Source organism: Pseudophaeobacter sp. C1-32P7 (genome assembly GCF_041008775.1).
Taxonomy (GTDB): Bacteria; Pseudomonadota; Alphaproteobacteria; order Rhodobacterales; family Rhodobacteraceae; genus Phycobacter; species Phycobacter gallaeciensis_A.
On the sequence record NZ_JAXGFR010000011.1, the window covers coordinates 55,994 to 166,690 of the forward strand.

At 61.5% G+C, this 110,697-nt stretch carries 96 protein-coding genes (1 of these 96 running past the window's edge); 59 read left to right on the forward strand and 37 right to left on the reverse strand.

The window, feature by feature from the left end:
- From SM763_RS15950 to SM763_RS15980, 7 genes are all read left to right on the forward strand, one after another.
- Positions 1-380, forward strand: partial view of a cell division protein FtsQ/DivIB gene (locus tag SM763_RS15950; protein ID WP_368999143.1) — the end only. It extends 514 nt beyond the left edge of the window; the window shows 380 of its 894 coding nt (coding positions 515-894); its start codon lies beyond the left edge, outside the window; the stop codon is at positions 378-380.
- Position 381: 1 nt separating this feature from the next.
- Positions 382-1,716, forward strand: coding sequence for a cell division protein FtsA (ftsA, locus tag SM763_RS15955; RefSeq protein WP_065273055.1), 1,335 nt, complete (start codon positions 382-384; stop codon positions 1,714-1,716).
- 428 nt (positions 1,717-2,144) lie between these two features.
- A complete protein-coding gene (ftsZ, locus tag SM763_RS15960) occupies positions 2,145-3,815 on the forward strand; it encodes a cell division protein FtsZ (protein ID WP_274836697.1) in 1,671 nt (556 codons plus the stop codon).
- 183 nt (positions 3,816-3,998) lie between these two features.
- A complete protein-coding gene (gene lpxC, locus SM763_RS15965; RefSeq protein ID WP_274831779.1) occupies positions 3,999-4,964 on the forward strand; it encodes a UDP-3-O-acyl-N-acetylglucosamine deacetylase in 966 nt (321 codons plus the stop codon).
- Between the two features lie 250 nt (positions 4,965-5,214).
- Positions 5,215-6,063 carry an outer membrane protein assembly factor BamD gene (locus SM763_RS15970; RefSeq protein WP_065273058.1) on the forward strand — a complete coding sequence of 283 codons (849 nt, stop codon included), beginning with the start codon at positions 5,215-5,217 and terminating at the stop codon, positions 6,061-6,063.
- Between the two features lie 24 nt (positions 6,064-6,087).
- The gene (recN, locus tag SM763_RS15975) at positions 6,088-7,734 is read left to right on the forward strand and encodes a DNA repair protein RecN (protein WP_368999144.1); all 1,647 of its coding nucleotides are present in this window, start codon (positions 6,088-6,090) and stop codon (positions 7,732-7,734) included.
- Positions 7,735-7,821: 87 nt separating this feature from the next.
- Complete coding sequence (locus SM763_RS15980) at positions 7,822-9,528, forward strand: chloride channel protein (protein ID WP_368999145.1); 1,707 nt, start codon at positions 7,822-7,824, stop codon at positions 9,526-9,528.
- A gap of 24 nt (positions 9,529-9,552) precedes the next feature.
- Here SM763_RS15980 and SM763_RS15985 read toward each other — a convergent pair whose 3' ends face one another.
- Positions 9,553-10,464 carry a LysR family transcriptional regulator gene (locus tag SM763_RS15985; protein WP_274836699.1) on the reverse strand — a complete coding sequence of 304 codons (912 nt, stop codon included), beginning with the start codon at positions 10,462-10,464 and terminating at the stop codon, positions 9,553-9,555.
- A gap of 91 nt (positions 10,465-10,555) precedes the next feature.
- On the opposite strand from SM763_RS15985, the gene SM763_RS15990 reads away from it, so the two are divergent.
- Positions 10,556-10,747 carry a hypothetical protein gene (locus SM763_RS15990; protein WP_065273789.1) on the forward strand — a complete coding sequence of 64 codons (192 nt, stop codon included), beginning with the start codon at positions 10,556-10,558 and terminating at the stop codon, positions 10,745-10,747.
- A gap of 332 nt (positions 10,748-11,079) precedes the next feature.
- Here the strand turns inward: SM763_RS15990 and SM763_RS15995 are convergent, their stop codons facing one another.
- From SM763_RS15995 to SM763_RS16025, 7 genes are all read right to left on the reverse strand, one after another.
- Positions 11,080-11,421: a DUF427 domain-containing protein gene (locus tag SM763_RS15995; protein WP_368999146.1), complete on the reverse strand. Its 342-nt coding sequence runs from the start codon at positions 11,419-11,421 to the stop codon at positions 11,080-11,082.
- Positions 11,422-11,483: 62 nt separating this feature from the next.
- Positions 11,484-13,274, reverse strand: coding sequence for an aminopeptidase P family protein (locus SM763_RS16000; protein WP_368999147.1), 1,791 nt, complete (start codon positions 13,272-13,274; stop codon positions 11,484-11,486).
- A 75-nt stretch (positions 13,275-13,349) separates the two neighbouring features.
- A complete protein-coding gene (locus SM763_RS16005; protein ID WP_368999148.1) occupies positions 13,350-14,000 on the reverse strand; it encodes a 2-hydroxychromene-2-carboxylate isomerase in 651 nt (216 codons plus the stop codon).
- Positions 14,001-14,012: 12 nt separating this feature from the next.
- Complete coding sequence (cobT, locus tag SM763_RS16010; RefSeq protein WP_065273065.1) at positions 14,013-15,890, reverse strand: cobaltochelatase subunit CobT; 1,878 nt, start codon at positions 15,888-15,890, stop codon at positions 14,013-14,015.
- Positions 15,887-16,588, reverse strand: coding sequence for an aspartate/glutamate racemase family protein (locus SM763_RS16015; RefSeq protein WP_368999149.1), 702 nt, complete (start codon positions 16,586-16,588; stop codon positions 15,887-15,889). Before SM763_RS16015 ends, cobT begins: the two co-directional genes overlap by 4 nt.
- A 19-nt stretch (positions 16,589-16,607) precedes the next feature.
- Positions 16,608-17,588, reverse strand: a complete 981-nt coding sequence (cobS, locus tag SM763_RS16020) for a cobaltochelatase subunit CobS (RefSeq protein WP_065273067.1) — start codon at positions 17,586-17,588, stop codon at positions 16,608-16,610.
- 274 nt (positions 17,589-17,862) lie between these two features.
- Positions 17,863-18,486: a J domain-containing protein gene (locus SM763_RS16025; RefSeq protein WP_065273068.1), complete on the reverse strand. Its 624-nt coding sequence runs from the start codon at positions 18,484-18,486 to the stop codon at positions 17,863-17,865.
- Between the two features lie 106 nt (positions 18,487-18,592).
- Between SM763_RS16025 and SM763_RS16030 the strand changes: the two genes are divergently transcribed.
- Positions 18,593-18,847: a BolA family protein gene (locus SM763_RS16030; RefSeq protein WP_368999150.1), complete on the forward strand. Its 255-nt coding sequence runs from the start codon at positions 18,593-18,595 to the stop codon at positions 18,845-18,847.
- 36 nt (positions 18,848-18,883) lie between these two features.
- On the opposite strand, the gene SM763_RS16035 is transcribed toward SM763_RS16030, so the two are convergent.
- The 3 genes from SM763_RS16035 to gatB form a co-directional block, all read right to left on the reverse strand.
- Entirely contained in the window at positions 18,884-19,396 is a 513-nt protein-coding gene (locus SM763_RS16035) for a DUF4177 domain-containing protein (protein WP_368999151.1), read from the reverse strand.
- 136 nt (positions 19,397-19,532) lie between these two features.
- The gene (gene pepT / locus SM763_RS16040) at positions 19,533-20,771 is read right to left on the reverse strand and encodes a peptidase T (RefSeq protein ID WP_368999152.1); all 1,239 of its coding nucleotides are present in this window, start codon (positions 20,769-20,771) and stop codon (positions 19,533-19,535) included.
- Between the two features lie 394 nt (positions 20,772-21,165).
- Complete coding sequence (gene gatB / locus SM763_RS16045) at positions 21,166-22,674, reverse strand: Asp-tRNA(Asn)/Glu-tRNA(Gln) amidotransferase subunit GatB (protein ID WP_368999153.1); 1,509 nt, start codon at positions 22,672-22,674, stop codon at positions 21,166-21,168.
- Between the two features lie 365 nt (positions 22,675-23,039).
- Here gatB and SM763_RS16050 point away from each other — a divergent pair, with 365 nt between their 5' ends.
- Positions 23,040-24,794 carry a calcium-binding protein gene (locus SM763_RS16050; RefSeq protein ID WP_368999154.1) on the forward strand — a complete coding sequence of 585 codons (1,755 nt, stop codon included), beginning with the start codon at positions 23,040-23,042 and terminating at the stop codon, positions 24,792-24,794.
- 127 nt (positions 24,795-24,921) lie between these two features.
- Positions 24,922-27,288: a Tex family protein gene (locus SM763_RS16055; protein WP_368999155.1), complete on the forward strand. Its 2,367-nt coding sequence runs from the start codon at positions 24,922-24,924 to the stop codon at positions 27,286-27,288.
- A 90-nt stretch (positions 27,289-27,378) separates the two neighbouring features.
- On the opposite strand, the gene SM763_RS16060 is transcribed toward SM763_RS16055, so the two are convergent.
- From SM763_RS16060 to pepN, 3 genes are all read right to left on the reverse strand, one after another.
- Positions 27,379-28,677 carry a hypothetical protein gene (locus SM763_RS16060; RefSeq protein WP_368999156.1) on the reverse strand — a complete coding sequence of 433 codons (1,299 nt, stop codon included), beginning with the start codon at positions 28,675-28,677 and terminating at the stop codon, positions 27,379-27,381.
- Positions 28,678-28,837: 160 nt separating this feature from the next.
- Positions 28,838-29,284: a hypothetical protein gene (locus SM763_RS16065; RefSeq protein ID WP_368999157.1), complete on the reverse strand. Its 447-nt coding sequence runs from the start codon at positions 29,282-29,284 to the stop codon at positions 28,838-28,840.
- Between the two features lie 16 nt (positions 29,285-29,300).
- Entirely contained in the window at positions 29,301-31,865 is a 2,565-nt protein-coding gene (pepN, locus tag SM763_RS16070; protein WP_368999158.1) for an aminopeptidase N, read from the reverse strand.
- Positions 31,866-32,049: 184 nt separating this feature from the next.
- On the opposite strand from pepN, the gene SM763_RS16075 reads away from it, so the two are divergent.
- The 5 genes from SM763_RS16075 to SM763_RS16095 all read left to right on the forward strand — a co-directional run bounded on the left by SM763_RS16075 (position 32,050) and on the right by SM763_RS16095 (position 37,463).
- A complete protein-coding gene (locus tag SM763_RS16075; RefSeq protein WP_368999159.1) occupies positions 32,050-33,558 on the forward strand; it encodes an FAD-binding domain-containing protein in 1,509 nt (502 codons plus the stop codon).
- 8 nt (positions 33,559-33,566) lie between these two features.
- Positions 33,567-33,722, forward strand: a complete 156-nt coding sequence (locus SM763_RS16080) for a DUF2256 domain-containing protein (protein ID WP_342456086.1) — start codon at positions 33,567-33,569, stop codon at positions 33,720-33,722.
- Positions 33,723-33,839: 117 nt separating this feature from the next.
- Complete coding sequence (locus SM763_RS16085) at positions 33,840-35,963, forward strand: malate synthase G (protein ID WP_490363290.1); 2,124 nt, start codon at positions 33,840-33,842, stop codon at positions 35,961-35,963.
- 76 nt (positions 35,964-36,039) lie between these two features.
- The gene (locus SM763_RS16090) at positions 36,040-36,465 is read left to right on the forward strand and encodes a GlcG/HbpS family heme-binding protein (RefSeq protein ID WP_065273079.1); all 426 of its coding nucleotides are present in this window, start codon (positions 36,040-36,042) and stop codon (positions 36,463-36,465) included.
- 218 nt (positions 36,466-36,683) lie between these two features.
- Entirely contained in the window at positions 36,684-37,463 is a 780-nt protein-coding gene (locus tag SM763_RS16095; RefSeq protein ID WP_274836713.1) for a gamma-glutamyl-gamma-aminobutyrate hydrolase family protein, read from the forward strand.
- Between the two features lie 569 nt (positions 37,464-38,032).
- Here SM763_RS16095 and SM763_RS16100 read toward each other — a convergent pair.
- Positions 38,033-40,273, reverse strand: coding sequence for a xanthine dehydrogenase family protein molybdopterin-binding subunit (locus tag SM763_RS16100; RefSeq protein ID WP_368999161.1), 2,241 nt, complete (start codon positions 40,271-40,273; stop codon positions 38,033-38,035).
- 3 nt (positions 40,274-40,276) lie between these two features.
- Positions 40,277-40,741, reverse strand: a complete 465-nt coding sequence (locus SM763_RS16105) for a (2Fe-2S)-binding protein (protein ID WP_274828855.1) — start codon at positions 40,739-40,741, stop codon at positions 40,277-40,279.
- Positions 40,742-40,862: 121 nt separating this feature from the next.
- Here SM763_RS16105 and SM763_RS16110 point away from each other — a divergent pair, with 121 nt between their 5' ends.
- On the forward strand, positions 40,863-41,426 hold the full coding sequence (locus tag SM763_RS16110; protein ID WP_368999199.1) for a TetR/AcrR family transcriptional regulator: 564 nt from the start codon (positions 40,863-40,865) through the stop codon (positions 41,424-41,426).
- A 61-nt stretch (positions 41,427-41,487) separates the two neighbouring features.
- Here the strand turns inward: SM763_RS16110 and kynA are convergent, their stop codons facing one another.
- From kynA to SM763_RS16125, 3 genes are all read right to left on the reverse strand, one after another.
- Positions 41,488-42,336 carry a tryptophan 2,3-dioxygenase gene (kynA, locus tag SM763_RS16115; protein WP_274831800.1) on the reverse strand — a complete coding sequence of 283 codons (849 nt, stop codon included), beginning with the start codon at positions 42,334-42,336 and terminating at the stop codon, positions 41,488-41,490.
- A 148-nt stretch (positions 42,337-42,484) separates the two neighbouring features.
- Entirely contained in the window at positions 42,485-43,678 is a 1,194-nt protein-coding gene (gene kynU / locus SM763_RS16120) for a kynureninase (RefSeq protein WP_368999162.1), read from the reverse strand.
- 175 nt (positions 43,679-43,853) lie between these two features.
- On the reverse strand, positions 43,854-44,624 hold the full coding sequence (locus SM763_RS16125; RefSeq protein ID WP_368999163.1) for an SDR family NAD(P)-dependent oxidoreductase: 771 nt from the start codon (positions 44,622-44,624) through the stop codon (positions 43,854-43,856).
- A 173-nt stretch (positions 44,625-44,797) separates the two neighbouring features.
- Between SM763_RS16125 and SM763_RS16130 the strand changes: the two genes are divergently transcribed.
- The 5 genes from SM763_RS16130 to SM763_RS16150 all read left to right on the forward strand — a co-directional run bounded on the left by SM763_RS16130 (position 44,798) and on the right by SM763_RS16150 (position 51,069).
- The gene (locus SM763_RS16130) at positions 44,798-45,751 is read left to right on the forward strand and encodes an MBL fold metallo-hydrolase (RefSeq protein ID WP_368999164.1); all 954 of its coding nucleotides are present in this window, start codon (positions 44,798-44,800) and stop codon (positions 45,749-45,751) included.
- 225 nt (positions 45,752-45,976) lie between these two features.
- Positions 45,977-46,426, forward strand: a complete 450-nt coding sequence (locus tag SM763_RS16135) for a methyltransferase family protein (RefSeq protein ID WP_368999165.1) — start codon at positions 45,977-45,979, stop codon at positions 46,424-46,426.
- Positions 46,427-46,565: 139 nt separating this feature from the next.
- The gene (locus SM763_RS16140) at positions 46,566-48,140 is read left to right on the forward strand and encodes a Re/Si-specific NAD(P)(+) transhydrogenase subunit alpha (RefSeq protein ID WP_347508852.1); all 1,575 of its coding nucleotides are present in this window, start codon (positions 46,566-46,568) and stop codon (positions 48,138-48,140) included.
- A 16-nt stretch (positions 48,141-48,156) separates the two neighbouring features.
- Entirely contained in the window at positions 48,157-49,590 is a 1,434-nt protein-coding gene (locus SM763_RS16145; RefSeq protein WP_368999166.1) for an NAD(P)(+) transhydrogenase (Re/Si-specific) subunit beta, read from the forward strand.
- A 198-nt stretch (positions 49,591-49,788) separates the two neighbouring features.
- Positions 49,789-51,069 (forward strand): DUF3422 family protein, encoded by a 1,281-nt coding sequence (locus SM763_RS16150; protein WP_368999167.1) that lies wholly within the window; start codon positions 49,789-49,791, stop codon positions 51,067-51,069.
- Here SM763_RS16150 and SM763_RS16155 read toward each other — a convergent pair.
- From SM763_RS16155 to SM763_RS16170, 4 genes are all read right to left on the reverse strand, one after another.
- The gene (locus SM763_RS16155; RefSeq protein WP_368999168.1) at positions 51,005-52,078 is read right to left on the reverse strand and encodes a YeeE/YedE family protein; all 1,074 of its coding nucleotides are present in this window, start codon (positions 52,076-52,078) and stop codon (positions 51,005-51,007) included. The two genes, SM763_RS16150 and SM763_RS16155, sit on opposite strands and share 65 nt — an antisense overlap.
- Before the next feature lie 244 nt (positions 52,079-52,322).
- Entirely contained in the window at positions 52,323-53,234 is a 912-nt protein-coding gene (locus tag SM763_RS16160) for an ABC transporter permease (protein ID WP_274828842.1), read from the reverse strand.
- On the reverse strand, positions 53,227-54,234 hold the full coding sequence (locus tag SM763_RS16165) for an ABC transporter permease (RefSeq protein WP_274828840.1): 1,008 nt from the start codon (positions 54,232-54,234) through the stop codon (positions 53,227-53,229). Before SM763_RS16165 ends, SM763_RS16160 begins: the two co-directional genes overlap by 8 nt.
- A gap of 149 nt (positions 54,235-54,383) precedes the next feature.
- Entirely contained in the window at positions 54,384-56,084 is a 1,701-nt protein-coding gene (locus SM763_RS16170) for a peptide ABC transporter substrate-binding protein (RefSeq protein ID WP_065273094.1), read from the reverse strand.
- A gap of 361 nt (positions 56,085-56,445) precedes the next feature.
- Here SM763_RS16170 and SM763_RS16175 point away from each other — a divergent pair, with 361 nt between their 5' ends.
- The 5 genes from SM763_RS16175 to SM763_RS16195 all read left to right on the forward strand — a co-directional run bounded on the left by SM763_RS16175 (position 56,446) and on the right by SM763_RS16195 (position 63,391).
- The gene (locus tag SM763_RS16175) at positions 56,446-58,266 is read left to right on the forward strand and encodes an ABC transporter ATP-binding protein (protein ID WP_065273095.1); all 1,821 of its coding nucleotides are present in this window, start codon (positions 56,446-56,448) and stop codon (positions 58,264-58,266) included.
- A 4-nt stretch (positions 58,267-58,270) separates the two neighbouring features.
- Positions 58,271-59,437: an acetylornithine deacetylase gene (gene argE / locus SM763_RS16180; RefSeq protein WP_368999169.1), complete on the forward strand. Its 1,167-nt coding sequence runs from the start codon at positions 58,271-58,273 to the stop codon at positions 59,435-59,437.
- 355 nt (positions 59,438-59,792) lie between these two features.
- Positions 59,793-60,959 (forward strand): M20 aminoacylase family protein, encoded by a 1,167-nt coding sequence (locus SM763_RS16185; RefSeq protein WP_274831808.1) that lies wholly within the window; start codon positions 59,793-59,795, stop codon positions 60,957-60,959.
- A gap of 11 nt (positions 60,960-60,970) precedes the next feature.
- Entirely contained in the window at positions 60,971-62,131 is a 1,161-nt protein-coding gene (locus SM763_RS16190; RefSeq protein WP_368999170.1) for a M20 aminoacylase family protein, read from the forward strand.
- Between the two features lie 96 nt (positions 62,132-62,227).
- Complete coding sequence (locus tag SM763_RS16195; RefSeq protein WP_065273099.1) at positions 62,228-63,391, forward strand: M20 aminoacylase family protein; 1,164 nt, start codon at positions 62,228-62,230, stop codon at positions 63,389-63,391.
- Between the two features lie 58 nt (positions 63,392-63,449).
- Here SM763_RS16195 and SM763_RS16200 read toward each other — a convergent pair whose 3' ends face one another.
- Genes SM763_RS16200 through moaA form a run of 3 tightly spaced genes read right to left on the reverse strand, consistent with a single transcriptional unit; the run spans position 63,450 to position 66,835 of the window.
- Positions 63,450-64,493: a glycosyltransferase family 4 protein gene (locus SM763_RS16200; RefSeq protein WP_368999171.1), complete on the reverse strand. Its 1,044-nt coding sequence runs from the start codon at positions 64,491-64,493 to the stop codon at positions 63,450-63,452.
- The gene (locus SM763_RS16205; RefSeq protein ID WP_368999172.1) at positions 64,486-65,826 is read right to left on the reverse strand and encodes a 3-deoxy-D-manno-octulosonic acid transferase; all 1,341 of its coding nucleotides are present in this window, start codon (positions 65,824-65,826) and stop codon (positions 64,486-64,488) included. The genes SM763_RS16200 and SM763_RS16205 overlap by 8 nt, the downstream gene beginning before the upstream one ends.
- Position 65,827: 1 nt before the next feature.
- Complete coding sequence (gene moaA, locus SM763_RS16210; RefSeq protein ID WP_368999173.1) at positions 65,828-66,835, reverse strand: GTP 3',8-cyclase MoaA; 1,008 nt, start codon at positions 66,833-66,835, stop codon at positions 65,828-65,830.
- A 93-nt stretch (positions 66,836-66,928) separates the two neighbouring features.
- Here moaA and SM763_RS16215 point away from each other — a divergent pair, with 93 nt between their 5' ends.
- Positions 66,929-67,417, forward strand: a complete 489-nt coding sequence (locus SM763_RS16215; protein ID WP_274836723.1) for a hypothetical protein — start codon at positions 66,929-66,931, stop codon at positions 67,415-67,417.
- Positions 67,418-67,450: 33 nt separating this feature from the next.
- Here the strand turns inward: SM763_RS16215 and SM763_RS16220 are convergent, their stop codons facing one another.
- From SM763_RS16220 to glmU, 3 genes are read right to left on the reverse strand one after another with little or no spacing between them, the layout of a single operon-like run.
- On the reverse strand, positions 67,451-68,149 hold the full coding sequence (locus tag SM763_RS16220) for a DNA alkylation repair protein (protein ID WP_368999174.1): 699 nt from the start codon (positions 68,147-68,149) through the stop codon (positions 67,451-67,453).
- A gap of 4 nt (positions 68,150-68,153) precedes the next feature.
- Complete coding sequence (glmS, locus tag SM763_RS16225) at positions 68,154-69,977, reverse strand: glutamine--fructose-6-phosphate transaminase (isomerizing) (RefSeq protein ID WP_368999175.1); 1,824 nt, start codon at positions 69,975-69,977, stop codon at positions 68,154-68,156.
- Positions 69,977-71,332, reverse strand: a complete 1,356-nt coding sequence (glmU, locus tag SM763_RS16230) for a bifunctional UDP-N-acetylglucosamine diphosphorylase/glucosamine-1-phosphate N-acetyltransferase GlmU (protein WP_368999176.1) — start codon at positions 71,330-71,332, stop codon at positions 69,977-69,979. The genes glmS and glmU overlap by 1 nt, the downstream gene beginning before the upstream one ends.
- A gap of 130 nt (positions 71,333-71,462) precedes the next feature.
- On the opposite strand from glmU, the gene SM763_RS16235 reads away from it, so the two are divergent.
- The 3 genes from SM763_RS16235 (at position 71,463) to SM763_RS16245 (ending at position 74,735) form a co-directional block, all read left to right on the forward strand.
- Positions 71,463-72,125, forward strand: a complete 663-nt coding sequence (locus SM763_RS16235) for an HAD-IA family hydrolase (protein WP_368999177.1) — start codon at positions 71,463-71,465, stop codon at positions 72,123-72,125.
- A 90-nt stretch (positions 72,126-72,215) separates the two neighbouring features.
- Positions 72,216-73,409 (forward strand): DegT/DnrJ/EryC1/StrS family aminotransferase, encoded by a 1,194-nt coding sequence (locus SM763_RS16240; RefSeq protein WP_368999178.1) that lies wholly within the window; start codon positions 72,216-72,218, stop codon positions 73,407-73,409.
- 165 nt (positions 73,410-73,574) lie between these two features.
- Positions 73,575-74,735: an isovaleryl-CoA dehydrogenase gene (locus SM763_RS16245; RefSeq protein ID WP_274828819.1), complete on the forward strand. Its 1,161-nt coding sequence runs from the start codon at positions 73,575-73,577 to the stop codon at positions 74,733-74,735.
- Positions 74,736-74,828: 93 nt separating this feature from the next.
- On the opposite strand, the gene SM763_RS16250 is transcribed toward SM763_RS16245, so the two are convergent.
- Entirely contained in the window at positions 74,829-75,434 is a 606-nt protein-coding gene (locus tag SM763_RS16250) for an OmpW/AlkL family protein (RefSeq protein WP_065273793.1), read from the reverse strand.
- Positions 75,435-75,583: 149 nt separating this feature from the next.
- Between SM763_RS16250 and SM763_RS16255 the strand changes: the two genes are divergently transcribed.
- From SM763_RS16255 to SM763_RS16390, 28 genes are all read left to right on the forward strand, one after another.
- A complete protein-coding gene (locus SM763_RS16255; protein ID WP_368999179.1) occupies positions 75,584-77,119 on the forward strand; it encodes an AMP-binding protein in 1,536 nt (511 codons plus the stop codon).
- Positions 77,116-78,720, forward strand: coding sequence for a carboxyl transferase domain-containing protein (locus SM763_RS16260; RefSeq protein ID WP_274831818.1), 1,605 nt, complete (start codon positions 77,116-77,118; stop codon positions 78,718-78,720). Before SM763_RS16255 ends, SM763_RS16260 begins: the two co-directional genes overlap by 4 nt.
- A 12-nt stretch (positions 78,721-78,732) precedes the next feature.
- Complete coding sequence (locus SM763_RS16265) at positions 78,733-79,161, forward strand: ASCH domain-containing protein (RefSeq protein ID WP_368999180.1); 429 nt, start codon at positions 78,733-78,735, stop codon at positions 79,159-79,161.
- Positions 79,154-81,094 carry an acetyl/propionyl/methylcrotonyl-CoA carboxylase subunit alpha gene (locus SM763_RS16270; protein WP_368999181.1) on the forward strand — a complete coding sequence of 647 codons (1,941 nt, stop codon included), beginning with the start codon at positions 79,154-79,156 and terminating at the stop codon, positions 81,092-81,094. Before SM763_RS16265 ends, SM763_RS16270 begins: the two co-directional genes overlap by 8 nt.
- 88 nt (positions 81,095-81,182) lie before the next feature.
- Positions 81,183-82,040, forward strand: a complete 858-nt coding sequence (locus SM763_RS16275) for a hydroxymethylglutaryl-CoA lyase (protein ID WP_368999182.1) — start codon at positions 81,183-81,185, stop codon at positions 82,038-82,040.
- Positions 82,041-82,070: 30 nt separating this feature from the next.
- The gene (locus tag SM763_RS16280; RefSeq protein WP_274868073.1) at positions 82,071-82,853 is read left to right on the forward strand and encodes a crotonase/enoyl-CoA hydratase family protein; all 783 of its coding nucleotides are present in this window, start codon (positions 82,071-82,073) and stop codon (positions 82,851-82,853) included.
- A 306-nt stretch (positions 82,854-83,159) separates the two neighbouring features.
- The gene (locus SM763_RS16285; RefSeq protein ID WP_065273116.1) at positions 83,160-83,525 is read left to right on the forward strand and encodes an NADH-quinone oxidoreductase subunit A; all 366 of its coding nucleotides are present in this window, start codon (positions 83,160-83,162) and stop codon (positions 83,523-83,525) included.
- Positions 83,516-84,049 (forward strand): NuoB/complex I 20 kDa subunit family protein, encoded by a 534-nt coding sequence (locus SM763_RS16290; protein ID WP_082996117.1) that lies wholly within the window; start codon positions 83,516-83,518, stop codon positions 84,047-84,049. Before SM763_RS16285 ends, SM763_RS16290 begins: the two co-directional genes overlap by 10 nt.
- Positions 84,050-84,073: 24 nt before the next feature.
- Positions 84,074-84,679: an NADH-quinone oxidoreductase subunit C gene (locus SM763_RS16295; protein ID WP_065273118.1), complete on the forward strand. Its 606-nt coding sequence runs from the start codon at positions 84,074-84,076 to the stop codon at positions 84,677-84,679.
- On the forward strand, positions 84,679-85,893 hold the full coding sequence (locus SM763_RS16300; RefSeq protein ID WP_274834452.1) for an NADH-quinone oxidoreductase subunit D: 1,215 nt from the start codon (positions 84,679-84,681) through the stop codon (positions 85,891-85,893). Before SM763_RS16295 ends, SM763_RS16300 begins: the two co-directional genes overlap by 1 nt.
- On the forward strand, positions 85,893-87,062 hold the full coding sequence (locus SM763_RS16305) for an NADH-quinone oxidoreductase subunit E (RefSeq protein ID WP_274836734.1): 1,170 nt from the start codon (positions 85,893-85,895) through the stop codon (positions 87,060-87,062). The genes SM763_RS16300 and SM763_RS16305 overlap by 1 nt, the downstream gene beginning before the upstream one ends.
- Before the next feature lie 50 nt (positions 87,063-87,112).
- Positions 87,113-87,340, forward strand: a complete 228-nt coding sequence (locus tag SM763_RS16310; RefSeq protein ID WP_065273121.1) for a DUF5337 domain-containing protein — start codon at positions 87,113-87,115, stop codon at positions 87,338-87,340.
- Positions 87,341-87,346: 6 nt separating this feature from the next.
- A complete protein-coding gene (nuoF, locus tag SM763_RS16315; protein WP_065273122.1) occupies positions 87,347-88,645 on the forward strand; it encodes an NADH-quinone oxidoreductase subunit NuoF in 1,299 nt (432 codons plus the stop codon).
- A gap of 145 nt (positions 88,646-88,790) precedes the next feature.
- Positions 88,791-89,144: a hypothetical protein gene (locus SM763_RS16320; protein WP_368999183.1), complete on the forward strand. Its 354-nt coding sequence runs from the start codon at positions 88,791-88,793 to the stop codon at positions 89,142-89,144.
- A gap of 89 nt (positions 89,145-89,233) precedes the next feature.
- Positions 89,234-89,644 carry a DUF5333 domain-containing protein gene (locus SM763_RS16325; protein ID WP_368999184.1) on the forward strand — a complete coding sequence of 137 codons (411 nt, stop codon included), beginning with the start codon at positions 89,234-89,236 and terminating at the stop codon, positions 89,642-89,644.
- Positions 89,645-89,647: 3 nt separating this feature from the next.
- Positions 89,648-91,663, forward strand: a complete 2,016-nt coding sequence (gene nuoG / locus SM763_RS16330) for an NADH-quinone oxidoreductase subunit NuoG (RefSeq protein WP_368999185.1) — start codon at positions 89,648-89,650, stop codon at positions 91,661-91,663.
- Positions 91,660-92,049, forward strand: a complete 390-nt coding sequence (locus SM763_RS16335; RefSeq protein ID WP_065273126.1) for a YNQ4 family lipoprotein — start codon at positions 91,660-91,662, stop codon at positions 92,047-92,049. The genes nuoG and SM763_RS16335 overlap by 4 nt, the downstream gene beginning before the upstream one ends.
- 6 nt (positions 92,050-92,055) lie before the next feature.
- Entirely contained in the window at positions 92,056-93,093 is a 1,038-nt protein-coding gene (gene nuoH / locus SM763_RS16340; RefSeq protein WP_065273127.1) for an NADH-quinone oxidoreductase subunit NuoH, read from the forward strand.
- Positions 93,094-93,095: 2 nt separating this feature from the next.
- The gene (nuoI, locus tag SM763_RS16345; RefSeq protein ID WP_065273128.1) at positions 93,096-93,590 is read left to right on the forward strand and encodes an NADH-quinone oxidoreductase subunit NuoI; all 495 of its coding nucleotides are present in this window, start codon (positions 93,096-93,098) and stop codon (positions 93,588-93,590) included.
- 7 nt (positions 93,591-93,597) lie between these two features.
- Positions 93,598-94,005: a carboxymuconolactone decarboxylase family protein gene (locus SM763_RS16350; RefSeq protein WP_065273129.1), complete on the forward strand. Its 408-nt coding sequence runs from the start codon at positions 93,598-93,600 to the stop codon at positions 94,003-94,005.
- Entirely contained in the window at positions 94,002-94,604 is a 603-nt protein-coding gene (locus tag SM763_RS16355) for an NADH-quinone oxidoreductase subunit J (RefSeq protein WP_065273130.1), read from the forward strand. The genes SM763_RS16350 and SM763_RS16355 overlap by 4 nt, the downstream gene beginning before the upstream one ends.
- Positions 94,605-94,608: 4 nt before the next feature.
- Positions 94,609-94,914 carry an NADH-quinone oxidoreductase subunit NuoK gene (gene nuoK, locus SM763_RS16360; protein ID WP_005624625.1) on the forward strand — a complete coding sequence of 102 codons (306 nt, stop codon included), beginning with the start codon at positions 94,609-94,611 and terminating at the stop codon, positions 94,912-94,914.
- A 6-nt stretch (positions 94,915-94,920) separates the two neighbouring features.
- The gene (nuoL, locus tag SM763_RS16365; protein WP_368999186.1) at positions 94,921-96,993 is read left to right on the forward strand and encodes an NADH-quinone oxidoreductase subunit L; all 2,073 of its coding nucleotides are present in this window, start codon (positions 94,921-94,923) and stop codon (positions 96,991-96,993) included.
- Positions 96,993-98,540 (forward strand): NADH-quinone oxidoreductase subunit M, encoded by a 1,548-nt coding sequence (locus tag SM763_RS16370; RefSeq protein WP_065273132.1) that lies wholly within the window; start codon positions 96,993-96,995, stop codon positions 98,538-98,540. Before nuoL ends, SM763_RS16370 begins: the two co-directional genes overlap by 1 nt.
- Positions 98,541-98,554: 14 nt before the next feature.
- Complete coding sequence (nuoN, locus tag SM763_RS16375) at positions 98,555-99,994, forward strand: NADH-quinone oxidoreductase subunit NuoN (protein WP_368999187.1); 1,440 nt, start codon at positions 98,555-98,557, stop codon at positions 99,992-99,994.
- 70 nt (positions 99,995-100,064) lie between these two features.
- Positions 100,065-100,814, forward strand: coding sequence for a biotin--[acetyl-CoA-carboxylase] ligase (locus SM763_RS16380; RefSeq protein ID WP_368999188.1), 750 nt, complete (start codon positions 100,065-100,067; stop codon positions 100,812-100,814).
- Positions 100,815-100,827: 13 nt separating this feature from the next.
- Positions 100,828-101,616 carry a type III pantothenate kinase gene (locus tag SM763_RS16385; RefSeq protein WP_368999189.1) on the forward strand — a complete coding sequence of 263 codons (789 nt, stop codon included), beginning with the start codon at positions 100,828-100,830 and terminating at the stop codon, positions 101,614-101,616.
- The gene (locus tag SM763_RS16390) at positions 101,606-103,276 is read left to right on the forward strand and encodes a ribonuclease J (RefSeq protein WP_368999190.1); all 1,671 of its coding nucleotides are present in this window, start codon (positions 101,606-101,608) and stop codon (positions 103,274-103,276) included. The genes SM763_RS16385 and SM763_RS16390 overlap by 11 nt, the downstream gene beginning before the upstream one ends.
- A gap of 88 nt (positions 103,277-103,364) precedes the next feature.
- Here the strand turns inward: SM763_RS16390 and SM763_RS16395 are convergent, their stop codons facing one another.
- The 7 genes from SM763_RS16395 to SM763_RS16425 form a co-directional block, all read right to left on the reverse strand.
- Complete coding sequence (locus tag SM763_RS16395) at positions 103,365-103,538, reverse strand: RSP_7527 family protein (RefSeq protein ID WP_274831831.1); 174 nt, start codon at positions 103,536-103,538, stop codon at positions 103,365-103,367.
- 221 nt (positions 103,539-103,759) lie between these two features.
- On the reverse strand, positions 103,760-105,265 hold the full coding sequence (locus SM763_RS16400) for a DEAD/DEAH box helicase (RefSeq protein WP_368999191.1): 1,506 nt from the start codon (positions 105,263-105,265) through the stop codon (positions 103,760-103,762).
- 200 nt (positions 105,266-105,465) lie between these two features.
- Positions 105,466-106,359, reverse strand: a complete 894-nt coding sequence (locus SM763_RS16405) for a glycosyltransferase family 2 protein (protein WP_368999192.1) — start codon at positions 106,357-106,359, stop codon at positions 105,466-105,468.
- A 178-nt stretch (positions 106,360-106,537) separates the two neighbouring features.
- Positions 106,538-108,145 (reverse strand): peptide chain release factor 3, encoded by a 1,608-nt coding sequence (locus SM763_RS16410; protein WP_368999193.1) that lies wholly within the window; start codon positions 108,143-108,145, stop codon positions 106,538-106,540.
- Positions 108,146-108,311: 166 nt separating this feature from the next.
- The gene (locus SM763_RS16415) at positions 108,312-109,253 is read right to left on the reverse strand and encodes a hypothetical protein (protein ID WP_368999194.1); all 942 of its coding nucleotides are present in this window, start codon (positions 109,251-109,253) and stop codon (positions 108,312-108,314) included.
- A 147-nt stretch (positions 109,254-109,400) separates the two neighbouring features.
- Positions 109,401-109,655, reverse strand: a complete 255-nt coding sequence (locus SM763_RS16420) for a hypothetical protein (RefSeq protein WP_368999195.1) — start codon at positions 109,653-109,655, stop codon at positions 109,401-109,403.
- A 47-nt stretch (positions 109,656-109,702) separates the two neighbouring features.
- A complete protein-coding gene (locus SM763_RS16425) occupies positions 109,703-110,446 on the reverse strand; it encodes a hypothetical protein (protein ID WP_368999196.1) in 744 nt (247 codons plus the stop codon).
- Between the last annotated feature and the right edge of the window lie 251 nt (positions 110,447-110,697).

A 110,697-nucleotide genomic window follows, 5' to 3' on the forward strand; every position in this document is an offset into this window, starting at 1 on the left:
ATGTGGCCGAGCTGGGACAGCGGAGGCTGCATCCTGATCTGCCGCTCATTGCCGGGCGTGGGGCCAATCGCGAGGCCGAGGAGGCGATGCGGCTTCTGGCGGCAGCCAGCCCGCTTGGCGACCGGTTGCGGGGGGTGGTACGGGTTGGCGAGCGCCGCTGGGACGTGGTTCTGGATCGCGGTCAGCGGATCTTGCTGCCCGAGGACAACCCGGTGCAGGCGCTGGAGCGGGTGATCGTGGTCAGCGAGGTCAAGGATCTGCTGGAACGTGATGTCGCCGCCGTGGATATGCGGATCGCGGCGCGGCCGACGGTCCGGATGACAGAAAATGCAGTGGAAAACTGGTGGCGGATCAGGGAAATGAACGGGGGTGGGCTGTAAGATGACGGATCTTTATCAATCGCAGCGTGCCATGCGGCAGATGCGGCGGCAGGCATTGCAGCGCGGTGTCGTGGCCATTCTGGATGTGGGCAGTTCCAAGATTGCCTGTCTTGTCCTGCGATTTGATGGCTCTGCCCAACCTAATGAAGACAGTGCTATCGGGTCGCTTGCCGGGCAATCCGGCTTTCGGGTTATCGGCGCCGCGACCACCCGCTCGCGCGGGGTGCAGTTCGGCGAAATCTCCGCCATGCAGGAAACTGAGCGAGCCATCCGCACCGCCGTTCAGGCCGCGCAGAAGATGGCTGGTGTACGTGTTGACCACGTGATCGCCTGCTTCGCCGGGGCCAACCCGCGCTCTTACGGGCTGGATGCAAAGGTCGAACTTCAGGCGCAGGAAGTGTCGGAGAACGAGATCGCCCGCGTCCTGGCTGCCTGCGAGGTGCCGGATTATGGCGCCGGGCGTGAAGTGGTCCATGCTCAGCCGGTGAATTTTGCGCTGGATAACCGCTCGGGTCTGTCGGATCCGCGCGGTCAGATGGGGCAGACCCTGTCGGTGGACATGCATATGCTGACGGTGGATTCTGCCACCGTGCAGAACCTGATGCGCTGCATTCAGCGCTGCGACCTTGAACTGGCGGGTATTGCCTCGTCGGCCTATGCCTCGGGCTATGCGGCGCTGGTCGAGGATGAGCAGGAACTCGGCGCGGCCTGTATCGACATGGGCGGCGGGTCGACCTCGATCTCGGTCTTCATGAAGAAACATATGATCTATGCCGATGCTGTGCGCATGGGCGGCGATCATATCACCAGCGACATTTCTATGGGGCTGGGTGTTCCGATGGCCAATGCCGAGCGGATCAAGACCTTTTGCGGCGGCGTTCATGCTACCGGCGCCGACGACCGCGATATGATCGATATTGGCGGGGATACCGGCGACTGGGAGCACGACCGGCGCACCGTCAGCCGGGCCGAGCTGATCGGCATCATGCGCCCGCGGGTCGAGGAAATTCTGGAAGAGGTGCGGGTCCGTCTGGACGCGGCGGGGTTTGAATATTTGCCCAGCCAGCAGATCGTGCTGACTGGTGGCTCTAGCCAGATCATGGGGCTTGATGCCCTGGCCAGTCGTATCCTTGGTCAGCAGGTGCGCCTCGGACGTCCACTTCGCGTCCACGGCCTGCCGCAATCGGCGACCGGGCCGGGTTTTGCCTCGGCCGTGGGGCTCAGTCTCTTTGCGGCGCATCCGCAGGACGAATGGTGGGATTTCGAAATGCCGGTCGACCGCTATCCGGCTCGCTCTCTGCGCCGCGCGGTGAAGTGGTTCAAAGACAATTGGTAAGGCCTGCGCCCACCCCGGTTGAATTTTGGTGACCTGCACCGCACGCGAGGCGATATTGAGCCTGAAAAAAGTCGCCTTTGTGGGCCTTGCCCCCCGTGACAGCGCCGCCCGAAACCGTTAGTTTCGGGTTAACGGACGCATTAAGCGACGAGTCTGAAGGCCGGGCAGTGGCCAGACCGCGATAACTCAGAATAGGAATTCGATGCCTATGGGCGTCGAGGTTTTCTGGTGTTTGTGGGTGAGCTGCTAATTAACCGCTAGATCTGTCGTCTTAGGCGAAATACCGCAGATTTCCATGGATCAGGGGCCATATTTTGTAGCCGCCGACGCTTTTTGGGATGACGCGACTCCGAGGCTGCGGTACAATTTCCGCAGAAAAGTCAGGAAAAGGCCCTTGCGGGAGGGCTATCAACACAGGCGGAAAGAGCATGACATTGAACCTTTCGTTGCCCGGACAGGAAGAGCTGAAGCCAAAGATCACCGTATTCGGTGTCGGTGGCGCGGGTGGAAACGCGGTCAACAATATGATCGAGAAGGCGCTGGAAGGGGTCGATTTCGTCGTCGCCAATACGGATGCGCAGGCCTTGCAACAAAGCGCCTCGAAAAGCCGGATCCAGCTGGGTATCAAAGTCACCGAAGGTCTGGGCGCAGGTGCCCGTCCGCAGGTCGGCTCGGCCGCGGCTGAAGAAAGCATCGAACAGATCGTCGATCATCTGGCCGGGGCGCATATGTGCTTCATCACTGCCGGGATGGGGGGTGGCACCGGTACCGGCGCCGCGCCGATCATTGCGCAGGCCGCCCGTGAGCTGGGTGTTCTGACCGTTGGTGTCGTGACCAAACCGTTCCAGTTCGAAGGCGCCAAGCGTATGCGCCAGGCCGAGGACGGCGTTGAGGCGCTGCAGAAGGTCGTCGACACGCTGATCATCATCCCGAACCAGAACCTGTTCCGCCTGGCCAATGAGAAAACCACCTTCACCGAGGCATTCTCGATGGCGGACGATGTCCTGTACCAGGGCGTCAAAGGCGTGACCGACCTGATGGTCCGTCCGGGCCTTATCAACCTCGACTTTGCTGACGTTCGTGCCGTGATGGACGAAATGGGCAAGGCGATGATGGGCACAGGCGAGGGCGAAGGCGAAGATCGCGCCATTCAGGCCGCAGAAAAGGCCATCGCCAACCCTCTGCTGGACGAAATCAGCCTGCGCGGTGCGCGCGGCGTTCTGATCAACATCACCGGCGCTCACGACCTGACCCTGTTCGAACTGGACGAGGCTGCCAATCGGATCCGCGAAGAGGTGGACCCGGATGCGAATATCATCGTCGGTTCGACCCTGGACACCGAAATGGAAGGCAAGATGCGCGTGTCCGTCGTGGCCACCGGTATCGATGCTTCCGACGTGAACACCGACATGCCGGTTGCACGCCGTCCGATGTCGGCGCCGTTGAAGAAAACCGTCAGCGTTGAAGAAACCCGTGCCGCGCCGCTGGAACTGGACGAGCCGGTTGAACAGCCTGCCGTCGCAGCCACGGAAGCCTCGCACGAGGAGCCGACCCTGTTCGAAGGTCTGGACGCCACCGCATCGCAGCCCGAAGCAGCCCCGGCTGAGACCGAAGCCTATGATGACGACGGCCTGCCGCCGCCTGCCTATCAGCCGCAGGTTCCGGAATTCCAGCCGCAGGCCGATGCCGCCGAAGGCGGGGCCGACAGTTTTGTCGCGCCCAAGGCTCCGGCGCCGGGCACGCCGTCGCCCGAGGCCATCGTGCGTCTGCAGGCCGCCGCGCAACGGGCTCAGCCGCAGCAAGCGGCACCACAGCCCGCGCCGCAACCGCAACAGCGCCCGGCCGCCGCAGCTCCGCAACAGCAGCAGGCGCCCGCACCGCAGCAGGAACAGCGTCGCTTTGGCCTGAATTCGCTTATCCACCGGATGACCGGCAGCGCTGCCGAAGGCGGTGAGGCGAAGCCTCAGCCGGTGCGTCAGCAGCCGCAGGCCCCGCAGCACGCGCCGCAGCAATCCGCCGCGCCGCAACCGCAGCAGCAGGCTGATCCGGATCAGGAACGGATCGAAATTCCGGCCTTCCTGCGCCGTCAGGCCAACTGATTTTTCAGAATATCTCGTGAAGAGGGTCGCCATCTGGCGGCCCTTTTTCCTTTTGTTCCAGAAGGTTGCGCGCATCTAGGCAGTGTTTTGCCTATTCGTTACAGGGATGTTTCAATCCGTTACAAAGATTGAGTTGAGCCCGCGTGCCCGTTTCCTTACCTATCATCGGCAACACGGCCCCTGATGGCCGGACCCAGAAGAAAGAGGCACAAGGTGCAGAATACCCTGAAAGCATCGGTGACATTTGAAGGCGCTGGCCTGCATTCCGGCCAGCCTGCGCGGATGGTTCTGAAACCGGCTGCGGCGGATCATGGCATCCGTTTCAAACGGACCGATATCGCTTTGGGCAATTCTGTCATCCCGGCCCGCTGGGACTATGTGGAGCGCACTGCCCTGTGCACCCGTCTGGTCAACGCCGCCGGTGTGTCGGTATCTACCGTTGAGCACGTGATGGCCGCACTGGCTGGTTGTGGTGTGCACAACGCCCTGATTGAAATCGATGGACCCGAAGTGCCGATCCTTGATGGCTCCTCGGCGCTGTTTGTGCGCGGGATCATGCAGAAAGGCGTGCGTCGCCTGTCTGCTCCGGTGCAGGTTCTGCAGGTTCTGAAAGAGGTCAGCGTCGAAAAAGATGGCGCAAAGGCGACCATTCTGCCCTGCGACCGGCTGATGATCGAATTCCACATTGATTTCGCTGAGCAGGCGATTGGACGCCAGAGCAAAACGCTGGACCTGCGCAATGGGGCCTTTGCCCGCGAGCTGTGCGACAGCCGTACATTCTGCCGCCGCGCTGATGTCGAGGCGATGCAGGCCAATGGCCTGGCTCTTGGCGGTGTGCCGGGCGAGAACGCTGTTGTTTTCGATGGTGAAGAGGTCGAAAGCGGCGAAGGTCTGCGCCATTCGGATGAGCCGGTCCGTCACAAGATGCTGGACGCGCTGGGTGACCTGGCGCTGGCCGGTGCGCCGCTGATGGGGCGCTATATCGGTGAGCGTGCTGGTCATGCCCTGACCAACACCCTGCTGCGGGCGCTGTTCGCAACCCCTGGCGCGGTGCGTCTGGTAGAGTGTGATGCGGCCATGGTGGCCCGCCTGCCGGGGCAGGGGCTGGTTTGGGGGGAAATCCCCGCAGCCATCCGCAAGGTCGCCTGATCCCTGCAGGGATCAGCGCAATCATCAGGACACCGATGGAAGACGGACAGGGGCACTTAGGTGCCCTTTTTCATTTGTCCCTGTGGTCCGGCACCCACCGCTGGGGCGCCTCAGGCTTGACCCGGGCCGACAATCTCTGCCAAGTGAGGGCGAAGTGGGTTAAAGGCGTTTTGCACGCCAATTGAATGTGCTAGACCGGGCATAACCGGGGTGGACACCCGCGAGTCAAATGCGGTGAGGTAAGGCAAAGATGATCGGCATCAGGGCAGGAGCCAAATGGATCGGTGCGGTTGTTCTGATGGCTGCATTGTCGGGCTGCGGCGGCGACGGTGGCGCGGCAGAAAAGGCAGGCGCGCTGGACGGCTATACCCCCAAACAGATCTTTGAACGCGGCGAGTTCGAACTGGAACGCCGCCGGTCCAAGGACGCGGCCTTTTACTTCTCCGAGATCGAGCGCCTCTATCCCTATTCAGAATGGGCGAAACAAGCGCTGATCATGCAGGCCTTTTCCTATCACCGTGCCAAGGATTACGAAAACAGCCGCGCCGCCGCGCAGCGGTTCATCGACTTCTACCCGACCGACGAAGACGCCGCCTATGCGCAATATCTGCTGGCGCTCAGTTTCTATGACCAGATCGACGAAGTTGGTCGCGATCAGGGGCTGACCTTTCAGGCGCTGCAGGCGCTGCGCACCGTGATCGAGGTTTACCCCGACAGCGAATATGCCAACTCGGCAATCCTGAAGTTCGATCTTGCTTTCGACCATCTGGCGGGGAAGGAAATGGAAATCGGGCGCTACTACCTGCGCCACAAACACTACACGTCGGCGATCAACCGCTTCCGTGTGGTGGTGGAGGATTTCCAGACCACCAGCCACACCCCCGAGGCGCTGCACCGTCTGGTCGAGGCCTATCTGTCGCTGGGTCTGGTCGATGAGGCGCAGACCGCCGGCGCGATCCTGGGGCACAACTATCAATCGACAGAGTGGTACCAGGACAGCTATAAACTGCTGACGTCGCAGGGTCTGAAGATGCGTGACCGGGGGAACAACTGGCTGAGCCAGATCTATCGCCAGTCGATCAAGGGCCAGTGGCTGTAACAGCGTTTGCAACGGAGCAAAGTAATGCTGCGCGCGCTTGATATCCGCGATATTCTGATCATCGACCATCTGGAGCTGAACTTTCAGACCGGTCTCAACGTGCTGACCGGCGAAACCGGCGCCGGTAAATCGATCCTTCTCGACTCTCTTGGCTTTGTACTGGGCTGGCGGGGGCGCGCCGAACTGGTGCGTCAGGGCGCCTCGCAGGGCGAGGTGGTCGCGGAATTCGAACTGCCCGAGGGCCATCCGGCCCACGCCGTTCTGGAAGAGGCAGGTCTGCCAGCCGGGCGCGAACTGATCCTGCGCCGCGTTAATACCGCTGAGGGCCGCAAGACGGCCTGGGTGAATGATCGGCGCTGCTCGGGTGAGGTGCTGCGCGCCCTGTCGGAAACTCTGGTGGAACTGCATGGCCAACACGATGATCGGGGCCTTTTGAACCCAAAGGGGCACCGCAGCCTGCTGGATGCCTTTGCCGGGGTGCCGGATCTGCTGTCACAGACCCGTGCGGCCTGGGCGACGGCCGCCAAGGCCCGCAAGACGGTTGAGGCCACCCGCGCAGCACTGGATGCGGTGCGCGCCGAAGAGGAATTCCTGCGCCACGCGGTTGAGGAGTTGGACAAGCTGAACCCGGAGCCAGGCGAGGACGAGACGCTGGATGCGCGCCGCCGCCAGATGCAGGGGGCAGAGCGGGTCCGGGGCGATATCGCCCGTGCTCATGCGCTGCTGAGCGAAGGCGCTGATCCGTCGCTGGGCGAGGCGCAGCGCTGGCTGGAAGGTGTTGAGGGCGCCGAGGAGATCGGGCTGACAGAGCCGCTGGCGGCGCTCAGCCGGGCGATGATCGAATTGGGCGATGCGCAGGATGGCGTCGAACGGGTTCTCTCGGCGCTCGATTTCAATCCCGGCGATCTGGAAGATTGCGAAGAGCGACTGTTTGCGATCCGTGCCCTGGCGCGCAAGCATGACGTTCTGCCTGATGATCTGGCCGCCTATGCCGATACCCTGCGCGAAAAACTGGCGGCACTGGATGCAGGCGACAAGGATCTGGCCGATCAGGAGGCCGCACTGCGCGACGCCGAGGCGGCTTATGCAGCGGCTGCAGAGACGCTGAGTGCCGCGCGCCGCGACAGCGCGCTGGCGCTGGACACAGCGGTGATGGCTGAACTGGCGCCCCTCAAGATGGAGCGCGCGGTTTTTGAAACCCGGATCACCGCAGGCGCCCCGGGCCCGGAGGGCCACGACGATGTTGCCTTTACCGTGGCGACCAATCCCGGTGCCCCGGCGGGTCCGCTCAATAAGATCGCCTCGGGCGGGGAACTGAGCCGCTTCCTGCTGGCCCTGAAGGTCTGCTTGCGCGGTGAGGATCGCGACAAGACGCTGATCTTTGACGAAATCGACCGCGGGGTCGGTGGTGCCACTGCTGATGCGGTGGGGCGGCGCCTTAAATCCCTTGCCTCGGGCGGGCAGGTGCTGGTCGTCACCCATTCGCCGCAGGTCGCCGCCCAGGGCGCGCATCACTGGCGGGTGCAGAAACGCGTCACCGATGGCATGACCCTGTCGGAGGTGGTGCCGCTGAGCGAGACGGAACGGGTGGATGAAATCGCCCGGATGGTGTCGGGCGATACCATCACCAAAGAAGCGCGCGCCGCCGCCGGAGCCTTGCTGACCGGCTGACGCACGGGTCACGGTCCTGTGTGCTCAGTGTTGGTGGTTTGGCAATTTTTCTCTGCTTTGAGGGGGGCAGGAAACTGAAGGCGAACAATGAAGCATAATTCCCGGACCGGGGCAAAGGTGCTGGCGATGCAGGGTCTTGCATGGCTGCGCGATGTCTGGCGTATTCTTTTGCATCGCGGGCCAAGCCAGTTTCAATTCTGGATGATAGCCCTGCTGATCGGTATCTCTGCCGGTTTTGCGGCCTTGCTGTTCCGAAAGGGGATTACCGCATTTCAGGCTTGGATCTATGGCGCCGAGGATATTCATTTTCTGCACAGTTTCGCGCAGGATCTGCCGTGGTACATGCTGCTGGTGATCCCCACCGTGGGTGGGCTGGTCGTCGGAATCATCCTGCACAATTTCACCCCCGATGGGCGGGTGCGTTCGGTTGCCGATGTGATCGAAGGGGCGGCAATGCGCAATGGCCGCGTCGAAATCCGCGCCGGGCTTGGGTCGGCCATGGCGTCCTTCCTGACGCTGTCGACCGGCGGATCGGCGGGGCGCGAAGGGCCAGTGGTGCACCTTGCAGGCGTCATTTCCAGCTGGGTCAGCGACCGGATCAAGGCCGATGGCATCACCGGGCGCGATCTTTTGGGCTGTGCGGTGGCAGCGGCAGTTTCTGCGAGCTTCAACGCGCCTATCGCCGGTGCGCTGTTCGCGCTTGAGGTGGTGTTGCGGCATTTTGCTGTGCATGCCTTTGCGCCCATCGCCATCGCCTCGGTCGCGGGCACGGTGATCAACCGGTTGGAATATGGCGATGTCACGGAATTCACGCTGACCACGCCGGGCGCCTTGCAGTTCTATGTGGAGCTACCTGCCTTTTTGATGCTGGGGCTGATTTGTGGACTGGTGGCCGTGGTGCTCATGCGCTCGATTTTTTGGGCAGATCGAGTGGGAACCGATATCCAGACAGCTCTATCGATCCCGCGCTGGCTGCGCCCGGCGGTCTCTGGCTTTCTTCTTGGGGCGATTGCGATCTGGTTTCCGCATATCATCGGGGTTGGCTATGAGACGACGGTACTGGCGCTTACTGGTGGGTTGGTGCTGTCGCAGGCCATCCTGTTCACCGTGGTAAAAACCGCTGCCGTGGCCATCACCATGGGCGGGCGCATGGGGGGCGGGGTGTTTTCACCGTCGCTGATGATCGGGGCGATGACCGGCCTGTCCTTTGGGCTGATCGCGACATCGGTCCTGCCGGAAGTGTCAGGGACGCATACGCTTTATGCCTTTGCGGGCATGGGGGCGGTCGCGGCTGCCGTTCTAGGGGCGCCGATCTCGACCACGCTGATCGTGTTCGAGCTGACCGGAGACTGGCAGATCGGCCTTGCGGTCATGGTTTCGGTCTCCCTGTCGACGGCGCTGGCCTCGCGGCTGGTGGACCGGTCGTTCTTCCTGACACAGCTGGAGCGGCGCAATCTGCATTGCGCGGCCGGGCCGCAGGCCTATCTGCTGGCGCTGTTGCAGGTGGGTGGGTTGATGCGGCCGCTGGGGGATCCGCGCTGCGCCACGCCAGAGGACTGCGCTCCGCTGATTGATCAAGGACTGATGCTGCGCCCCGATCAGTCGCTGGAGGCGGTGCTGCCGGTGTTCGACCGGGCGGATGTGCCGTTCTTGCCGGTGGTTGCTCCGGATGACGTGCCCGCGCCGAGCGATGCTGAGCAGCAGGGCCGCCTTCTTGGGGTGCTCTACCACGTGGATGCGCTGAAGGCCTATAACCGCGCCCTAGTGGCAACGGCTGCAGAGGAACACAGCTAAGACCCGGGGCGGTTCTGGTGTGCCTCAGCTGGCGGGCTGTTTCAGGGTTTCGGTGAGAATCTCACGCAGCCATGCCAATCGGGATGATCCATCGAACCGGCGATGCCAGACCAGATCAAATTCTGCATCCGGAACGCTCAGCGGTAGCGGAGAACTGCTGAACCCCCGGAACGCAGAATTTATTAGCATGGCCGGCAGGGTGGCAACCGTGTCGGTGCCACGGATCACCTCGGCCAGCAGCCAGACATTCGGCACGCTGACGGCAATGTCGCGTGACAGGTTGAGGGCCTCCAGCGCGCTCTGCACGGTGCTTTTGTAGGGGCCGCCGAAATCCAGAGTGGCATGGCTGGCGCCAGAGTAGTCGTAGACGTCCTTTATTGGTCCGCGCACCTCAGGATCGTAAAAGACCCGGAAGCCCTCGGAGAAAAGATGCGCATGGCACAGGGTCGCGGGATAGACTTCGGGGCGGGGGGCAATGGCAAAATCGGCAATCCCACGCTCCAGCAGGTTTTCGGCATTCGCGCTGGGGCCTAGCTCGCGGAACACCATGCGTTTTCTCGGAACTTCCTGCCAGATGCGCGTGCAGGTTCGGTTGACCTCGGGGACAAGAACGCCGCCGTTTGTGGCGATCACAAAAGGATCGGGGTCATTGGCGGGGACGTATTCCCCATGGTCCACCAGCGCATCCATCTGGGCCAACAGGCGTCGGACCTTGGGCACCAGGCGTTCCGCGCGTGGGCTGGGAACGATGCCGCGCCCGGCCTGCACGAACAACTTGTCGCCTATGATGCAGCGCAGTTTTTCCAGGTTATGACTGACGGTGGATTGGCTGATGTTCAGCTGCTCAGCGGCCTTGCTGACGGACATTTCATCGTAAACTGTTAAAAAGACCCGAAGCAGGCGACCACTCAGCTGAGATGTATCTACGTCACGCATTTATTAATTTTTTCTTTCGCTGGATTGGATGAACCGCTTTTTTAAGTAAAGTTAACGGCAACGGGCGTAAATGGGGTGCGGAAGGGAAAATATGCGTACTTATAAATTCGACCCGAAAGAGGTCGAAGTACAAAACAAAACGAGCGAGCAGGACAAAGAACAGGCGGCCCTCGAAGCGTTGGTCAACTACGCAATCGAATGTGCCAGAGACGCAAATGTCTTTGGGTCGGGGGAAGCTCTGGAACAGGCAAAACGGCATTTGGTCCGTTCTGTACTGTTGTAGGGCTGATCTGCTTTCAGGCTGTTGGGCCACTTTGAAATCCTGATATTGGGGCGGTCCTGATGGGCCGCTTTGACCGGCCGCGGGCGCCGGAATAGGTGCCGACCGTGATCTAGCTTCGAGCCCCTCATTGGCAAGGGCACGGAAGTATAGGCGGTCCAAAATTTTGTATAATTGTTAATGATACGCGCAGGTCGCGCGGTACCGCTGTCGGTCAGTTTAAATTTAATGATTGCAATCGGTTCTTCATCGCTTTGAAAACGGCACAGCGCCGGTAAAACGCTGTGCCGCCTAGAAGCTGTGGCATATAACGCGGCCGTGCTGGCCCGGCAGATTCAGATCTGTTCGATCTTCACCGAGTCACTGGGATAAAACGCCAAATAGCCTTTTATTTCGCCCACGTCACTGATTGGGTCCTCATAGCTCCAGACAGCGTCTTCGGTCACCGAGGATTTGTTCACGATGGAAAAATAGGACGCATCGCCCTTGTGCGGGCAATGCGTCGTCTTGCTGCTGGGATCGAGAAAGGCCATGGCGATGTCTTCGCGCGGGAAATAAATGACCGGCGCATGACCCTCTTCGCTCAGCTCCAATGCGCGGTTGGTTTCGCCCAGAATGGCCCCGCCCGAGCGCACCACCCAGGTGCCATCTGCCTTGCGAATTCGGATCTTGCTCATGTGATTTTCCCCATCTCGTCATTGGTATGCATGTCTTGCCCCGGCAATGTAACAGCCGGGTATCAGATCGCCGCAGTCGCCTGATCCAGCCAGGCCTGTGCGGCGGGGCTGATCTGCGGGCGGATTTTCTGGGCGACCTGCGCATGATAAGCATTCAGCCAGTCGCGTTCTTCCCTTGATAGCATATCTGCGTCAATCAGCCGCCGGTCGATCGGGACAAAGGTCAAGGTACGCCAATCCAGCATGTCCCGCTCTGCGTCTCCGCCGGGCAGGTCAGGGGCCTTTTGGGCGACGATCAGGTTCTCGATCCGGATGCCAAAGGCGCCTTCGCGATAATATCCCGGTTCATTGGACAAGATCATGCCGGGCTGCAGCGGTACCGCAGAGGCACGGTTGAGGCGCTGCGGGCCTTCGTGTACGCTGAGGTAGGCGCCGACGCCATGGCCCAGACCATGATTGAAATCCTGCCCGGCCAGCCACAGCGGCATCCGCCCGATGGCCTCGATGTCGCGCCCGGCCAGTCCCTGTGGCCAGCGCAGGCGCGAGATTGCGATCATGCCCTGCAGCACGCGGGTAAAGGCGGTGCGTTCCTCGGCTCCCGGGGCGCCAATGGCAATGGTGCGTGTGATGTCGGTGGTGCCATCCAGATACTGCCCGCCGCTGTCCAGAACCAGCAGATCGCCGTCCTGCAGTACCGTGTCGGTCTCAACCGTGACGCGGTAGTGGATCACGGCGCCATTGGCTCCGGTGCCCGAAATGGTGTCAAAACTGATATCGCGCAGCCTGTCGTCCCGGCGGCGCAGCGTTTCCAGCTGTTTGACCACGTCGATTTCGGTGATGGTGCCAGGGGCCTGGTCGTCGAGCCAAGCCAACAGCTCCACCACAGCGGCGCCATCGCGCAGGTGGGCCGCGGCGCTGCCTTCGATCTCTGCCGCGTTCTTGCAGGCCTTGGGCAGGGCGCAGGGGTCGCCTGTAGGTTGAAGGCGGTCGCCCAGAGTCTCGGCAACGATCTGCGGCAGGCTGTCCCGGTCCACCGCCACGGCGCCATTGAGCGCGCCCACGGCATTCAGGAAACCGGCAGGTGGATGTACGGTTACGCCTGCGCCCAGATGATCCGCCAGCCCCTCCAGTTTCGACGGGTCCATGAACAGGTCCACACGCGCATCACTGTGCAGGATGGCAAAGCCATGGGCGACCGGATTGCGTGGAATGTCTGATCCGCGGATGTTCAGCAGCCACATGATGCTGTCGGGTAGGGTGATCAGGGCGGCCTCTTGTCCGGCCTCACGCAGGCCCTTGGCCAGCCGTCCGCATTTGTCGGCGGCGCTTTCCCCGGCGTAGGCCTCGGGGTGGGCGATGACGGGCTCTGCGGGCGGTGCAGGCTGGTCCTCCCAGATGCGGTCCACCAGGTTTTCACAATCGACAAGCATGATGCCGCTGTCGTCCAGCTGTCTGCGCAGGTCGGCGATCTGGCCGGTGGCGTGCAGCCATGGATCAAACCCGACGCGACCGCCATCCGGCAGCTGTTCCTTCAGCCAATCGTGCAGCTGGACCTCGGGCCAGGGCACCGGGGTATAGACATCAGCGACCTGCTGTTTCACCTGCGTGCGGTAGCGTCCGTCGATGAAGATACCCGCGATATGTGCCATGGCCGCGCAAAACCCTGCGGAGCCTGTAAAGCCGGTCAGCCAGGCAAGCCGGTCGTCCCGCGGGGCGACGTATTCACCCTGATGCGCATCGGCGCGGGGGACAAGGAAGCCATCCAGCGCCTCCCGATCCAGCTCTGCGCGCAGCGCCTGCAGCCGGGGCGGCCCCTGATCCGGGCGGGCGGTGACGTCGAATGACTGAAACATGGGGAGCCTCCTGCGTTGGCGGGTGTCAACCGCGCCAGAGAACAGCGAAGCGGGGCCGGGTGCAACCCGGGAAATTCAGACCGTGTCGACTGATGGGTTCTGAAAGGTCGTTTTGGGGAAGGGCTGGCGCAGGCCGAATTCCAGCAGTTCCAGATGGTCCTGTCCGTAATAGGGATCCCCATCCAGCACATAGGTCGGTGATCCGAACAGATGCATCCCCAGGGCCGCATCGGTATTGGCCTGTAGAACCGCCTGCACATCGGGCGCCATCGCGCTTGCAAGCAGCGGTTCGGGATCAAGCCCGGCGTTTCGTGCAGTCTTTGACAGCTGCTCGGGGTTCATCAGGTCGATATCATCGCGCCAATGCGCCTCAAGCAGCGCATGGGCAAGGGCATCAACGTCCTGTCCCAGACGTTCCGCCATGATCACCATGCCACTGGAAAGAGTCAGGGCGTTGTCATGGTAGGTCGGGCGGTAGGTAATGATCGGAACGCCGCGATAGGCGGCCCAGCGTTCGATCTCGCGTCCGAAGAAGTAATCGACATGCGCCTGACTGCGCCCGGCAAAGGGACGCCCGCCTGCCTGCTCCACCACCGGCGACAACAAAAAGGGGCGGTGGATCAGTTGGCAGTCATGGGCCGCGCAGATTTCTGCCAGCCTCCTGGAGCCAAGATAGGCATAGGCGGAATGGGTGGAGTAGAAATATTCGATCTTGCGCTGCGCCATGCCGGGGCTCTCTTAACTGGCCTTCTTGATGCCCATGACACGGGCGCGGGCGCGCGGGTCGCTGTCAAACAGCGCCGCCAGCTGTTCGGTCATGGCTCCGGCGAGTTGTTCGACATCGGTAATGGTCACCGCGCGGTCGTAGTAGCGGGTGACGTCATGGCCGATGCCGATGGCCAGAAGCTCCACCTGCTTTTTCTTCTCCACCATGGCGATAACATCGCGCAGGTGTTTTTCCAGGAAGTTCGCCGGGTTCACTGACAGGGTAGAATCATCCACCGGCGCGCCGTCGGAAATTACCATCAGGATCTTGCGCGCCTCGGGACGGCCGACCATCCGGCGGTGCGCCCATTCCAGCGCCTCACCGTCGATGTTCTCTTTCAACAGGCCCTCTTTCATCATCAGGCCAAGGTTCGGGTGCGCGCGGCGCCATGGTACATCGGCGCCCTTGTAGATGATGTGGCGCAGATCGTTCAGACGGCCGGGCTGCTGCGGGCGGCCTTCGTTCAGCCAGGCCTCGCGCGCCATGCCGCCCTTCCAGGCGCGGGTGGTAAAGCCGAGGATCTCGACCTTCACGTTGCAGCGTTCAAGGGTGCGGGCGAGAACGTCGGCGCAAATCGCCGCGATCGAGATCGGACGCCCCCGCATCGAGCCGGAGTTGTCGAGAAGCAGCGTCACCACGGTGTCGCGGAACTCGGTATCCTTTTCGCGTTTGAACGACAGCGGGGTGGTCGGGTTGGCGACAACGCGCGCGAGACGGCCTGCGTCCAGAATGCCCTCTTCCAGGTCGAACTCCCAGGAGCGGTTCTGCTGCGCCTGAAGACGGCGCTGCAGCTTGTTGGCAAGGCGGGAAACGGCCCCCTTCAGCGGTTCCAGCTGCTGATCGAGATAGGCGCGCAGGCGCTCCAGCTCGGCTGGTTCGGCCAGATCTTCTGCGGCGATTTCCTCGTCGTGGGTGTCCAGGAACACCTTGTAGTCGGGATCCGCTTCTGAGGCAGGCGGCGGCGGGGGCGGGTCCAGCGGCGCCTCGCCATCGGGCATTTCGGTTTCTTCCGACAGCTCGTCCTCAGCCATCTCGTCCATCGAGACCTGGGCCTGGCTTTCGTCCTGCTGCTGCTCCTGCGCCTGTTCGGCATCCGCATCGGCCTGTTCGTCGTCGGAATCATCTTCGCCGGAGCTGTCGGGATCCTGCTGCTCTTCGGCGTCCTCTTCGGCCTGGTCTTCCTGATCCTCATCCGGCTGATCGGGGTCATCGCCCAGCTGGTCGCCATAGCCGAGATCGGTGATAATCTGGCGGGCAAAGCGGGCGAATTCCGCCTGATCGGCAATCTTCTCTTCGAGGTCGCCGAGCGTTTCACCGGCTTCGGCCTCGATATAGCCGCGCCACAGCTCGGCCACGTTGGCGGCACCTTCGGGCAGCGGGCGGCCCGTGGCCATCTGGCGGACCAGATAGCCGGCAGCAGCGGCCAGCGGCGCCTCGGTCGAGGATTTCATCTGATCATAGCCGCGCCGGATCGCCTCGTTGCGGATCTTGACGTCGATGTTGGAGGCGGTGCCGGGCATGTGGCGTGCGCCCATCGCCTCGCAGCGGGCGGTTTCCATCGCCTCGTACAGATCACGGGCCATCTCGCCTTGCGGTGCGTATTTCGCGTGGACGGCATCGTCGTGGAACTTGTGGCGCAAAGCGAGCGCATCCGCAGTGCCGCGGGCCAACAGCACTTCCTCGCGCGTCATCCGGCGGGAGACCTGCGGCAGGCGCATGGAATCGCCCGAAAGCCCGGCCGGGTCGACCGTGTAGCTGACCGACAGTTCGGAATCGTCGGCCATCACCTTGGTCGCTTCGGCCAGCGCCTTTTTGAACGGATCTGCCGGGTTGTCGGTCGGTTTGCTCATATTTTCGCTCTCACTTCATCGAGGTCGGCTTCATCGGCCGCCAGCCGCGCCAGCAGGTCCACATGCACATCCAGCGCATCTACCACCCTATAGCCCGGATCCTGCCCGTCAAACGCCAGGTTGAGATCGGTGCCCGCCAGCACGATGGCATCGGCGCCCAGACCATCGACCATCCGCTGTCCTGCATCCAGGAACAGCGCCCGCTTTTGCGGCGTGCAAACCCCGGCGACGGCCATGTCCTGATAGCTTTGGCCCAGATCCTCGATCTCATCCTCCAGCGCCACGGCGCGGGTTTTCTTCAATTGCCCATAAAGGCCCGTCTTCATCACCACGCGGGTGCCCAGCAGACCGACGCTGTTCAGCCCCTGTGCCGCAAAATAATAGTCCAGCGGCGTTACGGCCGAGACCAGCGGCAGGGAAGACAGCGCCACTGTTTCGTCGAAACAGAAATGCCCACCCAAAGAGGTGATGGCAACGCAATCGGCCCCGGCGCCGCGCAGACGGTCGATCAGCCCGGCATAGATTTCGGCCTGCGCCGCGCGGTTGTCCGACAGGTTGTTGCGGATCAGCTCCTGCACATCGGCATGGACGATGGTCAGCTCCAGCGGCAGGCCCCGTGCGGCCATCGCCGCCGTCAGCCGCTGGTAATAAACCACCGTGGCCGCAACGCCGATTCCACCGATCAGGCCGATATGCATGGGAGTGTCCTTACCGGGTTCAGGCGACGTTTGCCGCGCTTTCGGGCAGTTCCTCGTCAAAGCAACGCTGATAGAACTCGGCCACGGTTTGACGTTCCAGCTCGTCGCATTTGTTCAGGAACGACAGCCGGAAGGCATAGCCCACGTCGCGGAAAATCTCGGCGTTCTGCGACCAGTTGATCACGGTCCGCGGCGACATCACGGTGGACAGGTCGCCGTTCATGAAGGCGGTCCGGGTCAGATCCGCAACGGTGACCATCTGGCTGACGATCTTGCGGCCCTTCTCGGTGTTGTAATGCGGTGCCTTGGACAGGACGATGGCGGTTTCGGCATCGTGGCTGAGGTAGTTCAGCGTGGAGACCAGCGACCAGCGGTCCATCTGGGCTTGGTTAATCTGCTGGGTGCCGTGATAAAGCCCGGTGGTATCACCCAGACCGACGGTGTTCGCAGTGGCGAACAGGCGGAAGAAGGGGTTCGGGGTGATGATCTCGTTCTGGTCGAGCAGGGTCAGCTTGCCGTCATGCTCCAGAACCCGCTGGATCACGAACATCACGTCGGCACGGCCCGCATCGTATTCGTCGAATACGATGGCAACCGGATTGCGCAGCGCCCAGGGCAAGATGCCTTCGTGGAATTCGGTGACCTGCTTGCCGTCGCGCAGTTTGATGGCGTCCTTGCCGATCAGGTCGATCCGGGAGATGTGGCTGTCGAGGTTGACGCGTACCGAGGGCCAGTTGAGGCGGGAAGCGACCTGTTCGATGTGGGTCGATTTACCCGTGCCGTGATAGCCCTGGATCATCACGCGGCGGTTGTGGCTAAAGCCCGCAAGGATGGCCAGCGTGGTGTCGGGGTCGAACTTATAGGTCGGGTCCAGCGCCGGCACCCGGTCAGAGCCTTCGGCAAAGCCCTTGACGGTCATGTCGGTGTCAATCCCGAACACATCACGGACCGAAATGGTCTCGGTCGGTTTCGCATTCATATCCAGCATGCCGTCGCTCATAGCAGTCGATCCTTATCTCTGTGCCCCGGCGGTCTGGGGGCGTAATTCGGGGGATTGGTGCCCGATCTGACGGAGAAGGGCAAGCGAAAGGTATGTGAGCGGTACAATTGCGCGACGTCTCACCGCGGTGGATGCGTGTTTGGCGGGCTGTGGCAGAGGATATGAGCGTATACGGGGAGCGCTGCAACGGGCTTAGAGCGAAGAATGTACGACGGCCAGATCCTGCATGAAAAAGGGCCCCGGTGGGGCCCTGATCACAAAATGCGCAGATCGGTTATTTGAAGCTGCGGCTCTCTTTCAGCTGGTCCCAGGCCCAGACAACCTCTTGCAGCTGTTCTTCCTGACTGCGGTCGCCGCCGTTCATATCCGGGTGCAGAACCTTGATCAGTTTCTTGTAGGCCTTGCGGATCTCAGCCTTGGACCAGTCGTCACGGGCTTCCAGGATTTCCAGTGCGCGGCGCTCGGTGGCGGGCAGGCGGCGGCCGGATTTCGCGTTCTTGCCGGGGTTGCGGGTGGCATTGGCCCCCAGCACCTGATGCGGGTCCTCGATGCCCAGGCGCGCCCAAGCGCGGGCCTCGGGGTCGCCCATCGGGCGGGTCTGACGTTCCCAGACCTTGTCTTTGGAGGCCTGTGCGTTCAATTCAGCCTCGGTCGTGCCCTGGAAGAAGTTCCATTTCTGATTGTATTCCCGGATATGTTCCTGACAGAACCAGACGTATTCATCCAGCACATCGGGGGCTTTGGGGGCGCGGAACTTGCCGGCTTCCTCGCAGCCGTCTTTGGCGCAGGTTCGCACCGATGTTTCTGAGGCTCCGGATACGGCACGTCGCCCGCGTGGGTTTTTCTTTTTCGCGGAGCGGACGGACATATCGAAACCAAAGGGATCTGATTTGCTCATGGGGCGCACCTTCTAGACGGATCTGCTCGACTCGGAGCAAGCAGTTTAGTCTAAGGGGCAGAAGATAGAAGGGGGGAGGGGAAATTTTTATGAGAGTGAGCGGAAAATGAGCGTGAAGAGCGAAATGGAAATGCGCCTGCAAGAGGCGTTCCAGCCCAGCCATCTGGAGGTCGTCGACGACAGCGACAGCCATATCGGACATGCCGGTCATGACGGTGCGGGTGAAAGTCACTTTAATGTGAAAATCCGCGCTGCGGCCTTCACCGGGATGAACCGGGTTCAGCAGCACCGCGCGGTCCACAAGGCATTGGGCGATATCGTGCCGCGTATTCACGCGCTGGCGCTGGATATCGGCAGTTAAGCACGGCTTATTGCGCCCCAGGCGGGCGCGGTATCCTCAGCGGGTTCCGGAGTCGTCTTCGGGATCGCCTGTCGGTTTTTCAGGCAGATCGCGCGTCGCTGACAGGCTGGCCCGGGTTTTGAGCGCGGTCGTCACGCCGGACACCGGGCTGAGCTCCTCGACGCCATCGTCGCCCTGCATCTGCGCCGCGCCGGGACCGGGAACAGGCGTTGCGCCCACTGGGGCTTCGGGATCGCCAGCGGTAGCCGTCAGCGGCGGGGCGGCATGGGTTGCTTCGGCCGGATCTGCTTCGGAGGGCTGCTGCGCGGGGGCGGCAGCCAGCGCGCGGCGGAAAATCATCACGTTGCGCCAGTTGGTTGTCGATCCGGTCAGCCCGGAACGTTCGTCCGAGGGCAGCAGTTCTGCGCGCTGGTATTCCCAGCCTTCAGCGGCCATCTGGTTAAGGGTGATCTCGACCGAGTGGGCAAAGCGATCCTCGGGGGTTTTCACGCCCTTAGCCTTGGTGCCCTTATGCGGGGCGGGAACCACTTTGTATTCATAAGGCTGCATGCCGGACTCCTGACGACTAGCCCGAAGGTTTAGCGGATGCAGGCGAGGGGTCAAGCTGCGCTGCCGGAACGCGGCGCAGGCCGTGACATTCTCTCTACATCTGCGACAGCGGCAGGGCGCCGCGCGGTGGGGGCGGTTACTTCTTCGCAGCCAGCTGCGCCAGGGTCAGGCAGACGTTCGTCGCCGCGGCCATGTCCTGCACCGAAACCCATTCCAGCGGGCCGTGCACGCATTGCATGCCGCAGAAGATATTCGGCGTCGGCACGCCAAGCTCGGTCAGGCGCGAGCCATCGGTGCCGCCGCGGATCGGGATCGAGATCGGCTCGATCCCATTGGCCTTGCAGGCCTCCAGCGCCAGATCCACCGGGGTCATGTCATCCTCCAGCCAGTAACGCATGTTGCGATACTGCGGGTAGATCTCGCAGGTGATCTCCGCGCGCGGCTCGCTTGCCTGCACGGCGTCGCAGACCTTGCGCAAGAGATCACCCTTGGCGGCCAGCCCGTCACGTTCAAAATCGCGCAGGATCAGCTTGATCTCCATCTCGGAGGAACCACCGTTCATGTCGGTCACATGCAGGAAACCCTCGCGCTCATCGGTCGTTTCCGGCGTCATCGTGGCCTGGGGCAGGGTCTGGATGATCTTGGAGGCCAGATGCGCTGCGTTGACCATCTTCTCCTTGGCCCAGCCGGGGTGGATCGACACGCCCTTGATCGTCACCACGGCGCGGTCAGCCGAGAAGCTTTCATAGATGATCTCACCCACATCGCTGCCATCCAGCGTATAGGCGAAATCGACGCCAAGATCCTTGGGCAGTTGCGGATCGACGCCGCGGCCGATCTCTTCGTCCGGGGTAAAGGCGATGCGGATGGGGCCATGGGGGATGTCTGGATTGTCGATCAGGTGCTGCGCCAGCGTCATCACCACGGCAACGCCCGCCTTGTCATCGGCGCCGAGCAGGGTGGTGCCCGAGGCGGTGATCAGGTCATGCCCTTCCTTGCCCGCCAGATAGGGGTGATCCTTGGGCGAGAGCACCAGATCGGGATTGTCGGGATATGTGATGTCGCCGCCATTATAACCCTTGATCACGCGTGGCTTGACCCCTGTGGCGTTGAACTGCGGCGCGGTGTCCACATGGGCGAGGAACCCCACGGTCGGCCCCTCTGCCGTGCCGGGCACGGTGGCGAGTACCGTGCCGTATTCGGTCAGCTCCACATCCTGCGCGCCGATCTCTTTCAACTCCTCGACCATCAGGTTCAGCATATCGAATTGGATCGCGGTGCTGGGAGAGGAGGGCGAGGTCTCATCGCTTTGACTGTCGATGGCGGCATAGCGCACCAAGCGGTCCTGAAGGGCCTGATCGAATTGGGTTTTCATGGGGTGCTCCGTAGAGAGGTGTTCGTTGGGCGGCAGGCTGGGCCAGAGCGCAGCAAGGGTCAAGGGCAGGCTTGCAACCTAAAGGGAGTGCGGGTGGCGCGAGTTGGGAGCGGCGGGAGACCTGGGGCGCGCCAATGTGATAGCCTGCAGTCCGCCATTGCAGGGAAATTGCAGGACCGCGTCAGAGTCCTGAACAGCCGCGGACCTAGGCCACTTGCTTGGCCAAAGGGGAAAGCAGTTGGAAAAAGAGCCTGTTGATGTCCGGCTATCAAACAAGAAGGGCAGTGCCCGACCGGGGGGCGGGCGGGGGCTGCCCGGTCTGGCGACCGGGCGTAAGGGCACAACGAAAAAGGCGCCCCGGATGGAGCGCCTTTCATAGTTGTTGTACTTTGGCTTAGCCCAGTTTCTTGGCGACCAGCTCGTTCACCGCCTTGGGGTTGGCCTTGCCGCCGGTGGCCTTCATCACCTGACCAACGAACCAGCCCGCCAGTTTCGGGTTCACTTTGGCCTTTTCCACCTGCGCGGGGTTGGCGGCGATGATCTCGTCCAGTGCGGTCTCAATCGCACCGGTGTCGGTCACCTGCTTCATGCCGCGCTCTTCGACGATCTTCGCGGGGTCGCCACCTTCGGTGTAGACGATCTCGAACAGGTCCTTGGCGATCTTGCCGGAAATGGCGTCTGAGGAAATCAGGTCAATGATTCCGCCCAGTTGCGCCGGGGATACCGGGCTGTCGGTAATGTCGTGGTCTTCTTTCTTCAGGCGGCCAAACAGCTCGTTGATCACCCAGTTGGCGGCCAGCTTGCCGTTGCGGCCCTTGGCGACCTCGTCGAAATAGGCCGCCGATTCCACGTCTGCGGTCAGCACCGAGGCATCATAATCGGTGAGGCCGAAGTCCGCGATAAAGCGGGCCTTTTTCTCGTCCGGCAGCTCGGGCAGGTTGGCGGCGATACCGTCTACCCAGTCCTGTTCGATCTCCAGCGGCAGCAGGTCGGGATCGGGGAAATATCGATAATCATGCGCTTCTTCCTTGGAGCGCATCGAGCGGGTCTCACCCTTGTCCGGATCGTAAAGACGGGTTTCCTGCTCGACCTTGCCGCCACCTTCGACGATGGCGATCTGACGGCGGGCTTCAACCTCGATCGCCTGCTGGATAAAACGCATGGAGTTCATGTTCTTGATCTCGCAGCGGGTGCCGAGATGCGAGAAATCCTGGGTTTCCTGGTATTTCTCATAGGCGCCCGGCAGGCAGATAGACACGTTGACGTCGGCGCGCAGGTTGCCGTTCTGCATGTTGCCATCGCAGGTGCCGAGGTAACGCATGATCTGGCGCAGCTTGGCGATATAGGCGGCGGCCTCTTCTGGGCCACGGATGTCGGGGCGCGAGACGATCTCCATCAGGCAGACGCCGGTCCGGTTGAGATCGACAAAGGACATGTTGGGGTCCATGTCGTGGATCGATTTGCCCGCGTCCTGCTCCATGTGGATACGTTCGATGCGCACCATGCGCGCGGTGCCATCGCCCAGTTCCACCAGAACTTCGCCTTCGCCGACGATGGGGTGGTAGAGCTGCGAAATCTGATAGCCCTGCGGCAGGTCGGGGTAGAAGTAGTTCTTGCGGTCAAAGGCGGACCATAGGTTGATATCCGCCTTGAGGCCCAGCCCGGTGCGCACCGCCTGTTCGACGCAATATTCGTTGATCACCGGCAGCATGCCGGGCATCGCCGCATCAACGAAAGAGACGTTGGAGTTCGGCTCGGCGCCGAATTGGGTCGAGGCGCCAGAGAAGAGTTTCGCATTGGAGCTGACCTGGGCATGTACCTCCATGCCGATGACCAGTTCCCAGTCATGCTTGGCGCCCGAGATTACCTTGGGCTTGGGGAGTTCATATGTCAGGTCGAGCATGGGTGCCGGCTCCTAATATCTGGTTTGCCCAGCGTTCTAGGGCTGCCGGGCGCGAGGAGCAAGAGGCAATGGCGGCAGCGCCCCTGTGGCCTGCAGTTTAGTTCAAAGTGTCTCTTTTAAATGTCCGGCCCGGATGGACGCGGATCGTGCCCATCGCTTCGGGCCGTGGCTTTCCCGCCGGGATAACAAAATCAGGGCTATTCGACGCCGAGAAGGAGCCTCTGCCCAGATGACTACCTCGCCCTAAGCGAAAAATTGGAAACATCAAAGACTCGATAGGGTTGTGTTGATGAGCGCAAATGCACCCTGTGCGGGTTTTTGCTGACGCATGGCAAATACCACATTCAACAGAGGACACCGGCGATATGGCGAATATTAAAACTGGAACAGACGCAGACGATATCCTTTTCGGAACCGCTTACGATGATGTGATCGATGGCGGTCTTGGCAACGACACCCTCTACGCGGGAAGTGGCTCTGACAGGCTGACTGGCGGTGCTGGTGCTAACCATTTTGCCTTCCGCTCCGGCGATGGGATGGACACGATCACCGATTTTGTCGATGGACAGGATACGCTGGAAATTCGGGGCGCGGCCTGGTCCGATGTCACGATTTCCTCGGTCGAGGGCGGTACCCTTGTGACCTATGGCGAAGGTGATAGTTTCTTCCTGCAAAACGTCGATGCCGCCAATATCGACCAATCGGACTTTACCCTGGTGGATCCCGATAGCGCTGACGTGATCGAATACAACACGCTTTACGGGCCTCTGAACACCGTCGTGATCGGCGGTGCCGGGATCGACACACTGAGGTTTACCGGCCCCTACAATGCCTCCATCGGTGCGAATGCGCAGCTGATCGACATTGAGCAGATCCAGCTGGGCGATGCGGAGACACCGGGCCATTTGCGGGTTGAGTCCGGCGGCTCCTACAATTTCAGCGCGATTACTTTCCTCGACAGCACCGGCGATATCTTTGTCGATGGCACGTTGGCGACCAAGGTCACCGGCAGTGCCCAGAACGACAGTATCATCAGCAGCTACGGTGACGACACGTTGGATGGCGGCCTTGGCGATGACTACATCTGGGGTGATGCTGGGGATGATCGCATCTTTGGACGCGATGGCGATGATCACCTGGTCGGCAGCTCTGGCGACGACCTTCTCTCCGGCAGCAATGGCAGTGACACTCTGGATGGTGGCGAGGGCCGCGATTCCCTGTACGGGGGCGGCGGCGATGATCTCATCCTGCACGAGACGGCGGAAGGGCGCCTGGATGGCGTCGTGAGCGGTGGCTCCGGGATCGACACGCTGAAATTCACCGGCAGCGACAACAACCGCATCAGCGCGGATGCAGAGCTGCGCGGTATCGAGCAGATCCAGCTGGGGGTTGCCGGGCAAGACGAAGGCCTGCGCCTGGAGGCCGGCGGCAGCTATGACTTCAGCGAGATGACATTCCTCTACAGCAACCGCTTCATCACCATCGACGGTATCGAGGCGAGCAACCTTATCGGCAGCGCCCAGGACGATATCATCTCCAGCAACTATGGCGCTGACACGCTGGATGGCGGACTTGGCAATGACTACATCTGGGCCGATGGCGGCAACGATGTTGTTTATGGCGGATCAGGGAGTGACGAGCTGCTGGGCAACTTTGGCGAGGATGCGCTGTTTGGTGGCGCGGGTCATGACAGCCTTGACGGGGGTGTTGGACACGACACGCTGGATGGCGGGGCAGGCGATGACAATCTGCTTGGCGGGGATGGTAACGACGTTCTCACGGGTGGTGATGGCTTTGATTACCTGATTGGCGGTGACGGCGACGATGTGATCAGCGGCGGTGCCGACTTTGACTATTTGGCTGGCGGTACCGGCAATGACATCCTGAGCGGCGGCGTCGGTTTCGATGTCTTCGCCTTTGAGCAAGGCGACAACGCTGACGTCATCACCGATTTCGAAGTGGGTGTCGACTTGCTGGAAATGCAGGGTGTAACCCGGGGGGACATCACCATCACCTCGGTGGTCGATGGCACGTTGGTTGGCTATGGCGCGGGCGATACGGTGCTGCTTGAAAATGTCAGTGCCTCTGAACTCAGCTGGGATGACTTCATCTACTTCTGAGCGCCCTGACGGCTGAAAAATGGCGGATGCGCGCAGGTGCATTCGTCACCCCCTTGGCGGCTCCTGTCGCCAAGGCTAAGAAGGGTCTCCCCGCGCCATGACCGCGCCAAGGAAGAGGACCCCGCCCGTGGATACATCGCCCGAGATCAGCGCCCGCATCGCCCAGACCATCGCAACCGAAATCGGCGCTGCCGCCAAACAGGTCAGCGCCGCCGTGCAGTTGTTGGATGAGGGTGCGACGGTGCCTTTTGTCGCCCGCTACCGCAAAGAGGTGACCGGCGGGCTGGACGATACCCAGCTGCGTACCCTGGACGAGCGCCTATCCTACCTGCGGGAGCTGGAATCGCGCCGGGGAACCATTCTCGAATCGATCCGCAGTCAGGACAAGTTGACCGATGATCTGGCAGCCAAGATTGCCAAGGCCGAGACCAAGGCGCAGCTTGAAGATATCTATCTGCCCTACAAGCCCAAGCGTCGTACCAAGGCGATGATCGCGCGGGAAAACGGGCTGGAACCATTGGCCGAGGCGATCCTTGCCGACCGCAACCTTGAGCCCGAGGCGTTGGCCGAAGGCTATATCACCGAGGCGGTGGCGACGGTGAAGGATGCCCTGAACGGTGCGCGCGATATCCTGACCGAGCGCCTGACCGAGAACGCCGACCTTCTGGGGCGTCTGCGGGAGTTCCTGCAGCGCGACGCACTGCTGACCGCACGGGTGGTCGAAGGCAAGGAGCAGGAAGGCGCCAAATTCTCTGATTATTTCGATCATCGCGAACGCTGGGCCGATGTACCCTCGCACCGGGCGCTGGCGATGCTGCGCGGCTCGAACGAAGGGGTTCTGACGCTGGATATCGGCCCCGACCCGGAAGAGGGCGTGGCAAAGGCCGAGGCCATGGTGGCCGCAGTTCTGGGGGCTGGCGGCGATGGGCCCGGCGACAAATGGCTGCGCAAGGTCGCAGGCTGGACCTGGAGGGTGAAACTGTCGCTGTCGATGATGCTGGAACTGATGGGCGATCTGCGCGCCAGGGCGCAGGAGGATGCGATCCAGGTCTTTGCCCGCAACCTCAAGGATCTCCTCTTCGCAGCGCCAGCCGGTGCGCGGCCGACCCTCGGGCTGGACCCGGGCATTCGCACCGGCGTCAAGGCGGCAGTGGTTGATGCGACCGGGAAATTGGTGGCCACAGAGACGCTGTATCCGTTTCAGCCCAAGAACGATCTGCGCGGGGCGCAGGTATCGATCCTGAAGCTGATCGCGGAGCACGGCGTCGAGCTGATCGCCATCGGCAATGGTACCGCCTCTCGCGAGACCGAGCGGATGGTGGCCGAGGTGCTGAAGAACCTGCCGGCCAAGATCAAGGCGCCGACCAAGGTGGTGGTCTCCGAAGCGGGCGCCTCGGTCTATTCCGCCTCCGAACTGGCGGCGCGGGAATTTCCCGATCTCGATGTTTCCTTGCGCGGCGCGGTTTCCATTGCCCGCCGTCTGCAGGACCCGTTGGCCGAATTGGTGAAGATCGAGCCTAAGAGCATCGGCGTTGGCCAGTACCAGCACGATGTCGATCAGCACAAACTGTCGAAATCACTGGAGGCGGTGATCGAGGATGTGGTGAACGCCGTTGGCGTCGACCTCAACATGGCTTCGGCGCCGCTTCTGGCGCATGTCTCGGGGCTTGGACCCGGGCTGGCCGAGGCGATCGTGGCGCATCGGGATGCCGCCGGGGCGTTCCAGTCCCGAAAGGAGCTGCTGAAGGTTGCGCGGCTTGGCCCCAAGGCTTTTGAACAATGCGCGGGCTTCCTGCGTATCCGGGACGGCAAGGAGCCGCTGGATGCATCCTCTGTGCACCCCGAGGCTTACGGCGTTGCGCGCAAGATTGTGACGGCCTGCGGGCGGGATATCCGTCAGATCATGGGGGACAATACCGCCCTGCGCGGCATCCGCGCCGAAGACTTCGTCGATGAGAGCTTTGGCCTGCCTACGGTGCGCGACATCCTGAGCGAGTTGGAAAAACCCGGCCGCGATCCGCGCCCCAGTTTTGTCACTGCTTCCTTTACCGACGGGGTTGAGGAGATCACCGATCTGAAACCCGGCATGGTGCTGGAAGGTACGGTGACCAATGTCGCGGCCTTTGGCGCCTTCGTGGACATTGGCGTGCATCAGGACGGCCTGGTGCATGTCAGCCAACTGGCCGACCGGTTCGTGAAGGACCCGCACGAGGTGGTGAAAGCCGGGCAGGTGGTGAAGGTCACCGTGACCGAGGTGGACGTGCCGCGTAAACGGATCGCCCTGACGATGAAAAAGGACGGCGGCGCGTCGGCCCGGGAAAACCGCAAGGAACGCGGCGCTGGTCCGGGGCAGGGGCCGGGCAACCGTCGCGGTGGCAAACCGCCTGCGCGGGGGAAGATGACGGCTGGCCCCAAGGGCAAAACGGCGCAGGAGAAAGGTGGCGCCACCGGCGCGCTGGGCGCAGCACTGATGGATGCCTTCAAGAAAACCTGAACGTCGGGTGAAGCCGCAACGCAAAAGGCCGGGCATGTCCCGGCCTTTTCTGTGTCTGTTGACAGTGCTGCGTTGCCCGAGGGCGCGCGCCTAGCCGGTGGTCACGTGCAGCCCGTCCGGCGTGATGGCGATCTTCTGGCCATGGGCGATCTCATCCCGGAAAATCTGCGCGATAAAGCTCATAGCCTGTGCTTGCCCGCGGGCCGAGAAGCGGCGCAGCGAGGTAACCCGGGCGCTGTTGTCAAACCCGTTCGCCGCATGGGCCCAGATCAGGGGATGTACTTCGCGCAAGTGGTCGCGGATCAGCCAGCTGGCGGCGCTTGCGATTTCCTGCCGGGGCGTCTGCGGCGTCGTGCCATCCATCTGCGCGCCGCCCAGTGCCACCGCGCAATAGGCGCTGAGAAGGTTCGCCATATCCTGCGAGGGATGGGTGGCCAGGATGTCCTTCAGCCCGTCGATGAAAAACTGCGGATCGACCAGGGCCCCGGCTGCCGAGTCGGTGGCAAGGGCGTCGAAATAGACCCAAGTGTAGCCACCGGAGCCCCAGATATCCTGCGTGCGCGAAGCGGTGCGGCGGGCCTCCAGCTCCAGCGCCGGATAGGAACCGGAGCAACGTGGCAGCATCTGAAGCCCAAGGGCGCGCATGGGGCGGTGGTTCCGCGGTGCCAGATCGATCAGCCGGGCATAGGCATCGGCCACATGCAGCGTTTCGGAGCGGCGGGCGGCAAAGAGCGCGCAGTCCGCCGCTGCAAGGAAGGCGCTGCCGGGCAGACCGGGCGCGATGCCCGATAGCAGCGTGGCAGCGCGTTCAAAATGGGCGGCGCAGCGCCGTAGGTGTACCTTGGAGACGGTTTCCTCAAGTCCCGGACCTCGCCAGACCCAGCCGATATCGATATGGGCCAGCGCGATCAGCGCGGTCAGATAGGGGTCTTTGCGGTGATCCTTGCGGATGGCCTCTAGTGCCATCACCCCGTCGATAAGCTGCCGTTGATCGCGTGGCTGCCCATCGTTCAGGGCATGTTCCACCGCGTTGACCACATCGGCGCGTGCGCCATAGGCCAGAAGCTCGGCTTCGGGCATGCCGCCGGGAGTGGTGAACCGTGCCTGATCGGCCTCTGCGATCCGGTCCGAGAGCTCCTGCCAGCGCTCTTGTCGGGCAAGGAACTGCCCCTCCTTCTGCAAGGCACAGCAGGCGGTATCCTCGTCGCTCTCAGTGCAGATCGAGATCGACAGGCTATCCTCCGGACGCGCATAGTGGGCCGCTGGCTCAGCGCGCACTGAGGCCGGTGCCGCAACGGCGGTCGTGGCGTCGCGTCGTTTCAGCCGGTCAGGCAGGGAAACGGGGAGGCGGGACAGGATATCCAAAAGTTGAAAGGGGGATCTTGGCATTCTCGTTTCCGGCGAATTGGTACTGCTTCGTCCCTCGCAAACTGATGGCGCATTGCGGCGCAAAAATGGCAGCTCTGGGGAACTGAAGGAGCCGATCCGGAAAAACGGGAGAGGTCCTTTCGAAAAGGTATAACGAACAGGGTAAACCTGTAAAATAATACTAAAAAAGTGAGAAATGATGCCGCTCATGGGCGATGCCGCGCTGATCCAGCGCGTGGATCAGTTCGGCCACAGGCGGCACGACGGGCTGCGGCAGTCGCAGCTTGTTGCCCGTTGTCAGGATCAGAGTTGCGCGGATCGAAAGATCCAGCCGGGTATCAAGCCGTAGCTGCGCGATGCGTGACAGCGGCAGGTCCGTACGCTCGCCGCCGGTGAACCAGACGATCTGCTCCGCCGTCACATCAAGGCCGGAGCCCGGGTTCTTTACCAGATCGAACAGGCCGGGAATGACCGGCAGGAACAACAGCGCAATCAGCCATGGCGTTGCCTGCGCATAGAAATACAGCCCGGCCAGCGCCGCAAGCCAGGCCGCGAGCGCCAGAACCAGTGCGGGAGACCGCCCCTGCCGACGGAAGTGATAGTCTTCCACAGGGGCGGTTTTCGGCATGGGAGGAGTGTTCTCCTTAGGCATCCAGGATCCGGGTCACCATTTCGGTGGTGTCACGGCTCAGCCCCTCGGTGCCCGCGATCCGCTCTAGCTCCGTCCGGATCAGCGCCTGACGGTCTGCGTCGTAGCGTTTCCAGGTCTGGAAGGCGGCGCACATGCGGGCGGTGGTCTGCGGGTTCAGCTTATCAAGGGCGATCAGGTTCTCGGCCAGCAACCGATAACCCGCGCCCGAGGCATGGTGGAACCCGGCGTGATGGCCTGCCAGTGCCCCCATCACCGCGCGGAACCGGTTGGGGTTCTTCAGGGTGAACAATTCATGCTGGGTGAGATCGCGCGCAACGGACGCAGCGGTTTCCGGCGCTGCAGAGGCGATCTGCAAGGCAAACCATTTGTCCATCACCAGCCGGTCGCCTTTCCATTGCTCAAAGAAGGCCTGCGATTGCGCATCACCTTTTTCAGCCTTCAGCAGGCAGGCGAGGGCTGCGTATTGCTGGGTCATGTTGTCGGCGTCTTCATACTGGCGCGCCGCTTGCTGACCGCCGTCAAGCCGGGTCAGAAGCGACAGGATGCGCCCGTTGAGATCACGCTTGCCGCTGCTTGTCGCATCCGGGGAATAGGCGCCTGAAACGGTGGTATCCGCATAAAGCCTGGGCAGGCTGTCGGCGAGCTGCTGTGCTAACGTCTGAGCAAAGGTTTCCGCCGCATCAAAGATCTTTTGCGGATCCGGCACATGGCCGCGCTCAAACAGGGTCTGGGCGATGTCGGACTGGCTGGGCGGCGACAGTACCAGCGCGCGAAATGCCGGATCCTGGCTGTCGTCGCGCAGCAGTTTCTGTAGCGCATCCAGGTAATCGGCATCCGGCGCGGCGCCTTCGAGCACCATGGCAACCCGCGCTTCGCGGGCAAGCGCATTGCCGGCCTCCCAGCGGTTGAAGGGATCGGTGTCATGGGCCAGCAAAAAGGCGCGCTCGGCGTTGGATGTCTCGCGCTCCAGGATCACCGGCGCCGAGAATTCGCGCAGGATCGAAGGAACCGGCTTTGCGGCCAGCCCATCGAAGGTAAAGCTTTGCTTTGTCTCGGTCATTTCCAACACCCGGGTGGCGCAGACTTCATCGCCGTTCGGACCGAGCAGGCCGACCGCAATGGGGATCACGCGGGGATCCTTGTCCGGCTGGCCGGGGGTGGGGGGCGTGCTTTGCTCAAAGGTCAGCGTGTAGGTGCCATCGGCATAGTCTTCCGACACTTTCAGATGCGGCGTGCCTGCCAGGCTGTACCAGCGTTTGAATTGAGACAGATCGCGTCCGGTGGCGTCCTCAAAAACTTTCAGCCAGTCTTCGATGGTGCAGGCCTGCCCGTCGTGGCGGTCAAAATACAGCGTTACCGCCTTGGCGTAATCTTCATCGCCCACCAGACGTTTCAGCATGCCGATCACCTCGGCGCCTTTTTCATAGACGGTGGCAGTATAGAAGTTGTTGATTTCCTGGAACTGTTCGGGGCGCACCGGGTGGGCGAGCGGACCGCCGTCCTCGGGGAACTGTCGGGCGCGCAGGTCGATCACGTCCGAAATCCGCTTGACCGGAGCGGAGCGCATATCGGCGGTGAACTGGGCGTCGCGGAAGACGGTCAGACCTTCTTTCAGGCAGAGCTGGAACCAGTCGCGGCAGGTGATGCGGTTGCCGGTCCAGTTGTGGAAATACTCATGCGCGATGATCGCCTCGATGCGTTCGAAATTGGCATCGGTCGAGGTCTCGGGCGAGGCCAGAACGCAGGAGGAGTTGAAGATATTGAGGCCCTTGTTCTCCATCGCGCCCATGTTGAAGTCATCCACGGCCACGATGTTGAAGATATCTAGGTCATATTCGCGGCCATAGACATCCTCGTCCCATTTCATGGACTTCTTCAGCGCCTCCATGCCAAAGGCGCATTTGCCCTCGTCCCCCGGGCGCACCCAGATGTTCAGCTCGACCTCCTTGCCGGACATGGTGGTGAAACTGTCGGGATGGTTGACCAGATCGCCTGCCACCAGGGCAAAGAGATAGGCAGGTTTGGGCCAGGGATCGTGCCATTCGGCCCAGCCCGCGCCGCTGTCGGTGGGGTTGCCGTTTGAGAGTTTTACCGGCTCATCTCCTTCGATGCGGACCTTGAAGGTGGACATCACATCGGGGCGGTCGGGGTAATAGGTGATCTTGCGAAATCCCTCGGCCTCGCATTGCGTGCAATACATGCCGTTCGACATATAAAGCCCTTCGAGCGCGGTGTTCCCCTGTGGGTCGATCTCGACCTCCGCCTCCCAGACAAAGGGCTGGTCTGGCACATCGCAGGTCAGACCGCCCTCGGTAAGTGTGGGGGTCACGGGGGCGCCATCCACCGCTGCGCTGATCAGGCTCAGCTGTTCGCCGTGCAGGAAGAATTCGGGGTTTGCCGCGCCGGGCTTCGGGGCAAAGTGGATCCGGCTCAGAACCCGTGTCGCCCCGGGCGCCAGCCTGAAGGTCAGCTCGACGCTCTGCACCTCGAACCCGAAGGGCGTGTAGTCCTTCAGATAGAATGTCTCGGGCGCGGTTTCGGGTGCGGCATCTTTCATGGCGGGCTCCTGTGGATCTGTGGCGCGGCGCGTTTCCTGCCTGGATTGTTTTGAACCGGCAGGCAGGGGCGCGCGTATCTTGAGCATAGTGGTATGCAATGCAGCCCGGAGCAGCAAGCGCAGAGCGCGCAAATCGCGCCCGGCCCTTGGCGCGGGGCAGCAGACAAGGAGGCGCCGCCCGGCAATGACGACAATCCTGTGGTTCAAGCGCGACCTGCGCATTGAGGATCATCCGGCGCTGGCACATGCGGTCGCCTTGGGCGGGCCGGTCCTGTGCTTATATGTTGTCGAACCGGAATTGTGGCGGCTGCCGGATGCCTCTGCCCGACAGTATGATTTCCTGCGGCAAAGCCTGCCCGGCCTGCGTGAGGCGCTGCGCCGCCGGGGCGCGGATCTGGTTCTTCGTTTTGGAGATGCGGTTGAGGTGCTGGAAGGGCTGGCGGGGCAGTACGCTGTCGACCATCTGGTCAGCCATGAGGAAACCGGAAACGGGTGGACCTATGCCCGCGACAGGCGCGTCGCGGGGTGGGCGCGGGCGCGTGGCATCCGCTGGACCGAGTTGCCGCAATGCGGAGTGGTGCGCGGTCTGATGGCACGGGACGGCTGGCAGCGGGAGCGGAACGGTTTCATGGGGCAGGCGCCGGTCAGTGCGCCCGATCACATCGACGGGATACGCTGCGACAGCGATCCTATGCCTCCGGCCGCAGACCTTGGGCTGATGCCTGACGGGATTGTCGATGCGCAACCGGGCGGACGCCGGGCGGGGTTGCGCTGCCTTGACAGTTTTCTGGACCATCGCGGTCAGCACTATCGCCGCGCCATGTCATCGCCTCTGGAGGGGGCGACGGCCTGTTCCCGCCTGTCGCCGCATTTCGCCTTTGGCACGCTCTCCGTGCGCGAGGTGGTGCAGGCCACGAAAGCCGGACAGGAGGAAGGGCGCAAGGCCGGTTGGCCCGGATCGTTGAAATCCTTTCAGGCGCGTCTGGCCTGGCGCGATCACTTCATGCAGAAGCTGGAGGACCAGCCTGATATCGAACACCGCTGCCTGCATCCGGCGTTTGAAGGGCTAAGGCCCATGGAACTGGATGCCGCTCGACTGGCGGCCTGGCAGAGGGGCGAAACCGGGCTGCCCTTTGTTGATGCCTGCATGCGCAGCCTGACCGCCACCGGATGGCTCAATTTCCGTATGCGGGCGATGGTGATGTCGGTAGCCTCTTACCATCTGTGGCTCGATTGGCGGGCAACCGGCCGACATCTGGCGCGCATGTTCACCGATTACGAGCCAGGCATCCACTGGAGCCAGGTGCAAATGCAGTCAGGCACTACGGGCATGAACACCCTTCGGATCTACAACCCGGTGAAACAGGGGCTGGATCAGGACCCCACAGGCGCCTTTACCCGGGCATGGTTGCCGGAACTGGCCGAGGTGCCGGACCGGTTCCTGCAGGAGCCGTGGAAGTGGCAGGGTGCTGGGCGGCTGCTGGGGCAGGCATATCCGGCTCCAATCGTCGATGTGCAGACAGCGGCGCGGGCGGCGCGCGATGCGGTCTGGGCTGTGCGGCAGCAGGATGGATTTCGCCCCGTCGCCCGCCGCATCGTCAAGAAACACGCCAGCCGCAAACCCCCGCCGACCCGGGGCAGGCAGGTCAAAAAGCCTGCGAAGGGCGCTGATCAGCTGAGTTTTGATTTTTAATGGCACGTATGAGGAAGAAAACAGAGCTACCGACGAAGACCTGCCCGGTTTGCGCGCGCCCCTTTGCCTGGCGGCGCAAATGGGCGCGGGACTGGGAGCAGGTCATCTATTGCTCGGCCCGTTGTCGCGGCATGGCAAAGGGCGCATCTGCAAAGAAGATTTGAAACAGCTGCGCTTAAATTGGTAAAAAAGGTTTACCACCCTTGTTGCCGATAGGAAACTTTTCCTGTATCGGGGAAACTGACCAACGTTTACCTGCGAGGAGAGAGCCGATGGCAGACATGAAAGACATTCACGGGATGCAGGTCGCATCCGAGCTGGCTGACTTTATCGAAGCCAAGGCTTTGCCGGGCACCGGTGTCAGCGCCGATGCTTTCTGGGCGGGGCTGTCCGGCCTTGTGAATGGCATGGGCGATGAAAACCGCGCCCTGCTGGCCAAACGCGAAGACATCCAGGGCCGCATCGATGCCTGGCACGTTGAACGCCGGGGCCAACCGCATGACGCGGAGGCCTATACTGGCTTCCTGCGCGAGCTGGGCTATCTTGTGCCTGAAGGCGATGATTTCGAGATCGAAACCGAGAACGTCGACCCCGAGATCGCCCATACACCGGGGCCGCAGTTGGTGGTACCGATCACCAATGCGCGCTTTGCGCTCAATGCGGCGAACGCCCGCTGGGGATCGCTTTATGATGCGCTTTACGGCACCGATGCCATAGGCGATCTTCCGACGGCGGGCGGTTATGATGCGGCGCGCGGCGACCGGGTGATTGCCTGGGGCCGGGCGTTCCTGGATGAAACCTTCCCGCTGGCCGCTGGCTCCTGGGCTGATATCGACGCCCTGTCGGTTGCGGATGGTGCGCTGGTTCCGGCGCTGAAGGATGCGGCGCAATTCGCGGGCCACGCCGGAGAAGCCTCGGCCCCGTCGCGGATTTTCCTGAAAAACAACGGGTTGCACGCGATCGTCGAGATCGACGCTACCGGTAATATCGGCAAAGGCGACAGCGCAGGCATCAACGACATCACCCTGGAATCGGCACTTTCCACAATCATGGACTGTGAAGATTCCGTCGCATGCGTCGATGCAGCGGACAAGGTTCAGGCCTATTCCAATTGGCTGGGCCTGATGAAGCGCGATCTGGCCGAAGAGGTCAGCAAGGGCGGCAAATCCTTCACCCGCGTACTCAACGATGACATCTCCTACACGACGCCCGCGGGAGAGGCGGCTGTGCTGAAAGGCCGCTCGCTGCTGCTGATCCGCAACGTGGGCCACCTGATGACCAACTCGGCGGTTCTGGACAGCGCAGGCCGCGAGGCAGGCGAGGGCTTCCTGGACGCCATGATCACCGTGCTGATCGCCATGCATGACCTGAAGTCCGAAGGCGGTAACTCGCTGCATGGCTCGGTCTATGTGGTCAAGCCGAAGATGCACGGGCCGGAAGAGGTCGCCTTTGCGGTGAAGATCTTCGACCATGTCGAGGGCGCGCTGGGCCTGCCGCGCAACACCGTCAAGATCGGCATCATGGACGAGGAACGCCGCACCTCTGTGAACCTGAAGGAATGCATCCGCGCCGCCAAATCCCGCGTCGCCTTTATCAATACAGGCTTCCTTGACCGGACCGGCGACGAGATCCACACCTCGATGGAAGCAGGCGCCATGCTGCGCAAGGGTGAGATGAAATCGACCCCTTGGATCGCGTCCTATGAGGATCGCAACGTCGATATCGGTCTGGCCTGTGGTCTGAAGGGCCGCGCGCAGATCGGCAAAGGCATGTGGGCTATGCCCGACCGCATGGGTGAAATGCTGGAGGCCAAGATTGGCCATCCGCAATCAGGCGCCACCTGCGCCTGGGTCCCGTCCCCGACCGCTGCGACCCTGCACGCCACGCACTATCACAAGGTTGATGTGCTGGCGCGTCAGGACGAACTGAAAGCGGGCGGTGCTCGTGGCAGCCTTGAGGACCTGCTGACCATCCCAGTGATGGAAGGGCAGAACCTGTCGGATGATGAGATCGCCAAGGAAATCGAGAACAACGCTCAGGGCATCCTTGGCTATGTGGTGCGCTGGGTCGATCAGGGCGTCGGCTGCTCCAAGGTGCCGGACATCAACAACGTTGGCCTGATGGAGGACCGCGCGACCTGCCGGATTTCCTCGCAGGCGCTGGCCAACTGGCTGCACCACGGCATCGTGGACGAGGCGCAGGTGATGGCAGCGATGCAGAAGATGGCTGCCGTGGTGGATGGGCAGAACAAGGGTGATCCGGCCTATCGTCCGATGGCGCCTGGATTTGACGGCATCGCCTTCCAGGCGGCCTGCGATCTGGTCTTCAAGGGCCGCATCCAGCCCTCTGGCTATACCGAGCCGGTGCTGCACGCCCGTCGGCTTGAGCTGAAGGCGGCTGGCTGACCCACACGGATTGATCGGACCGGGGCCTGTCCCCGGTCCTTTTCTTTGAAACTCACTCATCAGAAGGAAACCGCAGATGACGATTTCACTCAGACGCGCACGTACCATCATCCGCAAGGCGCTGGAAAAGGGCCGCGAGCTGAACCTCAAACCGCTGTCGGTGGTGGTGCTGGATGCGGGCGGGCACGTCCAAGCCTTTGAACGCGAAGACGGTGCCGCACCGGGCCGTTTTGCAATCGCTCACGGCAAGGCCTATGGCGCCGTCATGCTGGGCATGTCCGGTTCGGCGCAGATGGCCCGGGCTGAACAGCAGGCCTATTTCATGGCGGCGGTGAACGGTGTTTACGGCGGTCAGGTCGTGCCTGTTCCCGGCGGCGTTCTGCTGCGCGACAAGAAGGGAGCCGTGCTGGGCGCCGTGGGCGTCACCGGCGATACCTCGGACAACGATGCCGCAGCGGCGCTGGCCGGGATCGAGGCCGTGGGGCTGGTCGGCGAGGCCTGATCTCCCGCCTTTGTGCAATGGCGAACAATGAACCGGCCTGTACCCGTTCCGGGGTGCGGGCCGTTTCGTTTTGACGCGGCGTTACCGCAGGATTGCGTTAAAAATCACCGCTTTGTCACCTGTGCGCACCTGAACAAGCGCCTGCGCCACCCTGACGAGTTGAATGCCCGGCGCTGCGCCGCTAGGGTCACCAAAAGGCAATAACTCGCGAGTGGATCATGGCGCGGCCCAAAGTTGGCATTATCGGCAATTCCTATCTGATGAACGATCAGTACCCCACCCACGCCGGTGGTACTATGAACTCCGAAGCGGTGGCCGACGTGTCCGGCTGCATGCCGCTGCTGATCCCCTCGGATCCGCGTTTCCTGTCGGTGGAAGAACTGCTTGAGACCTTTGACGGTTTCCTGCTGACGGGTGGACGTCCGAACGTGCATCCCAACGAATACGGCGAGGAAGAGACCGAAGCCCACGGCGCCTTTGACCGCGCCCGCGATGCCATCGTCCTACCGCTGGTGCGCGCCTGCGTCGAGCGGGGCCAACCCTTCCTTGGCATCTGCCGCGGCTTTCAGGAGGTGAACGTCGCCATGGGTGGTACGCTATACCCCGAGATCCGCGATCTGCCGGGCCGGATGAACCACCGCATGCCCCCCGATGGCACCCTGGAAGAGAAATTCGCCCTGCGCCATTCGGTAAAGCTGACCAGCGGCGGCGTGTTCCACCGCCTGTTCGGCGCTGAAGAGGTAATGACCAACACGCTGCACGGGCAAGGCATCAAACAGCCGGGCACCCGCATCGTGATCGACGGCTACGCCCCCGATGGCACGCCCGAGGCGATCTATGTCGAGGATGCGCCCGGATTTACCCTCGCGGTGCAATGGCACCCGGAATGGGACGCGGCGAACGATCCCGTGTCGCGCCCTCTGTTCCAGGCCTTTGGCGAAGCGGCAAGCGACTGGGCGGATGGCGCGCGTCCTAAACCGTTGCAGAAGTCGGCCTGATCGGGAGCTCGTCTCAGTCGAACGTGGGGGAGAGGGTGAACGAAATATCCCCTCCCAATCGCGTTGGTCCGCTTTGAGCCCAAAGAAGAATTGCTTTCCGGGGTATCTCGACTCCGCCATCGATTGAACTTGTCAACTCATGGTGGATAATGACGCAATGAGAACGGCGGCGCCCCAAATCAATGCTACTGTCCCGAATACCATTGCCAACACACGATAAGCGACCATCGACACAAAGTGAAACCTTGGCGATTTGGTCGACAGATACCTGTATATAGGGTTGATTTTCAAAGATTTTTTATCACATTGAATCCAAGCAGTCTTTATTGACGTCAAGCATAATATTGACCCCACGAAAAACAAAATGGATCCAAAAGCTAATGTGAAGAACTGGTCCAAGCCGCTCAGATCCTGTTGGTGAAAATTTGCGCAAAACGTACGGAGATCACGTAGTCAGTGCAACCATGCTGGTCGGTTAGGTGCAGATTGTCGACCATCAAGGCTAGCACGCGAAAAAGCCCGCCGGGTCAGCGGAGGGCTCTTCTTATTTATATTCTTGCCACGCCGGATCAAACCAACAGATCGAACTCATGCATCAGCGGCAGGCTGCGGGCGCGTTTGCCGGTGAGGTCGAACAGCGCATTGGCCAGTGCCGGGGCTGCCGGGGGCGTGCCCGGCTCGCCTGCGCCGCCCATGTGGGTCTGGTTTTGCAGCACGGAGACCTCGACCGCTGGCATGGTGTGCATGCGCATGGCGTCGAAATCGGGGAAGTTCTGCTGCTCCACCGCGCCATCCGCAAAGGTGATCTCGCCAAAACAGGCGGCTGACAGACCGTAGGCGAGGCCGCTGAACATCTGCGCCTCGACATTGCGCGGGTCGATGGCGCGGCCGATGTCAGCGGCGATCCAGGCCTTGTTGATACGGATCTGGCCGTCTTCATCGATCACCTCGATCACCTCTGCCACGGGGGTGCCGAAACTATAGGCCAGCGCCACACCGCGTCCGATGCCTTCCGGCGTCTCTCCTGTCCAGCCGGACATCTCGCCCACCTTTTCCAGGACTTTGGCCGCTGGTTCCCATTCTGCGCGGGCCAACTCCAGACGGAACTCCAGCGGATCGCGGCCTGCGGCATGGGCCATCTCATCCAGAATGGTGTCAGAAAAGAAGCCGTTGAACGACGCTGCGACAGAGCGCCAGAACCCGACCGGGATCATCGGCTTCACCAGATAGCCTTCGACGCGGAAATTCGGGATCGCCAGCGGTTGGTTGAAGGCGGCATCGACGTGGCCCTTGTCCGGTCCACCCATCGGCAGACCAAGCATGCGGCCTGCGCCCTCCACCGTGGTGGACTGGGCGGCGATCTTGCCGTGCACCATCACCGCCTTGCCATCCTTCACCGCCGCGCGATAGCGCGCCACGGCGCCGGGGCGGTAGAAGTCGTGGGTCATGTCTTCTTCGCGGCTCCAGGTCAGTTGCACCGGGGTGCCGCGCATCTGCATCGCAACCTGGACCACGCGGTTGGTGTAATCCACCTCGATTCGACGTCCGAAGCCACCACCCAGATAGGTGGTGTGGACCTGCACGGCTTCCTTCGGGAGGCCAGCAAGGTCGGCTGCGGATTTCTGCACCACTGTCGGACCTTGATTGGGAGCCCAGATTTGCAAGGCGTCACCGGTATAAAGCGCGGTGGCATTCATCGGCTCCATGGTCGCATGGGCCAGATAGGGCAGGCGGTATTCGGCCTCGATGATCTGCGCCCCCTCGGGGAGGCTGTCGACATCGCCATCGTCGCGCAGGACGGAGTTTGAGCTGTCCTCGAATGCGCGGTCGATTTCGGCAAAGATCGCATCGGTGGTTTCAGGGTAGGGGGCGGGCTCCCATGTCACGTCGATCGCATTCACCGCCTGTTGCGCCAGCCAGGTGTTGGTTGCCACCACGGCAACTGCATCGCCCAGATCCAGAACCTTTTCCACGCCGGGCATGGTTTCTGCGGCGCTGGCGTCAAAGGCGGTCTTGCCCACCCCAAAATGCGGGCTCTGCCGGATGGCGGCGAACTTCATGCCTTCAAGGCGCACGTCGACGCCAAAGCCCGCGGTGCCGGTCACCTTGGGAACCATATCAAGGCGCGGCACGTCCTTGCCGACGTACTTCCACTGCGCCGCCGGGCGCAGCGCGGCCTCTTGCGGGTCGATCCCGGCGGCTTCCACCGCCAGATCGGTATAGGGGATTCGGCTGCCGTCCGGGGCGATCACATGGCCGTCTTCGGTATCCAAAAGCGCGCGCGAGGTTCCAAGGCGCTGGGCCGCGGCCTCTTTCAGGGTTTCACGCGCGGTGGCCCCGGCCATCCGCATGCGATCGAACCCGTCTTTCATGGATGAGGAGCCGCCGGTGACCTGCAGGTCGAGGAATTTCGACATATGGCCGACGACCTGCCCCAGCGAGTGCTGGAAGTTGCTGGCGTCATAGCCGCGCCCGGGCAGGGCCTCGGCCATCATGGCGCTGTTGTAATAAGCCTTGGCGGCGGGGCCGTGGATGACCTGCACCGCTTCGGGGCGCACATCCAGTTCCTCGGCGATCAGCGCTACCCATGAGGTGCGCACCCCCTGGCCCATTTCGGCGCGGGGGGCGATCAGGGTCACGCCGGACTGATCCACCATCACAAACGGGTTGAGGGCGGCCTGACCTTCTTTCGGCGACAGGGGATTGGGCGCGGGCTGATGATACTTGTAGGTGCCAAAGGCCACACCACCAAGGATGGCGGCAGAGCCGATCAGGAAACTGCGGCGGGCGATTTTCTTGAAGCTGGCCATGGATCACGCCTCCTGCATCATTTTGGCCGCGGTATGGATGGCAGCGCGGATGCGGGGGTAGGTGCCGCAGCGGCACAGGTTCCCCTGCATGGCGTCGTCGATATCGCTGTCGCTAGGCGCTGGGTTCTCGGCCAGCAGGCTTGCGGCCTGCATGATCTGCCCGGACTGGCAATAGCCACATTGTGCCACCTGATGATCGACCCAGGCTTGCTGGATTGCAGCCATGGCTTCGGGTGTGCCGACGCCTTCGATGGTGGTGACCTCACCCCAGACATCGCCAAGCGCCACCTGGCAGGAGCGCGTCGCCACCCCGTCGATATGCACGGTGCAGGCACCGCAGGCCGCAATGCCGCAGCCGAACTTGGTGCCCGTAAGGCCGATTTCATCACGCAGGACCCAGAGCAGGGGTACATCCTGCGGCAGATCCACCTCGTGGTCGCTTCCGTTGATCCTGAGCGTGGTTGGCATGGGGCTGACCTCTGTTTGTGGATGTTGTGACAAAATGCGTTAATTGTGTCAGTGTGTCAATTGACAAAATCAGGCAATAGTGTCAGTAGCCTTGGGTATGAACCGTCTTACCGCTGATCCCATGTTGTCCGACCCAAAGGCCCAGACCATACTCGAGTCTGCCTGGCAAGCTTTTTCGGCCTATGGGTTCCGCAAAACCTCTATGGACGACATAGCGCGTGGGGCAGGGATGTCCCGTCCGGCGGTCTATCTTCACTTTCGCAACAAGGAAGCGATCTTCACGGCTCTGGTCGAAGCCTATTACCGGCAGGCGCGCGAAGACATCCGTGCGGCGCTAGAGGGAGAGGGCACTCTGGCCGACCGCGTTGCGCGCGCTTTTGCGGCCCATGGCGGCGCGACGATGGAGGCTATGATGTCCTCGGCGCATGGCTTGGAACTGTTCGAGGCAGGTATGAGCGTCGCGCCAGAGGCCATCGAGGCGGGCGAGGCGGCGCTGGCCGGGGTCTATGCCGACTGGCTGCAGAAAAGAGATCTGCCCGCAGCCGTCGGGACAGCTGCAGAGGTAGCGCAGGTGTTCTGCGCCGCGCTCAAAGGGATCAAGCATACGGCGCCTGAATATCCGACTTATCGCATGCGTGTTTCGCAGCTTGCCGCGCTGATGGCACGGGCGCTCGAAGGCACCTAGCAACGGATAAGCCACCGTCGGCCGGGCGAGAGAGCGCCCTGACCGGCGGTGGGGACCGGGCTTACAGCTCGGTACGCAGGTGCCAGAGTTCGGGGAAGAGCTCCACCTCCAGCATGCGTTTCAGGTAGCTGACGCCGCCAGTGCCGCCGGTACCGCGTTTGAAGCCGATCACTCGTTCCACTGTGGTCACATGGTTGAACCGCCAGCGGCGGAAGTAATCCTCGAAATCGACTAGTTTTTCGGCCAGCTCATACAGCTCCCAATGGGTCTCGGGGGCCTGATAGACAGTGGTCCAAGCCTGCATAACCGCGTCGCTGGCTTGGTAGGGCAAGGAGACATCCCTGCTCAGCACCTGGGCAGGCAGCGGCAGGCTGTTCGACAGAAGCCGCAGGGCCACATCGTAAAGCGAGGGCTGCGACAGTTCATTCTCCAAGAGGGCTGTCACATCCGCATCATGGGCGTGGGGGCGCAGCATGGCTTTGTTCCGGTTGCCCAGCATGAACTCAATCAGCCGGTACTGATAGGATTGAAAGCCCGAACTCTGCCCCAGTGAATCCCGGAAATGAGTGTAGTCCGAGGGCGTCATCGTGCGCAGCACATCCCAGGCCGAATTCAGCTGCTCAAAGATCCGCGCCACTCGGGCCAGCATCTTGAACGCCTGCCGGGAATCACCGGCCAGCAGGCAATCGCGGGCGGCGTTCAACTCGTGCACCGCAAGGCGCATCCACAATTCGCTGGTCTGATGCTGGATGATGAACAGCATCTCGTCATGGGCGTCGCTCAGCGGCTTTTGCGCTGTCAGGATCGCGTCCAGCGACAGGTAGTCGCCATAGGACATGCGCCCGTCAAAGGACATTTCGGCGCCGTCCTCGGCCGGGTCAAAGGGAGAGTTAAGAGGGCATTTGCTCATTGGATCTTTCCTGTTCCTTGGTCTTTTATACATCAGGGAAAGGAAAGCGTCCTCCGGTTTAACCGGCAGCACTGAGCCAGGCGGCGCCAGAGCGCCACCCAGCCCGCAGGTCTGCACAAAGGAAGGATATGCGTCGCCCCACTCACGATCAGGTCACGGCGGCGCGCTGTTTGTAGGCGTCGTTGTCCCACAGATCGTTGGTCATCACGTCCTTCACGATCGCCACGGCGGCACGCATGTCATCGGCGTCGATGTAAAGCGGGGTAAAGCCAAAGCGCATGATGTCCGGGGCACGGAAATCACCGATCACGCCGCGTTCGATCAGGGCCTGCATCGCGGCATAGCCTTCGCGGAAGCGGAAGGAGACCTGGCTGCCACGCTGGTTGCCATCGCGCGGCGAGGCAAGCTCCAGCTCGGGACAGGCGGCTTCGACCTCGGCGATGAACAGATCACAGAGCTCGATGGATTTTGCCCGTAGATCCTGCATGTCGACCTGGTCCCAGATGTCCATCGCTGCTTCCAGCGAGGTCAGCTGGATCACCGGTGGCGTGCCGACCCGCATGCGTTCGATGCCGCGGCCTGGCCGATAATCAAGATCAAAGGCAAAGGGCGCCTCGTGTCCCAGCCAGCCAGACAGCGCCGGACGGGCAACCTCGGCGTGGCGCGGTGCCACATAGATGAAGGCGGGGCCGCCGGGGCCGCTGTTGAGGTATTTGTAGGTGCAGCCGACCGCGAAATCAGCCTTGCAGCCTGCCAGATCCACCGGAAGGGCACCTGCGGAATGCGCCAGATCCCAGACGGTCAGGGCGCCTGCCTCATGGGCCTTGGCGGTGAGGGTCTTCATGTCGTGCTTGCGTCCGGTGCGGTAATCCACCTCGGTCAGCATCAGCACAGCGACATCATCGGTGATGTTCTCGGCCACCGCCTCGGGGTCGACGACGCGCAACTCGTACTCGGCGCCAAGCGATTTAAGCAGCCCCTGCACGATGTAGAGGTCAGACGGGAAGTTGCCGTTGTCCGACAGAACCACCTTGCGGCTCGGGTTCATCTCCAGCGCCGAGGCGACGGCCTGATAGACCTTGATCGACAGGGTATCCCCCATGATCACGTGATCTTCTTCGGCGCCGATCAGTCGGGCGATGCGGTTGCCGACAGCCGTGGATTTCTGCATCCATCCGGCCTTGTTCCAGCCGGTGATCAGCATCTTGCCCCATTCCTCGGTCATCATGTTGGCGACGCGGTCCTTGGCGGCGCTGGGCAGGGGGCCCAGTGAGTTCCCGTCGAGGTAGATCACCCCTTCGGGCAGGTCGAACATGGCCTTGGTGGCGGCAAAATCGGTCATCGGAACCTCGTCTGGCGGGCTGAAAAGAAGGGCCTGAACTGTTTCAAGCTTGAAGGTTTCGGATTTTGTATCCGATATTCAAAAACCTGTCCAGTGCGTGTGGTATTTCTGTAGGACACGCAAAAACGCCGCCGGAAATCCGGCGGCGCAATGTGGTGCGGGGCTATTGCTGCGATCAGGTCTGGCCGCCGGAGATTTCGATGGTCTGCCCGTTGATGGATTGTGATCCGGGACCGCAGAGCCACATGGCCGCAGCCGAGACTTCTTCCGGCTCGATCAGACGCTGGTGGCGGTTCGCGTGTGTCATGATCTTCAGCGCTTCATCTTCGCTGACACCAGCGCGGGCCGAGATCGAGGTGATGTTTCGCTCCACGATGGGGGTATCTACGTAGCCGGGACAGATCGCGTTGAAGGTGAAGGCCGTGCCGAGGTAATCTTCGCTCAGCGCACGGGTGAGGCCGACCATGCCGTGTTTGCTGGCGGAATAGCAGGCACCGCCCTTGAGCCCGCGCAGACCCGCGATCGAAGAAACGGTGATGACCCGGCCCCAATCGGTTTCGCGCATGGATTTCAGACACTCGCGGATGGTCAGGAAGGCACCGTCCAGATTGGTCGCCATCATGTTGCGCCAGAAATCGAGCGTGGTCTTGTGTAGCGCTTTGCCCTCGGCAACGCCGGCATTTGCGACGCAGATCTGTATCGGGCCCCGCGCATCGACGGCGGCCTGGATCTTGGTCACGATGTCGTCTTCGTCGCGCACATCCATCGCCATGGGGTGCAGCCCCTTGGTGGCGACCTCCTCCAGCACCTCCTGGCGGCGCCCGGTGATGGTGACTTCGGCGCCTTGCGCGGCCAGGGCGCGGGCGATGGCCAGGCCGATCCCGGTGCCGCCGCCCGTGACCAGCGCATGTTTTCCTGCCAGCGATGTCGTGTCTTGTGATGTCATGTTGTTCGGTCCTCCCGTGTTTGCGTCCAGCCTAACGGCATGCCGGGGCAGGGCAAGAAAGCCGTCCCGTCACAATTCCGTGTCGGCACTCTTGGGTAAAGGTTTTCCACCGGGACCATTTACAATCATATTCATAAGTGTGAATTATTGAGCAGCTGATTTGGGAGGACACCATGAAAACGATTTTTTCCGCTGCATTGATCGCGACATTTAGCGCAGGCACCGCATGGGCCAGCGAAGACATCGCCGATCAGTACCCGCAATCCGAGCTGTACTCCAAGCCGGTCGAGGTGATCCCGCATGTGTTTTCCGCCATCGGAGCCACCGCGCCGCCGACCTACGAGAACTCAGGACACAACAACAATTTGTCATTTATCGTGACCGGTGAGGGCGTCGTGGTCATCAACGGCGGCGCTTCGGTGCGTCTGGCGGCGGCGCTGCACGATGAAATCAGAGCGGTTACCGAACAGCCGGTGGTGCTGGTGATCAATGAAAACGGCCAGGGCCATGCGATGCTTGGCAATTCCTACTGGGTCGATCAGGGCGTCGATATTCTGGCGCATGTGGATGCGATCGAAGCCTTCACCGAAGAGGCCGATTTCATCCTACAGGGCATGGAGCGCTACAACCGCGACAAGGCCGAAGGCACCCGGATCGTGGCGCCAAACCTAAGTTTTGAAGACAATTTCGACCTGACTCTTGGCGGGGTAGAGATCAAGGTGATGCACATGGGGCCCGCGCATGACCCGGGGGATACGCAGGTCTGGCTGCCGCAATGGAACATGCTGATCGCCGGTGACATGGCCTTTCACGAACGCATGCTGCCGATCTTTGAAGGGACCTGTACCTCCTGCTGGCTGGAGACCTGGGAGACCAAGATGGAGCCGCTGAACCCGACCTATGTGATCCCGGGGCACGGCCATCCGACCAACCTCGCGCAGGTGCGCCGCTACACCTACGACTACCTCACGGATCTGCGAGCGAAGATCGGCGCCCATATCGACGAGGGTGGTGATCTGGCTGGCGCTTACTATGTGGACCAGGAACGCTGGAAGGGGCTCGATACCTTCGAGGAACTCGCTACCAAGAACGCCGGGCGGGTCTTCGAGGAAATGGAGTGGGAATGACCCCGCACCCGGTCAGCATGCAAAAGTATACGTAGGAAAGCCCGTAGAATTGTGCAGGATCATGCCGCATCCCGGAACAGATTCGCCGTTTTGGGGCCATTTTGGACATTTTGTCCTTTTCTTTGCGCACAACGGCGCCGCGGGCTGGACCTGTCGGCCGGATAAGAGGACTTTGCGCTCGATGAACTTGTACTCTGCCCCGGATATCGCGATGGTGTGCGCCTGATGCGCTGGATTGATATGCCTCCCGTCTGGTTGTTTGCCTGCCTTATCCTGGCGTGGCTGCAGGCCAGCTATTTGCCCTATGGGCTGACCTTTGGCGGGGCGTGGGCGGATTTCCTTGGTGGAATATTGGTCGGGGGGGGTATCCTTCTGATGCTGCTTGCGGTGGTCGAGATGCGGCGCCAGCACACCACCATCATTCCCCACCAGACACCAAGCCGCTTGGTGCAATCGGGGATCTTCAGCCGCAGCCGCAATCCCATTTATCTGGGCGACATCCTGGTTCTGGCCGGGCTTATCCTTCGGTTTGACGCAGTGCGGTCCTTGCCGCTGGTGCCGATATTCGTCTGGATTCTGGAACGGCGCTTCATCGAACCCGAAGAAAACAGAATGCGGCGGACATTCCGTCAGGACTGGGCGCGCTACGAAGAAAAGGTACGCCGCTGGGTCTAAAGTTCATGCGGCGTCGCGGCAAAATGATGCGGCGACGCGGCGAAACGCTTGCGCAAAAATGTTGCGCAGGATAATCAAAATATTTGCGATCCGTACCCGGTGCTTTGCTGGCACGGGCAAGACGAGGGGGACCGACAAGGTGAGAATAGGTACACCAAAGGAAGTAATGAAAGGCGAGGCGCGCGTCGCGATGACGCCGGACTCTGCCAAGCAGCTGCAAAAGCTCGGCTATGACTGCGCCATCGAAACCGGTGCCGGTCAGCTGGCTGGTTTCAGCGATGCCGCCTATGAAGAGGCTGGCGTCGAAATCGTGAAAACCGCAGCCGCGCTGTGGAAGACATCGGATATCGTCGCCAAGGTGCGCATTCCGACCGACACCGAATTGAAGCGGATGACAGCGGGTAAGACGCTGATCTCCTTCTTCAACCCCGGTGGCAACGAGGAAGGCCTGGAACTGGCGCGCTCCAAGGGCGCCAATGTCATCGCCATGGAAATGGTGCCGCGCATCAGCCGCGCGCAGAAGATGGACGCCCTGTCTTCGATGGCGAACATCGCCGGCTATCGCGCTGTGATCGAGGCAGGCAACAACTTTGGCCGCTTCTTCACCGGTCAGATCACCGCTGCGGGCAAGGTGCCCCCGGCGAAGGTTCTGGTCGTTGGCGCAGGTGTGGCCGGTCTGGCAGCCATCGGCGCTTCCACCAGCCTTGGTGCGGTGACCTATGCGTTTGACGTGCGCCCCGAAGTGGCGGAGCAGGTCGAATCGATGGGCGCTGAATTCGTCTACCTCGATTTCGAAGAGGAACAGCAGGACGGTGCGGCAACCGGCGGCTATGCGGCCGTCTCCAGCCCCGAGTTCCGCGAAGCACAGCTCGCGAAGTTCCGCGAACTGGCCCCCGAAGTGGACATCGTGATCACCACTGCGCTGATCCCCAACCGCGAAGCGCCCAAGCTGTGGCTTGAGGACATGGTTGCGGCGATGAAGCCGGGTTCGGTCATCGTCGACCTTGCAGCCGAAAAGGGCGGTAACGTCGAAGGCACCGTGATGGATGAGAAAGTTGTCACAGACAACGGCGTCACCATCATCGGCTACACGGACTTCCCGAGCCGTATGGCCGCGCAGTCCTCGACGCTTTATGCCACCAACATCCGTCACATGATGACCGACCTGACCCCTGAAAAGGACGGTCAGATCGTGCATGACATGGAAGACGACGTGATCCGTGGCGCAACGGTGACTTTCGACAAGGAAATCACCTTCCCGCCGCCGCCGCCAAAGGTTCAGGCCATCGCGGCGCAGAAGAAACCCGATGCGCCGAAAGAACTGACCGCGGAAGAAAAGCGCGCGCAGGAAATCGCGGCCTTCAAGCAGCAGACCAAGCAACAGGTCACTCTCTTGGTGATCGGCGCAGCGCTGCTCTTGGGCGTGGGGCTCGTGGCTCCAGCCAGCTTCATGCAGCACTTTATCGTCTTCGTTCTGGCGGTCTTTGTCGGCTTCCAGGTGATCTGGGGCGTGGCGCACAGCCTGCACACACCTCTGATGGCGGTGACCAACGCGATCTCCTCGATCATCATCCTGGGCGCGCTGATGCAGATCGGCTCTGGCTCGTTCCTGGTGATCCTGCTGGCAGCGCTCTCGGTCTTCATGGCCGGCATCAATATTTTCGGCGGCTTCCTTGTGACACGGCGCATGCTCGCCATGTTCCAGAAGTCTTAAGAGCGAGGGAAAACAGATGGAATACGGATTTACCACGGCGGCCTATGTGGTCGCGGCTGTTCTCTTCATCCTCTCGCTGGGTGGTCTGTCGGGACAGGAAAGCGCAAAACGTGCGGTCTGGTACGGGATCGCGGGCATGGCGCTGGCGGTTTTCGCCACGTTGATCGGCCCCGGTTCGGGCCTGTGGCTGCTGTCGCTGGTGCTGATCGCTGGTGGCGGCATCATCGGTTACTTCCTGGCCAAACGGGTACAGATGACCCAGATGCCGGAACTGGTTGCGGCGATGCACTCGCTGGTCGGTCTGGCGGCGGTTTTCGTGGGCTTTATCGCCCATGTCGAACTGGGCCGCGTTATGGCCATGGACGACAGCGCCAAAGTCTCGCTTGATGGCTTTGCCAAGCTGCTGGCCAAGAAGGACGGCGTCGAGATCGCTATCCTGCGGGTCGAGCTGTTCCTCGGTATCTTCATTGGTGCTGTGACCTTTACCGGCTCTGTCATTGCCTATGGCAAACTGGCGGGCAAGGTTGGCTCGGCAGCGACGAAACTGCCCGGCGGTCACATGCTGAACGCAGGCGCGGCGGCGATCTCTTTGCTGGCTCTGATCTGGTACTTCAACACCGGCGCGCTGTTGCCGCTGTTCCTGATGACCCTGATGGCGCTGTTCATCGGCTACCACCTGATCATGGGCATCGGCGGCGCCGACATGCCGGTGGTTGTTTCGATGCTGAACAGCTACTCGGGCTGGGCCGCGGCGGCGATCGGTTTCTCCCTTGGCAACGACCTTCTGATCGTTGTGGGTGCTCTGGTTGGCTCCTCGGGTGCGATCCTCTCTTACATCATGTGTAAGGCGATGAACCGCTCCTTCATCTCGGTGATCCTGGGCGGCTTTGGCGGCACTTCGGGTCCTGCCATGGAAGTTGAGGGCGAACAGGTTGCGATCGACGCCGACGGTGTTGCGCAGGCTCTGGAAGAGGCCGACAACATCATCATTATCCCGGGCTACGGCATGGCCGTTGCACAGGCACAGCAGTCGGTTTCCGAACTGACCAAGCGTCTGCGCGGCAAGGGCAAGAACGTGCGCTTTGCGATTCACCCGGTTGCGGGTCGTCTGCCGGGCCACATGAACGTTCTCTTGGCCGAAGCGAAGGTGCCTTATGATATCGTCATGGAAATGGACGAGATCAACGAGGACTTCCCGGAGACCGATGTGGCCATCGTTATTGGTTCGAATGACATCGTGAACCCTGCTGCACAGGAAGACCCCAACAGCCCCATCGCCGGTATGCCGGTTCTGGAGTGCTGGAAGGCGAAACAGGTCTTCGTGTCCAAGCGTGGCCAGGGCACCGGTTACTCGGGCATCGAGAACCCGCTGTTCTACAAAGAGAACACCCGGATGTTCTACGGCGATGCGAAGAAATCGCTGGACGATCTGCTGACCAAGATCAGCTGATCAGCTCCGCAGGCCCGCGGGCTGTAACACTCGGAAAAGGCGCCTCTTGTGGGGCGCCTTTTCTGCATTCTGCGGCTAGCCTGTGCTGCATGCGGCCGCGTTGTATACTGTTGTATCCTGCTAAGGTATTGAATTACATACATTCTTTACAGGTCTTGTGGTTTTGGCTATGGTCGCCCTGTACCAGTGGAGACCGTGATGCCCCCGATCCAGGATCACCCGTTGCGCTATCAGCTTGCCAATGAGCTGCACGCGCGTCCTTTTCCGACCATGAAAAGCCCAAGCACCGTGATCTATCTGGCGGTGAAACAGCCCGAGGAAGCCGTGCACCGGGACCGCGGCTTGGATCTTGCGCATCTGATCGATCTGCTGGACCGCCACGGCGCGCCGCACCCGAAACCGGGCGCCACCCATCATGCGGCCCAGCTGGGGCGCCACACCCTGAAGTGGGAACAGCACACCGAATTCGTCAGCTACACGCTCTACAGTGACGGTGTCAGCGAAAGGCCCTTTGACCCGGTTGATTTCGAGGTGCTGCCTGGCGATTGGCTGGAACAGGCGCCGGGGCAGCGGATCACCTCACTGATGCTCCGTGTCCTGCCACGTCCGGACACGGCGGAGATCAAATCAAAGCTGCAGGACTGGCTGGTGCCCGAAAGCATGGCCGTGTCGCAGGTGCTGGACGACAATGCGGTGGTGGCCGGGGATTTCCGGATCGATCCGGCGGGGCACATGCGGTTTGCTGCCTTCGTGAACCGCGAAACCGGCAGCCGCAGGATTGGCCGCATCGTGCAGCGCTTGTGTGAGATCGAGACCTATCGCGCCATGTCGATGCTGGGCTTTTCCCGTGCCCGGGGACTGTCGCCCACCATCGGCGGGCTTGACACCCATCTGAGTGAAATTATGGCGGAAATGACCGGCAGCAGCGTTCCGGCAGAACAGACTCTGTCGCACCTTCTGACGGTCTCGGCCGAGCTGGAGGCGATGGCCGCCCGCGCGGCCTTCCGCTTTGGCGCCACCGGCGCTTATGAGGCGCTGGTGAACCAGCGGATCAGGCTATTGCGGGAGGAACGTCTGGAAGGCTTCCAGACCTTCGCGGAATTCATGCTGCGCCGCTATGAGCCGGCCATGCGTACGGTGAAGTCCACCGAAAAGCGGCTGGTGACGCTGGCCGATCGGGCACGCAGGGCGGGGGAGCTTTTGCGCACCCGGGTGGATGTGGAGCGCAGCGCGCAGAATCAGGCCTTGCTGGAAAGCATGGACCGCCGCGCCGATATGGCGCTGCGGCTTCAGCATACGGTCGAGGGGCTGTCTGTGGTGGCAATCAGCTACTATGCGGTGTCGCTGGCGTCCTATGCGCTTTATCCCCTTGCCGGACCGCTGGGGCTCAGCAAGGGGATGATGACCGCGGTGATTACTCTGCCGGTTGTGGGGCTGGTGTGGCTTGCCGTCCGGCGGATCCGGAAGGGTCTGCACTGAGCAGCGCTTGGGTGAGGCTGCCGCCCAGCAGGATCGACAAGATCGCCAGCAGGGCAGCCACGCCAAGGGTGGGAACCCCGGCCAGACCGGCGCCAACGGTGCAGCCACCGGCCAGCACGCCGCCGATGCCCATTAGCACGGCACCTGCCAGATAGCGTCCTGTCTGGGCGGGGCTTTCAAAGCTCTGCCACTTGAACTGTCCGGTCAGCAGGGCCGCAACAAGTGCGCCGACCAGAACGCCACCCACCAGACCGGTGCCAAAGCTGCCGGAGACGGCGCTGGAGGCGACGACGTAAAACAGGGTGTCAGCAGACGGCGCGGTGAAGGACAGGCTTTCCATCGCGATGGGATCGAATTCGTCAAACAGCACAAAGCCAGTGCCGACCCAGGCCAGCGGGACCAGCAGGCCAATCACAGCCGCGCCAACCAGCACAGGGATACGGTTGCCAGAGCGCAGGGCAATGGCAAGTGCGGCGAGCGCAATCAGCAGGCCCCAGACGAGCGCGCCGCCGGGCAGGGCCGCCAGCGTGGCGTAATCGCCAAGCGGAACAGTGACGGCGCCAAGGCTGGTGCGCAGTGGCGCCAGAACACCCTTCAGCGTGGCATGGGCGGTGATCGCAAAGACCGAGATGACCAGCAGGGCGCGCAGGTTGCCACTGCCGCTGAGAACCATCAGCCGGGACACGCAGCCCCGGGTCAGGATCATGCCGGCACCGAACATCAGACCACCGGCGATGACGGCCAGCACCGGCAGATCTGCGGCGAGTAGGCGGTGATCGTCAAAGCTGATCCAGCCCTGCAGGACAGCGGCCTGGGTGCCGAGCACAGCAATGGCCAGCGCCATAGCCCAGACGCCAGCGGCTTCGCGGCGGTCACTGCCGTCGATGGTGCGCCGCAGGCAGAACCGGGTCAATTGCGCCAGCGCGCCAAAGACAAGGCCCAGCCCCAAGGCGAACAGGACAGAAGCCTGGCGTGCGGTGGTCTCTTCAAAACCGAACGTTTCGAACATGATACTCTCCATACCGGAAATCGGAACTTTTTCCCGAAATGGCGCGAAATATCCAAGCGAGCAAGGCCAGTATCGCAGTTGTCGATGGGGATCTGCAGGACAAAGTTCCAGGTAGCGGAGTGCTGGCAGAAAATGAATCCAGATGGGGCGGGGTGCCCCAAAACAAACCGGCCGCCCTGTTGGGGCGGCCGGTGGTTATGTTCTTATTTGAATATGTGCGGGTGTGTCCCGTCTGACTTGCGGCTCAGCGGCCCCGGATACGCGGATCCAGCGCATCACGCAGGCCGTCACCCAGATAGTTGACGCTGAGAACGGTCAGCGAGATCGCCATACCGGGCCAGAACACGCGCTCAGGGTACTGCTGCAGATAGTCGGTGGCATCAAACAGCAGACGGCCCCAGGTTGGGAAGTCCGGCGGGAAGCCAAGACCAAGGAACGACAGCGAGCTTTCGGTGATGATCGCGGTGGCGATCCCCAGCGTCGCGGAGACCATGATCGGCGACAGCACGTTCGGCAGGATGTGTCGGGTGATAAGCTTGCCATCCGAGGTACCGATGGAGCGGGCCGCCAGAACGAATTCACGCTCCTTGATGGCCAGCACATCGCCGCGCACGATCCGCGCCGTGGGCATCCAGCTGGTCACGCCGATCGAGGTCACGATCAGGATGAAGATCCCCTGTTCGGGGCCAAAGGCCGCGTTCAGCGGTTCGCGGAACAACAGCATCATCACCAGAAGAAGCGGCAGCAGGGGCAGCGCAAGGAACAGGTCGGTGAGACGCATCAGCGGCCCGTCCAGCTTCTTGAAAAAGCCCGCGACAACACCCACGAAGGAGCCCAGGAACAGCGCCAGCAGCATGGCCGTCAGACCCACCGAAACGGAGGTCGATCCACCGGCCATCATCCGGGCCAGCATATCGCGGCCCAATTGGTCGGTGCCGAAGGGATGCGCCCAGCTTGGACCCTGGTTCCGCGCGCGGATATCGATCCTGGTGGCTTCGATATCCCAGAACATGGGGCCTAGATACACGGCCAGAATGATGAACAGGAACAGCGCCCCGCCCATCAGGGCGCCACGGTGAGATTTGAACTGATCCCACACGTCCAGCCATTGGCTGCGCGGCGGGTTGCTCGGGACAGGATTGCTCAGCTCAGTCATAGCGGATCCTTGGGTCAAGAATGCCGTACAGTACGTCGGCGATCAGATTGAACATCACGATCAGCACCGCGAAGATGAAGGTCAGGGTCTGCACCATCGGCAGGTCGTTGGCCTGAATGGCGCCGATCAGTAGCTGACCGATTCCGTTCACCTTGAACACCTGCTCGGTGATGATGGCGCCGCCGAAGATCGCTGGGATCCCCAGTGCGATCACAGTGACAACCGGGATCATCGAGTTGCGCAGCACGTGCACCATGACCACGGTATATTCGCTCAGACCCTTGGCACGGGCGGTGCGCACGTAGTCCTGATTGAGGTTGTCCAGCATCGAGGCCCGCATGAAGCGGCTCAGCTGGGCGGTGATCTGCAGTGCCAGCACCATGACTGGCATGATCATCTGTTGCAGCTGTTTGACAAAGGCGTCCCAGCTGTCAACGACCAGGGTGGTGTCATAGATCGACGGGAACCATCCAAGCTGCACCGAGAAGATCACGATGACCAGCACGCCAGAGAAGAACGGCGGCACGGAGAAGCCGACCATGGACACGAAGGTGCCCATCTGGTCGAACCAGCTGTATTGGCGGTAGGCCGAGTAGATCCCGATGGGCAGGGCGATCAGGATTGCAACCACATAGGCGGTACCGACAACCCACAGGGTCTGCGGCATACGCTGGATCACGATGTCCATGACAGGCGAGCGGGTCTGCCAGGAGATCACGCGCAGATCGCCTTCGGAAAAATTGGAGCCGAAGTAGTAGTCAATCATGACCTGCGGCTCGATCCAGAAGAACTGCACAAGCCACTTCCAGAACCGGATATGGGCGGGTTGGCCAAGGCCAAGGGCCTCGCGCATCTTTTCTTTTACTTCGGGGGGGACGGTCAGCGGGACCTGCGCCATGGGATCGCCAGGGGCGAGCTCCAGCAGCAGGAAAATCACGAGGCTGATGAACAGCAGCGTCGGAACCGATAGGATCAGTCGCCTGATTGTAAAGGTCAGCATCAGGTGGGCGCCTTTGATGTTCGATTTCAGAATTAGGAAGCAGGGCCGGAGGCCTCGGGTCCATTATGCCCGCGCGCTAAAGCGGATCTGGGCGTAAATGGCAAGAGGCCCCGGTGGAACACCGGGGCCTCAGGAGAGGCTAGCCTGCCTTACTTGATGCGGTACCAGTCAGCCGCATCCCAGAGTTCGCTGTCCCAGACGTTCAGGACGTGGCCACCCAGGGTGTTGGATTGACCGGACAGACGACCACGGTGAACCAGCGGGATCATGCCACCTTTTTCGAAGATCATCGTGTTCAGCTGCTGACCGATTTCGGCGCGCTTGCCTGCATCGGCAGTCTTGGTCAGCTCAGCATGCAGAGCGTCGAACTCTTCGTCACAGAAGCGGGAGATGTTCTCACCCTGCCACTGGGATGCCGGAGTCGGCGCCTTGTCGCACAGGCCGTTGCCGAAGTAGGACTGCGGGTCGGTGCCGTTGAAGGTGTTGGCGTACATTTCCACGTCCGCGTAGAACTTCTGGAAGGTGTCCGGGGAACCCGGGTCGCCACCGAAGAAGACGGATGCGTTGACGTTACGCAGTTCGGTTTCGATACCGATCTCGCTCCACCACTGTTTGATCAGGGCCTGGAAGTCCTGACGCACGGCGTTGGTCGAAGTCTGGTACAGAACCTTCATCGGCTTGCCATCCGGAGTTTCGCGAACGCCGTCACCGTTGGTGTCTTTGTAGCCTGCTTCGTCCAGCATCTTGTTGGCGCCAGCGATGTCCTGAACGTCACAGCCAGCAATATCTGCTGCGTAGACGGCAGGTGCGGGAACCCAGTTACAGGTCACTTTACCGGCTTTGCCGTAACCGATTTCAACCAGCAGCGGGCGGTCGATCGCCATGGACATGGCTTTGTAAACCGCAGGATCGCTCAGGAAGGGATGCGGGCGTACAACCGAACGCTCGTCCGGGCCAAGCGCCGGATCAGGGTTGGTGTTGTTCAGCATGATGCGCTCAACCAGCGGGCCAAAGCCTGCCACAGCAACGCCTTTGCCGCCTGCTTCCATCTGGGCAATCACATCGGGTGCCAGCTGCAGGTTCCAGGCGTAATCGAATTCGCCGGTTTCCATCACGGCACGACCGGCCGCGGTTGCGTCGCCGCCACCTTTGAACAGCACCTTGGCGAAGGCCGGTTTGGCCGGGTCACGGTAGTTCGGGTTGGCCGACAGGGTGATCACGTCGTTCGGTTTGAACTCGTCGACCACGAAGGGACCGGTGCCGATCGGGCTGAAGTTGGCCTCGGTGCACTCGGGGGCTTTGGCGCCCAGGCATTCGGCGAACTGAGCGGCCTGGATGATCGGGCTTTCACCGCCAACGAAGGGGCCGTAAGGGAAGGGGGTCGGGCCTTCGAAAGTGACCTTGACGGTCAGATCGTCGGGGGTTTCGACCGAGGTCACGCCTTCGAATTTGGTGACCTGCGCGCAGCCGCCTTCGGGATGGGTGCAGTAGTCGTAGGTGAACTTCACGTCTTTGGAGGTGAAGGGGGTGCCATCAGACCAGGTGAGGCCCGCCTTGATCTTCCAGGTGATGGAAGTCAGGTCCTCGCTCACACCGCCATTGGCGACGGTCGGGATCTCTTCGGCCAGGAAGGGAACCATTGCACCGTTGGGGTCGTAGCGCGCCAGAGGTTCGATGACCAGCGAGGAGGCTTCAACGTCTTTGGTGCCGCCCGACAGGAACGGGTTCATGATCGAGGGCGCCTGCCAGTAGATGATGTTCACCTGACCGTCGGCGCCGCGCTCGGCAAACGCTGCCGGAGCAAGCGCTGCAGAAGCAATAGCCCCCATCAAAAGGGTCTTGAGTTTCATTTTCACACTCTCCTTGTCGAGCACAGAAACGGTGTTCTTGTGTCTTTTTGCGGCCGGGCGATGCGTGGCCCAGCCTGTTGCCGCAAGATTGCGGATGGTTTGTCGTTCCGCCCCACGCGTTAAACGATTGAAATCTAATGCGCCAGCTTCGGCCATGGCCGGTCCTGCGCGCCAGATTGCCCGGGCAGACACTGGGAGGTATCGAAACAGAGTTTGCGGAAATTGCAAGCCTTCGGATCCAAAATTTCGCTTAACGCCGCCCATTGGTTTGACGAAGCTTCAATGATCAGCTTACATCTCGGCCTTGAAAGACTGCCAACGATGCAGCGGATAACGATTTACCGATAAGGGGACGACTGGGGTGCTGGACCAACCAATTGCACAAATTAAGGGCTTGCGGGTCGAATTTCAGACCAAGGACGGCCCGGTCGTCGGGGTTGAGGATGTCTCGTTTGACGTCAACCCGGGCGAAACCGTTTGTATCGTGGGCGAATCCGGTTCGGGGAAATCGGTTTCTTCCCTCTCCCTGATGCGTCTCGTCGAGTTCGGCGGCGGCGAAATCGCGGGTGGGGAACTGCTGTTCAATGGCCGTGGCGGTGAAACCACCGACCTGGCCAAGGCCGAACAGGAGATGATGAAGCAGATTCGCGGCAACGAGATCGGAATGATCTTCCAGGAGCCGATGACTGCGCTCAATCCGGTGTTCACTGTGGGGCGCCAACTGACCGAAGGTCTGCGCATCCACAAGAACATGACTAAAAAACAGGCAGAAGAGCGGGCGCTGGAACTTTTGCGTCAGGTGCGCATCCCCGAACCCGAACGGCGCCTGAAGCAATACCCGCATGAGCTGTCCGGCGGTATGCGTCAGCGTGTGGTGATCGCGATGGCGATGGCCTGTGAGCCGCGCCTTCTTATTGCGGATGAGCCGACCACCGCGCTTGATGTGACCATTCAGGCCGAAATTCTGGCCCTGATGGACCGGCTGAAGCGGGAAACCGGCACTGCGGTGATGTTTATCACCCACGATATGGCGGTTGTGGCGCAAATGGCGGACCGCGTGGTGGTTATGTTCCGCGGCAACAAGGTCGAAGAAGGCACCGTCACCGAGATCTTTGAAAACCCGCAGCACGACTATACCCGCGCCCTGCTGGCCGCCGTGCCAAAACTTGGCGAAATGATCGGTAAGGACTATCCCGAACCGATGAAACTGATGGGCGTCGAGGACCAGAAGATCGAACCGATCAAGGGCACCGATGAGGTGCTTCTTGAGGTTAAGAACCTGACCACCCGTTTCCCGGTCAAAGGCGGGGTGCTGCGCCGTACCGTTGCCAATGTGCACGCGGTCGAGGACGTCTCGTTCAAGGTGTTCAAGGGCCAGACCCTGTCGCTGGTCGGCGAATCCGGTTGTGGTAAATCCAGCGCCGGACGCTCGATTCTCCGTCTGGTCGAACCCATGTCGGGGCAGGTAAATTTCGAGGGGCGCGATATTCTGGGGCTCAGCAACTCGCAGATGCACAAGGCGCGTCTCGACATGCAGATGATCTTCCAGGATCCCTTTGCCTCGCTCAATCCGCAGATGCAGCTCTTGGATCAGGTGGCTGAACCGATGCGTAACTACGGGCTTGCCTCGGGCTCGGAACTGCAGGATCGCGTTGCCTCGCTGTTTGACCGTGTGCACCTGCCGCGCAGCTTCATGCGCCGCTATCCGCATGAAATGTCCGGTGGTCAGCGGCAACGAATCGCCATTGCCCGGGCGCTGGCGCTCAATCCCAAACTGATCGTCGCGGACGAGGCGGTCTCGGCGCTGGACGTGTCGGTGCAGGCGCAGGTTCTGAACCTGATGATGGAACTGCAGGCCGAATTGGGGCTGTCCTTCCTGTTCATCAGCCACGACATGGCCGTCGTCGAACGCGTCAGCCATCAGGTGGGCGTGATGTATCTGGGCCGGATCGTTGAAATCGGCCCGCGCGACCGTGTCTTTGCCAACCCGCTGCACGCCTATACCCAGGCGCTGATGAAGGCCGTGCCTATCGCCGATCCGCGCAAGCGTAAGAGCGAGAAGGATCTGAACTTCAAACCGATTCCCTCGCCCATTCACGGCACGGATTACAAGCCGGAGCCGTCAGAGTACCTTGAGCTTGAGCCGGGCCATTTCGTTCTGACCACCGACAGTGGGTATTGATCCTGTGGCTGATATTCTGACGCCGCTGGAGCTGATGGAGAAACTGGTTTCCTTTCCCACCGTCAGCCGGGACACGAATCTGCCGCTGGTCGATTGGGTCGAAGAATACCTGAGCAGCCATGGCATCACGCCGCACCGCTGGGTCGATCCCGATCAGCCGCACAAGGCGGCGGTCTTTGCCCATGCCGGACCGATGGTCGAAGGGGCGGTGGTCCTGTCCGGCCATACCGATGTGGTGCCGGTCGACGGCCAGCCCTGGGACAGCGATCCTTTCACCGTGGTGGAGCGTGACGGCAAATACTACGGGCGCGGCTGCTGCGACATGAAAGGCTTCGACGCGCTGGCGATCTGGGCTCTGGTCGATGCGCACCGGCGCGGCGTAAATCGTCCGCTGCAGTTGGCGCTTTCCTTTGACGAGGAAATTGGCTGTACCGGCGCCCCGCCGATGATCGAGGCCATGCAGCCCGTGCTGCCCAAGGGCGGCGCGGTCATCGTCGGCGAGCCGTCGATGATGAAGGCGGTGACCGGCCATAAGGGCGGTATCGGCTATGACACGCATCTGATCGGCTTTGAGGTGCACAGCTCGCTGATGCACACCGGGGTCAGCGCGGTGATGCAGGGGGCGCGGTTGATCGACTGGGCTAACCACCGTAATGCGGAAAATGCGGCTGCCGAGCCGGAAGAGATCCCGGCGATGTTCACGCCGCCCTATACCACCTGCCACGTCGGCATGATCGAAGGTGGCACGGCGCATAACATCACCGCCAAGGATTGCCGGTTCGTGATGGATTTCCGCGTGGTGCCTGGCGAAAACGCGGCCGACTGGGAAGAGGCTTATCTGGCCGAAGTGCGCCGCGTCGAAGCCGAGATGCAGGCAGTGCACCCGGAGGCGCGAATCGAGATCGAAAAGAAGTTCAACGTTCCGGGCCTCGTCCCCGAACAGGAGGGCGCAGCGGAAACGCTGGTGCGGATGATCACCGGGGACAATGGCACCCACGTGGTCAGCTATGGCACCGAAGCGGGGCAATTCCAGGAAGCGGGCTATTCCGCTGTCATCTGCGGTCCCGGCGACATTGCCCAGGCGCATCAGCCGAATGAATTCATCACCGTCGCCCAGTTCAACGCCGGTCACGATTTTATGCGGCAGTTGGTGGACCGGCTGGCGGCCTGAAAGGAATGACCTGACTCGAATGGCTGGGCACACGGGGCCTGAAGCAAAACCAGACCAAGGACGGGCTGTATCGCAGGGCGATGCAGCCCGTTTTTACTTGCTCGGCTGCGGGGCCATTATTTTGTGCAGATACAAATATTTTTTCCACACCTGTCCGGTGTGGATGCAGGAAAATGCAAATTGGTTCGGCCTAATGTGCTGAATTTATTGGGGGGAATTTTTGGAGGCCAAAATTGGTTCGCTTTGACGCGTTTTGCATGGCAGCTCGTCTGCTTGTGATACTTGCTAACGCAACTTAATTGACTGACAGTGCCCCGGAACCGCAGCCGTGCGGGCACAACGCAAGAGGAACAGGATGCCAGTCAAAAACCGTTTTGCCGATTTGCAGGATGAAATCACCAAATGGCGCCGCCACCTGCATGAGAATCCGGAACTGATGTACGAGGTTCACAAGACCGCCGGATTTGTGGAGGAACGGCTGAAGGAATTCGGTCTCACAGATATCACCACCGGCATCGGCCGCACCGGCGTCGTCGCGGTGATCGAAGGCAAGACCAACACCTCGGGACGGGTGATCGGGTTGCGCGCGGATATGGACGCGCTGCCCATCACCGAAGCCTCGGGTGTCGACTATGCCTCGAAAACGCCGGGCGTGATGCACGCCTGTGGCCACGATGGTCACACCTCGATCCTGCTGGGGGCAGCGAAATACCTGTCCGAGACGCGCAACTTTGATGGCAAGGTCGTGCTGATCTTCCAGCCTGCCGAAGAAGGTGGCGCTGGCGGCAAGGCGATGTGCGATGACGGGCTGATGGAGCGTTGGGGTATTCAGGAGGTCTATGGTCTCCACAATATGCCGGGCCTGCCCGTCGGGCAGTTTGCTATCCGCCCCGGGGCCCTGCTGGCGTCCTCGGATGAATTCGAAATCACCGTGACCGGCAAGGGCGGCCATGCGGCGGCGCCGCATGATGCCATCGACACGACTTTGGTGGCGTCGCAGATCGTGGTGTCGCTGCATTCCATCGTGTCGCGCAACGTGAACCCGGTGAAACGCGTGGTCCTGACCGTCGGCACCTTTGAAACCGACAGCACCGCGTCGAACGTTATTGCGCATACCGCCCGGCTGCAGGGCACCGTGCGCACCCTCGATACTGAGTATCGCCAGCAGGCCGAAGGCTGGGTGCGCCAGATCGCGGAAAACGTCGCTGCCGCCTATGGCGCCGAGGCAAAGGTCGAATGGTCGCCGGGCTATCCCGTCACCATCAACACCGAGGAAGAGACAGGTTACGCCGTCGAAGCTGCCCGTGCAGTCTCTGCCGATGTGGTCGACAACACCGACCCGATCATGCCGTCCGAGGATTTCGCCTATATGCTGGAGGAGCGCCCCGGCGCCTATATGTTCCTCGGCAATGGCGACACCGCCATGTGCCACCACCCGGCCTATGTGTTTGACGACAATGCCATCCCGCTGGGGTGCAGCTGGTTCGCCGAACTGGTCGAACGACGTATGCCCGCCGCCTGAGGAGATCGAGAATGCCAGTCAAGAACCGCGCCGCAGAGTTTCAGAAAGAGGTCGCAGCTTGGCGCCGCGACATCCACGAAAACCCCGAGATCCTTTACGACACCCACCGCACCTCTGCCCTGGTGGCGGAAAAGCTGAAAGAATTTGGCTGTGATGAGGTCGTGACAGGGATCGGCCGCACCGGCGTCGTTGCGTTGATCCGCGGCAAGAGCGACAGCAAGGGGCGTGCCATCGGTCTGCGCGCCGATATGGACGCGCTGCCAATGCAGGAACAGACCGGCCTGCCGCATGCCTCCAAGATCCCCAATGCGATGCACGCCTGCGGCCATGACGGTCACACCGCCATGCTGCTGGGGGCAGCCAAATACCTTGCGGAGACCCGCAATTTCGATGGTACCGCCGTGATGATCTTCCAGCCCGCCGAAGAAGGCGGCAATGGCGGCGAGGCCATGGTCAAAGACGGGATGATGGAGCGTTTCGGCATCGACGAAGTCTATGCAATCCACAACAGCCCCGGTATCGAGGCAGGCACGTTCGCCATCCGTCCCGGGCCGATCCTGGCCTCGGTCGACGAATTCACCCTGCATCTGAGCGGGCGCGGCGGCCACGGCGCCAAACCCAACATGACCGTCGATACCACGGTGATGATGTGCCATATGATCACCGCGTTGCAGACCATCGTGTCGCGCAACATGGATCCGGTGGAGAAGGCGGTAATGTCGCTGACCAGCGCCGAGACCTCTTCCAAGGCGTTCAACGTGATCCCCGACAAGGCAGAGGTCCGCGGCACCATCCGCACCCACTCCGAAGACGTGCGCGCGATGATCCCAAAGCGGATCAAGGAAATCGCCGAAGGCGTGGCGGCGACCTTTGGCGGCTCGGTCGAGCTGGAAATGCGCATCGGCGTGCCGGTTACCATCAACGATGATGCGGCCACGGAATACGCCCGCGCTGCGGCGCAGGCGGTTGGTATCTGCGAGGATGTGCCGATCCTGATGGGCGGTGAGGACTTTTCCTTTATGCTGCAGGAGCGCCCCGGGGCGATGATCCGTCTGGGCAACGGCCCCAGCGCGGGCCTGCATCACCCAGAATACGATTTCAACGACGAGATCATCCCGGCCGGCATCAGCTGGTTCGCGGAAATCGTCGAAGGCAGAATGCCCGCGGCCTGATCCGGCCACGGACCCTCGCGGGTGCCTATGGCGCCTGCGACAGCAAACCCGGCGGCGCATGTGGCGCCGCACATGATAAAAACAAGGAGTGACACTATGCCGGTCAAGAACCGTTTTGCCGAGCTTCAGGAGGAAATCACCGCCTGGCGCCGTGATCTTCACGAGAACCCCGAAATCCTGTTCGAAACCCACCGCACTTCGGCGCTGGTGGCAGACAAGCTGAAGGAATTCGGCTGCGACGAGATTGTCACCGGCATCGGCCGTACCGGCGTTGTCGGCGTGATCAAGGGCAAGTCCGACACCTCGGGCAAGGTCATCGGGTTGCGCGCCGATATGGACGCGCTGCCGATCCACGAGCAGACCGGGCTTGAGTATGCCTCCAAAACCGCCAATGCCATGCACGCCTGCGGCCATGACGGCCACACCGCGATGCTGCTGGGCGCTGCCAAATACCTGTCAGAGACCCGCAACTTTGATGGCACCGTTGTGGTGATCTTCCAGCCCGCCGAAGAAGGCGGCGGCGGCGGAAAGGAGATGTGCGACGACGGCATGATGGAGCGCTGGAACATCCAGGAAGTCTACGGCATGCACAACTGGCCGGGTAAACCGATCGGCAGCTTCTCGATCCGCCCCGGTGCCTTTTTTGCCGCGACCGACACCTTTGACATCACCTTTGAGGGACGCGGCGGCCATGCGGCGAAACCGCATGAGACCATCGACACCACCGTGATGACCGCTCAGGCGGTTCTGGCGCTGCAGACCATCGCATCGCGCAATGCCGACCCGGTGGATCGCGTGGTTGTCTCGGTGACCTCATTCGAAACCTCTTCCAAGGCATTCAACGTGATCCCGCAGCGGGTTCAGATCAAAGGCACCGTGCGCACCATGTCGAAAGAGATGCGCGATCTGGCCGAAAAGCGGATCAAGGAAATCTGCGCAGGCGTTGCAGCGACCTTTGGCGGCACGGCCGACGTCACCTACAACCGCGGTTATCCGGTCATGGTGAACCACGAAGAGCAGACCGAATTCGCAGCCAAGGTTGCGTCCGATATCTCCGGCAACTGCGATGAAGCGCCGCTGGTCATGGGCGGCGAAGACTTCGCCTATATGCTGGAAGAGCGTCCGGGCGCCTATATTCTGGTTGGCAACGGCGACAGCGCCGATGTGCACCACCCGGAGTACAACTTCAACGACGAGGCCATTCCGGCTGGTTGCAGCTGGTGGGCCGGTATCGTCGAGCAGCGCATGCCCGCCGCCTGATAGAGGCTGACATTTTTGAAAGAAGAAGGCCCGGCAGATCGTCGGGCCTTTTTCATGTTCAGCCTTCGGACCAGAGCGCCTGATAGACCGCCTCGATCCCATCTGCTTCAGTCCGGGCGCTGAAACTGTGCAGGGCGATGTCGCGGGCATCCCGTGCCATCTGGGCATGGCGCGCCGGATCGCTCAGGATCGCGCGGGCAGCTTCGGCTGCGGCTTGCGCGGCCTCAAGCGGTACGATCAACCCGCTTTTGCCCTGGGCCGAAAAGGCGCGGTAGTACCCAGCCTCGGTCCCCACAAAGGGCACACCGCTGGCCATACCTTCCAGCGGAGCCATGCCGTAGCCTTCGTAGCGGGGCAGTTGCATCACCAGTGACAACGCCCGCATCAGCGGCGGCAGATCTGCGGCGGGGATTTCGCCGGGAAGCAGGATACGATCACCTAGACCCGCAGCAGCGATGCGGGATTTCAGATCCTTTAGAAATCCCTGATGTTCGCGCGCCGCGCGGCCAATCACCAGCGCGACCGCGCCGGGCAGGGTGGGCAGGAGGTCGATCATCGCATCGACAAAAACATCGGTGCCCTTTTCCGGGCGGATACGGCCAACCGTAGCGATGCCGCGGGTTCCGCCATATCCCAGCGCCGCCCAGGCGGTGTCGCGGTTGTCTGCTGGCTGGAACAGATCGGTGTCTACCCCATGCGGCACCACCGCGCGCACGTGCGGTACGAATTCAGCAGCCTTGTCCGTGGTCGCCACCACCGCATCCATCCGGCTGATCAGCCAGCGCGGCAGGGCCGAATGCCGCCGCTGCGCCGCCGAGGTAAAGACGATGCGGATCGGAAGGCGCAGCACATCCCGCGCCCAGATCGCCGCGCGCATTTCCGTATTGCGTCGCACGTGCCAGATGGCGAAGGGTTTGCCTTCCGGGGCGTTTCTGCACAGGCGCCGCGCCTCGGCCGTGGTAACCGGGGCTTGGCAGCCGGGCAGGGGGCGACCCACCAGCCGCAGATCATGGGTGTTTGCCTGCTGGCGGATCACATTGGCGGCGGTGGCCGAAACCCCGGTGAAATTACGGTTGAAATTGGTGACGAAGAGCTCAGGCATCGGGATGTGTCCCTTTGGCCCCAAGCCCCAGCCGGTCGATCAGAAGATCCGCCACGCCATCCAGCTCCTGCGCTTGCGATCTGGCAAAGCCCGAGGCGGCCGCGCAGGCAGCGTGCAGAGCTTCGGGCTCTTCCAGCCAGTGCTGTACGGCATGCGCAAGTCCGGGTGCGTCCTGCACTTCAACCGCACCGCCAGCGGCGATCAGCGGCGGGAAGGTCTCGGTGAAATTACTGGTGCCGGGACCGGTGATCACGGCGGCGCCTGCCTGTGCCACTTCAAACGGATTATGCCCGCCAATAGGTCGCAGAGAGCCTCCCAGAAACACCAACGGAGACAGCGCGTAGAATGTGCCCAGCTCGCCCAGCGTGTCGGCCAGATAGACCTGCGTCTGCGGGGTGATCGCTTCTCCCTTGCTGCGCCGCGCGAAGGTCAACTCGGCGTCGCGGATGAGTTCGGCAACCTTGTCGCTGCGTTCCGGGTGGCGCGGGATCAGCACCAGGCACAACTCGGGAAAACGGTCCAGCAGGGTGCGATGCGCTGCAAGAATAGTCTCTTCCTCGCCGTCATGGGTCGAAGAAGCGATCCACACCGGCCGCGCGCCGACCTCGGATCGCAGCGCCTCCAGCGCCGCCGCGTCAATCGGCAGGGCGGCAGCCCCGGCCTTGAGGTTGCCACCGGGCTGCACCCGCGCGGTATCGGCGCCAAGCGTGATCAGGTTCTGTGCCATGTGATCGTTCTGGCTCAGCAGCAGATCGAAACGCGATAGGATGAAACGGGCGGTAGCGGCGCGCTTCTGCCAGCTGCGGACCGAGCGGTCGGACAGGCGGGCATTGACCAGAGCCAGCCGGGTTCCGCGCTTATGAGCGGCGCTGAGGGTGACAGGCCAGAGTTCGCTTTCGACGAAGATCCCGGCATCGGGCCGCCAGTGATCGAGGAACCTGCGCACCGGTCCGGCCGCATCCAGTGGGGCGAACTGATGTATCGCGCCCTTTGGCAGCCGCTTTTCTGCCACCGCAGCCGAGGTGGCGGTGCCCGAGGTCAGAAGGAAGCGCGCGTCGCTGCGTTTTTCCGCGAGCCGGTTGATCAGGGTGATCGCGGCCAGGCTCTCCCCGACCGAGGCGCCGTGAAACCAGATCAGCGGCGCACCGGAGGGCAGGGTGGGGCGCGACACGCTGGCATGGCCCAGACGCTCGCGCTGGCGCTGCGGGGACACACCCTGCGCCGCCAGTTTTGCGGCAACCTTGCGGTAGGCAAAGGGTGCAATCAGCGCGGTGACGGCCCGGTAGGCGTGAAACAGAGCCGTCGCCTTGCCGCCAGAACCTTGGCTGGTCATCTCAGCCGCCGGTGTGGCTCATGTGGCGGGACATCTGGCCGCCGGGCGTCTGCCGGGAGTAATCGAAATCATGGCCCTTGGGTTTGAGGTTGATCGCGGCGCGGATCGCCTCTTCGAGCGGGGCCTCGCTGTCCGGGTGGTCGCGCAGGGGCGCGCGCAGATCGGCCATGTCTTCCTGACCCAGGCACATGTAAAGCTCGCCGGTGCAGGTCAGGCGCACCCGGTTGCAGCTTTCGCAGAAATTATGGCTAAGCGGGGTGATAAAACCGATCTTCTGACCGGTCTCTTCCAGCCGCACATAGCGGGCCGGGCCGCCGCTGCGTTCCGCCAGATCGGTCGCGGTATAGTGATTTTCGTATTCGCGCCGCACGTCCTTGAGCGACCAGTATTGGTCCAGGCGGTCCTCATTGCCGATGTCGCCCATCGGCATGACCTCGATCCAGGTGAGATCAATATCACGCGAGGCGCACCAGCGCGTGATCTCGGGCAGCTCCGGTTCGTTAAAACCTTTCAGCGCCACGGCGTTGATCTTGACCCTGAGGCCCGCTTTTTGCGCCGCATCGATGCCACGCATGACCTGCGGCAGGCGGCCCCAGCGGGTGACTGCCGCGAATTTCTGCTCGTCCAGCGTATCAAGCGAGATATTGACCCGGCGCACCCCGGCATCAAACAGATCCTGGGCGTATTTCTCTAGCTGCGAGCCGTTGGTGGTCAGCGTCAGTTCCTTGAGGGCGCCGCTGTCCAGATGCCGGGTCATGCCGCGGAAGAAGGTCATGATATCGCGCCGCACCAGAGGCTCACCGCCGGTGATGCGTAGCTTTTCCACGCCCATGCCGACAAAGGTCGAACACAGCCGGTCCAGTTCCTCCAGCGTCAGCAGTTCTTTCTTGGGCAGAAAGGTCATGTTTTCCGACATGCAATAGACGCAACGGAAGTCACAACGGTCAGTAACCGAGACGCGCAGGTATGTGATGGCGCGGGCGAAGGGATCGATCAGCGGAGCAGTCATGACTGCATAGGTAAAGCGGCTCCTTGCCTGCGACAAGAGGGGAGTGCATTTTCCTGCTGGTAAAGATCTGTGCGCGCCAATAGATTTGCGGCCATGCGTATCACAGTCTCATGCTCCGCCGCCCTGCCATTGTCCCTGTCCCTGCTGCTGCTTGCCGGTTGCGGGAATTTGGACTTTCCCGACCTGCGTGGACAGGCCGCAAGCAGCACCCCGGCGCCGACCGCAGCGCCCGTGACCGGCGCGCCGCTGGATGCAACCGGTGGCGCCCTGACGGTGCCGGATGCTGTGGAGGAGGATATGGTGTCCGAGGCTGAGGCGCCTGCGGCGTCCTCAATCTTCACCGGCACCGAGCAGGTGGTCGCCTCGCTGGGGGATCCGGCGGTTCCGGGACTGTGGATGGAAACCTCTTTGGTCGGCACCGAGCAACAGGCGGTATTGCGCAGCGCCAGCGGTGCAGAGGTGCAGGTGACGCTGAAACCGGCGGCAAACGGGGGAAGCGCCCGGGTGTCCATCGCTGCAATGCGGGCGCTTGGTTTGCCTTTGACCGAGCTGGTTGAGCTACAGGTGCGCCCGGCCAACTGACGGGCCAACTGACCGGTGAACTAAACCAGTGGATTAGCCTGCCTTGGGCGCCTCGTCTCGAAGGTATTTCCCGGCTTCCTTGCGGGCAAAGGGTTTCATCGCATCGCCATGGGTCGCCAGAAAGATACGGGTGGCCTCTGCATCGTGTTTGCTAAGATCGCGCAGCCACCAAGCGATGGCTTTCTGAATGAACCAGTCGCGGTCTGGCACATAGCCTGCCGCCCATGTGATGATCCGCGCCCGCCGGGCCTGATCGGCGGGTTTGAGATTGTTCATTTTGGCCCAGGGCAGGGTGGCGACCAATGCGGCCCGGCGGGTCCACATATGTTCGGACTGCGTCCAGGTCTCAACATCGTCCAGCCGGGCGGGATCCGCCACCAGCCGTTTCTGCGCCGCCATGCAGGCATGGTCGGCGATGGCCCAGCTATCGAACTGTGGCACCCAGGAACAGATCAACGCCCAGGCGGCGTCGTCGCCCTTGATCCGGGCCTGGGTTAGCAGTTTGGCGGCAGCGAGGCGCGCCTCGAAGATATCCGTCTGCCACAGGGCATCGGCAAGGGCGACGCGCTCTTCCACCGTGAGGCTCTGCCGCCAACCCTTGGTCAGCTCGTTGAGCGCCGGGTTCGGGATACCCAGAACCTCCCGGTTCTGCTTGTGATAGGCCGCCATCTGCTCGGCGCGGCCCGGTTCGATCAGGGCGCGCAGCTGCGCCAGCGCCTCGTCCAGCGTCATCGGATCATTCCACCGTCACGGATTTGGCGAGGTTGCGCGGCTGGTCCACATCGGTGCCCTTGGCCACGGCGGTGTGATAGGCCAGCATCTGCGCGGGCAGGGCGTAAAGGATCGGCGACAGGCTGTCGTGGACCTGCGGCATGCGGATTGCCTGCCAGACCTCGTCACCCGCCTCGGCAAGCCCTTCGGCATCCGAGACCAGCATCACCTTGCCCTTGCGCGCCATGACTTCCTGCATGTTGGAGACCGATTTGTCGAAAAGATCGTCCCGCGGGGCGAGAACCACGACCGGCATGTTGTTGTCGATGAGCGCGATGGGGCCGTGTTTCAATTCCCCCGAGGCATAGGCTTCGGCGTGGATGTAGCTGATTTCCTTCAGTTTCAATGCGCCTTCGAGCGCCAGCGGGAACATCAACCCCCGGCCCAGGAACAGCACATCCCGCGCTTCGCTGAGCTTCAGGGAGGCCTGACGGATCGCCTCGTTCTGCTCCAGTGCAGCAGACATGACGTTCGGAAGCCCGCGCAGAGCGGAGACATGGGCCTGCAGTTCCTCTTCGCCGATTTCGCCCCGGTCGGTTGCGGCCTTGAGGGCCAGCATCAACAGCACGCTCAACTGGCAGGTAAAGGCTTTGGTCGAGGCGACCCCGATTTCGACGCCAGCATGGATCGGCAGGGCCAGATCGCTCTCGCGGGCGATGGAGCTTTCGGGGACATTGACCACCGACAAGATCTGATCGGCCTTGTCCTTGCAATAGCGCAGGGCGGCGAGGGTATCTGCGGTCTCGCCCGATTGGGAAACAAACAGTGCGGCTGTGCGACCGGGGATCGGTGGTTCGCGATAGCGGAATTCGGAGGCGATATCGACCTCGACCGGAATGCGGGCCAGTTTTTCGAACCAGTATTTCGCAGTGAGGCAGGCATAAAAGGCGGTGCCACAGGCGACCAGTGTTAGCCGGTCGATTTTTGTGAAATCGATCCCGTCTCCTGGCAGGTGCACCGCGTCTTCGCCGACTGGCAGGTAGTGGCGGATAGCTTCGGCAATGACCGTGGGCTGTTCGGCGATTTCCTTGGCCATGAAATGCTTGTGTCCGGCCTTGTCGACCTGTGCTGCGTCTATCTGAATGGTGCGCATTTCGCGGTTCGCCAGATCCCCGTTTGCGTCGCGGATCTCCAGGCTGCTGCGGGTCAGGACGGCGCAGTCGCCTTCCTCAAGATAGGTGATCTTATCCGTAAGCGGCGCCAGGGCGATGGCATCGCTGCCGACGAACATTTCGCGGGTGCCATGTCCGATGGCCAAGGGCGAGCCCTTGCGGGCGGCCACCATCAAATCCTCTTCGCCGTCGAACAGGAAGGCGAGGGCAAAGGCGCCCTCCAGCCGTGACAGGGTTTTCTGTGCGGCCTCGGCGGCGGACAGCCCACCGCGCATGTAGCGCTCTGTCATCAGCGCGACGGTTTCGGTATCGGTTTCGGTCTGAAACTCGATCCCTTCTTTGGCCAGTTCCGCCCGCAGGTCGCGGTAGTTTTCGATGATGCCATTGTGCACGACGGCCACGGCGCCGGCACGATGCGGGTGCGCGTTGTTGACCGAAGGTTCGCCGTGGGTGGCCCAGCGGGTGTGGCCGATGCCGGATTTTCCCGCCAGCGGCTCATGCACCAGCAGGTCGCTGAGGTTGACCAGCTTGCCGACAGCGCGGCGGCGTTCCAGCTTGCCGTCGTTGACGGTGGCAATACCCGCACTGTCATAGCCGCGGTATTCCAGCCGCTTCAGCGCCTCCACCAGCAGGGGCGCGGCTTCATGATTGCCAAGAACTCCGACGATTCCGCACATTACGCGCCTCCTTTTGCCTTGCGGGCCTTCTTGGCGCGCAGCATGTCCATCAGTTTTCGCGCGCGGCCGGGTTTGTTTTCCTGGGCGCTGCGCGAGATTGCCAGATCACCATCGTCGACGTTCTTTGTCACCACGGTGCCGCTGGCGGTCATCGCCTCATTGCCGACGCGCACCGGTGCCACCAGAAGGGTGTTGGAGCCGATGAAGCTGCGGGCGCCGATTTCGGTCCGGTGCTTCATTACGCCATCATAGTTGCAGGTGATTGTGCCGGCCCCGATATTGGTGGCTTCGCCGACCGAGGCATCGCCCACGTAAGAGAGATGATTGACCTTGGCGCCAGCAGCGATTTCGGCGTTCTTGATCTCGACGAAGTTGCCGATATGGGTGTCTTCTGCCAGTTCGGCGCCGGGGCGCAGGCGGGCATAGGGGCCGACCTTGGAGCCGCGGCTGACGTGGCAGCCTTCGAGATGCGAAAAGGCGCGGATCAACGCGCCGCTTTCCACCGTAACGCCGGGGCCGAACACCACGTTGGGTTCGATGACCGCATCGCGGCCGACCACGGTGTCAAAGGCGAAATAGACGGTTTCCGGCGCCATCAGGGTGACGCCATTTTCCAGCGCCTCGGCGCGGGCGCGGCTCTGGAACAGCGCATCGGCCTGGGCCAGTTCCGCGCGGCTGTTGATACCCAGCGTTTCAGCCTCGTCGCAGGCTACGGCGGTGACGCGCAGGCCCTTGGCGCGGGCCAGTTCCACCAAATCGGTGAGGTAGTATTCGCCCGCCGCGTTGTCGTTGCCGATCTCGGCGATCAGGTCGAACATCAGCTGCGATGCGCAGGCCATCAGGCCGGAATTGCAGAAGGTGATTGCGCGTTCGGTCTCGCTCGCGTCCTTGAACTCGACGATCCGCTCCAGGCTGTCGCCGTCCATCACAAGCCGCCCATAGCGGCCAGGGTCAGCAGCCTCGAAACCCAGAACCACCAGATCGGCCTTGGCGCGCGCTTCGATCATGCGGGTGATGGTCTCGCCGCTGACAAAAGGCGTGTCGCCATAAAGAACCACCGCATCGCCATCAAACCCGGCCAGCGCCTCCCTTGCCTGATCCACTGCGTGACCTGTGCCCAGCTGTTCCTCTTGCAGCACAACCTCGGCGCTCTCGTCGATGTCGGCCACGGCGGCGCGCACGGCTTCGGCGCCATGACCGGCAACCACGACGATCCGTTCCGGCTCCAAAGCGCGCCCGGCGGACATGGCGTGTTCCAGCATAGGGGCCTGGGCGATGGGATGCAGGACCTTAGGCAGATCCGAATTCATCCGCGTGCCTTTGCCTGCGGCCAGGATGACGAGGGCTGTGCTCATGTTATGTTTCTCTTTGTCTTTTCAGCGCCCCCGTTTTATCCGCTAACAGTGGGTGCGCAAGCCATTGCGCCATCAAACTAGGTTGCGGCTTGCAACATCATGCGGCGGAAATGCGCCGAAAGGGGACGATATGCGGACAGTGATCTTTGATCTGGATGGTACTCTGGCGGACACGTCGGGGGATTTGCTGGCAGCGGCCAATGCCTGTTTCCGCCAGATGGGCCATGGTGATCTGCTGACCCGTCCGGGCGACGCGGCGATTGCCCTGCGCGGCGGCAAGCGGATGCTGACCGAGGGGCTGAAGCGGGTCAATGAATACGACGACGCTACCGTCGAAGCCTTTTATCCCGTGCTGCTGGAGGCGTATAAAGCCGCAATCGATCACCACACCGTTCTGTATCCCGGCGCGATGGATGCCGTCGAGGCGTTGAAACTGGCGGGATATGGTGTGGGCATCTGCACCAACAAGCCCGAGGCGCTGGCCGAGCAACTGATGCAATCCCTTGGCGTGCGCGGTGCCTTTGCCTCGCTTGTCGGTGCCGATACGCTGCCGGTGCGCAAACCCGATCCCGCGCCGTTGTTCGAAGCGGCCCGCCGCGCGGGCGGTGACCCCGCGCGCACCGTTCTGATTGGCGACAGTGATACCGACCGCAATACATCCGCCGCTGCGGGCGTGCCCTCGGTTCTCGTCACCTTCGGTCCTGCAGGCGATGACATGGCGGCGCTGAAACCCGAGGCGCTGCTGCACCGGTATGAAGATCTGCCCGGGGTGGTGGCGGAATTGCTGCCCTGATGATCTGATGGCCTTCCGCGCGCGTCTGAAACCGGGCGCGACAGCGGCTTCCCCCTTGACCCCGCAGCTGGCCGCGCTCACAAACAGGCCATGAGCGAGATTTTCACTGGCAGTTTCACCCAGCAGGAACCCATCCCAGAAGAGGCGATTTCCGCCGCGATGGAGGTACTGCGCCATGGCCGTCTGCACCGCTACAATGTTGCGGGCGACGAGGCCGGAGAGACCGCGCTGCTGGAGCGCGAATTCGCCGATCAGATGGGGGCGAAATACTGTCTGGCGGTTGCTTCGGGCGGCTACGCACTGGCCACCGCGCTAAGAGCGGTTGGCGTGAAACATGGCGACCGGGTGCTGACCAATGCCTTTACCCTCGCGCCGGTGCCGGGCTCCATCGCAGCTGTCGGCGCCACGCCGGTCTATGTGGATGTGACCGAGGATCTGACCATCGATCTGGAGGATCTGACCGCCAAGGCTGATCAGGCGGATGTGCTGATGCTGAGCCATATGCGCGGGCATCTGTGTGACATGGACCGGCTGATGGAGATCTGCAGCGACGCCGGGATCACCGTAATCGAGGATTGCGCCCACACCATGGGGGCGGCCTGGAATGGCACGCTTTCGGGACGGCATGGCACGGTGGGCTGCTATTCCTGCCAGACCTACAAGCACGTGAACTCGGGCGAGGGCGGATTGCTGATCACCGATGACGAGGAGGTCGCTGCGCGTGCCATCATCCTGTCCGGATCCTACATGCTCTATGGCCGTCATCTGGCCGCGCCAGGGCCAGAGGTGTTCGAACGGGTGAAATACGAAACCCCGAATATCTCCGGGCGGATGGACAATCTGCGGGCGGCGATCCTGCGGCCCCAACTGCGCGATCTGGAGGCGCAGGTCGCCCGCTGGAATGAACGCTACAGGGAGGTCGAAACCGGGGTGCGCGGTACGCCGGGCCTGACCGTTGTGGAGCGCCTGGCAGCCGAAACCTATGTCGGTTCCTCTATCCAGTTTCTGTTGCTGGATTGGGCTGCGGACCGGGTGCAGGAAGTCCTGCGCCGCTGCGCCGCCCGAGGGGTTGAGCTGAAGTGGTTTGGTGAACCGCAACCCGTGGCCTTTACCTCCCGCTATGACAGCTGGCGCTACGCCGAGACGCCGTCACTGCCCAAAAGTGATCGCATTCTGGCGGGGATCGTCGATATGCGGGTGCCGCTGACTTTCAGCCTTGAGGACTGCGCCCAGATCGCCCGCATCATCCGCGCCGAGGTCGGTGCAGTGTTTCAGGGCGCCTGAACCACAGCAGAGGCTGTTTTCAGAACCAATCAACTCCGACTGGCCGGGCCCCGACAGGGTCCGGCCTTTTCGTGTCCCCACGTGACCTCTTGACCTGTGATGGCTTGCCGGCAATAAATGAACACATGTTCAAATAATTCGCGATGACTCGGGAGGAGACGCGAGATGTTCAACGCAAGCATGACTTTTGATCTGGGCGAAGATGTAAACGCCCTGCGCGACATGGTGCACCGCTGGGCGCAAGAGCGCGTCAAGCCGATGGCGCAGGAGATCGATCAGAAGAACGAATTCCCTGCCGAGCTGTGGCAGGAGATGGGTGAGCTCGGTCTTCTGGGTATCACCGTCCCCGAGGAATTCGGCGGAGCCGGGATGTCCTATCTGGCCCATACCATCGCGGTCGAGGAAATTGCCCGCGCCAGCGCCTCGGTGTCCTTGTCCTATGGCGCGCATTCCAACCTCTGCGTCAACCAGATCAAGCTGAACGGCAATGCCGAGCAGAAGAAGAAATACCTGCCCCGGCTGATTTCGGGTGAACACGTCGGCGCGCTGGCCATGTCCGAAGCGGGCGCTGGCTCTGACGTTGTGTCGATGTCCCTGCGTGCCGAAAAGCGCAACGATCACTATCGCCTCAACGGCAACAAATACTGGATCACCAACGGCCCCGATGCCGACACGCTGGTGGTCTACGCCAAGACCGATCCAGAAGCAGGCTCCAAGGGCATCACCGCCTTCCTGATCGAGAAAGAGTTCAAAGGTTTCTCGACCTCGGTGCATTTCGACAAGCTGGGCATGCGCGGCTCCAACACCGGCGAGCTGATCTTTGAGGACTGCGAAGTGCCGTTTGAGAACGTGCTGGGTGAAGAGGGCAAGGGCGTTCAGGTTCTGATGTCCGGCCTTGATTACGAACGCGTGGTTCTGGCGGGCATCGGCAGCGGTATCATCGCCGCCTGCATGGACGAGATGATGCCATACATGAAAGAGCGCAAGCAGTTCGGCAAGCCGATCGGAAGCTTCCAGCTGATGCAGGGCAAGATCGCCGATATGTACACGGCGATGAATTCCTCGCGCGCCTACATCTACGAAGTGGCCAAGGCCTGCGACAATGGCACGGTGACGCGCCAGGACGCGGCGGCGTGCTGCCTTTATGCCTCTGAGCAGGCAATGGTGCAGGCGCACCAGGCGGTGCAGGCCTTTGGCGGTGCCGGTTATCTGTCTGACAATCCGGTGGGCCGGATCTTCCGCGATGCCAAGCTGATGGAAATCGGCGCGGGTACTTCGGAAATCCGCCGTATGCTGATCGGCCGCGAGCTGATGGCAACCATGTAAAAGCAGAAAGCCCGCGTGACCGAGGGAAGGCACGCGGGCTTGTCTGTGGTCCGGGCAGGCGGCAGCGCCCGCCCGGGAAACCGGATCAGAGGGTCAGAAGCGGTGGACGTAGGCAACACCCACAACAACCGGATCAATCTCGGCGGTACCGATCGCGGCACCGTTCAGGAAGGCGTCGGTCTCGATATCCATGTAGCGCACGTTCAGACGCAGCGCACCGTTGTCCGACACTTGCCAGTCCGCACCAGCGTTGAGCGCAAGACCCCAGCTGTCATCAAGGTTCAGCACGCCAAGCGGCGAGCTTTCTTCAAAGAAGGTGGTGTAGTTCACACCAATGCCGACGAAGGGCGTGATCTTGCTGTTGGTCGGGAAGTGGTAGTTCAGCGACAGGGTCGGCGGCAACTGCTTGGTCGAACCGGCATAGCCGACACCGGCGATGGTGACGTCATGCTCGAACGGGGTCGCGGCCAAGAGTTCGATGCCAAGGTTGTCGCGGATGAAATATTCAACTGTCAGCGACAGTTGCGTTTCATCGCTGACCGTTGCGGCACCCCCGGCCAACGTGCCGTTGTTCGATTTGGGGTTCACGTTGGCGATCCCTGCACCGAAGGTCCAGTCGCCTTGCGACTGGGCAAGGGCCGGGGCCGCAAAGGCGGCGCATGCAGCAGAGAGGGCGAGGGCGGAAACGATGCGTTTCATGGGGAAGATCCCTTTTCTTTCGAGTACGCCGGGATCATGCGCGATGGAGGCGAAAACGTCTCTGATCTGGATCAAGCAGGTTTGTGCCGAGCCTTTGAAATGCACCACAAAACGCGCATGCCTGCCATGCGTTTTAGGAAGATCTGACTATGCAGGACTACAGTAGCATTCCGGGGCTGACGCCCGATGGTCGCTGGGATCTGCCAGAGCGGCTCAATATGGCGGCACAGGCCATGGATCACCCGGCAGATGCGCTGGCGCTGATCGATCTGACCGGCGCCGCGCGGCGCGACATTTCCCATGGGGAACTGGCGGCGATGGTCGATGGTCTGGCGCGCTATCTTCTGTCGCGGATCCAGCCGGGCGACCGGGTGGGTGTGCTGCTCAGCCAGTCGCCCTGGTGTGCTGCCGCGCATCTGGCGATTTGGAAGGTCGGCGCCATTTCGGTGCCCTTGTTCAAGCTGTTTCAGCACGATGCGCTGGCCTCGCGCGCCGGGGATGCGGGGGTGCGTTTCGTGCTGACCGATCCCGAGGGGGCTCTGCTGCTGGGTGATCTGGCCGAGGCGGTGATGGTGCGGGACGCAGGCATTGACGGCGCCCCGGTGCCCTTTGCCGCGACCGGCCCGGAAACCCCGGCTGTCCTTATATATACCTCCGGCACCACCGGCAGCCCCAAGGGCGCGCTGCACGCCCACCGGGTGCTGACCGGTCACTTGCCGGGCGTGGCCATCAGCCACGATCACCTGGGCCAGCCGGGCGATTGCATCTGGACCCCGGCGGACTGGGCCTGGATTGGCGGGTTGTTCGATGTCTTGATGCCCGGTCTTGCGCTGGGCGTGCCGGTCGTCGCGGCGCGGCTCGACAAATTCACGCCTGAGGCCTGCGTCGATCTGATCACGCGCGGAGACGTACGCAACATCTTCTTCCCGCCAACCGCGCTGCGTATGCTGAAGGCCGCCGGGAAGGCGGTGCCGGGCCTGCGCTCGGTCGCATCGGGTGGCGAACCCTTGGGGGCCGAGATGCTGGCCTGGGGGCAGGAGGCTTTTGGTCTTACGATCAACGAATTCTACGGGCAGACCGAATGCAACATGGTCGCCTCCTCTTGCGGCGTGGATTACCCGGCCCGTCCGGGCTGCATCGGGAAGGCGGTGCCGGGGCATGAGGTCGCCGTGATCGACGCCGATGGCAATCCCACTGATCAGGAGGGCGATGTTGCGGTGCGGCGTGGCTCTGCCTCGATGATGCTGGAGTACTGGAACCGGCCCAAGGAGACGGCCGAGAAATTCCACGGTGAATGGCTGATCACAGGTGATCGCGGCATCTGGGAGGGCGACTACCTCCGGTTCGTGGGCCGTGAGGATGATGTGATCACCTCGTCCGGCTATCGGATCGGCCCGGCCGAGATCGAGGATTGCCTGCTCACCCATCCAAGCGTCGCCACCGTTGGTGTTGTCGGCAAGCCCGACCCGATGCGCACCGAGATCGTCAAGGCCTATGTGGTGCTGAAAGAGGGCGCTGCGGCCACCGAGAAAGAGTTGCAGGACTACGTCAAGGACCGTCTGGCCCATTATTCCTACCCCCGCGAAATCGCATTTCTGGACGCCCTGCCGATGACCGTGACCGGCAAGGTGATCCGCAAAGAGTTGAAGGCCCGTGCGGCCGCTGAACAGGAGTCTTCCGTATGAAACTTCAATCCAAGGCAATGCCTTCCTCCGAAGGCTTCAAGCAGAACCGCGAGGCGCATCTGGAGGCGCTGGCGCAGATCAACGAGGCAGCAGAGGCCGCACGTCTGGGCGGCGGGGAGAAATCCCGCGCCCGTCACGAAAGCCGGGGCAAGATGCTGCCGCGCCGCAGGGTTGCGAACCTTCTGGATCCGGGCTCTCCCTTCCTTGAGGTCGGCGCGACGGCGGCCCATGGCATGTATGACGGCGCGGCCCCGGCTGCGGGCGTCATCGCGGGCATTGGCCGGGTGCATGGGCAAGAGGTCATGGTGGTTTGCAACGATGCCACCGTGAAGGGCGGCACCTACTATCCGATGACGGTCAAGAAACACCTGCGCGCGCAGGAGATCGCCGAGGAAAACCGCCTGCCGTGCATCTATCTGGTGGACAGCGGCGGGGCCAACCTGCCCAACCAGGACGAGGTCTTCCCGGATCGCGACCACTTTGGCCGCATCTTCTACAATCAGGCGCGTATGTCCGCAAAAGGCATCCCGCAGATCGCCGTGGTCATGGGATCGTGCACCGCAGGCGGCGCCTATGTGCCTGCGATGTCGGATGTGACCATCATCGTCAAGGAACAGGGCACCATCTTCCTTGCTGGCCCGCCGCTGGTGAAGGCCGCAACGGGTGAGGTGGTCAGCGCCGAAGACCTGGGCGGCGGCGATGTGCACACGCGCCTCTCTGGTGTTGCGGATTACCTGGCCGAGGATGATACCCACGCGCTGGCACTGGCGCGCCGTGCAGTGCAGTCGCTCAACATCACCAAACCGCTGGGCGTCAACTGGGCCAGCCCGGAAGAGCCCGCCTATGATCCCGAGGAAATCCTTGGCGTGGTGCCGGGCGATCTGCGCACGCCTTATGACATCCGCGAGGTGATTGCGCGTCTGGTGGATGGCTCGCGCTTTGACGAGTTCAAGCCGCGCTTTGGTGAGACGCTGGTCACCGGCTTTGCCCATGTGAAGGGCTGCCCGGTGGGCATCATCGCCAACAACGGGGTTCTCTTCTCCGAGGCCGCACAGAAAGGCGCGCATTTCGTTGAACTGTGCAGCCAGCGCAAGATCCCGTTGGTCTTCCTGCAGAACATCACCGGCTTCATGGTGGGCCGCAAGTACGAGAACGAAGGCATCGCCCGCCACGGCGCCAAGATGGTGACGGCGGTGGCGACGACAAATGTGCCCAAGGTGACGATGCTGGTGGGCGGCTCATTCGGGGCCGGTAACTACGGCATGTCGGGGCGCGCCTATCAGCCGCGCTTCCTGTGGACCTGGCCGAATTCGCGCATTTCCGTGATGGGCGGCGAACAGGCGGCTGGCGTTCTTGCGACCGTGAAACGCGACGCCATCGAACGCCAGGGCGGCTCTTGGAGCGCCGAGGAAGAGGCCGAGTTCAAGCGCCCCACCATCGAGATGTTCGAGGAGCAGAGCCATCCGCTCTATGCCTCGGCGCGGCTTTGGGACGATGGCATCATCGACCCGCGCAAATCCCGCGAGGTGCTGGCCCTGTCGCTGAGCGCCGCTTTGAATGCACCGATTGAAGACACGCGCTTTGGCGTGTTCCGGATGTGAGGTAAGGCAACGATGATCCCCCTCGAAGAGGCCCTCGCAGCATTTCCCGTTGCGCAAAGCTATCGCCCCGGCGATTCATCTGCCTTGAATGCCGAAATCATCGGCCTGATCCGCTCGGGCGCAAAGACCGTCAGCTGCGAGGCTTGGTCGGTCTTCGACCATGGCCTGGAAAGTTTTCCCGAGGCGGGGCGCGTGGATATCGTGTTGAACTGGGATGGAACGGCCGCCTGTGCCACCGAAACCGTGAAGGTGGACAAGGTCCGCTTTTGCGACGTAACGGCAGAGATGGTTCCGCCTCAGGGAGAATTCAAAGACTTGGAGCACTGGCGGGCGGGGTACGAAAGCTACCTGACCCGTACGGGCCGCTTTCACCAAAACGCACCGATGATGGTTGAGACCTTTCGTCTGGTCCGTGATTTCGGAGACCACAAAGATGTTTGACAAGATTCTGATAGCAAACCGGGGCGAGATCGCCTGCCGTGTCATGGAAACCGCCCGCGCCATGGGCGTGAAAACCGTCGCCATTTATTCGGACGCCGACCGCGCGGCGAAACATGTGGCCATGGCGGATGAGGCAGTCCACATCGGCACCGGCTCTGCGCCCGCCGACAGCTACCTTCTGGGGGATGAGATCATCGCCATTGCCAAGGCGACCGGTGCCAAGGCGATCCACCCGGGCTATGGCTTCCTGTCGGAAAACCCCGAGTTCGTGGATGCGGTAGAGGCGGCTGGCCTTGTGTTCATCGGTCCTTCGGCGGATGCGATCCGCAAGATGGGCCTGAAAGACGCGGCCAAGGCGCTGATGGAAGAGGCGGGCGTGCCTGTTGTTCCCGGCTATCACGGCAAGAACCAGGACCCCGAGCACCTGTCGGGCGCGGCTGATACCATCGGCTATCCCGTCCTGATCAAGGCGGTCGCCGGTGGCGGCGGCAAGGGTATGCGTCTGGTCGAGGATCCCAAGGATTTTGACGAGGCGTTGAAAAGCGCGCAGAGCGAAGCCACCACGGCCTTTGGCAACCCGGATGTCTTGATCGAGAAATACATCCAGCAGCCCCGCCATATCGAGGTGCAGGTCTTTGGCGATGGCACCACAGCGGTGCACCTGTTCGAGCGGGACTGTTCTCTCCAGCGTCGTCACCAGAAGGTCATCGAAGAGGCACCTGCGCCCGGTATGACCGAGGAAATGCGCGAGGCCATGGGCCGCGCAGGTGTGCGCGCGGCCGAGGCGATTGGCTATAAAGGCGCCGGTACGGTGGAATTCATCGTCGATGGCTCCAACGGGCTGCGCCCCGACGGGTTCTGGTTCATGGAAATGAACACCCGCCTGCAGGTGGAACATCCGGTGACGGAGCTGATCACCGGCGTCGATCTGGTGGAATGGCAGCTGCGCGTGGCCTCGGGTGAAAGCCTGCCGAAACAGCAAGGCGAGCTGATGATCACCGGTCACGCCTTTGAAGCGCGGCTTTATGCCGAAGACGTGCCAAAGGGGTTCCTGCCCGCAACCGGCACGCTGACGCATCTGCAATTCCCCGAAAGCTGCCGCGCCGACAGTGGTGTGCGGGCCGGGGACACCATCAGCCCCTGGTATGATCCGATGATCTCCAAGGTGATCGTGCATGGCCCCACCCGCGCAGTGGCCCTGTCGCGCCTGTCGCAGGCTTTGGCGGAAACCGAGGTCGGCGGTACGGTGACCAACCTTGCCTTCCTTGGCGCATTGGCCGCACACGACGGCTTCTCTGCGGGTGATGTCGATACCGGCCTCATCGCGCGGGATCTGGATCAACTGGTGCAGGCACCCATGGTCAAACCCGAGCACAAGGCCGCTGCCGGGATGCAGGCGCTGGGACTGACCAACACCGACTGGGACACCGGTTTTACCCTGTGGTCCGACATGCACCGTTCGGTCCATCTCAGCCATCAGGGCGAAGAGTTCGAAGCCATGGTCGAGGTGGACGGGCCGGATCGCCAGATCTGGGCCATCGGCGAGGATCAGGTCGTGGCAAACCGTATCGGAGGTGCCTGGGTTCTGGGCGGCGACCGGCTGCCGCCAATGGCGCAGGCCGGGAATACGATCACCGTTTTCGACGGCTACGGGATCCAGTTCGAGGTGATCGATCCGCTCGACCGGGCCTCTGCCGCCGGGGGTGACATGAACTTGATCGAGGCGCCGATGCCGGGGCTGGTCAAGGCGGTCTTTGCCGAGGCGGGGCAGGCGGTGAAAGAGGGCGACCGGCTCGCCATTCTCGAAGCCATGAAAATGGAGCATTCGCTGCTGGCTGCCCGTGATGGTACCGTGGCAGAAGTTCTGGCCGCCGCTGGCGATCAGGTCGAGGCCGGTGCCGCGCTGGTGCGGCTGGAGGAGGCCGAAGACTAATCGGTACTCGTAAAGAAACTGCGTTGGCGGCAGGGGGCTGCCAATGCGACTGGATAACGTTGGCAGGATCGCCAGGGGAGGGCGCGCCATGACGCAAAGCGTTGAAATTTTCGAAATGGGCCCGCGTGACGGGCTTCAGAATGAAAAGCGGGCGATTCCGGTGGCGGAAAAGATTGCCCTGGTGGATTGCCTGTCACGCGCGGGCTTCCGGCGGATCGAGGTGGCAAGCTTCGTCTCCCCCAAATGGGTGCCGCAGATGGCTGGTAGCGGTGAGGTTCTGGCGGGTATCAAACGCGCGCCCGGGGTTTCTTATGCGGCGCTGACGCCCAACATGCGGGGATACGAGGACGCGGTGGCGGCCAAGGCGGATGAAATCGCCGTCTTTGCCTCGGCCTCCGAAGGGTTTTCCAAAGCCAATATCAACGCCAGCATTGCCGAGAGCATCGAGCGCTTCGTGCCCATCCTTGAGGCGGCAAAGAAGATCGACCTGCCGGTGCGGGGCTATGTCTCCTGCGTGACCGATTGCCCCTATGATGGCGCAACCCCGCCGGAAAAGGTGGCAGAAGTGGCTGAGCGGTTGTTTGAACTCGGCTGCTATGAGGTCTCTTTGGGCGACACCATCGGACAGGGGACGCCGGAAACGATCACGAAAATGCTAGAGGCCGTAAAGGCACGTGTGCCTGTCGAGAAACTGGCGGGACATTATCATGACACCGCCGGGCGGGCGATTGCCAATATCGACGCCTCGCTTGCGCAGGGCGTGCGGGTGTTTGATGCCGCCGTCGGTGGGCTGGGCGGCTGCCCCTATGCGCCGGGCGCTGCGGGAAATGTGGCGACGGAAACAGTGCATGCGCATCTGACGGCGCTGGGATATGACACCGGGCTCGATGCGCGGGTGCTGGATGAGGCTGCCGAGGTGGCTCGCGCCATGCGCGGCGTGGTCTGATAGCGCGAATTTTGAAAAGAGAGCGATACGATGTTCAACACGATTACCCTTGAGACCGATGCGCGCGGCGTGGCGACTCTGACCCTGAACCGGCCCGAGAAGCACAACGCCATGTCCGGCGAGATGCTGCTGGAGCTGAAACAGGCCGCACAGGACCTTGCCGCCGATGACAAGGTCCGCGTCGTGGTACTGACCGGCGCGGGAAAAAGCTTTTGCGCCGGCGGCGATCTTGGCTGGATGCAGGCGCAGATGACAGCGGACGCGGAAACCCGCGCGAAAGAGGCACGGGTGCTGGCGGAAATGTTGATGCTTCTCAATACCCTGCCCAAGCCGCTAATCGGAGCGATTCAGGGCAATGCCTTTGGCGGCGGTGTCGGGATGGCCTCGGTCTGCGATGTGGCGATTGGTGTCGATCATCTGAAGATGGGGCTGACGGAAACCAAACTGGGCCTGATCCCGGCCACCATCGGCCCCTATGTGATTGCCCGCATGGGCGAAGCGTGCGCGCGCCGTGTCTTCATGTCGGCCCGTCTGTTTGGCGCAGCCGAGGCCGTCGATCTGGGGCTGCTCGCCAGAATCGTTCCGGCCGATCAACTGGCCGAAGCGGTCGAGGCAGAGGTCGCCCCCTACATGGCTTGCGCCCCGGGCGCGGTCGCCGCAGCGAAAAAACTGACCCGCGATCTGGGCCCGCGTCTGGACGACGCCACCATCGACCACACCATCAAGGCGCTGGTTGACCGCTGGGAAGGCGGCGAAGCCTCCGAGGGCATCGCGGCGTTCTTCGACAAACGCAAACCCAGCTGGCAGGTCTGAAACGGGTCTGAGAGGGGCCTCAGACACGGGTTTAAAGGCGGTTTCGCGGCCTTGCCAAAGATCGAGTATTTCCCTCAGGCGCGCCCAAATTTTGGGCGCGCTGTTCTTTTCTTATACATAGAAAAATATGCATATTTATATGCGTTTGCGGGCCATGTGATGTGCCCACGCCGCGCTGTTAAAGGAAGCTTTAGCCAAACCAAATGCCTGTGTTGACGGTCGGGGGGCAGGGGAGTAGACACGGCCCCAAGTCAACACGCCAATTGACGGCGCGCGAGAATCCGCGCGCGCGGAAAGGAGCCACTCGTGGAAGAGATGTTGCGGGAATACCTCCCGATCCTGGTGTTTCTGGCCGTCGCTATCGGCCTTGGAATTGTTCTTATTCTGGCAGCAGTTGTGCTCGCCGTACGCAATCCCGACCCGGAAAAAGTAAGTGCTTACGAATGTGGTTTCAACGCCTTCGATGACGCCCGTATGAAATTCGATGTGCGCTTTTACCTGGTGTCGATTCTGTTCATCATTTTCGATCTGGAAATCGCCTTCCTGTTTCCTTGGGCCGTCGGCTTCAAGGACATGAGCGACGCAGGCTTCTGGTCGATGATGGTGTTCCTGGGCGTGCTGACAGCCGGCTTTGCCTATGAATGGAAGAAGGGGGCCCTGGAATGGGAGTGATGACCGGAGCCAATACGGCGGGCGTCGACAAGGAAGTCGTCACCCAGGCCCTGAACGCCGAACTGCAGGACAAAGGCTTCCTGCTGACCTCGGCCGAGGACATCATCAACTGGGCCCGCACCGGGTCGCTGCACTGGATGACCTTTGGTTTGGCCTGCTGCGCCGTTGAGATGATGCATACCTCGATGCCGCGCTACGACGCCGAACGCTTCGGTATCGCGCCGCGCGCCTCTCCGCGTCAGTCGGATGTGATGATCGTTGCGGGCACGCTGACCAACAAGATGGCCCCGGCACTGCGCAAGGTTTACGACCAGATGCCCGAGCCGCGTTACGTGATCTCGATGGGCTCCTGTGCCAACGGCGGTGGGTACTATCACTACAGCTACTCGGTTGTGCGCGGTTGCGACCGCATCGTTCCGGTCGACGTCTATGTGCCCGGCTGCCCGCCGACCGCAGAGGCTCTGCTCTATGGTCTGATGCAGCTGCAGCGCAAAATCCGCCGCACCGGCACCCTAGTCCGCTGATCGGCTTTGGTTGGAGAATTGATGATGACTGAAGCACTGAACGAACTCGGGACCCAGATCGCGGCCAAGCGCCCCGAATGCGTGCTGTCCTGGGATGTGTCCCATGGTGAGCTGAACGTGGACGTGGCGCCTGCGAATATCGCGGCGCTGGTCGACTTTCTGAAAGCGGATGCGACCTGCAAGTTTTCCACCCTGGTCGATATTACGGCAGTCGATTACCCCGAGCGGACCAAGCGGTTCGACGTGGTCTATCACTTCCTGTCGATGTATCAGAACCAGCGTATCCGCCTGCGGGTTTCCGTACGCGAAGATGAAATGGTCCCCTCGATTGTCGATCTGCACCCCTCGGCCAACTGGTTCGAGCGCGAGGTCTTCGACATGTTCGGGATCCTGTTCACCGGTCACCCCGACCTGCGCCGGATCCTGACGGACTATGGCTTCCGTGGCCATCCGCTGCGCAAGGATTTCCCGACCACCGGCTATACCGAGGTCCGCTATGACGAGGCGCAAAAGCGTGTTGTCTACGAACCCGTAAGCCTGGTTCAGGAATACCGCCAGTTTGACTTCATGTCCCCGTGGGAGGGTGCCGAATACATCCTGCCCGGCGATGAAAAAGAGGGGGCGAAATGATGGACGGCTCCAAAGGTTTCGAAGACGCCCTGACGGGCGAACAGAAGATCCGCAACTTCAACATCAACTTCGGTCCGCAGCACCCGGCGGCGCACGGCGTGCTGCGTCTGGTACTGGAACTGGACGGTGAGATCGTTGAACGCTGCGATCCTCACATCGGCCTGTTGCACCGTGGCACCGAAAAGCTGATGGAAAGCCGCACCTACCTGCAGAACCTGCCGTATTTCGACCGCCTCGACTATGTGGCGCCGATGAACCAGGAACATGCATGGTGTCTAGCCATCGAAAAGCTTTGCGGTGTCGAAGTGCCCCGCCGTGCCTCGCTGATCCGGGTCTTGTACTCGGAAATCGGCCGTATCCTGAACCACCTTCTGAACGTCACGACGCAGGCGATGGACGTTGGTGCGCTGACCCCGCCGCTGTGGGGCTTTGAAGAGCGCGAGAAGCTGATGATCTTCTACGAGCGCGCCTGTGGTGCCCGCCTTCACGCGGCGTATTTCCGTCCCGGCGGTGTGCATCAGGATCTGCCGGATGAACTGATCGACGATATCGAGGAATGGGCGATTGAATTCCCCAAAGTTCTGGCTGATATCGACGGGCTTCTGACCGAAAACCGCATTTTCAAGCAGCGTAACTGCGACATTGGCGTGGTGAACGAGCAGGAGATCCAGGACTACGGTTTCTCTGGCGTCATGGTACGCGGCTCCGGCCTTGCATGGGACCTGCGCCGTGCGCAGCCCTATGAATGCTATGACGAGTTCGAGTTCCAGATCCCGGTCGGTAAGAATGGTGACTGCTATGATCGCTACCTCGTCCGTATGGAGGAGATGCGCCAGTCGCTGTCGATCATTCGTCAGGCCATCCACAAGCTGCGCGAAGCCACCGGCGATGTGCTGGCCCGTGGCAAGCTGACCCCGCCGAAGCGCGGCGACATGAAAACCTCGATGGAAAGCCTGATCCACCACTTCAAGCTTTACACCGAAGGGTTCCACGTGCCCGAGGGCGAAGTCTACGCCGCTGTCGAAGCGCCCAAGGGTGAATTCGGCGTCTATCTTGTGGCGGACGGGAGCAACAAACCCTACCGCGCCAAGCTGCGCGCGCCGGGCTTCCTGCACCTGCAAGCCATGGACCATGTGGCCAAGGGTCACCAACTTGCCGACGTGGCTGCCATCATCGGCACCATGGACGTCGTATTTGGAGAGATTGACCGCTAATGCTTCGTCGTCTGCATTCCGAACAACCCGAAAGCTTTGCCTTCACGCCCGACAACCAGAAGTGGGCCGAAGCGCAACTCACCAAATACCCCGAGGGGCGTCAGGCCTCTGCGGTTATTCCGCTGCTGTGGCGTGCCCAGGAGCAGGAAGGCTGGGTCACCAAGCCCGCGATTGAATATATCGCGGATATGCTGGGCATGGCCTATATCCGCGTTCTTGAAGTTGCCTCCTTTTACTTCATGTTCCAGCTGGTCCCGACCGGATCCGTTGCCCACGTGCAGGTCTGTGGCACCACTTCCTGCATGATCTGCGGCGCCGAGGATCTGATCGCGGTCTGCAAGGAAAAGATTGCGCCGAAGCCGCACACCGTGTCCGCCGATGGCAAGTTCTCCTGGGAAGAGGTGGAATGCCTCGGGTCCTGCACCAACGCGCCGATGGCGCAGATCGGCAAGGATTACTTCGAGGATCTGACCACCGAAAGCTTCACCAAGATCCTCGATGATCTGGCAGCAGGCAATCCGGTTGTTCCGGGGCCGCAGAACGGGCGTTACGCGGCCGAGCCGAAATCGGGCCTGACGTCGCTCACCGAATACGACAGTGGCAAGACGCAGTATAACGCGTCTGTGCAGCTGGCCGTGGATCTGGGTGACAGCGTCAAGCGCATTCAGGGCGATGAAGTTCCTATCTTGACCCCTTGGGTTGGCAAGGACGGCGTCGTCGCTGGCCGCGCTGCCGAAGGTCAGCCTCCGAAGGCGCCCGAAGCGGCTAAACCGGCTGCCAAACAGGCTGCCGAGGCTAAGCCCGCACCGAAGAAAGCTCCGGCCAAGAAAGCCGCTGAGCCTGCGTCGCCCGAAGGGGCAGCCGCCAAATCGGTTGAAGAAAGCGCGCCTGAGACGCTGAGCGAAGCCCGCGGTGGCAAGGCCGACGATCTGAAGATGCTGAAAGGCGTTGGTCCCAAGCTGGAAGAGACGCTGAATGAACTCGGCTTCTTCCACTTTGACCAGATCGCCAAATGGACCGAAGCCGAAATCGCATGGGTCGACAGCCGCTTAAAGTTCAAGGGCCGCATCGAACGCGATGGCTGGATCGAGCAATCCAAACAGCTCGCCGCTGGTGAAGAGACCGAGTTCGCCAAGAAGGCCAAAGACGACGGCCGCTACGAAGATTAACCCGTCTTCCGCCTCTGAACCGGGGGCGGGGGAGCAGACATTGGGACCCAATGAGCGCTGAACAGGACAAAGCCATCGCAGCCAAGGGGCGCCACATCGCCCTGGTGATTGCCGGAACCATGCTCGCATGGCTCGCTTTGTCCCTGATCATTGGTCCGGCGATGGGATTGCCAGGCCGTTACGCGCTTCTGTTCGATTTTCTCGCGCTGGCGGGGATGATCTATGCAGGGGTCAACATCGTTCAACTCTGGCGCATGCGTCAGGACAACCAAAGGTAGGCAGACATGCTGAAGGACCAGGACCGGATCTTTACCAACCTGTACGGTATGCATGAGCGGACGCTCAAAGGCGCTCAGGCGCGCGGCCACTGGGATGGCACCGCCGGTCTGATCGAAAAGGGGCGTGACTGGATCATCCAGACCATGAAGGACTCCGGTCTGCGTGGTCGCGGCGGTGCGGGCTTCCCCACTGGCCTCAAATGGTCCTTCATGCCCAAGGAAAGCGATGGTCGCCCGGCCTATCTGGTGATCAACGCGGATGAATCCGAGCCTGGCACCTGCAAAGACCGCGAAATCATGCGCCACGATCCGCATACGCTGATCGAAGGTGCGCTGATCGCGTCTTTCGCGATGAACGCCCACACCTGCTATATCTATCTTCGCGGCGAATACATCCGCGAGCGCGAGGCCCTGCAGGCGGCCATCGACGAATGCTACGACAAAGGTCTTCTGGGCAAGAACGCGGCCGGATCCGGTTGGGACTTTGACGTCTTCCTGCACCACGGTGCCGGCGCCTATATCTGCGGCGAGGAAACCGCCCTGATCGAAAGCCTTGAAGGCAAGAAGGGCATGCCCCGCATGAAGCCACCGTTCCCGGCGGGCGCGGGTCTTTATGGCTGCCCGACCACGGTGAACAACGTCGAATCCATCGCCGTCGTTCCCACCATCCTGCGCCGCGGCGCTGAATGGTTTGCGGGCTTTGGTCGCCCCAACAACGCGGGCACCAAGCTGTTCGCGATCTCGGGGCACGTCAACAACCCCTGCGTTGTCGAAGAGGCGATGTCGATCTCTTTTGAAGAGCTGATTGAAAAGCATTGCGGCGGCATTCGCGGCGGCTGGGACAACCTCCTTGCGGTGATCCCGGGGGGTTCCTCGGTGCCTTGTGTGCGCGGTGAAAACATGCGCGATGCGATCATGGATTTTGATTACCTGCGCGGCGAACTGGGCTCCGGCCTTGGCACTGCGGCGGTGATCGTGATGGACAAGCAGACCGACATCATCAAGGCGATCTGGCGCCTGTCCAAGTTCTACAAGCACGAAAGCTGCGGCCAGTGCACGCCCTGCCGTGAAGGCACAGGCTGGATGATGCGCGTGATGGATCGTCTGGTCAAAGGCCAGGCGGAACCGGAAGAAATCGACATGTTGTGGGATGTGACCAAGCAGGTCGAAGGCCACACCATCTGCGCCCTTGGCGACGCGGCTGCATGGCCGATCCAGGGCCTGATCCGCAACTTCCGCGAAGAGATCGAAGACCGCATCAAGGCGCAAAAGTCGGGCCGCATGGGCGCGATGGCGGCTGAATAATAATAAAAGACAGGCAGATAGCAGATCCCATGATGAGCAATTTTACCCTCACAATGACATCCAGCCAGGCAGGCGTTTCTGCCCGGGCGGCTGTGCTTTGTCTGGGGGCATGGGGTCTGTGCAGCTACGACGGGGAGGGGGCACGATGAACCGGAAACTGAAATCCGCAGGTGTCCTGTTGCTGTCGGCGGCGGTTCTGGCTGGCTGTGGCAGCTCGTTCAGCGACCGCACGCTTTATGATGGCGTGGCGTTCAAGGCGAAGGCAAAACCGGTGGACAAGAAGGTCACGCGCGCGGATTTCCGCGTTGAGGTCTCCAAGGCGTCGCAATCCTTCAAGGGCGCGCGTATGGCTGCGCATCACGCTGGCGTCACCTATTGCCTGAGTGAAGCCGGTTACGGCACTTCCGACATCATCTGGGACGTGGATCCCTACGACCCCGAGTCCGAGCTGCGCCTTGATGGCGACACCGCGATTTTCCACGGGACCTGCGACACGTGATCGGTATGGCCTCATATCCTGGCCCGGCGTTATTGCATAACGACGCAAGCTCCCCGTTCCATTGGCGCTCCGCAAATAAGGAGAGTCATGTGAAACGGGTTGTTCTGTCATTTGTGTCCGCTGTCGCGCTGGCGCTGGTGCCATCGTCGCTGCTGGCGAAGCCGCCGCTGCGCTCGGTCGCGGAAATCGAAGAACCGCTGTTTGCTGTCGCTGTCGCCAAAGAGATCGCCGATCACTGCGACAGCCTCAGCGCGCGATTCTGGAAGGGCGTCGGAGAGTTGCGACGCCTGCGCGCGCTGGCCAATGACCTTGGCTATTCGGACACTGAAATCCGCGCCTACATTGGCTCGGACAGGGAAAAGGCCCGGATGCGGGCAAAGGGAGAGACGCTGTTTGCAAGCCGTGGCGTCTCATACGGAAAACCGGAATCCTTCTGTGCGTTCGGACGTACGGAAATTAAGAACAACAGCGCGATCGGCGTTTTACTGAGGGCGAAATAGACCATGTCTGACCTCCGCAAGATCAACATTGACGGAACCGAGATTGAGGTGGACGGGGCCATGACCCTGATCCAGGCGTGCGAGGAGGCCGGGGTAGAGATCCCGCGTTTCTGTTATCACGAACGCCTGTCCATCGCCGGCAACTGCCGTATGTGCCTGGTCGAAGTCGTTGGCGGCCCGCCCAAACCCGCAGCCTCCTGCGCCATGCAGGTCCGCGATCTGCGCCCCGGCCCCGAGGGTCAGGCACCGGTGGTGAAGACCAATTCACCGATGGTGAAGAAGGCGCGCGAAGGCGTGATGGAGTTCCTCCTGATCAACCACCCGCTCGATTGCCCGATCTGTGACCAGGGCGGCGAATGCGACCTGCAGGATCAGGCGATGGCCTATGGCGTCGACTTCTCCCGCTTCCGTGAAGCCAAGCGTGCCGTGGATGATCTGGATCTGGGACCGCTGGTCGGCACCGCCATGACCCGCTGCATTTCCTGCACCCGCTGCGTGCGTTTCACCACTGAAGTCGCCGGCATCACTCAGATGGGTCAGACCGGTCGCGGCGAAGATGCGGAGATCACCTCCTACCTGAACGAGACGCTGGATTCGAACCTGCAGGGCAATATCATCGATCTTTGCCCGGTTGGTGCGCTGACCTCGAAACCCTATGCGTTTACCGCCCGCCCCTGGGAGCTGACCAAGACCGAAACCATCGACGTGATGGACGCGCTTGGCTCGAACATCCGTGTGGACACTAAGGGTCGCGAAGTGATGCGGATCCTGCCGCGCAACCACGACGGCGTGAACGAAGAGTGGATTTCGGACAAGACCCGGTTCGTCTGGGACGGTCTGCGTCGCCAGCGTCTGGACAAGCCCTATGTGCGCGTTGATGGCAAACTGCGCCCCGCCACATGGCCCGAGGCGCTGGACGCCGTGGCAACGGCCATGAAGGGCAAGAAAGTTGCCGGTCTGATCGGCGATCTGGTCCCGGTCGAGGCGGCCTTTGCCCTGAAACAACTCATCGAAGGTCTGGGCGGTTCGGTGGAATGCCGCACCGACAATGCCCGCCTCGCCATTGGCAACCGCTCGACCTATGTGGGCACTGCGGCGATTGAGGATATCGATGTGGCGCAGGCGATCCTGCTGGTCGGCACCAACCCGCGCGACGAAGCGCCGGTTCTGAACGCCCGTATCCGCAAGGCCTGGCTGAAGGGTGCCAATGTGGGGCTGATCGGCGCCGCTGCGGATCTGACCTATGATTACGAACACATCGGCACCGACCGCGCTGCGTTGGACGCTGCTGTGGCAAACGCCCATGACATTGCGGATAAGGCGCCGGTCATCATCGTGGGGCAGGGCGCCCTGCGTGAGGCGGACGGTCTGGCCGTGATGGCCAAGGTTCAGGAGCTCGCCGCCAAATCCGGCGCCAAGGTTCTGGTACTGCACACCGCCGCAGCCCGTGTTGGCGCGATGGACATCGGCGCCGTGACCGAAGGCGGTATGGCCGCAGCCATCGATGGCGCCGAGGTGATCTACAACCTGGGGGCGGATGAAGTCGAAATCGATCCGGGTGCCTTCGTTGTCTATCAGGGCAGCCACGGTGACCGCGGCGCACACCGCGCCGACGTGATCCTGCCGGGCGCAGCCTATACCGAAGAAAACGGTCTTTTCGTCAATACCGAAGGTCGGCCGCAGCTGACCTTCCGCGCTGGGTTCGCACCGGGCGAGGCGAAGGAAAACTGGGCCATCCTGCGCGCGCTGAGCGCTGAGCTGGACGCGAAACTGCCCTACGACTCGCTGGCGCAGCTGCGTCAGGCGATGATCGGCGAAGTTCCGCATCTGGCGAAAGTGGGTGAGGTTATCGAAAACGAGGTTGTCGCGCTCGAAGGCGAACCGCTGGGCAAGGCCGACTTCCTGCCTGCGGTGAAGGACTTCTACCTGACCAACCCGATTGCACGTGCATCGCAGCTGATGGCCGAACTCTCGGCCGCAGCAAAAGCCCGCAAGACAGACAAGATCGCGGCCGAGTGATCCGCGCGGCGCTCATATCGTCCTTGCTGCTGGGGGCCTGCGCGCAGGTGCCCGGTTCCGGCGCGGCAGACCGGTCCACCCCTGAATACAAAGGGGTCGAGACCAGCCTACTGAACGGCGATCTGGTGCGTTTCAACGTTGCTATGTCCGGTGCCCGCTCCGAGGCGGACCTGGATGACTATGCCGAATGTGCGGCCGCGCAATATGCGCTGATCCGGGGCTACGGCTTCGCGCGTCACGTGCGCACAAAAATGAAACAAGAGGGTGGCGTTCAGACTGCAGATGCTGTCTACACCATCTCGCCCTCCCTCCCGCGCGGTCTGCGCACCATCGACGCTGAAGTCGTGGTCGCCGACTGTGAGGCAAACGGAATACCCACGGTGTGAGGACCTATGGCTGAATTCTTTAACACCCCAGGCGGCATCGCCATTCTGATACTGGCGCAAGTGCTTGCAGTTGTTGCCTTTGTCATGATTTCGCTTTTGTTCCTCGTCTACGGGGACCGCAAGATCTGGGCGGCGGTGCAGATGCGCCGGGGCCCCAACGTGGTGGGCGTCTACGGCCTGCTGCAGTCGGTGGCCGACGCGCTGAAGTACGTCGTCAAAGAGGTCGTCATTCCGGCGGGGGCGGACCGCAGCGTCTTCATTCTGGCGCCGCTGACATCCTTCGTCCTGGCGATGATCGCCTGGGCGGTGATCCCGTTCAACGACGGCTGGGTCCTTTCGGATATCAACGTGGCGATCCTGTATGTCTTCGCGGTGTCCAGCCTTGAGGTTTACGGCGTCATCATGGGCGGCTGGGCCTCGAACTCGAAATACCCGTTCCTTGGCTCCCTGCGCTCTGCCGCGCAGATGATTTCTTACGAGGTGTCGATTGGCCTGATCATCGTTGGTGTCATCATCTCGACCGGTTCGATGAACTTCAGCGAAATCGTGCGTGCACAGGATGGCAACGCAGGCCTGTTCAACTGGTACTGGCTGCCGCACTTCCCGATGGTCTTCCTGTTCTTCATCTCGGCCCTGGCTGAAACCAACCGCCCGCCGTTCGACCTTCCCGAAGCGGAATCGGAACTGGTTGCGGGTTATCAGGTTGAATATTCGGCCACGCCGTTCCTCTTGTTCATGGCCGGTGAATACATTGCCATCTTCCTGATGTGCGCGCTGACCACGCTGCTGTTCTTTGGCGGCTGGCTGTCCCCGATTCCGGGTCTGCCTGATGGCGTCCTTTGGATGGTTGGCAAGATGGCCTTCTTCTTCTTCCTCTTTGCGATGGTAAAGGCGATCACCCCGCGCTACCGCTATGACCAGCTGATGCGCCTTGGCTGGAAGGTCTTCCTCCCCTTCTCGCTGGTCTGGGTGGTCTTTGTCTCCTTCGCTGCAAAATTCGACTGGTTCTGGGGTGCCTTCGCACGCTGGACAACTGGGGGCTGATCATGACGCAGATCGATTACACCCGCGCCGCCAAATACTTCCTGCTGCAGGATTTCTGGCAAGGCATGAAACTGGGCCTGAAGTACTTCTTCGCGCCCAAGGCCACCCTCAATTACCCGCACGAAAAGGGGCCGCTGTCGCCCCGTTTCCGCGGAGAACACGCGCTGCGCCGTTATCCCAACGGCGAAGAACGCTGCATCGCCTGCAAACTCTGCGAGGCGGTTTGCCCCGCTCAGGCGATCACCATCGATGCCGAACCGCGTGAAGACGGCAGCCGCCGCACCACGCGTTACGACATCGACATGACCAAATGCATCTACTGCGGTTTCTGTCAGGAAGCCTGTCCGGTGGATGCGATCGTGGAAGGGCCGAATTTCGAATTCGCCACCGAAACCCGCGAAGAGCTGTTCTACGACAAGGAAAAGCTGCTTTCGAACGGGGAGCGCTGGGAAGCCGAGATCGCCCGCAACCTGGAAATTGACGCCCCGTACCGGTGAATGAGAGATGAGCGAAACCAAGAACCCCTTTGAGGCCATGATGGCCCAGGCCCACGAGATGGCCCGGGCTCTCAATCCCGGCCTTGAGCATTTCTCGCCCAAGGGGTTCGAGGCGCTTTGGCCGACCATGCCCAAAGAGGCGATGGAACTGATGTTCGGCAGGACCGTCAACAAGGACGGTCTGGACGCCAAGACCCGGCTGCTTCTGACGCTGGCCGGGCTGACCATGCAGGGCGCGCAGGCGGATACCGCCGTGCGCCAGACCGTGCGCCACGCACTCGAGGCGGGCGCGAAGAAACAAGAGATCGTTGAAACGATCGGACAGATGTCGGTCTTTGCCGGCATTCCGGCCATGACCCGCGCGCTCGAGCTGGCGCAGGAGGTCCTGGACGACAAAAGGGACGATGAGACATGAGCGTTTTTGCCTTCTACCTCTTCGCCATCAGCGCCATCACCGGCGGGCTGTTCACTGTGATCAGTCGCCAGCCGGTACACTCGGTGCTGTGGCTGATCCTGGCCTTTATTTCCTCGGCCGGGTTGTTCGTGCTGCTGGGGGCGGAGTTCGTCGCCATGCTGCTGGTCATCGTCTACGTGGGGGCGGTCGCTGTTCTGTTCCTCTTCGTGGTGATGATGCTGGATGTGGATTTCGCCGAGCTGAAAGCGGAAATGGCGAGGTACATGCCTGTCGCGCTGCTGATCGGTCTTGTCATCCTGATGCAGTTCGTCATGGCCTATGGCGCCTGGGAAAGCGCGCCGCTGGCATCCGAGCTGCTGGCGCAGCCGACACCGACGGATACCCACAACACCGAGGCGCTTGGCCTCATCATTTATGACCAATATTTCCTTCTGTTCCAGCTGGCGGGCCTGATCCTGCTGGTGGCCATGATCGGCGCCATCGTGCTGACCCTGCGCCATCGCAAGGACGTGAAGCGTCAGGACATCGTCGCACAGATGATGCGTGACCCGGCCAAGGCGATGGAACTCAAGGACATCAAACCGGGGCAGGGGCTGTAAGGCAATGATCGGACTTGAACATTATCTCACCGTCGCGGCGACACTGTTCGTCATCGGCATCTTCGGACTGTTCCTGAACCGCAAGAACGTGATCATCCTGCTGATGAGCATCGAATTGATGCTCCTCGCGGTGAACATCAACCTTGTGGCCTTCTCCAGCTTCCTTGGGGATCTGGTGGGGCAGGTCTTTACCCTGTTCGTGCTGACCGTGGCCGCCGCTGAGGCCGCCATTGGCCTGGCGATCCTGGTTTGCTTCTTCCGCAACCGCGGCACCATCGCCGTGGAAGACATCAACGTGATGAAGGGCTAAAGCGTCATGGAAACCATCCTTCTCTTTGCCCCGCTGGTCGGGGCGGTGATCTGCGGCTTTGGCTGGAAGTTCATCGGCGAAAAGGCCGCCACCATCACGGCGACGGGCCTGCTGTTCTTCTCGGCGATCCTGTCCTGGATCACCTTCCTGTCCTTTGACGGGACCACGCAGCACATCGAAATCATGCGCTGGATCGAAAGCGGTTCGCTTTCGACCTCCTGGGGCATCCGGCTGGACCGGCTGACCGCGATCATGCTGATCGTGGTGACTACGGTCTCCAGCCTCGTGCATCTCTATTCGTTCGGCTACATGGCCCATGATCCGCAGTGGAAAGATGGCGAAAGCTACAAACCGCGCTTCTTTGCCTACCTGTCGTTCTTTACCTTCGCGATGCTGATGCTGGTGACCTCGGACAACCTGGTTCAGATGTTCTTTGGCTGGGAAGGCGTGGGCGTTGCCTCTTACCTTCTGATCGGTTTCTACTACCGCAAGCCTTCGGCCAATGCCGCTGCGATGAAGGCGTTCATCGTCAACCGTGTCGGGGACTTCGGTTTTGCGCTGGGTATCTTCGGTCTGTTCTTCCTGACCGACAGCATCAGCTTTAACGAGATCTTTGCGGCCACGCCCGAGATTGCGGAAACACAGCTCAGCTTTCTCTGGGGCGAGTGGAACGCTGCAAACCTGATCGCGATCCTGCTCTTCATCGGCGCCATGGGTAAATCGGCGCAGCTGATCCTGCACACCTGGCTGCCGGACGCGATGGAAGGCCCGACCCCGGTGTCGGCCCTGATCCACGCCGCGACCATGGTGACTGCTGGTGTCTTCCTGGTCTGCCGCATGTCGCCGCTGATGGAAGTGGCGCCGCAGGCGACCATGTTCATCACCGTGCTGGGCGCCACGACGGCCTTCTTTGCCGCCACCGTGGGTCTGGTTCAGACCGATATCAAACGCGTCATCGCCTATTCGACCTGTTCGCAGCTTGGCTACATGTTCGTGGCCGCTGGCGTGGGCATGTATTCGGCAGCGATGTTCCACCTGTTCACCCACGCCTTCTTCAAGGCGATGCTGTTCCTTGGCGCGGGCTCCGTGATCCACGCGATGCACCACGAGCAGGACATGACGAACTATGGTGGTCTGCGCAAAAAGATCCCCTACACCTTTGCTGCGATGATGATCGGTACGCTGGCCATCACCGGTGTTGGTATTCCGCTCACGCATTTCGGTTTTGCAGGCTTCCTGTCCAAGGATGCGATCATCGAAAGCGCCTATGCAGGTGGCTCCATGTATGGCTTCTGGCTGCTGGTAATCGCTGCTGCGATGACCTCCTTCTACAGCTGGCGCCTGATCTTCCTGACCTTCTACGGCAAGCCGCGCGGCGACAAGCACACCCATGATCACGCGCATGAAAGCCCGATGGTCATGTTGATCCCGCTGGGCGTTTTAGCTCTGGGTGCGGTGTTCTCCGGCATGATTTGGTACAACAGCTTCTTCGGTCATGCTGACACCGTGGGCAAGTTCTATGGCATTCCCTACGCTGAAGCCTCGGCTGAAGGACACGGTGAAGCCACGGACGACCATGGCGAGGCTGCAAAGGGCGAACATCACTATGTCTTCACCGGCAAGCCGGGCGAGGGCGCGCTTTACTTCGCTCCGGACAACACCGTGCTGGACGATGCGCACAAGGTTCACTGGCTGGTAAAGGTCTCTCCTTTCATCGCGATGATGGGCGGTCTGATCATGGCGCTGTGGTTCTATATCTGGAACCCCTCGCTTCCGGCCCGTCTGGCCGCGAACCAGCGCCCGCTGTACCTGTTCCTCAAGAACAAGTGGTACTTTGACGAGCTGTACGATGCGATCTTTGTCAAACCGGCCCTGGCGATTGGCCGCTTCTTCTGGAAGAAGGGCGACGGCAAGACGGTTGACGGTTTCCTGAACGGTGTGGCCTTGGGCATCGTGCCCTTCTTCACCCGTCTCGCTGGCCGGGCCCAGTCCGGCTTCATCTTTACCTATGCCTTTTGGATGGTGCTGGGCATTGCCGCCCTTGTCACCTGGATGTCGATCGGCGGAGGAGCGCACTGATGGACAACATCCTTTCTATTATCACCTTTATCCCGGCATTTGCAGCGGGCCTGATGGCCCTGTTGCTCCGGGGAGAGGATGAAGCGGGTCAGCGCAACGCCAAATGGATCGCGCTTCTGGCGACAACGATCACCTTCATGGCGTCGCTCTATATCTATGTGAACTTTGACGCCGCCAACACGGGCTTCCAGTTCGTGGAAGAGGCCGACTGGATCTTTGGTCTGAAGTACAAGATGGGTGTCGACGGTATCTCGGTACTCTTCGTGCTGCTGACCACATTCGTGATGCCGCTGACCATTCTGGCCAGCTGGAACGTCACGGTGCGCGTCAAGGAATACATGGTGGCCTTCCTGCTGCTTGAAACCCTGATGCTGGGCGTCTTCATGGCTCTGGATCTGGTACTCTTCTACCTGTTCTTCGAAGCGGGCCTGATCCCGATGTTCCTGATCATCGGTATCTGGGGCGGCAAGGAGCGTATCTACGCTTCCTTCAAGTTCTTCCTCTACACCTTCTTCGGTTCGGTTCTGATGCTAGTGGCCATGGTGGCGATGTACGCTGACGCGGGCACCACCGACATCGAGACCCTGCTGACCCACAGCTTCTCGGCCGCGAGCTTTGACGTGCTGGGTATCCATGTGGTGGGCGGCATGCAGACGCTGATGTTCCTCGCCTTCTTCGCCTCCTTCGCGGTGAAGATGCCGATGTGGCCGGTGCATACCTGGCTGCCGGATGCGCACGTTCAGGCGCCGACCGCAGGCTCGGTCGTGCTGGCAGCGATCATGCTGAAGATGGGCGGCTATGGCTTCCTGCGCTTCTCCCTGCCGATGTTCCCGGTCGGATCGGACGTGATGACTGATCTGGTGCTCTGGATGTCCGCCATCGCGGTTGTCTATACCTCGCTGGTGGCGATGGTGCAGGAGGATATGAAGAAGCTGATCGCCTACTCGTCGGTTGCGCACATGGGTTTTGTGACCATGGGTATCTTTGCGGCCAACCAACAGGGCGTAGACGGTGCGATTTTCCAGATGCTGAGCCACGGCTTCATCTCGGCTGCCCTGTTCCTTTGCGTTGGCGTGATCTACGACCGTATGCATACCCGTGACATCGACGCCTACGGCGGCCTTGTGATCCGGATGCCTGCCTATGCGCTGGTCTTCATGTTCTTCACCATGGGCAACGTCGGCCTGCCGGGCACTTCGGGCTTCATCGGTGAATTCCTGACCCTGATGGGCACCTTCCAGAAGAACACCTGGGTTGCGGCTGTTGCTGCCACTGGCGTGATCTTCTCGGCAGGCTATGCGCTGTGGCTCTATCGCCGTGTGGTCTTTGGCGATCTGATCAAGGAGAGCCTCAAGACCATCAAGGACATGGATGCCCGCGAGCGGTTCATCTTTGCGCCGCTGGTGGTGATGACGATCCTTCTGGGCGTCTACCCGTCGCTTGTCACCGATATCATCGGCCCGTCGACTGAGGCTTTGATCTCGAATTTCAACCATTCTCTGGCTGCCGCTGACACCTCGTCGGCGACCCAGATTGCTTCGCACTAAGGGAGCCAAGGCAGATGATCCAAGCTGATCTCTCCGTCGTCCTGCCAGAGATTATTCTGGCTGTTTACGCAATGCTGGCGCTGCTGGCGGCGGTTTACACGGGCAAGGACAAGCTGGCCGCGACGCTGGTCTGGTCCACCGCAGCCCTGATGGTCGCCCTGGCGGTCTGGATCGCAACCGGCGGCAATGGCACGCACGAGGCCTTCGGCGGTATGTTCGTCGATGATGGCTTTGCCCGCTTTGCCAAGGTTCTGGTTCTGATCGGCGCCGCAGCCGTGCTCGTGATGGGACAAGAGTACATGTCGCGCCGCGGCATGCTGCCCTTTGAGTATCCGATCCTGGTTGCGCTCAGCACCGTGGGGATGATGGTCATGGTGTCGGCGGGCGACCTGATGGCGCTTTACATGGGGCTGGAGCTGCAATCGCTCGCGCTTTATGTGGTTGCAGCCTTGCGCCGCGACAGCGTGAAATCGACCGAAGCGGGCCTCAAGTACTTCGTGCTGGGCGCTCTGTCTTCCGGTCTGCTGCTCTATGGCGCCTCGCTGGTCTACGGTTTTGCCGGTACCACGAAATTCGCTGGTATCATTCAGGTGGCAGAGCATAACCACATGTCGCTGGGCATGCTGTTCGGCCTCGTCTTCCTGATCTCGGGCATGGCGTTCAAGGTCTCGGCCGTTCCGTTCCACATGTGGACCCCGGACGTTTACGAAGGTTCGCCGACGCCGGTGACCGCCTTCTTTGCCACCGCGCCCAAGGTTGCTGCGATGGGTCTGTTCGCACGGGTGCTGCATGATGCATTCGGCGGTGCGGTTACCGACTGGCAGCAGGTAATCGTGGTTCTGTCGGTACTGTCGATGTTCCTCGGCGCCATTGCCGCCATTGGACAGACCAACATCAAACGCCTGATGGCCTTCTCCTCGGTCGCGCATATGGGGTATGCGATGATCGGTCTGGCAGCGGGTACCGAACAGGGCGTAACCGCGATGCTGGTTTACCTGGCCATCTACGTCACCATGAACATCGGCACCTTCTCCTTCATCCTGATGCTGGAAAAAGACGGCACACCGGTCACCGATATCAAGGCCCTGAACCAGTTCGCATCGCGCGAGCCGGGCAAGGCGCTGGCGGTGCTGATCCTGATGTTCTCGCTGGCCGGTGTTCCGCCGATGCTGGGCTTCTTTGCCAAGCTGGGCGTGTGGCAGGCGGGTGTTGATGCGGGCCTGATGGGGCTGGTTGTGGCCTCGGCTGTCGCCTCGGTTATCGGTGCCTTCTACTACCTGCGGATCGTCTTTTACATGTACTTCGGCTCCGGCGAAGGTGAAGTCGAGATCAAAGGCTCTCCGGTGCTGACGCTGGCGCTGATGGGATCGGCTGCGCTGATGCTGATCGGGGTGGTCTACCAGTTCGGTATCGACGGGGCAGCAGCGGCTGCCGCCGCAACGCTTGTAAATTGATCTGTCGTTCAGACAGTCTCGGAAGGCCCGGTCGCATGACCGGGCCTTTTGTGCGTAAAGGTGGAGGCGTTTGATGACCTGGCCGACGGGATATGGGAAACGGGTTCTGCCCGAGGTGGACAGCACCCTGGACGAGGCAGCGCGGATCGTTGGTGAGCTTCAGGGCCCCGAGTGGATCCTGGCGCTGCGCCAGACCAAGGGTCGCGCCCGCCGTGGCCGCGACTGGAAAGATCCCAAGGGCAATTTCGCAGCCACGCTGGTGATCCGTCCCGAAGGTCCGGCGTCGCAGGTGGCGTTGCGCAGCTTCGTAGCCTCTCTGGCGGTCTATGACGCATGCGAGTCCCTGACGGGGCGCAGGGAAGGACTGGCGCTGAAATGGCCCAATGATGTGCTCCTGAACGGTGGCAAGCTGGCCGGTATCCTGTTGGAAAGCGTCGGACAAGGCACAGGTGTTAGCCACCTGTCCATCGGGATCGGGGTGAACCTGATGGAAACCCCGATGAAGGAATGGCTGGAACCCGGCGCCGTGTGGCCGGTCTCGCTGCTGTCGGAAACCGGTATTCAGGTCGCGCCCGAGGATTTCCTTGAGGCGCTGGCTGCGGCCTTTGCCCGATACGAGGAGCAATTCGTAACCTACGGGTTTGAACCGATCCGGACCGCCTGGCTGGCCCGCGCCGCCAAGCTGGGTGAGGTTATCACGGCACGCACCGCAACGTCGGAAACCGAAGGCACGTTCGAAACGGTGGACGCCAGTGGCAACCTTGTCCTAAACACCGCCAAAGGCCGCATTTCGATCCCGGCCGCGGATGTCTATTTCTAGGAAGGACAAGCCCATGCTTCTGGCCGTCGATTGTGGCAATACCAATACTGTCTTCTCGATCTATGACGGAGAGCAGTTCATCGGCATGTGGCGCACCGCCACCGATTGGAAACGCACCGCAGATCAGTATTACGTCTGGCTCAACACGCTTATGCGACTGCAGGGGATCGAGGCGGATATCACCGACATGATCATCTCCTCTACTGTGCCGCGGGTGGTGTTCAACCTCCGTGTTCTGGCGGACCGCTATTTCAACACCCGGCCCCTTGTGGTTGGCAAGCCCGATTGCCTGCTGCCGGTCGAAGTACGCGTGGATGAAGGCACCGCCGTGGGGCCGGACCGGCTGGTCAATACGGTGGCCGGCTTCGATCACTACGGTGGCAATCTGGTGATGGTGGATTTCGGCACCGCGACCACCTTTGACGTGGTGGCCGAGGATGGCGCCTATGTCGGCGGCGTGATCGCCCCCGGCGTGAACCTCAGTCTTGAGGCTCTGCATCAGGCGGCCGCTGCGCTGCCACATGTGGACATCTCTAAACCGCAAAAAGTCATTGGCACCAATACCGTGGCCTGCATGCAATCTGGCGTGTTCTGGGGCTACGTGGGGCTGGTGCGAGAGATATGCACCCGCATCAAGGAAGAGCGCGGTGTGCCTATGAAAATCATATCAACAGGCGGGCTGGCGCCTTTGTTCCAGCAAACGGCGGATCTGTTTGACGCATTCGAGGACAACCTCACGATGCACGGTCTACAGGTCATCCATAAATACAATAAGGATAACGGTACTCCGAATGAGCACTGAACGATTGATCTATCTGCCCCTTGGCGGGGCAGGTGAAATTGGCATGAACGCCTATGTCTATGGCTATGGCAAACCGGGCAAGGAACGGCTGATCCTGGTGGATCTTGGCGTAGCCTTTCCGGATATGGAGACCAGCCCGGGCGTGGACCTGATCATGCCCGACATCACCTGGCTGAAGGAACGCGCCGACCAGCTAGAGGCGATTTTCATCACCCATGGTCACGAGGACCACATCGGGGCGGTCTCGCATCTTTATGGGGATCTGCGGGTGCCGGTCTATGCGCGTGCCTTTACCGCCAACCTCGCCCGCCGCAAGATGGAAGAGCGCGGCCACGATCCCAAGGTGGTGCAGACCGTTTCGGCCTGGCCCGAAGTGACCAAACTTGGTCCCTTCACCGTTGGTGTCGCGCCGATGTCCCACTCCATCCCCGAAAGCGGCGCATTGGTGATCGACAGCCCGGCCGGGCGGATCGTGCACACCGGCGATTTCAAACTGGACCCGAACCCGTTGGTCGGTGAGGCTTTCGATCCGCAGATGTGGACCGAAATCGCCAAGGACGGCGTGCAGGCGATGGTCTGCGATTCCACCAACGTCTTCTCGGCTCATCCGGGGCGCTCTGAATCCGAACTGGCGCCGGAGATCACCAAACTGATCGAGAGCGCAACCGGCATGGTTGCTGCCACCACCTTTGCCTCCAACGTTGCGCGAGTGAAAACCCTTGCCGAAGCGGGCGAGCGGGCAGGGCGGTCCATCGTCCTCTTGGGCCGTGCCATGCTGCGCATGGTTGAGGCCGCCGTGGAAACCGGTGTGCTGAAGGATTTCCCCAAGGTGATCCAGCCTGAGGACGCGCAGGAACTGCCGCGTGACAACGTGATGCTGATCACTACCGGTAGCCAAGGCGAACGCCGGGCGGCAACCGCGCAGATGGCACGCGGTAAGTATCGCGGGCTTGAGCTGAAGGCCGGTGATCTGTTCCTGTTCTCCTCGAAAACCATTCCGGGCAACGAGAAGGGCGTGATCCGCATCATGAACCAATTCTCGGAGCGCGGCGTCGACGTCGTAGATGACAGCTCGGGCCTGTACCACGTGTCGGGCCACGCCAACCGTCCCGACCTTGAACAGCTGCACGCGCTGGTCAAACCGAAGATCCTGGTGCCGATGCACGGCGAACACCGCCACCTGCGCCAGCATGCGCGCATCGCCGAGGAAAAAGGCTATGCCAGCGTTGTGGCGGTGAACGGCACCATGCTGGATCTTTCCGGTGATCAGGGGCCGAAGATCGTCGACTATGTGGACACCGGCCGGACCTATCTGGATGGATCGGTCAAGATCGGCGCGCTGGATGGCATCGTGCGTGACCGGATCCGCATGGCGCTGAACGGCCACGTGGTGATCACGGTGATCCTTGATGAAGAAGACGAACCGCTGGGAGAGCCCTGGTGCGACATCAAAGGCCTAGCGGAGACCGGAACATCCGATGCGGCGCTGGCTGAGGTGATCGAAGAGGACCTGAATCAGTTCCTGATGCGCGCCGGTGCCAAGACCCTGCGCGACGATGACAAGCTGGAAGGCGAGTTGCGCCGCGTGGCGCGTCAAACAGCGAACAACGAGATCGGCAAGAAGCCTGAAGTAACAGTGGTGATCAGCCGTATGCGCTGATCCCTACTTGTCAAAGACTGAAAACGAAAACGCCCTGACTGGATCAGTCAGGGCGTTTTTTTTTGAGTGGTGGTATTCGAAAGTGCGATCAGGCGTGGCGCGGGCGGTGCACCAGTGCGGTGATCTTGTGGACGGCGCCGCCGATGCGTGCCACCACGGCGCGCAGCATGTTGCCCATTGCCGCGCTGCGCATTGCATGGGCGCGTTGCTCGATGGCCTGGATGTCCTGTGCGGTGAGCGGGGTGTTGTCGAACTGGGTCATTTAACTTTTCAACCTATGAGATGTGTCTTTCTTGCTTGCGGGTGACATAGTCCCCTGCGGCGGGTTTGACATCCGGTCAAATGATCAATGCCGCCATGCTGCAGGTGCAAAGCAAGTCACCAAACCGCGAATGATTGGATGGCAGGCGCCGTAGGGGAGAACGAAAAACGGCTGCATCCCATTCAGGATGCAGCCGTCAAAACTGTCAAAGTGCTGATGCGTCAGCTAGCGCGGCGTTCGTCAAAGGACAGCGCAATAAAGCTGGGCATGTGATCGCCCATGCCGACAACCTTGCGGTCGTCGCGGCGGTCCTGCTTGCCTCCACGGCCACCACGCGATTGTTTCGCTGGCTTTTCAGCATTGGCCGATTTGTCGCCAGAGCGGGACTGGGATTTTGGCGCGGTTGCAGTGTCCGTATCCGCGTCTGCTGCCTGATCTGCCTTTGCATCCTTGGGCGCGTCCTGACCCTTGTCCGCCGATTTGCCACGACGGCTGCGGGTCGGCTTGGGCTTGCTTGCGGCGGTATCATCCTTGCCTGCGTCCCCAGCATCTTCGGTGGATTTGCGGCTGGGTGCCTTTTTAACAGGGTTTTCCAGGCGGGCGATGGTCTTTTGAACCAGGCTTTCGACTGCATCCAGCGCCTTTTCATCGCGCGGGGTACAGATGGTAATCGCCTTGCCCTCACGGCCGGCGCGGCCGGTGCGGCCAATCCGGTGCACGTAGTCCTCGGCATGGCCAGGAACGTCGTAGTTGAACACATGGCTGACGCTGGGCACGTCGAGACCACGCGCAGCCACGTCCGAAGCCACCAGTATGCGCAACTGGCCCTCGCGGAACCCATCAAGGGTCTTGGTCCGCTGGCTTTGGTCCAGATCGCCGTGAATGGGCGCGGCGTCATAGCCGTATTTCTTCAGCGACTTTGCCACCACATCCACGTCCATCTTGCGGTTGCAGAAGATGATCGCATTGGTCAGCTTTTCGCCTTCCTGATCGATCAGCGCGCGCAGTACTTTGCGCTTTTCGCTGCCTTCGCGATCCTTGCGGGAGGCTTTGAATTCCACAACGGCCTGTTCGATGGTTTCCGAAGTCGTCGCCTGACGGGCAATCTCGATCCGCTCGGGGTTAGACAGGAAGGTGTTGGTAATCCGCTCGATTTCTGGCGCCATGGTGGCCGAGAAGAACAGGGTCTGGCGGGTAAAGGGCGTCAGGCCAAAGATGCGTTCGATATCGGGGATAAAGCCCATGTCGAGCATCCGGTCGGCTTCGTCCACCACCATGACCTTCACATCAGAGAGGATCAGCTTGCCACGTTCGAAATGGTCAAGCAGGCGACCGGGCGTTGCGATCAAAACGTCGACGCCCTTATCAATCAGTTGGTCCTGTTCCTTGAAGCTGACGCCGCCAATCAGCAGGGCTTTGGTCAGTTTCAGGTGCTTGGTGTAGGTGTCAAAGTTTTCAGCAACTTGTGCTGCCAGCTCGCGCGTGGGGCAGAGCACCAGGCTGCGCGGCATCCGTGCGCGGGCGCGTCCGCGTGCGAGCATGGTGATCATCGGCAGGGTGAAAGAAGCGGTCTTCCCGGTGCCGGTCTGGGCGATCCCCAGAACGTCGCGTCCCTCCAGCGCAGGCGGAATGGCTCCGGCCTGGATCGGGGTGGGGGATTCATACCCGGCTTCCTCAATTGCCTTGAGGACCTTGGGGTTCAAGTTCAGATCGGTGAATTTTGTCATATGCGTCCGTTTTGCGGACACTGACCAGGCCCGCGCGAGTGTGAGTCAGCCGGTTTCGCAAGGTCATGCGGTTTGGCAGCTTCCGGCTTCGGGGCGGACTTAGCAAAATACGGGTGCACCGTCAATTGAAGCCTGATTTTGCAGGAGAAAACGCGGTTTTTCGCGCTCTTTCGGTGCATATTTGCAGAGTTTATCGCCCTTTAGGCGAATTTTGGAAAATGTTTGGCGCGTTTCTCCGCGAGGCGCAGTTCACGGATTCGCAGGCAGCCTTCCTGCTCAAGCCGCGCCCGCAGGTCCGCGCTGTCGGCGCAGGTCTCCTCAAAAAAATCGCGCAGACCGTCGGTACCCTGTTCCGCTTCGATGGCCGAGAGGAGTTCGTGCAGATTGATACCGCCCTTGTCGCGGGGCCGGGCCGGTTTCAGCTCGGATCGGTAGGAGCCCTGCCTCAGCCGGTAGCTGTAATGCGACAGCCAGCTGTCCCAATCGCGGGCGTGAAGATGGCACAAGTCGACATCCGGCAGGACCACTTGGCTGGGATTTTCCTCCCCGTCCACGAAGAAATTGTGGATGCGCAGCTTGCCCTCTTCCATGCCGGGGCGGACGAAAAGCTTGCCTTGGGTATGGCTGAGAAAGCCGCTGAGCAGATGCTCGCCATAGGTGGGATAAAGCTGCCCGGCCCGGGCACCTCTGTCGCTACCACGGGGGATTTGCGTCTTGAAGGCAGAGCCGTCGCCTCCGGCCAGGCTTTCAATCGGGTACGCGCGCGCGCAGAGAGCCGTTTCGGGCTGGCGCGCCAGCACCTGTGACAAGGGCTCTTTGGACCAGAGGAATTCATCCACATCCATATGGATCAGCCAATCCAGCCCCTTGCTCTGACGTCTGTAGGCGCGGGTGGCATTCAGGGTTTGCCGGACCTGGTGCTTGTCAGGTTTGCCGCCCTTGCGCCGCTGCGCCCAGGAGGCATCATCGCAGTCGAAAACCCGGATCTTTGGGTGCTGCGCCAAGAGATCGCGTGCCTCGGGGCAGGGGGCATCAAGATAGAGGAAAAGCCGATGCGCGCCTGCGTCCAGATGATAGGCGGCAAAGTTCAGCACATCCTTGGCCTGGGCCTTGATGGTGCTGACGATACCCCATGTCTGTGTCGGCGAATGTGTCAGGGCGGCCTCTCAGAACGGCGGTTCAGCAGGACGGCGCAGTCCACGGTCGTCTCCAGATCACCGCCGGTCTGGAAACGCGCCCGGGCCATGTTGAACCGCCCGGGCATTGATGGTGTTAGACCATCATTTCCTTGGTCGCCGTCAGTTTCAAGTCCGGATAATCCCGCTCCACCCGGTCGATGTCCCATTGCAGCCGCGTCAGGTAGACGGTGTCGCCGTCATGGTCTGTCGCGATATGCTGCTTGTTGGCGTTGATGAATTTCTCCACCGCCGGTTTTTCCCCGGAGACCCAGCGGGCCGAGGTAAACTGAGAGGGCTCAAAACGCACCGGCAGGCCGTATTCCATCTCGATCCGGCTGGCGAGCACTTCGAACTGCAAAGCCCCCACAACGCCGACGATGAAGCCGGAGCCGAAGGAGGGTTTGAAGACCTTGGCGGCGCCTTCCTCTGCGAATTGCATCAGCGCCTTTTCCAGATGCTTCGCTTTCATCGGATCGCCCGCCCGCACGGTCTGCAGCAGTTCCGGCGCAAAGGAGGGGATACCGGTCGCCCGCAGGGCCTCGCCTTCGGTCAGCGTATCACCAATGCGCAGCTGGCCGTGGTTCGGAATACCGATGATGTCACCCGCCCATGCCTCTTCCGCCAGTTCCCGGTCCGAAGCCAGGAACAGCACCGGGTTCGAGATCGCCATGGGCTTCTTGGTGCGCACGTGGGTCAGCTTCATGCCGCGTTTGAAATGGCCCGAGGCCATGCGCACGAAGGCGACGCGGTCGCGGTGCTTGGGGTCCATATTGGCCTGTACCTTGAAGACGAAGCCGACGACCTTCTTTTCCTCCGGGCAGACCTGGCGCGGGCTGGCCTTTTGCGGCTGCGGCTCGGGGCCGTATCGGCCAATGCCATCCATCAACTCCTTCACCCCGAAGGAGTTGATCGCAGAGCCGAACCAGATCGGGGTCATGTGACCCTCCAGCACCGATTGCGGGTCAAGGGTCGGCAACAGCTCCTTGGCCATCTCCACCTCTTCAAGGAACTTCTCAAGCAGATGCGCAGGCACGTGTTCTGCCAGTTGCGGATCGTCCAGCCCTTCGATCGAGATGCTCTCGGCAACCTTGTTGCGGTCGGCGCGGTCCATCAGCTCCAGCCGGTCACGCAACAGGTCATAGCAGCCGATGAAATCGCGCCCGACTCCGATGGGCCAGCTGGCGGGGGTCACGTCAATCGCCAGCATTTCCTGGATTTCGTCAATGATCTCAAACGTGTCGCGGCTTTCCCGGTCCATCTTGTTACAGAAGGTCAGGATCGGCAGATCGCGCAGGCGGCAGACTTCGAACAGTTTCTGCGTCTGGCTCTCGACACCTTTGGCGCCGTCAATCACCATCACCGCCGCATCCACCGCCGTCAGCGTCCGGTAGGTGTCCTCGGAAAAGTCCGAGTGGCCGGGCGTGTCCACCAGGTTGAAGCGGAAACCGTCGAAATCGAACGACATGGCCGAGGCCGAAACCGAGATGCCCCGGTCCTTTTCCATCTGCATGAAGTCTGAGCGCGTGCGCCGCGCTTCGCCCTTGGCGCGCACCTGACCGGCCATCTGGATCGCGCCGCCATACAGCAGGAATTTCTCGGTCAGAGTGGTCTTGCCCGCATCCGGGTGCGAGATGATCGCAAAGGTGCGGCGCCGCGCGATTTCGGGCGGCAGTTCGGGGCGGTTTGTGACGGAATCCAGCATGAGCGCGCGTATATCAGGATTGCGGGTCGAGGCAAGAAAAACAGGCGGGCCCCTACGTGCACTGGGCATACACAGGGTCGATTGCATGTCCCGGCAACCCTTTGTCAAAATGTCTAACTTGCGTGCGCTGCGTCTCGGGGAGGTTTCAGCCCGACGTCACCCTCTTTCAGCGCACGACCTTCAACCCCACAAGTGCTTGTGAGACAGCGCTGCGCAGCGCCAATGAACAATGCGAACGCACAAGTTGCTTCTCGCTGGTCGAAAAATTGGCCCAATCTTTGGTTTGCAAGTTACCTGGAATGACAGATCGTCCGCTTACCTGTTTGCCTTCAACAATTTGACTGCCAGTAGCGGGATCGACCAGAGATGCGGTGAGGCCAACTGTGCAGGCATTCTCCCCAATGAGCGCTTTATTTACTGCAGGGTTGCGAACCCACAGGACAAAACGCGGTTGGTATTTTTCACCTTTGGCTTTTTCAGCACTTGCGATGGCGCCGATTGCAAATAGCCCGCCGCCGAGGGCAAAGAAGTCGCGTCCGGGATTGTAGTTCTGGCCCAGAATATCCAGGGGCGTTTGCTGAAGTACGATGACGGCGTCGGTCTTCTGCGCCGCTGCGCCAGTGTGCGAGGGAACGTTTGCGACGACTGCGCCTGTCGGGGTGAGTTGTTCCCTTACAAAACCGCCCGCCGTCGATGCGGCGTTCCATCCCAATTTGCCGTCAATCGGCTGTGGCTCGGCGAATGCAGCGTCCCAGTAAGTCGACACAACATTATCACTGATTTGAGTGACTAGGCCGATTTTTGAATACTGCGCTTGCGCATCACTCGGAATACCGACCTGGGTCGTATCCAAGCACCCGGTTAAACTCAGGGCTGCGACCACGCTGAATAGTCGGATGAGGCTTTTTGCTTCCATGACCTTTCCCCTTTCAGTTCCGCGCGCAAAGCATTCTGAACCGACCTGCAGCTGCACGCCTTGATCCGGATCATGGCAAAAGTACGGAAATGGCATCGCACCCACCCTTTTGGAGAGGGGCGCGTCCGCGGCATCAACGCGGTACTGGGCATCTACTGGATGCCGCTTTTGTTTGGCCACATCCAGGCGCACGAGAGGGACGACACCATCCTGCGCATCGCGCTGAATGCGCAACGCATGCAGAGGGAGAGGCGCAGAGGGTGAGGGGCGGCAGGCAGCACAAACTCGCCATCCGCATGGGGTACGACATTCACTATGCTGCGGCTGCGGCCTCGTTATCTAATTTTCGCGAGACCGGGCGTTCAGATATGCAGCATCGACTGCGGCAATTTCACATTTGGTGCTGAGGTCAGCGCCGCGAAAAAAGTGGTGTCCTTTGATCTGATGCGCGGGGCGAAGAGAAATGCTCTTTTCGTTCATTTCCCATACGCCCAAGGCCTTCGCCGAGCACATGTTCGCCGCAACCGACACCCTGGCTGCGCCATCTGAAAGCTCCGCGGGGATGTCGATTGCTCCACCTGCGCCAATCAGCAAGGCTCTGCTTCCGGCTGGTTGAATGTCCAGTGGCAGGTCAGCACGTGTCAGCTATGGCCGTAGTAGGCTTCGGGGTCCACAAGCCCCCCATCTTCCGTCGCGATATAAAACACGCCATCTTTCACTTCGCCGAGCTTGCCGTATTTTCTATGCGTGACCTCGAAGTCATTCAACGTGACGCGACTGTCCTCATCAAAGCTTGTCGAGGTTTCTACTGTGATACCAAAGTCGCGGGTCAATTCCGACGCAATCACATCGTACCACATGCCGGTGGCTTTCAGGTCGTGAGCCTGTTTTTCATTATTCTTTCTAATGTCTTCCGAAGACATCCCATCAACAATGCCTTCGATCATCTCCGGGGGCGTGTTGGCCGAAGCATACACCACTGAGTGCCCTGATGACGCATCTTCAAGCTGAACTTCAAACTTGTTTCTAGGGAAGTTCGCCTGATTGGCAGCGGTGATCATATCACCCAGCCGTGTCGCAGCAGCCAAAATTGCGTCCTCACGAGTCTCATAAGCCCCCATGCCCGGTTGCTGAGCCTTCGCCATGGAATGGGCCGTGTAGAGCCCCAAAGACAGACGGTTCTTGTATCCGTTCTCCGCCTGGAACGCATCGGACTCTGCCTGTCTTGCATAGGCATCGGCGAACATTTTGGCGCGCTGTGCAGGATCTGTATACTGCATCCCGTAGGTGCCGCCTTCCTTCGGAATTCCGGTTTTTGCGTCTGCCGATGCGCCGGACTCGCCTGCAATGGCAGCACGTGCAATCCTGCTGAGGGCGATTTTCACGGCCTGATCGGAGCCTGATGGCGCGGCCAGTGGGTTTTTTTGATGCCTTAATACTCTCCTGGTTTGCCCCTGCGGTATCAAAAAGGGAGAGCGTATTCGCGTTCAGGGATTGATTGATAAGCATAGTGACCGGCGCTGTTGCACAAATCGGGGTCTGAGCGTGGTTCCCCTTTCCCCGGACGGACCTATCCTACGGCCACAGTGACGGGTATGCCGAGCGCGGTGTAGCCGTTCAGCACGGCGATGCGAAC

Excerpts from the sequence above, each read along its gene's own strand:
- ftsA (WP_065273055.1), top strand. The coding sequence starts at position 382 with ATGACGGATCTTTATCAATCGCAGCGTGCCATGCGGCAGATGCGGCGG.
- SM763_RS16235 (WP_368999177.1), top strand. The coding sequence starts at position 71,463 with ATGCGGACAGTGATCTTTGATCTGGATGGTACTCTGGCGGACACGTCG.
- SM763_RS16240 (WP_368999178.1), top strand. The coding sequence starts at position 72,216 with ATGAGCGAGATTTTCACTGGCAGTTTCACCCAGCAGGAACCCATCCCA.
- SM763_RS16145 (WP_368999166.1), top strand. The coding sequence starts at position 48,157 with ATGGAATACGGATTTACCACGGCGGCCTATGTGGTCGCGGCTGTTCTC.
- SM763_RS16080 (WP_342456086.1), top strand. The coding sequence starts at position 33,567 with ATGAGGAAGAAAACAGAGCTACCGACGAAGACCTGCCCGGTTTGCGCG.
- SM763_RS16015 (WP_368999149.1), bottom strand. The coding sequence starts at position 16,588 with ATGCATATCGGCCTGATCGGTGGAATCGGCGTTGCGGCCACGGTGGTT.
- SM763_RS15990 (WP_065273789.1), top strand. The coding sequence starts at position 10,556 with ATGCGTACTTATAAATTCGACCCGAAAGAGGTCGAAGTACAAAACAAA.
- SM763_RS16205 (WP_368999172.1), bottom strand. The coding sequence starts at position 65,826 with ATGACCAGCCAAGGTTCTGGCGGCAAGGCGACGGCTCTGTTTCACGCC.
- SM763_RS16385 (WP_368999189.1), top strand. The coding sequence starts at position 100,828 with ATGCTTCTGGCCGTCGATTGTGGCAATACCAATACTGTCTTCTCGATC.
- SM763_RS16195 (WP_065273099.1), top strand. The coding sequence starts at position 62,228 with ATGCCGGTCAAGAACCGTTTTGCCGAGCTTCAGGAGGAAATCACCGCC.
- SM763_RS16200 (WP_368999171.1), bottom strand. The coding sequence starts at position 64,493 with ATGCCTGAGCTCTTCGTCACCAATTTCAACCGTAATTTCACCGGGGTT.
- SM763_RS16150 (WP_368999167.1), top strand. The coding sequence starts at position 49,789 with ATGCCCCCGATCCAGGATCACCCGTTGCGCTATCAGCTTGCCAATGAG.
- SM763_RS16090 (WP_065273079.1), top strand. The coding sequence starts at position 36,040 with ATGACGATTTCACTCAGACGCGCACGTACCATCATCCGCAAGGCGCTG.
- SM763_RS16370 (WP_065273132.1), top strand. The coding sequence starts at position 96,993 with ATGGACAACATCCTTTCTATTATCACCTTTATCCCGGCATTTGCAGCG.
- SM763_RS16060 (WP_368999156.1), bottom strand. The coding sequence starts at position 28,677 with ATGCCAAGATCCCCCTTTCAACTTTTGGATATCCTGTCCCGCCTCCCC.
- pepN (WP_368999158.1), bottom strand. The coding sequence starts at position 31,865 with ATGAAAGATGCCGCACCCGAAACCGCGCCCGAGACATTCTATCTGAAG.
- SM763_RS16025 (WP_065273068.1), bottom strand. The coding sequence starts at position 18,486 with ATGAGCAAATCAGATCCCTTTGGTTTCGATATGTCCGTCCGCTCCGCG.
- SM763_RS16310 (WP_065273121.1), top strand. The coding sequence starts at position 87,113 with ATGAGCGCTGAACAGGACAAAGCCATCGCAGCCAAGGGGCGCCACATC.
- SM763_RS15985 (WP_274836699.1), bottom strand. The coding sequence starts at position 10,464 with ATGCGTGACGTAGATACATCTCAGCTGAGTGGTCGCCTGCTTCGGGTC.
- kynA (WP_274831800.1), bottom strand. The coding sequence starts at position 42,336 with ATGAGCAAATGCCCTCTTAACTCTCCCTTTGACCCGGCCGAGGACGGC.
- SM763_RS16000 (WP_368999147.1), bottom strand. The coding sequence starts at position 13,274 with ATGTTTCAGTCATTCGACGTCACCGCCCGCCCGGATCAGGGGCCGCCC.
- pepT (WP_368999152.1), bottom strand. The coding sequence starts at position 20,771 with ATGAAAACCCAATTCGATCAGGCCCTTCAGGACCGCTTGGTGCGCTAT.
- SM763_RS16295 (WP_065273118.1), top strand. The coding sequence starts at position 84,074 with ATGACTGAAGCACTGAACGAACTCGGGACCCAGATCGCGGCCAAGCGC.
- SM763_RS16390 (WP_368999190.1), top strand. The coding sequence starts at position 101,606 with ATGAGCACTGAACGATTGATCTATCTGCCCCTTGGCGGGGCAGGTGAA.
- nuoG (WP_368999185.1), top strand. The coding sequence starts at position 89,648 with ATGTCTGACCTCCGCAAGATCAACATTGACGGAACCGAGATTGAGGTG.
- cobT (WP_065273065.1), bottom strand. The coding sequence starts at position 15,890 with ATGAGCAAACCGACCGACAACCCGGCAGATCCGTTCAAAAAGGCGCTG.
- SM763_RS16395 (WP_274831831.1), bottom strand. The coding sequence starts at position 103,538 with ATGACCCAGTTCGACAACACCCCGCTCACCGCACAGGACATCCAGGCC.
- SM763_RS16350 (WP_065273129.1), top strand. The coding sequence starts at position 93,598 with ATGAGCGAAACCAAGAACCCCTTTGAGGCCATGATGGCCCAGGCCCAC.
- SM763_RS16260 (WP_274831818.1), top strand. The coding sequence starts at position 77,116 with ATGAAACTTCAATCCAAGGCAATGCCTTCCTCCGAAGGCTTCAAGCAG.
- SM763_RS16165 (WP_274828840.1), bottom strand. The coding sequence starts at position 54,234 with ATGCTGACCTTTACAATCAGGCGACTGATCCTATCGGTTCCGACGCTG.
- SM763_RS16030 (WP_368999150.1), top strand. The coding sequence starts at position 18,593 with ATGAGCGTGAAGAGCGAAATGGAAATGCGCCTGCAAGAGGCGTTCCAG.
- SM763_RS16095 (WP_274836713.1), top strand. The coding sequence starts at position 36,684 with ATGGCGCGGCCCAAAGTTGGCATTATCGGCAATTCCTATCTGATGAAC.
- SM763_RS16215 (WP_274836723.1), top strand. The coding sequence starts at position 66,929 with ATGCGTATCACAGTCTCATGCTCCGCCGCCCTGCCATTGTCCCTGTCC.
- ftsZ (WP_274836697.1), top strand. The coding sequence starts at position 2,145 with ATGACATTGAACCTTTCGTTGCCCGGACAGGAAGAGCTGAAGCCAAAG.
- nuoF (WP_065273122.1), top strand. The coding sequence starts at position 87,347 with ATGCTGAAGGACCAGGACCGGATCTTTACCAACCTGTACGGTATGCAT.
- SM763_RS16085 (WP_490363290.1), top strand. The coding sequence starts at position 33,840 with ATGAAAGACATTCACGGGATGCAGGTCGCATCCGAGCTGGCTGACTTT.
- nuoI (WP_065273128.1), top strand. The coding sequence starts at position 93,096 with ATGACGCAGATCGATTACACCCGCGCCGCCAAATACTTCCTGCTGCAG.
- SM763_RS16220 (WP_368999174.1), bottom strand. The coding sequence starts at position 68,149 with ATGACGCTGGACGAGGCGCTGGCGCAGCTGCGCGCCCTGATCGAACCG.
- nuoL (WP_368999186.1), top strand. The coding sequence starts at position 94,921 with ATGGAAACCATCCTTCTCTTTGCCCCGCTGGTCGGGGCGGTGATCTGC.
- SM763_RS16400 (WP_368999191.1), bottom strand. The coding sequence starts at position 105,265 with ATGACAAAATTCACCGATCTGAACTTGAACCCCAAGGTCCTCAAGGCA.
- SM763_RS16185 (WP_274831808.1), top strand. The coding sequence starts at position 59,793 with ATGCCAGTCAAAAACCGTTTTGCCGATTTGCAGGATGAAATCACCAAA.
- SM763_RS15995 (WP_368999146.1), bottom strand. The coding sequence starts at position 11,421 with ATGAGCAAGATCCGAATTCGCAAGGCAGATGGCACCTGGGTGGTGCGC.
- SM763_RS16300 (WP_274834452.1), top strand. The coding sequence starts at position 84,679 with ATGGACGGCTCCAAAGGTTTCGAAGACGCCCTGACGGGCGAACAGAAG.
- SM763_RS16250 (WP_065273793.1), bottom strand. The coding sequence starts at position 75,434 with ATGAAACGCATCGTTTCCGCCCTCGCCCTCTCTGCTGCATGCGCCGCC.
- SM763_RS16170 (WP_065273094.1), bottom strand. The coding sequence starts at position 56,084 with ATGAAACTCAAGACCCTTTTGATGGGGGCTATTGCTTCTGCAGCGCTT.
- recN (WP_368999144.1), top strand. The coding sequence starts at position 6,088 with ATGCTGCGCGCGCTTGATATCCGCGATATTCTGATCATCGACCATCTG.
- SM763_RS15970 (WP_065273058.1), top strand. The coding sequence starts at position 5,215 with ATGATCGGCATCAGGGCAGGAGCCAAATGGATCGGTGCGGTTGTTCTG.
- SM763_RS16320 (WP_368999183.1), top strand. The coding sequence starts at position 88,791 with ATGAACCGGAAACTGAAATCCGCAGGTGTCCTGTTGCTGTCGGCGGCG.
- lpxC (WP_274831779.1), top strand. The coding sequence starts at position 3,999 with ATGGCCGGACCCAGAAGAAAGAGGCACAAGGTGCAGAATACCCTGAAA.
- SM763_RS16245 (WP_274828819.1), top strand. The coding sequence starts at position 73,575 with ATGTTCAACGCAAGCATGACTTTTGATCTGGGCGAAGATGTAAACGCC.
- SM763_RS15980 (WP_368999145.1), top strand. The coding sequence starts at position 7,822 with ATGAAGCATAATTCCCGGACCGGGGCAAAGGTGCTGGCGATGCAGGGT.
- SM763_RS16135 (WP_368999165.1), top strand. The coding sequence starts at position 45,977 with ATGCGCTGGATTGATATGCCTCCCGTCTGGTTGTTTGCCTGCCTTATC.
- SM763_RS16130 (WP_368999164.1), top strand. The coding sequence starts at position 44,798 with ATGAAAACGATTTTTTCCGCTGCATTGATCGCGACATTTAGCGCAGGC.
- nuoH (WP_065273127.1), top strand. The coding sequence starts at position 92,056 with ATGGCTGAATTCTTTAACACCCCAGGCGGCATCGCCATTCTGATACTG.
- SM763_RS16065 (WP_368999157.1), bottom strand. The coding sequence starts at position 29,284 with ATGCCGAAAACCGCCCCTGTGGAAGACTATCACTTCCGTCGGCAGGGG.
- nuoK (WP_005624625.1), top strand. The coding sequence starts at position 94,609 with ATGATCGGACTTGAACATTATCTCACCGTCGCGGCGACACTGTTCGTC.
- SM763_RS16275 (WP_368999182.1), top strand. The coding sequence starts at position 81,183 with ATGACGCAAAGCGTTGAAATTTTCGAAATGGGCCCGCGTGACGGGCTT.
- SM763_RS16410 (WP_368999193.1), bottom strand. The coding sequence starts at position 108,145 with ATGCTGGATTCCGTCACAAACCGCCCCGAACTGCCGCCCGAAATCGCG.
- SM763_RS16005 (WP_368999148.1), bottom strand. The coding sequence starts at position 14,000 with ATGGCGCAGCGCAAGATCGAATATTTCTACTCCACCCATTCCGCCTAT.
- SM763_RS16255 (WP_368999179.1), top strand. The coding sequence starts at position 75,584 with ATGCAGGACTACAGTAGCATTCCGGGGCTGACGCCCGATGGTCGCTGG.
- SM763_RS16100 (WP_368999161.1), bottom strand. The coding sequence starts at position 40,273 with ATGGCCAGCTTCAAGAAAATCGCCCGCCGCAGTTTCCTGATCGGCTCT.
- moaA (WP_368999173.1), bottom strand. The coding sequence starts at position 66,835 with ATGACTGCTCCGCTGATCGATCCCTTCGCCCGCGCCATCACATACCTG.
- SM763_RS16110 (WP_368999199.1), top strand. The coding sequence starts at position 40,863 with ATGTTGTCCGACCCAAAGGCCCAGACCATACTCGAGTCTGCCTGGCAA.
- glmU (WP_368999176.1), bottom strand. The coding sequence starts at position 71,332 with ATGAGCACAGCCCTCGTCATCCTGGCCGCAGGCAAAGGCACGCGGATG.
- SM763_RS16105 (WP_274828855.1), bottom strand. The coding sequence starts at position 40,741 with ATGCCAACCACGCTCAGGATCAACGGAAGCGACCACGAGGTGGATCTG.
- kynU (WP_368999162.1), bottom strand. The coding sequence starts at position 43,678 with ATGACCGATTTTGCCGCCACCAAGGCCATGTTCGACCTGCCCGAAGGG.
- SM763_RS16290 (WP_082996117.1), top strand. The coding sequence starts at position 83,516 with ATGGGAGTGATGACCGGAGCCAATACGGCGGGCGTCGACAAGGAAGTC.
- SM763_RS16355 (WP_065273130.1), top strand. The coding sequence starts at position 94,002 with ATGAGCGTTTTTGCCTTCTACCTCTTCGCCATCAGCGCCATCACCGGC.
- SM763_RS16190 (WP_368999170.1), top strand. The coding sequence starts at position 60,971 with ATGCCAGTCAAGAACCGCGCCGCAGAGTTTCAGAAAGAGGTCGCAGCT.
- SM763_RS16155 (WP_368999168.1), bottom strand. The coding sequence starts at position 52,078 with ATGTTCGAAACGTTCGGTTTTGAAGAGACCACCGCACGCCAGGCTTCT.
- SM763_RS16035 (WP_368999151.1), bottom strand. The coding sequence starts at position 19,396 with ATGCAGCCTTATGAATACAAAGTGGTTCCCGCCCCGCATAAGGGCACC.
- gatB (WP_368999153.1), bottom strand. The coding sequence starts at position 22,674 with ATGCTCGACCTGACATATGAACTCCCCAAGCCCAAGGTAATCTCGGGC.
- SM763_RS16305 (WP_274836734.1), top strand. The coding sequence starts at position 85,893 with ATGCTTCGTCGTCTGCATTCCGAACAACCCGAAAGCTTTGCCTTCACG.
- SM763_RS16160 (WP_274828842.1), bottom strand. The coding sequence starts at position 53,234 with ATGACTGAGCTGAGCAATCCTGTCCCGAGCAACCCGCCGCGCAGCCAA.
- SM763_RS16125 (WP_368999163.1), bottom strand. The coding sequence starts at position 44,624 with ATGACATCACAAGACACGACATCGCTGGCAGGAAAACATGCGCTGGTC.
- SM763_RS16265 (WP_368999180.1), top strand. The coding sequence starts at position 78,733 with ATGATCCCCCTCGAAGAGGCCCTCGCAGCATTTCCCGTTGCGCAAAGC.
- SM763_RS16280 (WP_274868073.1), top strand. The coding sequence starts at position 82,071 with ATGTTCAACACGATTACCCTTGAGACCGATGCGCGCGGCGTGGCGACT.
- glmS (WP_368999175.1), bottom strand. The coding sequence starts at position 69,977 with ATGTGCGGAATCGTCGGAGTTCTTGGCAATCATGAAGCCGCGCCCCTG.
- SM763_RS16075 (WP_368999159.1), top strand. The coding sequence starts at position 32,050 with ATGACGACAATCCTGTGGTTCAAGCGCGACCTGCGCATTGAGGATCAT.
- SM763_RS16050 (WP_368999154.1), top strand. The coding sequence starts at position 23,040 with ATGGCGAATATTAAAACTGGAACAGACGCAGACGATATCCTTTTCGGA.
- cobS (WP_065273067.1), bottom strand. The coding sequence starts at position 17,588 with ATGAGCGACGGCATGCTGGATATGAATGCGAAACCGACCGAGACCATT.
- nuoN (WP_368999187.1), top strand. The coding sequence starts at position 98,555 with ATGATCCAAGCTGATCTCTCCGTCGTCCTGCCAGAGATTATTCTGGCT.
- SM763_RS16270 (WP_368999181.1), top strand. The coding sequence starts at position 79,154 with ATGTTTGACAAGATTCTGATAGCAAACCGGGGCGAGATCGCCTGCCGT.